The sequence below is a fragment of the Methylotenera versatilis 7 genome, assembly GCF_000799165.1.
In the GTDB taxonomy this organism is placed as follows: Bacteria; Pseudomonadota; Gammaproteobacteria; order Burkholderiales; family Methylophilaceae; genus Methylotenera_A; species Methylotenera_A versatilis_A.
Genome location: NZ_JUGF01000003.1, coordinates 1 through 115,343, shown reverse-complemented (window position 1 = coordinate 115,343; position 115,343 = coordinate 1). Strand labels below are relative to the sequence as shown.

Genomic DNA, 115,343 nt, shown 5'->3' with positions numbered 1-115,343 from the left:
GTCTAGGTTTATGGCTAGATTTGGCTGATTATATTGACACGGATTTATTACTGGAAGATGCTAAAAAACAAAATCTTAAACTGCAGGACCCCAATAGTTTTTCAGAGTTTCACCAAGTATCAGGCTTACGATTGGGATTTGCGCACCTAAATTGCGAAGAAATCACCATTGGTATAAAACGTTTAAAAAACGCGCTGCTGTACCAATCACGCCTTACTTTACAGGCTTAAATAAAACACAATTGGTTCAAAACTGGTGGTTGTTAACAACCGATATTGGTTGCTTTAACACGACCAATAAACCAGTCCACTGATAAAAAGATAAAAAGTACCGTCTAATCAATACGTTATTATTTTCACATTTTTGGTACATTACTTGCAGCTATATTCAGATGGGAGAGCTATCACTAGGACCTTTACCGTTACATAATCTTAAAAGTTGTGTATATGGTAAAGGGGTAGACTCCCTACTGATTTTTTGTTGCGACTCACACTTGTACGAGATATGAAAAAAGGCGCATTAGCGCCTTTTTTCATACTGACAACAATCTAGCCTGACAAAAATTAGTCTTCTTGACCAATTTGATAAACTTCGTAGTCGTGCTCAACAATTTTGCCAGTTGTTGCATCCACTTCAACTTTAATTTCTTCGCCATCTGCTTCTAAAATATCAAACTCATAAGAAGCTTTGCCATCTGACTCAAGCTCATACTCTGTTTCTACAACTTTTCCCGGGAAAGCTGCAAGTGCTGTCGCTTTTGCATCGGCTTCCGATACTTTGGCAAGTGCTTTAAATCTAGCATCATCCGCCTTCACTTCCTCTTCGATTTCAGTGATTTTGCCTGTTTGTGCGTTGCATTCTACATCCCATGCGGTACCGTCAGCAGACTCAATATCGAACTCATAAATTGGAGATTTATTCTCTGATTTAAACTCCATCTTCACAATTTTACCTTCATGCTTAGATAATGCTGCTTTAACGCACTTACCTAAACTATCTGCTTTATGCGGCTTAATCGTTTCATGACCAGCAGATGCTGTATTTGAAAAAATTGCTGTTACTGCTGCCACAACTAATATTGAACGTATCATTTTATATCTCCAAAAAATTAACTAACGAAACCATTTGTCTCGGCATCATTTTACAATCGCGGTGCCAAGTACATAATTTACTCGCACAGTATATGAAATATGGACATGAAAATTCAATAAGCCATTGAATGTTTTACATATTTTTTACATATTTGGTTATATGCAGCCACTCCTCGCGGCTACATATAACCAACTAATGCTTTAAACCGCCACTAAGCCTTTAATCGCAGGATGTGGATCGTAATTTTCTAAAGTGAAGTCTTCAAATTTAAAAGAGAAAATGTCGTTAACATTTGGGTTGATGCGCATTTGCGGTAATGCGCGGATTTCGCGTGAAAGCTGTTCGTTAACTTGTTCCATATGATTAGTGTAAATATGTGCATCGCCCAAGGTATGCACAAAGTCCCCTAATCTTAAATTGCATACTTGTGCAACCATCATGGTTAATAAAGCATATGAAGCGATATTAAATGGCACTCCTAGGAAAATATCCGCACTGCGCTGATAAAGTTGGCAACTTAATTTTGAGCGCTGATCTGCTTCATCTGGCGATGCAGGTGCAACATAAAACTGAAAGAACGCATGGCATGGCGGCAGTTTCATCTGGGCAACGTCAGCCACGTTCCAAGCAGAAACAATTAATCTACGTGAGTCAGGATTGGTTTTAATCGCATTGACCACTTGTGTAATCTGATCAATATGCGTGCCGTCTGGCTTAGGCCAATTGCGCCATTGATAGCCATACACAGGGCCTAAATTACCATTTTCATCCGCCCACTCATCCCAGATACGCACGCCGTTTTCTTTCAGATACGCAATATTGGTACTGCCTTGTAGAAACCAAAGCAGCTCATAGATAATGGACTTTAAATGCACCTTTTTAGTGGTCAGCAAGGGGAAACCTGCGTTTAAGTCAAAACGCATCTGATACCCAAATACCGATTTTGTGCCTGTACCTGTACGGTCTGTTTTCGAGGTTCCGTGTGCTAATACATGCTGTAGAAGGTCTGTGTACTGTTTCATAATGCCCTAACTAATTGTGTCATTTCAACAAGTATCGGTATGGCGGCCTAGGTATTTTTGATAATAAAATCTTTGATTGCAGCAACATCTGCATCCATCACGGTGAATTTTTGCGCTAACTGCTCAATTCCCTTAAGACTATCAGGTCGTGGCGGCACTTCACCTAGCGCTTCAACTAAAGCATCTTCAAACTTAGCAGGCAATGCGGTTTCCAGCACAACCATTGGCGTGTTCGGTTCACGATACTCCAATGCTACTTTAAGGCCATCAGCTGTGTGCGTATCAATCACCACATCATATTTGGCTTTGGTTTCGCGTATGGTCGCCATTCTATTTTGGTGGTTACTGCTACCGGATACAAAACCATAATCGGTTAATTTTGGCAGCAAGTGCTTAATATCAAACGCCCCGCCCTTGTCTACGCTTGCCCATAGCTCGCGCACTTGGCTTGCATCTTTACCAACCAAATCAAATACAAAGCGCTCAAAGTTTGACGCTTTACTGATATCCATCGACGGACTACTGGTTTGATACGTATTGGCTGAACCGCGTGGACGATAGATACCCGTTTTAAAGAACTCATCCAAGACATCATTTTCATTAGTGGCAACCACTAGCTTATCAATCGGCAAGCCCATCATGCGCGCAATATGGCCTGCACACACATTGCCAAAATTGCCGCTAGGCACCGCAAAACTGACTTTTTGGCTATTGTTTTGTGTCACAGCAAAGTAGCCTTTAAAGTAATACACCACTTGCGCCACGATGCGACCCCAGTTAATGGAGTTTACTGCGCCAATTTTATATTGTTCTTTAAATGCTGCATCATTGGAAACAGCTTTAACGATGTCTTGGCAATCATCAAATACACCATTCACCGCGATATTAAAGATATTTTCATCTTGCAGACTAAACATTTGCGCTGTTTGAAAACGGCTCATTTTTTTATGTGGCGATAGCATAAACACACGCACACCTTTTTTGCCGCGCATGGCGTATTCAGCCGCAGAACCTGTATCGCCAGAAGTTGCACCTAAAATATTGGTCGTCCCACCCGTTTTAGCCAATGCATATTCAAATAGATTACCCAGCAACTGCATTGCCATATCTTTAAAAGCCAATGTTGGCCCGTTAGAAAGACTTAATAGATACAAGTTATCTTCGAGCTTAATGGTTGGCGTAATATCTGCTGCGTTTTGGCCAGCACGCGTGAAACCATACACGTCCGCCCTATAGGTTTTATCGATAATGGCTTTTAGGTCTACAGGCGGAATATCATCAATTAAGCGACTTAAAATCGCAAAAGCCAAATCTGCGTAATTCATGCCGCGCATTGCAGTTAAATCCGCATCGCTAAATTGCGGATATGTTTCTGGCAAATACAAACCGCCATCAGGTGCCAAACCACCCAATAGGATTTCGCTAAAACTTAAAGCAGGCGATTGCCCGCGAGTAGAAATGTATTTCATTGAATATTAACTTTAATGATTGAACTGGTTTTGCTGTTAACTAACTTTCAGGCTTATTTCGCCAACTCTTCCATGCGAATTTTAACCAATTTTCCGACTATCGCTGGTAGCGCTTCGATTTCAGCAATGCCTGCATCCATATTTTTCTCTTTTGTTACATGTGTCAAAATGACAATGTCCGCTTCTGTTTCATTATCGGCCGGCTCTTTTTGCAACATAGCATCAATTGAGATATTACGCTCTGCCAAAACCTTGGTTACATTGGCCAACACACCAGGTTCATCTGAAGCACGCAGACGCAAATAGTAAGCACTGTTGATTTCTGAAATCGGCAAAATAGGCAAATCATTCAATTGACCTGCCTGAAAACCTAAATAAGGCACGCGTTGTTCTGCAGTGGCGCTACTTAAACGCGCCACATCCATCAAATCGGCCACTACAGCACTAGCTGTAGGTTCAGCGCCAGCACCGGCACCGTAATACAAAGTCGGACCAACTGCATCGCCCTTCACAACCACGGCGTTCATCGCGCCGTTTACATTGGCGACTAAACGTTTTTCCGGAATCAATGTTGGATGCACGCGAAGTTCTACGCCACCTTCGGCTTGTTTGGTAATACCTAATAATTTCACGCGATAACCGAGTTCTTCAGCGTATTTAATATCGGTTTGTTCTAATTTAGTGATGCCTTCGGTATAAGCTTGCTCAAACTTCATCGGCATGCCAAAGGCAATCGCCGCCATAATCGTGAGTTTGTGCGCGGCATCAATGCCTTCCACGTCAAATGTAGGGTCGGCTTCGGCATAACCTAAACGTTGCGCTTCGCCTAATACATCGGCAAACGCCAAACCTTTTTCACGCATTTCGCTGAGAATAAAGTTAGTCGTGCCATTAATAATACCCGCAACCCATTCAATACGGTTTGCGCCTAAACCTTCGCGCAAAGCCTTGATGATGGGAATGCCGCCCGCTACAGCCGCCTCAAACGCAACAATCACACCCGCTTTTTGTGCCGCTGCGAAAATCTCATTACCGTGCAATGCGATTAACGCCTTATTCGCTGTCACAACGTGTTTGCCGTTGGCAATGGCTTTCAATACCAACTCTTTGCTTAAGGTATAACCGCCAATTAGCTCTACAACCACGTCAATTTCAGGGTTGTTAACAATCGCAAATGCATCCGTCGATAACAGTGTATTGCCGCCTGTAATCTGTTTTGCATGGTCGATATTTCTATCAGCCACTTGCAGCACATTAATCGCCACACCAGTGCGCCGTGTAATTTCTGCTGCGTTTCGCGTTAATACATTGTAAGTACCGCCGCCAACTGTGCCAATGCCCAAAAGCCCTACGCGCAGATGTTTAAAATCTGGCTGTTTTAAATCGGATTGCTTCAAACTGTTACTCCATCTAATTTTTTATCTGATTTTTCGCTATGTTTATTTCTATATCGCTCTAAGAAGCTGGCAATACGTTTAATTGCTTCAGTTAAATCATCGACATTAGGTAAAAACACCACTCTGAAATGATCTGCCGCTTTCCAATTAAATCCTGTGCCCTGTACCAGCAAGACTTTTTCCTCTAGCAATAAATCTAAAATGAATTGCTGATCGTCCTTAATCGGATACATTTTTGGATCAAGCTTCGGGAATAGGTACATCGCCGCTTTAGGTTTTACGCAGCTAACACCGGGAATCGCCGTGATGAGTTCATAAGCCAGATCGCGTTGTTTACATAACCTGCCTGCAGGCGCCACTAAATCGTCAATGCTTTGATACCCGCCCAACGCAGTTTGTATGGCTAATTGCCCTGGCACGTTGGCACATAAACGCATAGAGGCCAGCATATTCAAGCCCTCTATATAATCGGCCGCATGCTTTTTCTCGCCTGAAATCACTAGCCAGCCAGCACGATAACCACAAGTACGGTAGTTTTTTGATAGACCATTAAACGTGACGAATAATACATCTTCAGCCAGCGAGGCCAGCGAAATATGCTCGGCTTCATCGTATAAAACCTTATCGTAAATTTCATCAGCAAATACCACTAAACCATGACGACGCGCGATTTCGATAATGCCTAGCAAGGTTTCTTTTGGATACAAAGCGCCAGTTGGATTATTCGGGTTAATCACCACAATGCCGAGGGTATTGGCGGTAATTTTCGCTTCAATATCCTTAAGGTCTGGCAACCAGCCTGTTGCTTCATCACACAGATAATGCCGCGCCGTACCGCCAGCCAATGTGACTGCAGCAGTCCACAACGGATAATCCGGCATAGGCACTAATACTTGGTCGCCATTGTTCACCAAGGCTTGCATCGCCATCACAATCAGCTCAGAAACGCCATTGCCAATAATGATATCGTCTACCGTCACATTGGCAATATGTTTGCTTTGCGTGTAATGCATAATGGCTTTGCGCGGTGCAAATAAACCCTTTGAGTCGGTATAACCGCCTGCATCCCCCATATTGCGAATCACGTCCAGCTGAATTTCTTCTGGCACTTCAAAGCCAAAAGAGGCTGGATTACCAATATTCAACTTAATAATACGCTGGCCTTCTTCTTCCATTTGACGCGCTCGCTGCAACACCGGACCACGAATATCGTAGCAAACGTTAGCGAGCTTGTTGGATTTGAGTAAAGGCTGCATAAATGAATGATTCTTAAGTGATTTTAATAAGGTGATTTTGGTTAAAAATTGGAGTTAAAAAGGTATTAAGCTACAACCATAAGTTTACCTTAGAATAAGGTTTTTCTTCAATCAAAGACCGCGCTAAAATAGCAGCATGAAATTACATTTAACCAGCGCTGAAAATAACAACTTAATCACCGGATACAGTGAAGATTTTATTGAAATCAACAAAAAACGCTATGCACAAAATCTTATCGTGCTGGCGAATGAGTTGATTTTAAATTGGAATGCCACCAGTTTTTCGGATTTAACAGCGGCACATTTTGTTGATATAGTTCAATTGAACCCTGAAGTTGTGTTACTTGGCACAGGGTCGAAACATCAATTTTTACATCCTAAAATAACGCAAAATTTGACAGAGAATAATATTCCAATCGAGTGCATGACCACAGCGGCAGCGTGTAGGACGTATAATATTCTAATGAGCGAAGGCCGCAACGTGGCGGCTGCATTATTGATTTAAACCACACATTGAGCGCACAGAACATTGACCTACGATGTGCACTATGAATGATAAGTGCTTATTTACTCTAAGTTATCGACCCCGATCCAAACGGGAACGCCATCTGCAGTTTTAATGAATTTTTTTTGATACACCTTGCTGATTAGCGCTTTAACCTCTTTGAATTCCGTCAATAGTTTATCGCAATCTGCACTGTTCGCTGCACCACACCTAAAAGCCATATCCACGTCCACATGATTTGACGAACCAACATCTATTATCCGTTTAATCACGCTTGGGTGTGCATAATGCCCACCTTCGGTAAATGCCCATTCAATATTGGGTCCTTCATTCACCACGTACCAAGGGCCGCTTCTGTGTTGCCATCCAAACGGTTTAGCATTTGGCTTGATAACAACATCCTTGCGCTCTTTAATGTCATTGATCGCTACTGTAACGCTAGGGTAGCCAATTTCAATCACATATGATGGAACTACTTGCGTCGTTTTTTTAGACTTGAATTTGCTGTTTTTTTTAATTGTAGTGGTTTTAGTTGCAGCATCTGTGCCAATCGGAGTTAAGACCACAAAAATAGCAAGTAAGTAAACAATCAGTTGCACAGTGTTTGTAAATCAACCATTAGCGTTGCGGGGTTAATGTAAGCTGCAAGCCTTTATCGGTAATCTGCATATCTTGGGGGCTGTAAGTCGTTCCACCAAATTGTAAATCTTCCGGCTTAACCGTATACAGTGTGATGCCACTCAACATTTCTGCGCCAAGTGTTTTGGTCAACGCGTTGATTATTTCATTATGTTTACTGTCGGCACCATCAACGGTAAATTGATCAATCTTCGGCTCATCCAATACGACTGACTGGCTTGCCGCATCAAAACGTAGCTTACCCGAGATACCCAACTTGCCAGCGACACTTTTATCCAGCAAGGGGCTGTTAAACACTGTGTCCAAGGTGGTTTGCATTCGGCCTGTGCTTTGGTCAAACTTCACGACAGAGTTGCTTAAATTCACATCAAAAATCTTGAGCAACTGAATCGGCACTGCCAATTTTTCGTTAAGTTTTTGCTGAATTTGCGCTTCAGTCACATTCACTGTGCGGTCGCCGAGTGCTGCGCAACCGGATAAAAAAGCCAATAAAAATAGAATGACAACCGAATATTTCATCATCAATATTAAAATTGGCTTAATTAATCACTTAACTTACAAGTTCTTGGTTGATAAAGTAAGCGTAGCGTTGGTACCGCCAAAGCCAAAACTATTCGATAAAGCCGTGGTGATTTTAATGTCATCAATCCGCTTTGTCGCAATCGGCAAACCAACTGCCGCAGGGTCAAGCGTTTCGATATTGGCTGATGCTGCAATGAAGTTATTTTCCATCATAATCAAGGTATAAATCGCTTCATTCACACCAGCCGCACCCAATGCGTGACCAGAAAGTGATTTGGTTGATGCAATCGCAGGCAATTCACCATATTCGCCGCTACTGAACACAGTATGAATCGCTTCCAACTCTTTAGTATCACCAACAGGCGTACTCGTACCATGCGTGTTGATGTAATCGACATGGTCAATTTTATTGCCATCATGGTCGGTTAACGCCAACTTCATACAGCGCTCCGCGCCCTCGCCGCTCGGCGCTACCATGTCATAGCCATCCGATGTCGCACCATAGCCAATCACTTCAGCATAGATTTTTGCACCACGTGCTTTGGCATGCTCATACTCCTCAAGCACCACAATGCCGCCACCACCAGAAATCACAAAACCGTCACGATTCGCATCATAAGTACGGCTGGCTTTTTCAGGGCTTTCATTGTACTTGCTGGACATCGCACCCATAGCATCAAACAGGTAGGACAAGCTCCAATGTTCCTCTTCACCGCCGCCAGCAAATACAATGTCTTGTTTCCCTAATTGAATTTGCTCAACGCCCGCACCGATACAGTGTGCACTAGTGGAACAGGCTGAACTGATGCCGTAGTTAACACCCTTGATCTTAGCGCCTGTAGCTAAAGTCGCCACAATGCCGCTGCACATAGCCTTAGTCACCATGTAAGGGCCAACCCGGCGAATACCTTTCTCTGCTAACACTGCATTACTTTGCTCAATGCTTTCAGTGGATGGCCCGCCGCCGCCAACAATAATGCCAGTACGCACATTCGAAACCTGATCTTCAGCTAGCTTGGCATCAGCAATTGCTTCCTGCAACGCAATCCAAGCATAAGCATGACCTTTTGCCATAAAGCGCAGTAATTTACGATCAATTAATGCTTCAATATCCAGGTTTTTGATGCTGCCAGCAACCTGCGAACGCAAACCGCGCTCTGCATATTCCGGTTGAAAACTAATGCCAGATTTTCCTGTAAATAAGCTTTCTTTTACTTCTGATTTGTTGTTACCAAGGCTAGACACGATGCCCAACCCAGTGATTACGACACGACGCATTGCGTGCTCCCTCCAAAGTTTACTTTATTCTTTATACCAAACATGAACAAATATCCGTTTAAAAATTGTCTGTGCGCGTAAACAGTCCAACTCGCAAATCGTTCGCTGCATAAATCTCGCGGCCATCTAGTGACATAGTTGCATCAGCAATGCCCATCACCAACTTACGCATAATAACGCGTTTCAAATCAATGGTATAAGTTGCAATTTTAGCCGTTGGCAACACTTGCCCGCTAAATTTCACTTCACCCGCTCCCAATGCGCGGCCACGACCCGGTCCGCCCATCCAGCCCAAATAAAACCCAACCAGCTGCCACATTGCATCTAAACCCAGACAACCAGGCATCACTGGATCGCCAGTAAAATGGCAATCAAAAAACCATAGATCTGGCCGAATATCCAATTCAGCAATAATCTGGCCATGTCCGTATTTACCACCGTCTTCTGTAATCTTAACAATACGATCAAACATCAGCATGGGTGGCAAAGGCAATTGCGCATTACCTGGACCAAACAATTCTCCTCGTCCGCATTTTAATAGTTCTTCTTTGGTAAAGCTGTTTTGTCTAGTCGTCATGAGTTGTTGATCTTTTAAGTATTTTATTTTAATGCATGAATTTAAAGCATTAAAGTTATCAATTTTTACAGCGCCCTTATTTTAATTATAAAAAAATAAGTAATTTGCTCTGTAATCGCAGGCTAAATTATCCACTATTTTGGGCGATGCTAAAACTTTTAGGAAATATTTATCCGTTTTTAGAGGCAATATTTAATTAATGTGGGTCCAAAGCGTTTTATTTAAAGTGGCCATTGATTTTGATTATCAGTTGCTGATTTGGAGTTAAACCCACTTTGAGCAACGTAGATAAAGCGCATAATCGGGCTAACGGCAATTGGCTTTATATTAGGTGATTACAATCCATGTCCACACATGACTTTTGATATTAAGAAACAAAGATATCGCTACAAGAAATATTAACCGCCTAAACTATACAAACCGGTATACACTTCGCAGAATTTCATTTATATTGTTAACAAATTGTAAGCAATCATTTCAAATTCATTATACTAATTACATAAGCACGCATAAATAACCATCTATTATTACTTAATCATTTATTACTATTAGTTAATCATTTAAATTTTAGGAAAAACTCAATGAGTGACCGTCTATTAGCCGATTGGCGTCAACATGCGCTGACTTTAGAAACCGAAGTGAACAAAGTAGTGGTTGGCCAGCAAAACCCTGTTCGTTTAATCACCATCGCGATTTTTGCACGTGGCCATGTATTACTTGAAGGTGATGTTGGCGTGGGAAAAACCACACTGCTACGCGCTTTTACACGCGGAATCGGTGGCGGCTATCAGCGGATTGAGGGCACGATTGACTTAATGCCGAACGATTTGGTATATCACACTTACCTAGGCGAAGACGGTAAACCGCACGTAAGTGCTGGCCCGCTGTTAATGTCTGGCGAAGATTTATCGGTATTTTTCTTTAACGAAATCAACCGCGCGCGCCCACAAGTACATTCCTTGCTATTGCGCGTGATGGCGGAACGTACGCTTTCTGCATTTAATAAAGAACATGTATTTCCGCACATGATTGTGTTTGCAGACCGCAATCAAGTCGAAAAAGAAGAAACGTTTGAAATTCCTTCTGCGGCGCGCGACCGTTTTATGATGGAAATCCCAATTGTGGTTCCCAATGACGATGACATTATGTCTGGCCTGATGTTTGATACGCGCTTTCACAACGTAGACACACTGATTGATACGGTTAAACCTGACGTATTGAAATTCGATGAATTAAATGCATTTTCTGGTGTTATTCAAGAAAGTGTCGAGGCTTCGAAAACACTTGAAAAATATGCGCTTAATTTATGGAAAGCCACGCGCAAACCGACTGATTTTGGCATTAAGGTGACAAATGTGGATATGAACCGTCTAGTGCTTGCTGGTGCCAGCCCGCGCGGTATGAGCATGATGCTACGCGCAGCACGTGTCAACGCTTGGCTGAATGAACGCACTGCGATTACACCGGAAGATATTCATGCTGTTTTTCATGAAACTGTTGCTCACAGATTGGTATTTAGCCCAGTTTATGAAATGCGTCGTACAGAAATTGCGCGCGAAATGTTAAGCAATATCATCAACGCTGTTGCCGCGCCCTAGTCTATATTCAGCAATTAACATTCAGTCATTAATATTCATATCGGTCAGCATCAATGTCCATTGAAAATATCAAAGAGTTTAGCTACCACATCGGCTGGCGTAATCGCGGTCGCCATCCTGGTCGCCATGCCAGCACGCAGCGCGGCATGGGCATGGAGTTTATTGGTCATACCACACTGATCGCCTACCCTGATCCGCGCCGCATCGATTTGCGCCAAACCATTCGCGATCCAATGGAACAGGTGTATGTACGCCTGTTCAATCAAAAAAGTGCAACGCCGGTTTTTGTGATTTGCGATTTATCCGGCAGCATGAATTTTGGCGCAAAAGAACGCAAAATTCGCAAAGCGGCAGAGATTGCAGAATCGATTGCACGTTCAGCGACTAGAAATTCAGACCCATTCGGTTTTGTGGGTTTTGATGAAGTGGTACGCGAAGATTGGATCAGCACAGCATCGTTTAAATCACAACGCGCGATTGAGTTGGCAGAACGCTTGAAAGAATATCATCCCGAACCGGTTTCCGGCAGCGGCATTAACGATGTGTGGCGCTATTTGCCGCGCGAACGCTCACTGGTATTTTTAATTTCAGATTTCCATATGCCATTAGCAGAGTTAGAAGGCTCACTGGCGAACTTATTGCGCCACCATATTGTGCCCGTGGTTTTATGGGATGCGGATGAATACAGGAATCTGCCTGAGTTTGGCATTACCGCCGTCACCGACCCTGAAACGGGCCAGAAACGCACTTTATTTTTGCGCAAGGAATATCGTGACAAAATCATTGCATCATTTGAGGCGCGTCGTGAAGCGATTTATAAACTATTTATGCAGTTTGATATGCCGCCGTTTTACGTGGAAGGTGATTTTGATGCCGACGCTCTAACTGAATACTTTCACCAATTTGTCGCGGCTTAAACTGAATAGTGAATGATTTAAGAGATTAATTCAAAACATAAACCGAATACTTAACACTATGAAATCATTAAAAAAATATTGGCTGGCAATCATTACAAGTCCGCTTTTCATATTAAGTGTGGCTAGCACCTACGCGCTGGAATATGAAGAGCTGCCAGATATTAAACCTGGCATTGTCAGCATCCAGATACAAGAGCCGGTGCGCAATGTAGGCTACACGGTTGGCGATATCTTAACGCGTAATATGACGATTACCATTAAAAAGCCCTATCAACTGATTGACGAATCTTTACCTATTATCGGCTACGAAAGACGTTATAAAGGTCAATTAGTCGGCATTGATTTAAGCGATCTTAAACACGTCAAAAAAGAACATAGTGATGATGTCACGCATACACTCAGCTTGAGTTATCAGGTATTTACCAACAATCTGGTAGCAAAACATGGTTCATTGCCACAAGAGTATTTACGCATTATCAACACACAGACGAAAGAAGTCGTGAAATACCGCATCCCAAGCTGGGACTTTGCGATTTCGCCACTTTCAATTTATGGTGCGGTGAAAATTGAATCGGATATGTCAGGCTTCAGAGGCCCATTATTATTGGACAACAGCAACCTTAAACAATACTTAAAAGTGTTGTTAACGGTTTTAGCGTTAAGTTTGTTGGGCTTGCTGTACATACTAGGCAAATATACCTGGTTACCACGCATGGGTGGTCCATTTGCAAAGAGCTATCGTTTAATCCGCAGGTCGCCCAATACACCTCAAGGCTTACAGCAAGCGATAACCAGCATGCATCAATCCCTTAACACGACAGCTGGCATGAGTGTGTTCGGTGGAAATCTGAATGAATTTTTTGAGAAAAAACCCAGCTTTAAACCGATAAAGACTGAAATTGAACAGTTCTTTGCCTTGTCGCGCCAGGTCTTTTTTGAACCAAACGCAAAACACGATATTGGTCATGAGCCGATTAAATGGCTGGCACGATTCTGCCGTCGCTGCCGCGATTGTGAACGCGGCTTAATTCCAGACGCGCTTGATTCAAAGGTTTAAAGATGGCTTTTTCTCATCCCTGGATGTTGTGGTTGTTGCCACTAGCGATATTGCCGTTAGTGTTTCAGCGCGCCCATAGCAAAAGTTACTCTTGGTTGGATATGCTGCCAGCAGATCCGCTTTCAGATTTAATTGGATGGATTCTAAAAGTATTAGCCGTACTGATTCTCACGTTTATTATTCTGGGTTTAAGCGCACCACATAGCAATCAGCAACATATCGAACGTATTGGCGTTGGCGCACAAATCACGCTGGTATTAGACCGCAGCGCCAGTATGGACGATCCATTTTCCGGCTCAACCCCGACCACCGTGGGCGAAACTAAATCAGCCGCGGCCAGCAGACTGATCACCCAATTTGTGCAATCCCGTCAAAACGATATGCTGGGCATGATTACCTTTAGTAACTCCGCTATGTATGTGTTGCCGCTTACCGAAAACAAGGAAGCCATTGTCGCTGCTGTGCGTGCAACCGCAGGCAATGCATTGTTTCAAACCAATATTGGCAGCGGCTTAACTTCGGCCGCTGGTTTGTTTGACAAAGTGCCCGACTCTGGTTCGCGCGTCGTGATTTTATTATCAGATGGCGCTGGCCGTATTGATGCCAACACACAACAGAAAATCAAGGACTGGTTTGACCGCATGCATCTCAGCTTGTATTGGATCGTGTTGCGCCAACCAGGCGGCTTAAGTATTTTCGACAAGGACTACAAGCCACAGGAAGACCAGCCCTTACCGCCAGAGATCGAGCTACATGAGTTTTTTAAGACGCTTAAAACGCCGTTTAATGCCTATGAGGCAGAAGACCCGAAAACACTGCAATTGGCGATTGATGATATCAATCGTAAAGAGAAAAAACCCATCAAATATTTACATAAGATTCCAGGTAAGGATTTTTCAAGCCTTTGCTTCATATTTGCTGCAGCCATGATTGCATTACTGCTGGGCGTAAAATATTTAGAAGTAAGAACTTGGCGAAATTAAAATAGCGAGACTACGATGAAATTTAATATTCAATCTTTATTCACGGTAAAAAAACTCTCTTGGTTTTTAGTGTTTTTAAGCCTTACTTGTTTATTAGCAAGCATTTATACTTTTAATCGAATTCGCCAAATTGATGAATTTAATCAGGCGATTAGTTCAGGAAAAACGCCTAAAACAGATAAGCAAAGCTTTGAAGCTAAATTTGCGACTGCGCTTTATTTGGCGAAAAAAGAACGTTATAAAGAAGCCACTTTATTGTTTACACAAACCTTACCAAAAGCCAATGCATCGCAAAAATCGGCGGTTAATTACAATATCGGCAACATCTTCTTTTTGCGTGGATTAGCCATTAATGGCACGAATAATACTGTGCGTGATGAATCCGAATATTTGATACGCCAAGCCAAAACGGCTTATCAAACATCGTTAAAAAATGATAATAGCCATTGGGATGCACGCCACAATCTAGACCGCCTGTTAACCATGTTACCTGGAACGCCAACGCCAGGCGTGGGTGAATCGGATACACCAGGGCTGATTATGGGCAACATTCCCGTTGGATTGCCTTAATAAGCCATTAAGTTAACGGCTAGAACATCATGATAAATATATACAATTACTTCCGCCATCGTCGCGACATTAGCCTGCTAACGCTAGCGTTGATTTTGCTATTGATTGCACTATTTAAACCGACTGTGCCGATTAAACGCGATATCTATAGCTACTTACTGGTAGCTGACATTTCGCAAAGCATGAATGTGGTGGATGAAAGTATTAATGGCAAAGCCGTTACACGCATGCAATACCAGCAATATCTGATGCACCGCATTATTGGTGAAATGCCGTGCGGTACACAGGTTGGAATTGGCTTGTTTGCTGGCGTGAGTGTAGCTGCGCTTTATACGCCAATTGAAGTATGCGAAAACTTTGCCGCTATCGAAGACACGATTGACCACTTAGATTGGCGCACAGGCTGGTCTGGCAACAGCCGTATTCGTGAAAGCCTGGCAACGTTAGCGAGATTGATTCGCAGTTTTCCTGAAACAGCCCAAGTGGTTTACTTTACCGATGGTGAAGAAACGCCTTTTTTACATGCATTTAATACGCGTGACTTAACTGATTTTCAAGGTGCAAAAGACTGGCTTTTCGTCGGAATCGGTAGCGAAAAAGGCACGGCAATTCCTAAATTAGATGAAAAAAATCAAGTGATTGGTTATTGGTCTAACGAAAGTTTTGCCTTACAACCAGGGGTTGCACAAATCTCCGAATCCAATATCGGCACTCGTAATGACAGCATTGCCAGTGGCACTAATGATCGATTTTTATCTAAATTAGATGAAAAATATTTACTGTCTGTGACCAAGGAAATCAATGCCAAATACGTGAACGGTAGCAGCGTGCAAGCGGTATTATCTGCGATGAAAAAACAGCCGCCCGCCCGCCGTGATAAGGCGCAATTTCAATTAAAATGGGTATTTTCTGGGTTAGCTGGCTTAGTGTTTTTAGCCGCTTATTTACCGAAACACCCAGTTAAAGAATCAAAAAGCTTATGGAAATCATGGCTTGCACGCAAAAAACGTCACTCGCCTGATATTGCAAAATTATCCTGATGATTTTTATCGTGCTTAAATAGCCGCACCCACACACGCAAGCGTCTTAATGAATCTTTAGCTTCAAATTGACTGGCAATATTTTCTGAAAAAGTGGGCAGCAACAATACGGGTGGCAATGCCCATTTCAAGCCATCTCTTTTACAATTCAGAATAGTTAAATACTGATGCGTAAAACTGCTTGCTGCCAATTGCGGTTTAAATTGTTGCTGCCTTTTGTTGGTTAACTTTAGAATACCTTTCACATCTACTTCAATGGTTTGCCACGACCAAGGCAATATCAGCAACGCATCTCGCAATATGAAATATAGTGTTGAAGCAATAATCAAAAGAAATACTGCACATTTAATGAGTAAAATAATGGGCAGTATTAAAATAATCATTACGCTGATGGTTGCAACTGCGACTAACAAACCCAATAATAGAACTGAGGGCAAAAGCTGTATCACAATGGCTTTTGGTAAAACAGGCTTCATTACAAACTCACTCTAAAATAGTGAATAAACAAGGCAAATAATCGCATGACGGCATCAGATTGGCAATTAGGATTAGTAGAACATGGCGCGGTCATTGCAGATGGCGTAATCAGCCATTTTAACAATCCGCATAAAGAATTAACCGCTACAAAAAGCGTGAATACACTGTACGATTTAAATCACCTTGGTTTATTAGAAATCACTGGTGCCGATGCAGTGACTTTTCTGCAAGGTCAGGTAACCAACGATGTAAAACTGCTTACCACAAGCAACAGTGCGCACTACACTGGCTATTGCACACCTAAAGGACGACTGCTTGCCTTATTTTTGGCATTTGCGCAGCGTGATCACCTGCATTTACAGTTTAATCGTGCATTGCTAGAGCCGATGATGAAGCGACTTAAAATGTATGTGATGCGCAGCAAAGTGGAGATTAGAGACGCATCTGAAAGCATCATTAAATTTGGTTTAAATGGCCCGAATTCTGCCGCTTTGTTAACACCGTTTTTTAGCCAAATCCCCACACAGGATTATGAATTAGTCAGCCTGGAAAATGGTGCCATTTTAAAGTTACCTACAATCGCCGGTCATTCACGCTTTCAAATTTTCACAGATGCAATTAATGCACCTGTTTTATTTAATGCGCTTAAATCTCAGTGCCAGTTGGTTGGCAAGCCCTGCTGGGATTGGCTAGACATTCAGGCAGGGATACCTGAAATACTGCCAAAAACTCAAGAGCAATTTGTGCCACAAATGCTCAATTTAGATATTTTAAATGGCATTAATTTTAAAAAAGGTTGTTATACCGGCCAAGAGATTGTCGCGCGCGCGCATTATCTAGGCACGGTAAAACGTCGTACTTATTTGGTCAGCATAGTATCAAACACTGCGCCCGTTGAAGGCGATACGATACTGGATGGCTTAAATAATGAAGTTGGCCGCATAGTAAAAGTTGCGCCGAATGGTGAGGCGGGATTCGACGCGTTGGTAGCCATGCGTATTGAGGCGAGACAGGCAGGAAATCTGACTTGGCAAGGCTTTGCTATTGAAATTAAGCCGTTGCCCTACGCTCTAAACGACCAAAATTAACACCTAATCTGCGTTAATCATATGGTTAAGTTAAGGCATTGGATTGCCTAGTGGTGAAACTGTTGGTGCTGCGGATAATTCAGGCTGAGTATTTTGAATTGCCGAAATTTCAGGCAGTTGATTCGGCTGAATTGTTGGTAAAGGTTGATCAATCACCTGATAAAACACTTCATCTTCCTTAATCATGCCCAACTCGCTACGTGCGCGTTCTTCAATCGCTGCATTGCCTTGTTTTAAATCACGCACCTCAGCACTTAAAGTTTCGTTACGCTGCTTAAGCGCTTTATTTTTTTCTTTCTGACTGCTAATTTGCTGGTTAACATTCCAGACACGCAACCAGCTACCTTTACCAAGCCACAGCGGGTACTGTAGTAAAGCGATTAGGATTACAAAAATTAAGGTTAGAGCTTTCAAAATGAGCCTTTATAAGAAGCCTTTTTATAAGATCGCACCCATTCCATTTCAAATGCAATCGAGCCAAGACTAGGCGCATCAGCGCAGACAGTACAACAAGTACGGCAAGCTAATGCAACAACGTATTGGCTCGATTGCATTTGAAATTACTTGAACAGTTGGTAAAAAGCGCCCATACCGGCATAACTCGTTGCATCACCTAATTCTTCTTCAATACGCAACAATTGGTTATATTTTGCAATACGTTCGCTACGGCACAATGAGCCTGTTTTGATCTGCAAGGCATTAGTTGCCACTGAAATATCTGCAATTGTCGTATCTTCTGTCTCACCGGAACGATGTGACACAACGGCCGTATAGCCTGCACGTTTAGCCATTTCGATGGTTTGGAATGTCTCTGTTAACGTACCGATTTGATTAACCTTAATCAATACAGAGTTAGCCACACCGCGCTTGATGCCTTCACGCAGGATTTTAGAATTGGTCACAAACAAATCGTCACCCACTAACTGCGTAGTTTTGCCCAAGCGTTTAGTCAGGATATCCCAACCGTCCCAGTCAAATTCGCCCATGCCGTCTTCGATGCTGATGATCGGGTATTTATCCACCCATGTCGCTAGATAATCGGTAAATTGTGCAGAAGTTAGTGATAAGCCCTCTGATTCCAGATGATATTTACCATCTTTGTAGAATTCTGTACTGGCGCAATCTAGGCCAAGATAAACATCACGACCCGGCTCATAACCTGCAGCTGAAATCGCTTCTAAAATCAACTGAATCGCGGCTTCGTTTGATGGCAAGTTTGGCGCAAAACCACCTTCATCGCCCACAGTAGTAGCTAAACCTTTTTTATGCAGCGTTTTCTTCAGTTGATGAAACACTTCTGCGCCGCAACGCAAAGCTTCTCTGAATGTTGGTAAGCCAGCTGGGATAATCATAAATTCCTGCATATCGACAGAGTTATCCGCATGCGCGCCGCCGTTGATAATATTCATCATCGGTGTTGGCAATTGCATCGCACCAGAACCGCCTAAATAGCGATACAAAGGCAAACCACTCTCTTCCGCCGCCGCACGGGCACAGGCCATTGAAACCGCCAATAAGGCATTGGCACCTAAACGGTCTTTATTTTCCGTACCATCTAGCTCAATCAAGGTTTTATCAATAAAACTTTGCTCTTCACAGTCCAAGCCAATGATCGCCTCGGTGATTTCAGTATTCACGTTTTCAACTGCTTGCAATACACCTTTGCCTAAATAGCGGTCTGAGTCTCCATCACGCAGCTCCATTGCTTCCTTCGCACCCGTAGATGCACCAGACGGCACGGCCGCACGACCGATAACGCCACTTTCCAGTAGCACGTCACATTCAACTGTTGGGTTGCCGCGTGAATCCAAAATCTCACGACTGATAATATCTACAATTGCGCTCATGTTTAATCCTAAAAATTAATGATAAAAATACGTTAACTATTTAAAGCGTTGATTCAATAAATCCCGATTTTTTAACCAGTCTATCCATATCAACCAACAAATGCAGCAAGTCTTCCATCTTATCTAACGGCCAAGCATTTGGACCGTCTGATAAGGCTTTTGCAGGGTCTGGATGGGTTTCCATAAACACACCAGCGATACCGCTAGCTACCGCCGCACGCGCCAGCACAGGCACATGCTCACGCTGCCCTCCACTCTTATCACCCTGACCGCCCGGCTGTTGTACTGAGTGGGTAGCATCGAATACCACAGGGCAATTAGTCTCGCGCATGATGGCCAAGCCACGCATGTCCGATATCAACGTATTATAGCCAAAGCTGGCACCGCGCTCACACACCATAATCGTGTCTTGATTGCCATTGGCTTCTTTGGCTTTATTCACCACCTGCAACATATCATGCGGCGCTAAAAACTGGCCTTTTTTGATATTAACTGGCTTACCGCAAGTCGCCACAGCCACAATAAAATCGGTTTGACGACATAAAAACGCTGGAGTTTGTAACACATCTACCACCGCTGCCACATGTGGCACTTGCTCAGTGGTATGCACATCGGTTAATACTGGCACACCAATCTGACTTCTTACTTCATCCAGAATACGCAAACCTTCGTCCATGCCAAAGCCGCGAAACGTCTTGGTCGAACTGCGATTCGCTTTATCGTAGGATGATTTATAGATAAAAAGAATGCCCACTTTTGCCGCAATCTCTTTCAGCTTACCGGCTGTTTCAATCGCAAACTCACGTGACTCAATCACACAAGGGCCTGCGATCAGGAATAATGGATGCTCAAGACCTACATCAAAGTTACATAACTTCATGAAAAGTCGCCTTTAGTAATACTATTATGTGTTACTTTATTTTCTAATGCCGCCTGCACATACGCTTTAAATAAAGGGTGACCGGCACGTGGATTAGAAGTAAATTCCGGATGGAATTGACAGGCAACAAACCAAGGATGTGTCGCTTTTGGCAACTCAATCATCTCACACAAATCTTCGCCTAATGTGCGTGCAGAAATAACTAGACCGGCTTGTTTGAGTTGATCTACATAATGGTTATTCACTTCATAACGATGGCGATGACGTTCATTCACTTGCGCACCATAAATGCTTGCAGCCAAGGTGTTTTCTACTGTAGGACAAGCTTGTGCGCCTAAACGCATAGTGCCGCCAAGATCAGAGCTCTCATCACGTTTTTCGATTTTGCCAGATGCGTCCTGCCACTCATCGATCAAGCCAATCAATTTATGCGGTGCATCTGCATTGAACTCAGTACTGTTTGCACCTTTCAGATGTGCCACGTTGCGCGCAAACTCAATCACAGCTAATTGCATACCTAAGCAAATGCCTAAATAAGGAATTTTATTTTCGCGCGCATACTGAATCGCGGCAATTTTACCTTCTGTACCGCGCACACCAAAGCCGCCAGGAATCAGAATCGCATCCATCGCATCTAATTTTTCCGTACCGTTCTGCTCAATTTCCTCACTATCCATGTAGTGAATTTTGACTTTTGATTCAGTATGTATACCCGCATGAATCAAGGCTTCAGTGAGCGATTTATACGATTCAGTTAAATCCACATATTTGCCTACAAAGGCAACATTGACTAAATGTTTAGGGTTAGCGAGCGCGTAGGAGATTTTTTCCCAGCTAGATAAATCAGCTGCTTTAGCCAAGATATCTAATTTATGACAGACGATTTCATCCAGCATCTGGTCATGTAACAACCCAGGTATTTTATAAATAGAGTCTGCGTCGATTGCGCTAATGACCGCTTCTGGCGCCACATTTGTAAACAAAGCAATTTTTCTACGCTCTTCATCTGGAATATTGCGGTCAGCGCGACAAAGCAAAATATCTGGTTGAATACCGATTTCGCGCAACTCTTTCACAGAATGTTGCGTCGGTTTGGTTTTTAACTCACCCGCCGCCGCTATCCACGGCAATAACGTTAAATGGATGAAACAGGTATTTGATCTGCCTTCTTCAAAACCCATCTGGCGAATCGCTTCCAGAAACGGTAACGACTCAATATCGCCCACAGTACCGCCGACTTCTACAATCGCCACATCTGCGCCTTCAGCGCCGCGTTTGATATGCGTTTTAATCTCATCGGTGATATGTGGAATCACCTGCACAGTTTTGCCTAAATATTCGCCGCGACGTTCTTTTTTAATCACGGTTTCGTAGATTTGACCGGTGGTGAAATTGTTACGTTTACCCATACGTTGCGAAATGAATCGCTCATAATGGCCCAAATCCAAATCGGTTTCAGCGCCGTCATCGGTCACAAAAACCTCTCCGTGCTGAAATGGCGACATAGTGCCGGGGTCAACGTTAATATAGGGATCTAACTTGAGCATGGTTACTTTGATACCACGCGACTCTAAAATTGCGCCTAAACTGGCAGCGGCGATACCTTTACCGAGAGAAGAAACAACACCGCCAGTGACGAATACATATTTGGTCATTTACAGGACGCTTTACACTTAATGGTAAGCCAAGAATTAGCTTACAGACGGGAACAAATTTTACCGCAAAGGCAGTAGAATAACAATGTTGGGTTTGCAAACAAACGGTTAAAAATGCCAGTGTAGTCAGCAAAGATTACGCCAAAAACCTGTCGCACATCAGACCAGCACGCATTGGCAAGCCATTGAGTTAAACCTACAATTTCAGGTTTTCCACTACGATAAAAACTGTTTATTAAAAAAGTTAAGTAACCTGTCGTTTTAAGTAAATGTTAATTGGCTAACCTAAATTTTTTTGCCACAACTTGTTAGCAGGCGCAACTCAATTAAATCCCCCACTTTCCATAGCCCTTAAACTGCTGAAACACTTCACGCATTTCAGCTTCACTTAACAATGGCGGATTGGAGTTAACCTGCAAAATCCGCCAATATTGCTCACACAGATTTTCAACCTCTATTGCCACCGCTAAAGCATCATCCAAATCATAACCCAAAGCGATCATGCCGTGATTCGCTAACAGACAAGCTTTACGGTCAATTAAAGCAGTTAATGCGTTATCAGATAATTGCTGCGAACCAAATAATGCATACGGCGCACAACGAATAGTATCGCCATCCGCAACGGCTATCATGTAATGAAATGCTGGAATATCTTTATGCAAACAGGCTAGCGTGGTGGCAAACATACTGTGGGTGTGAATAACTGCGCTGATATCTGGGCGGCTGGCTAAAATATCGCGGTGAAAGCGCCATTCTGATGACGGCTTTTTGTTTTGTTCAAAAGTGCCATCAAACTGCATTTGCACCAGGCTATCCGGTGTCATTTCATCGACAATCATGCCGCTTGGTGTGATTAGGAATCCACCGCCACATCTGACACTTGCATTGCCAGATGTGCCCTTATTTAGGCCTAGTTGTGCTAATTTCTGGCTGATGGCGAGTAACTGTTCGCACTTATCCTGCATGATTAGCCTTCTCTTAACTTAACCAAATCAGAAGGCGAAAATACGCCCTTTTCAGTAACAATGCCTTTTACCAATCTGGCAGGTGTCACATCAAACGCAGGGTTCGCGGCGTTTGATTCGACTGGAAATAACCGAACATTTTGCATACTGCCATCTGCCGCTAAACCCTGTATAAATTGCACTTCGTCACTATCACGCTCTTCAATTTCAATTTGCTTGTAATCGGTCATTGTCCAATCAATCGTTGGACTAGGCACTGCTGCGTAAAATGGAGTGTGATTATCAAACGCTGCCAATGCTTTTAAATAAGTGCCAATTTTGTTGCATACATCGCCATTTGCAGTTACGCGGTCTGCGCCCACAATCACCATATCCACCAGACCTTGCTGCATTAAATGACCGCCCGCGTTATCAGTAATGACCGTGTGCGGCACACCATGCTGTCTCAGTTCCCAAGCGGTAAGCGCCGCGCCCTGATTGCGTGGGCGCGTTTCATCTACCCAAACATGCACATTCAAACCGGCATCGTGCGCCGCATAAATGGGCGACAAAGCCGTACCGTAATCGACAGTCGCCAGCCAGCCCGCATTGCAGTGGGTCAGAATATTGAATGGTTTATTTGGATCTATTTGGTTTTGATAATGTTGCTTAATTAACCCCAGTCCATGCTGACCGATTAATTGATTCTGCACGACATCTTCTTCCGCAATGTTTGCTGCTTCGCGCCAAGCCGTCATATTGCGCCGATTAATAGGTGCTGCCTGCAAACTCGTCACCATGCGATCAACCGCCCAAGCCAAGTTAACGGCTGTCGGGCGGCTATTTTTGAGCATTTCCGCAGCAGTGATTAAATAAGCATCCGACTCATCCTCTAACATTGCCAACGCTATGCCATACGCAGCTGCAACACCGATTAATGGTGCGCCACGTACTTGCATGGTTTTAATGGCATTGACCATTTGCTCTAAAGTGTGGATTTTTAAGACTTCAAATGCAAACGGCAATTGCGTTTGATTAATAATCTGCACAAATTTGCAGCGTGGACTCGGCCAAATCGTTCGAAACGGTTTTTGAGCAACTTTCATTTAGTACAACCTTATTACAAATCTGGCTTATGATTAAATTGCAAGTTTTATATAACTTTTTATTGATATTAAATCGCTAAATAGTATAAATAATTACGAATAAATTTCTTGCAATTTTTTTTGTTTTATTTTTTACGATTTTCCATCCACAAAATCTGTGGATAACTTTGTGGATTGCTGTGTCTTAAAAGTGTAACCTACCAATTTATAAGGCTTTTTTTCAAAAGTTCATTTTTTAATCTATTTCATTACTCAATAAAATCAATGGCTTACGGTATGCCATTGGTTTGATACAGTTTTTTACAATTGTTAATGTAGCACTTTAACTGATGTGTATAACCCAGCTAATTTAGGTAAGATTTTCAACGCATTTTTACCTGTAATTTCAATGATTTGCGACTCTTCAACACCCCTTAAATCAGCAAACATTTGTGCTATTTTTGCTAGCTCTGCGGGCCTGTTTCTGCCCTTTGTACCAATCCATTCCGGCGGAATATCCGGCGCGTCAGTTTCCAATACGATCGATTCTAATGGTAAATTTTTAGCCAATTCACGAATCTTAAGCGCACGCGGGTAAGTCATCGCGCCACCAAACCCCAGCTTGAATCCTAATTTGATAAACTCCTCCGCCTGTTGCTGACTGCCATTAAATGCATGCGCAATACCGCCAGCAACAGGGTGCCGACGCAGATACTTCAAAATCTCGTCGATTGCGCGACGCACATGCAAAATGACAGGCAATTGAAATGTCTGCGCAATTTTAAGCTGCTCAATAAAGAAGTATTCCTGCGTTTCGCGATTTTGCTGTGTAACAAAGAAATCCAAACCAATTTCACCCACGCCGACTATTTTAGGGTTTGCATGTGCCAATTGTTCGGCAATTAACTGTTTTAATACGGCTAAATCGCTTGGATGCGCATGGTCAACGTACATGGGATGAATGCCCAAAGCCATGAAGCATTGCGCGTGTTGATGCGCTAAATCAATCACGCTTTGAAAATTATTGCGTGCGACGGATGGCACCACAATTTTATGAACACCTGCTTGATGGGCATTGGCGACAACTAAATCACGGTCTGAATTAAATTCAGTGGCATCCAGGTGGCAGTGTGTATCAATTAATAACATTAAATTTTACGCACCGTTTCATATTGATTGACTAGCTAACTGGGAGTTTGATTAACAGGTTTTTTGACAGAATAAACGGGATTTGCACGTAGCCGAATATCACAGCCAATTTGACGCAGCTCAAGTACATCTAACCCAATGGCTTGATTCATGTGCGTAAAAGCCGGCATATCAAACAAACCTTTAGCTGCACTTCCCATCAATTTGGGAGCGTAATAAATCAAAAGCTCGTCAATCAGGCTTTGTGCAAGCAAGGCGCCGTTTAAGGCTTCACCACCCTCCACTAGCACTTCATTAATTTGCATGTGCGCCAGATGGCTTAATAGCGTTTTCAGGCATACTTTATTGTCTTGGTTCGGAATGCAAAGCAGTTCTGCGCCGGTAGCCAGTAATAGATTGGCTTTATTATCGTCAGGCTGGGCAAACGCAATTAAAGTATTGCCACCTTGCAGAATTTTCGCTTGTGGCGATATGCGCAACTGACTATCCACAATCACACGCAAGGGCTGTCGTTCAACATTTAAACTGCGCACCGTCATCGCAGGGTCGTCACTTAAAACCGTGCCGATACCCGTTAAAATCGCACAGGATTGCGCACGCCAATGCTGTACATCCAGCCTTGCCGCTTCGCTGGTAATCCATTGACTGTGTCCGTTATTAAGTGCGATTCTGCCATCTAAACTACTGGCAATTTTGCAACGCACATAAGGTGCTTTTCGAGACATGCGAGCAATGAAACCGGCATTTAATTCCTGTGCTTGCGCCTGCATTAAGCCACTCGCCACTTCGATATGCTGTGCTTGTAAATAGGCCAGGCCATTGCCTGCAACCAGCGGATTAGGGTCAACCATCGCGGCAATCACTTTGGCAACACCCGCTTTGACCAAAGCCTCCGCGCAAGGTGGTGTGCGGCCTGTATGGCTGCATGGCTCTAAAGTCACATAAGCCGTTGCACCTCTAGCGTGTCCGCCCGCCTGACGCAAGGCAAACACCTCTGCATGTGGCTCGCCAGCTTTAAGATGTGCGCCTTCACCAATGACTATGCCGTCTTTAACAATCACGCACCCAACACGTGGATTGGGCATGGTCGTATATAAACCCTGCTCTGCCAGCTTTAACGCACGTGCCATCCAAATATGATCGCTGGCGGTAAACATTTAGGCTTGAAAGTCTGGCATAGCTGATTTATGCGCTGGTTAATGCGATGAAATACGGCTTTGTGTTAACTGATTATTCGCATCAAAAAATATAAGCAGGCCATGATATACATGCATGCATTTGCCCAAATCATATTCAATGGCGCTGTTGTTTGCAGTAAAACTCTCTTCAATACTAGGACGGCCCAATAAAGCCATCACAGCTTCTTTGCGCGCGCCTTTAATTAAAATATTTTGCTGTAAATCATAAGCCATATCGCCACGTTTGCATTCTTGCTCAATCGTTGCTGCGTGCTGCATCCATTTGGTTTGATCAAACTTTTCAGCGCCAAAAACCACTTTATCTTTAAACGCCCACCAGGTAAAAAATACAATCGTTAACAAAATGGTAAAAACCGCTAAAGCGATTGAAGAAACATTAATGAATTTCATGGCGTTTGATGGTCACTTTCAATTAGTTAACTGACGATTAATTAATCTACTACTAACTTACAAGTCGCGAATAACATTATTAAAGTCATCCACGTCTGAAAAACTACGATACACCGATGCAAAACGGATATAAGCGACTTTATCCATTAACTTTAGCTCTTGCATCACACTTTCGCCCAAATCGCGTGCCGGCACTTCACGCTCGCCCAAGCCCAACATTTTTTGCACGATATGATCAAGTGCACGGTCTACATACTCGGTTGGCACCGGCCGTTTGTGCAAAGCGCGTGTAAACGATAAGCGCAGTTTTTCACGATTAAATTCTTCGCGTGTGCCATTCTGCTTCACTACTTGCGGCATATGTAACTCAGCCGTTTCATAAGTAGTAAAGCGCTTATCGCAAGCACCACATTTGCGGCGACGGCGAATAGAATCGCCCTCATCATTGACCCTGGAATCAATAACCTGAGTATCATCCGTGCCGCAGAATGGGCACTTCACTTTATTTAAGCTCCCGATTTAGCGTAAAGCACATATTTTATTTTCCGTATACTGGAAAACGCGCTGTTAACGCATGCACTTTAGCTTTAGTGGCCGCAATCAAAGCTTCATCCGTTGGGTTATCCAACACGTCTGCAATCAAGTTCGCCACTTGTCTCGCTTCTTCTTCTTTAAAACCGCGCGTGGTGATTGCTGGCGCACCGATACGTATACCTGAAGTCACGAATGGACTTTCCGGATCGTTTGGAATCGCGTTTTTATTCACTGTGATATGCGCCAAACCTAAAGCTGCGTCGGCCGCTTTACCAGTCAAGCCTTTCGGACGCAGATCCACCATGAACATATGCGATTCTGTACGGCCAGAAATAATGCGCAAACCACGTGCTGTTAAGGTTTCTGCCATCGCTTGTGCATTTTTGATCACTTGCGTTTGGTAGGCTTTAAATTCTGGTTGTGCAGCTTCCAGGAACGCAGTCGCTTTACCAGCAATCACATGCATCAATGGACCGCCTTGCAAACTTGGGAACACATTTGAATTCAATGATTTTTCAAACTCGGCTCTGGCCAAAATAATACCGCCGCGTGGACCACGCAAGGTTTTATGCGTGGTTGAGGTCACAAAATCTGCATGTGGCACAGGATTTGGATAAACACCAGCTGCAATCAAACCAGAATAATGCGCCATATCGACCATGAAATAGGCGCCGACCTTTTTGGCGATTTCAGCCATGCGTGCCCAGTCAAAACGTAAGGCATAAGCTGAAGCGCCACCAATCAATAGTTTTGGCTTACATTCAACCGCGATACGTTCCATCTCGTCGTAATCGATTTCTTCTTTATCATTCAAACCGTACGGCACGATATTAAATAACTTGCCTGATAGATTTGCAGGTGAACCATGTGTTAAGTGTCCGCCGTGACCCAAGTTCATACCCATCACGGTATCGCCCGGTTTTAGAATAGAGAAATACACCGCTTGATTGGCTTGCGAACCTGAATGTGGCTGCACGTTGGCATATTCCGCGCCATACAAGGCCTTTAAACGATCAATCGCTAATTGCTCCACTTGGTCAACAAACTCACAGCCACCGTAAAAACGTTTGCCTGGATAGCCTTCAGCGTATTTGTTGGTTAATTGCGAGCCTTGCGCTTCCATCACAGCTGGGCTGGTGTAGTTTTCAGAAGCAATTAACTCGATATGGTCATGTTGGCGCACAACTTCTGCATCAATCATGGTGGCAAGTGCTGGATCAGCAATAGCAAGCTTGTTGGAGTAACTAAACATGGCTTTAAAACTTTCTACTAATTAAGTGAGTAAGACATAACTGAACAATTGATTATTTTATCACGCTGTTGATGCATCTTAAACCATGCGCCTTAAATGAAAATATGCCTGTCATTAAATTGGTTGTGCCACTTGGCTGTATACAACCACACAATGCAGCAAATCAAACAGCCAAACACATGAGTAAATTTATAACCAGTTGTTTTAATTGAAAAATACTTTAGGCATGGCAATTGCTTTTATATTTACAACAGCCTTATCTCCAAAGCGCTCGTTTCGCCCAGCATCTTGATGTATCAAGTGCTGGGCTTTTTTATGCACACTTCACGACAATTTAATAGATGATGATTTAATAGACGTCTAAACAAGGCACGCTATAATAAACATTTTAATAATTTGAAAGTCGCCCATGAAATGGACAGATAGCTTAAGAATAGCGGAAGAACTGGCTGATAAACATCCCGATATTGATCCAAAAACAGTGCGCTTTACCGACTTAATGCAATGGGTGCTGGATTTAGAGGGTTTTAATGATGATCCAGAACATTGTGGCGAAAAAATACTGGAAGCCATTCAATTGGCATGGATTGACGAAGCCGAATAAATTTAAGGGGCGCGCCTTAAACAATGTAGTCAAAAAAATTATCTATTTACTATACAAAAATCATGCAAACACCTAACTCTACCGTAATCCCTAAAGAAATTTTCAAAGCTTACGATATTCGCGGTATTGTGGGCAAAACACTCACGCCCGGCATTGTCGAATCAATTGGTCATGCATTGGGTAGCGAAGCTAAACAACGTGGACAATCTGAAATCTGCATCGGCTTTGATGGTCGCTTATCTGGGCCAGAATTAGCTGAAGCGTTGGCAGTTGGCATTCGCAAAGCTGGCGTGAACGTAGTGAATTTAGGTATGGTTGCGACGCCTATGGTGTATTTTGCGGCTTATTACCTGAAAACGCATTGTGGCGTGATGGTGACTGGCAGCCATAATCCACCTGATTACAACGGTTTGAAAATGGTGCTGGCAGATGAAACATTATCCAACGAATCTATCCAAAGCTTGCGTGAACGCATAGAGCAAAAGAACTTTACTTACGGAGAAGGTTTAACACGCAATTATGATATTGCAGCTGATTATATTGCGACGATTCAAACGGATATTAAATTAACACGGCCCATGCAAATTGCCGTTGATTGTGGCAATGGTGTAGCAGGTGCATTTGCAAAAACATTGTATAACGCGATTGGCTGTCGTGTAGATGAGCTATTTTGTGAAGTGGATGGTCATTTTCCCAATCATCATCCAGACCCATCTGTGCCAGAAAATCTGGTCGACTTAGCTAACGCCTTACAAAGCAGTCGAGCCGAAATCGGCTTAGCGTTTGATGGTGACGGCGATAGATTAGGTATTGTCACCAAAGATGGAAAAATCATTTATCCAGACAGGCAGTTACTGCTATTTGCAGAAGACGTTTTAAGTCGCAACAAAGGCGCCAATATTATTTTCGATGTGAAATCGACCCGCAATTTAAGCCCATGGATTCGCAAATATGGCGGCAAACCGATTATGTGGAAAACAGGTCACTCATTGGTTAAAGCTAAAATAAAAGAAACCAATGCAGCCCTAGCTGGCGAAATGAGTGGGCATGTGTTTTTTAACGATGCGGATATTAATGGCAAAAAACGTTGGTATGGCTTTGATGATGGGCTATATGCTGGTGCGCGCATGTTGGAAATTTTAAGCCAGTTTAACAACCCATCTGACATATTAAACAGCCTGCCAGATAGCGTCAGCACTCCAGAACAACACATTCAGATGCAAGAAGGCGAGCCGCATGCCTTGATTGCCCAATTGCAGAAAACCGCGAAATTTGAAGGTGCGGTTGAATTGATTACCATTGATGGGCTGCGTGTGGAATATGCAGATGGCTTTGGTTTGATGCGCCCATCTAATACGACACCTGTCATTGTGCTGCGATTTGAAGCAGACTCTGAAGCCGCACTGTTGCGTATTCAAGGGCAATTCAGAGAAGTAATCTGGAATGCAGCACCGCACGTTGCTTTGCCTTTTTAATTGACTTAACACGAATAAAAGCTCAAAAAGTGTCTCGCAACTCAATTATTTATGCGATTGTCTGGTTAAGTCTGGTTTTTGGCATCTACTATTTAGTCGATAATATTCAAAATCCAAACAAAATGTGGCGATTGGGCGATAACACACATGAAGTCGTGTTAAAACGCGGGCTGGACGGGCATTATCGTGCCGAAGCCTTGATTAATGACCAAAAGGTCAATGTATTGGTGGATACTGGCGCAACGGGTGTTGCAATATCCCAAGCGGTTGCCGATAAATTACAGCTCAAAAGCTTAACGGCAGTGCGCACCAATACTGCCAACGGCGATAGTATAGGTTATATGGTGCGACTCGATTCGGTACAGGTTGGTGGCGTTCAGGCACGCAATGTGTCAGCGATGATTGCGCCAGGACTGGATGGTGATGTGCTGCTGGGCATGAGTTATTTGGGTCGCATGGATGTGCGCCTTTATAAAGGTGAAATGACGATCAAGCAAGTGAGCGATTAACGAGCAGCAAACTTAACGCTTAATATTCTAGGAATTTATGAACAACACAAACTCTGGCAATGTATGGCGATACGCGCTATTTAATTTAGTCGTTCTGGCTTTAATCAGTGCATGGATCTGGCAACAAAATCAGCCCATACCCCTCGCAGAGCCAAAATTAGCCGTAGACGGTAAGCTGCAATGTGTTTCCTATGCGCCCTATTATGGCGAGGGTCAGACCCCGCTCATCAAAGGCACGCACATCAGCCAAGCGCAAATAGAAAAAGACCTGAAGCTTTTGGCGAAGCACTCTCAATGCGTACGCATCTATTCGGTTAATCAGGGCTTAGATTATGTACCAGTCGCAGCTTCAAAGATTGGCCTGAAAGTATTGCTAGGCGCTTGGATTGGCTGGGTAGATAGCGATAACGTACAGGAAATCAATCTTGCCACCCGATTAGCCAATCAGTATCCAGATACAGTTGTAGGACTTATTGTTGGTAATGAAGTGTTGCTACGAGGTGAGCAGACTGAACAGGCAATGGCTGATTACATAAAACTTGCCAAGCAATCCACCAAAGTGCCGGTGACTTATGCAGACGTTTGGGAATACTGGCTGAGGCACCCTACTTTGGAATCTTCCGTCGATTTCGTGACAGTACATGTTTTGCCTTATTGGGAAGATGATCCACAACCCGTTAGCAATGCCATGCATCATGTCAACGTCGTAATGGACAAAGTCACGCATGCATTTACCAAGCCAATCTTGATTGGGGAAACTGGCTGGCCTTCTGCTGGACGTCAGCGCAATGCCTCCGTACCCAGCACTGTGAATCAAGCGCGCTATATACGTGAATTTTTACAACGCGCTGAAGAAGCTAAGTGGAATTACAACGTCATTGAAGCCGTAGACCAGCCATGGAAACGCTTTCTGGAAGGTGCCGTCGGCGGTTACTGGGGAATATATGACACCAATCTCAATCCAAAATTTTCGTTTTCAGGCACGATGGCGGAACGTCAGGATGGCTTAAAACCGTGGTATTGGGCAACTGCAGGCTTATTAATATGGCTGGCAGCAGCAGTCTATTTCGGTGAGCGGCACTCTAGCACGCTGGTTAGCAGTGCAGCCTTAGGTGCTTCCGCCGGGCTGATGGCTTTATTACAACTCGGCTATTTGGTGATTGCCTGTCGTGATACAGTCGAATGGATTGCATTGGGCGGTCTGAATATATTGGGCATTTTCACACTATTGGCGATACCATTCATCATCGCAAAAAAACAGGTTAACGGTTTAGAAAATACATATAGTAAAAATATAATGCGCATCAGCCTGTTTGTCTTTACGCTTTGTGCTGCTATTACTGGTCTGTTGCTGATGCCAAAAGCTTGGGTATTACAGCCACTTTCCCAAGCCATGCCGACCCTCTCAGGATTTTTCTATAATCTTGATGGGCGCTATCGTGACTTTCCATTAACCATCTATCTTTTGCCTGTATTACAACTCAGCATTGGATTATGGCTAGCGCAATTGCGAACACTGGCCAATACAAAGTCGCGTATTTATCGCTATCTAAATGTAATCGCATTACTCACCATGCTGGTATTTATCCTCTCAGAACCGCTAAATATGCAGGCATACGCTTGGTTAGCTCTAGCGATACTCTTGGCCATAATTAGCTGGCCAAGAGTATCGCCAGCCGCCACAGTAGTAGCAAGTGGCACATAAAAATAAGCCAGCGTTAAGTTGGCTTATTTTTATCTACGAATCACTTATTAATGATAGCCTGTTAGCTTAAGTAATCACTGTCGGCACGTCGCGATTGGTGCGCAGTTTCAATTGCGATATTTGCACTGCGATTTGTATCATATCAGCCAATGCAACTTGCGCATCCAGATGATGGTTCTTAACATCTGGCTCAAAAGCCTCTAAATAAATGCGTAAGGTCGCACCCTCAGTCCCTGTGCCAGACAAGCGAAACACAATGCGCGAACCGCATTTGAATAAAATACGAATACCCTGCCCTGTGCTGATTGAGCCATCAATCGGGTCGGTATAACTAAAATCATCACAAGTGTTAACTATGTATCGCCCAAAAGCCCGATTGGGCAATTCAGCAAATTGCGACTTGATATGCGCCATCACGCCATTCGCTGCACCTGTGGGTATTGCCTCATAATCATGACGGGAATACACATTGCGACCATATTCTGCCCAATGCGCTTTAGCAATCTCTTCTACACTGATTTTTTTTATGGCGATAATATTCAGCCAGCAAAGCACCGCCCATAAACCATCTTTCTCGCGCACATGATTACTGCCTGTGCCAAAGCTTTCCTCGCCACATAAAGTGACTTTGCCAGCATCCATCAAATTGCCAAAGAATTTCCAACCTGTTGGCGTTTCGTAACAGGGAATATTCAATTTCGCAGCAACTCTGTCTACTGCACCGCTGGTCGGCATGGAGCGCGCGACGCCCGCTAAACCTTGTCGATAGGCCGGTATTAATGTGGCATTAGCGGCAATAATCGCCAAGCTATCAGATGGTGTAACAAAAAAACCTTTGCCCAAAATCATGTTGCGATCGCCATCACCATCTGACGCCGCGCCAAAATCGGGAGTGGATTGTTGTTGTGAATACAGAACATTGACTAGCTCGTGTGCATAAGTCAAATTAGGGTCTGGATGACCACCGCCAAAGGTTTCACTCACGTCACAATTCATCAAGCTGGTTTCTGGAGCACCTAAACGATTCACCAAAATCTCTTTGGCATAAGGTCCGGTTACGGCATGCATAGCATCAAACTTTATGCTAAAGCCTGACTGAATTAACGATCTTATTGCTGAAAAATCAAATAGCTGTTCCATCAAATCAGCATAATCATCAACAGCATTAACCACTTGTACGCTAAAACTATCGCTAGAATCGTCTGGTCGTGTTTCGGCAATCTTATCCAAATCGACATCAGCAAAATTGGTTATTTTGTATTGCGTCATTGTTTTACTTTTTGCAAAAATCGCTTCAGTGATTTTCTCTGGTGCTGGCCCGCCATTTGCTGTGTTGTACTTGATGCCAAAATCTTCGGTTGGACCTGCTGGATTGTGGCTGGCCGATAAGATAATACCGCCAAATGTTTGATAATGCCGAATGATATGCGATGCTGCGGGCGTAGACAAAATACCACCTTGCCCAACAATGACTTTTGCAAAACCATTGGCAGCCGCCATTTTAATAATGGTCTGAATGGCTGTTTTATTATAGAAACGTCCATCACCACCCAACGTTAAGATAGCGCCCGGTTTAATCGTGAGTGTGTCAAAAATACTTTGTACGAAATTTTCAAGATAATGTGGCTGCTGAAACACTTTCACTTTTTTACGCAAACCTGAAGTTCCAGGTTTTTGATCTAAAAAAGCTTGTGTTTTGATAATCTGATGAGGCATGCTTAATCCTTAATGATTCAGACATTATAATTGAAAAAAAAGCGCATTAAATGCGCTTTCTTAACTGATTGATGCGTTAACTAATGGATTAATTAACGCATGAAATACGGCAATATTCTATCGGTTTGCTACTACTATCACTTGCCTAAACGTCTACCGAAACTCACCGCATAAGCAGCTGGCCGCGCCAACAAAATGGGGTCTTCTGATGCTTCAATACCATCCACTAATGCAAGCGGGCTAAACATGGTCGATTTCTCATACTTTACGCCATCTGCATCCACCGTTTTAATCACCAGCGTGCCTAATTCCACTTGCTTCCGGCTCTCAGGCCATACCACGGTCGCATCATTCAGCACATCGCCTTTTTCGGCCATTTGCACCGTTAACTTGTAACTTACAGGCGCTTTAGCCAATCGGGTTGGCAATTCTTCAAATAAATAATTAGGCGTGGCTTTTGCCGCGTCTTCTTTACTCAAGAATTGTGCACCATTAATTGGTGTGATGCGATAGCGGCCATATTGTATTTCACCTTTTGCGTTGATGAATTTAAAGGCGTTAACACCAAAAAATGATTGTGTTGCAAAACTCACTGGCGGCAATTTCGGCATTTGCACAAACTTAAGCGCTGCCGGATGTGACCCTAAAAACTGCTCTACTGGCGTTGGTTTTGCAGCTTCGGGGCCACTGGCCGCTACCGCATTCAGTAAACCTAAAAAATCTTCAGGATTAGCTGTAGGAAACCCATTGGTCGAAATGCTCACAATATCCGTATATGTGTCATCTCCTAAATTAAAACGTATCGCAATGCCTTTAGGAAAAGCATTACCATCAGCATCTGGAATATTGGGCACACCTGTCGCATTTGAAAAACGCACAATCACTGGGCTAGGCGTTTTTTGTAAATGTGCCGCTTTTGTAATGCTGGCAGCCGATTTTGCAGGCGTAAACTCACCTAACACCACAATTCCTTTGGCGTGATTAGCACGAAAACCTGCATGCGGGCCGCCAGATAGCTTGGTCAGCGTATTCACAATTTGCTCTACGACTGGCTTATCAGTTTCTGCGGTTGAAGGCGTTTCAGCATGAACCTGTGTACCCACTAAAGATATTGCAGCAACTACACATGCCGTTAACATCTGATTCTTAACGTTTTTCTGCATCTTAATTTCCCCTTGTTTTTTGGATATTATAGACCTTGAAAATATATTATAACTAGCGGTCTATTACATCTATTGTTCAACACCAAATAGTGCTTAAACTTAATCACTTTTTTACGTGGCATTCTTAAGATTGGTATAAATAATGTCAGCGATTAACTTTAATAATTGCTTCCTCGCCAGTCGTCCATACATAATGTGCGCGGTCTATAGGCAAAACAAAACTAGATCCAACTTTAAGTACTCATTTTTCTTCTTAACGAATGTTTTATCCATATCGGATTATCTGTTAATAATTAAAACAAGTTTAATAAACGTCCATTTCTCTTAATTCATAAAGACGACCAAAAAGCTAAAACATAGAGTAAGCAACAAAAATAAATAATTTAAAAAATTGACTATTTCTTTAATTGCTGAAGCCATTGATTCTCTCCACAAAATCTGTGGATAACTCTGTGATTATCTGTGAAACTAAAATGTAACCTACCGTTTTATAAGGCTTTTTTTAAAACAGTATAAATAGTAACCAAAACATTTATTCCATAAAAATCAATCACTTAAAATTCACCGTTGATTTAAAAGGATTTTTTAGATTATTTAATGTAAAACTTTAGATAGTGTGTATAACTAAGCTATTTTTTCCATGAATTATATTAATTAGCCTCCTGCAATATCAATAACTTACAAACAATTTACTTGATTGCAACAACTCCATATTTGTAAAAATCTCATGCCAAAAAGCAAAATAAACTCACATCCAAATATAGCAATTAGAAAGGCTTATGCAAACTGACCAAGTCGCAAACATTGCTACGTTAAAATAAAAAAGACCTACAGCCGTTTAGCTGTAAGTCATTGTTTATTGGTCGGGACAGCAAGATTCGAACTTGCTACCCCATGCCCCCCAGCCACTTAAAACGTCATTTCAACTAAAATATCATAACATTTTGCTGGACACTCTAGCACACCAATAAAACATATATACTCCACATATTCAATAAGTTATATAAGTTTATAATCATAATTAGCGTCCTATTATGTTTTTTAAGTTACTATAACAGCTGGAATTATTTAGGGCACGGTTAGGGCACGGACTTATGGCAAAATCATTTACAGTAAAAGAGATTGAATCTAAGAAGCCGATTGCGAAGCCTTATAAATTTGCAGTTGATCGGGGGTTGTATATTCGAGTGTCCACTAGCGGAATTAAAACTTGGTTAGTTAGATATGTAGTTGAAGGCCGTCAAATAGATTACGCCCTACCTAAACCATACGGAATAAGCGGTAGTGGATTTATGTCATTGGCTGATGCAAAAACCTTAAATGCAACTATCCAAGCATTAGCAAAAACTGGTATTGACTATCAAGCCCAGCAAGCCGAAAACCTACAGCAAAAGAAAGATGAAGTAATTGCTAAGGTAGAAGCTGAAAAAGTGGAACGCGCTAAAAACCTAACCTTTCAAGATTTATTTGATGCTTGGATTAAAGATGGTGTAAGACGTACTGATAACAATGAAATGATTATCAGGACATTTAAGAATCACGCCTTGCCAAAATTGGGCAATATTCCATTAAGGGAGTTATCAGAAAGCAATTTGCTAGAAGCATTGAGAGCAGTGTTTAATCAAAGTAAAACGCGCACTGCAATCATGCTTTATAAAGACATTGGACAGATGCTTAGGTGGGCAGAAAAGCGCAAGCCATACCGTGCGTTAATGATTGATGGCAACCCAGCCGAATTAGTGGATATTGAAAAGCTGATCCCTAGCGACTACGAAGAGGAGCGCACTCGTATTTTAAGTGTTGATGAAATACGCAAGTTGAATGATATTTTTATCACCTCTGCAATTGCCTATAAAGATGCTGCCAATAAATATGAAGTAGACCGTCCGTTGATTAAGGAAACGCAGATTGCACTATGGATATGCCTAAGCACACTTAGCCGAATTGGTGAACTACTAATGACCGAGTGGAAACATGTGGATTTTGAAGCATACACATGGTTTATTCCTAAAGAAAATGTAAAAGGCACTCGTAGAAATAAGCAGTCACAATTGGTCTATTTATCTGATTTTGCTTTAGACCAATTTAAGCAGCTTTACGCCCTTACAGGCGGGGAAAAGTGGGCGTTTCCAGCTAAGAACAACAGCATACATAATAAGAATCATGTGTGTGTTAAATCGGTTAGCAAACAGGTTGGTGATAGGCAAACACAGTTTAAACAACGCACAAAAGATTTGAGCAAACGCGTAAATAACAACACGCTAGTTTTAGGTGAAGATGACTGGACACCTCATGACTTACGTAGAACGGGTGCTACGATGATGCAAGGTGACTTAAAAATATCACTTGATGTGATTGATAGATGCCAAAACCACGTTTTAGCTGGCAGCAAAGTACGGCGGCATTATCTTCACCATGAATATGCAGACGAAAAACGCGAGGCATGGCAAAAACTTGGTGATCGAATAGAGGCGATACTCAAGGCTGATAATGTAGTGAGTTTAAAGGTTGCATGATAATGCAATAAGCAAGCTATAAGGTTTTTTTTAGATACGATACAATAGTCCAACAAAATCTAAAATCATGTAGAGTAAATCCATGCCCGCATTAAAAGAGCTACTCACTAGCTACCGTAAAGCATCAAAAACCGAGCGTGAAAAAGGTACTTATTTCGAGCTGCTGATAAAAGACTTTCTCAAGAATCACCCGACCTACTCCCCTAATTTCTCAGATGTGTTCACGTATGCCGAATGGGCAACCTTACAAGGTATTGATACTCGCGATGTAGGCATTGACCTGGTCGCAGAGCTTGCGGAGGGTGGAGGCTTCTGTGCAATTCAATGTAAGTTCTATGATGAAAACTACCGCATCCAAAAGTCAGACATTGACTCTTTCTTTACCGCCTCTGGTAAAAAGGCATTCACCCGTAGATTGATTGTTGATAGCACCCGCAAAGATTGGAGCGAACACGCTGAAGCTGCACTGCAAGGGCAAAGTGTAAGTACGCAACGTATAGGCTTAGCTGAGCTTGAGAATAGCCCGATTGATTGAAGTGTCTACGCACCTAGCAAGGGTGTGAAACTCAAGGCTAAGAAAGAGTTAAGAGAGCATCAAAGCAACGCACTCAAGGCAGTAGCTGAGGGCTTACCCTCTCAAGCTATTCCAGAGCGTTATAACAGTAAGCCTTGAGACCATGAAGATTGTGAGAGCGCTACCAAGACTTGATATTTAGTATAAGGAAATTTTTATGAATAATTTAGATAAATTGGACTATTGGCGGCTTAGTGACGAATTAAGTTTAGATCAAGCCGCATGCCTGATTATTGGAATAAATCCATCTAGTGAAGAAGGAGCAAATTGCTTTGACTGGCAAATTCATGAGCAACCATTTGGCTATCATGCTGCACTAACCGCAATAACTCATGCATTAAAACGAGGTGATATACACGGGAAAATTTCACAAGTGAAACTATATGACACAAATGGATATTCATATGATGTAGTGGAAGACTCTATTATTGTTAAAGACTCTACTGTTGAAGTCGAGTCATTAAAAACATGGCTTACATTAAGAGGGTTTAAAACAGGCTTTTTCTTTCCAACACCAGTAGATTCAGCAGACTATCTGGATCGCAAAAATCCTCGTTATGCACCAAAGTTAGCTATGACTGTTAGGGCATGGCAAGCAGTCACAAATGCTGGTAACCGCAGTCCAAAACAGGCGCTGGAAAAATGGATTAGAGAACATGCTGCTGAATTTGGCCTAGTTGATGATGATGGTAATCCTGTACAAAACGCAGTAGAAGAGTGCGGAAAAGTTGCAAACTGGAGTCCTGGCGGAGGTGTTCCCAAGTCCTCGGCTTAATAACCTACCCAGTGTCTATCAGTATGATTTATAACGATTTTTGTAAAAAGTTACTTGTAAACACACCCACACCTTAGAACAAAACCCTGATTTAAAACACATTGTTTATATGATAGGTTTTCTTAACCTACCCACTTATCTGACCTTATCTCAGATGCTCCAATAGCGCCATGTTCAACAAAACCCAAAGGGGTACTAACATGGCGATTATCATTCAGCGGCTTTCTAAAGCAAAAGAAAATTTAGGTATTTCACGCTCTACTTTCTATGCGCAAATCTCACAAGGTTTTATTACCAAGCCAATACATATTGGTATTAGGGCAGTAGGTTGGCCTAGTCACGAGATTGAAGCCATAATCAATGCCCGAATTGCGGGGAAAACCGATATAGAAATTAAAGCGTTAGTTGTAAATTTGCATTTCCAACGCACTGGTAAATTGGAGTGCTAGCCATGAACAATTATTGGCTATTACGTCTAAAAATGCTCATGGTGCGATTTTGTCATCTTGGCATAGATGCCGATATTGCCTCAGTAGGTTTAGTTGAGATATGGGGTGTATGTTTTCAACTGAGTCTTGTGGTGGAGAACTAGCATGGGCGCTAGTTATGAGAAGCAAAAAAAAGCCAACGCTGATAAGTTAGATGTCGGTCGGTTTACTGCGTTGCCCCACAATGTGATTCATAGTGTCGAATATAGAGGGCTTTGTCATGCAGCTCGTTCATTACTATTTGATATAGCTGCACAATATAACGGAAAAAATAATGGAAAACTTGTATGTTGCATGAAATATTTAAAGCCTTTAGGTTGGACATCAAACGATACGATTAGTCGATCACTTAAAGCTTTAATTAAAAGTGGCTTGTTAAAGCAAACGAGGCAAGGAATGATGCCACCATGCAGTCAAGCTGCATGGTTTGCAATTGGTTGGTTTAGTTTAGATGTTTATGACGGACTAGATATTGAACCAAGGAAATATCAAAGATGCAGACTTACTCCAATCAATAAGACTTCACCGATTATCGGGGTAGCTAAGGCCAAAATCGCACCGATAATCGGAATAGAGAGTAAGGCACTAACACCGATTAGCGGTGCGATAGAGACTATAAATAGCCAGCTTTCTACACCGATTAACGGTGACTTTATAGATTTACCATCTACTTGCCCAATTATTCAACAACACTACTCAAGTGAGGTAATACGATATGACCATTAAAACTAAAATAGCTTCAACATCAACATCAACATCAACATCTACTCGAATATCAGCTGAAGCAAAACTGCTAAATTCGGCTTCAATGATGAGTGCGATAACTTCCGAAGCTATTTCAAAGTCAATGTGTCCAAACTTAGAGTTATCTGACTTAATAAATGTTTTAAATAGTAAAATTAATAATGTACAGTCTGGTGATATGTCAGATATGGAAGCAATGCTAGTGGGTCAAGCCCATGCATTACAAACTATATTTGTAAGCTTGGCTCGAAGGTCAGTAAGTCAGGAGTATGTTAAGAACTATGGGATATTTATGAACTTGGCCCTGAAAGCTCAAAGTCAAAGCCGTTCAACGATTCAGGCACTAATTGAATTGAAATATCCCAAACAAGTAGCATTTGTGAAACAGGCAAACATCTCCCATGGGCATCAACAGGTAAATAATGGAAACGGTGCGCAATTAAGTGCGCATGAAATTGATCCTTCGTGCGCGGGGGAAAATCAAAATCAACCAAACGAACTATTAGAGGTGTGTAATGGCAGCCAGACAATGGACATTAGCGCAGCGACAACGACAAGCAGAGTTGATAAAGCAATGGCAACCATGGAAAAATAGCACAGGCGCAAACACAGTTGAAGGTAAGGCTAAGTCTGCACGTAATGCGTTTAAGGGTGGCTTACATCAGCAAATTAAAGAGTTAAATAAATTGCTACGTAGTCAACGTGATGCTTTAAGAAAAATGACTTAGGGAAGTATTTGTAACCGTGAAGAAGTCTTGCCGCGCGATATTTTTGCATAGACTGAAAAGCCAAGCTGAATCTCTCCTCTCAAAATGCTTATACATACCTGATATGTCTGTAAACATTAGATTAACTCAATAAATACAGATAGTTAATTTATTTGTGTAAAAAATTATGTAAACAATAATCGTATATTAGTGATTTTCCGCCTAAATTCTTTACACTTCTAAATTCATTTAATTGACTGCTTCCGGCCCAAAGTGGCCACTCAGATAGTCTCCCCACACAATCTATTTCCATTCAAGTGGTCGACAAAACACTTACATCAAAAATGATGTGAATGGAGATGGCTCTATAACTAATCAATTGTTTTATCTTAGTTAACAGATAGTTAATACTAAACGCGCAATATATTCAATTGTAAATTAATGTTAAATACTTCTCGCATGCAAGCTTATAAGATAAAGTACTAAAGGACATATTTTAAATAACCATAATGGGAGCAAGTATGAATCGTTCGTACAGAAGTGTATGGAATGTAGCGCTGGGCGCATGGGTGGCAGTATCGGAAATCACACGGACGTGTGGTAAGCGCGGCAGCGCCACGGTAGTTGCAAACGCTTTACCACTCTTGGTAGGAGTCGCGCTGGCATCAGCATTACCAGCAAATGCTGCTGACTATAATACAGGTGCTGGTACAACGCAGGTTGAAGGCAGCATTTTGAGCGGCGCTGATGCTTTGGACAAGCAAGGTGCTGGTACGCTGGAGATGACAGGAATCAACACCTATACCGGCGTGACCACTATCAACGCCGGCACACTCAGCTTAACGGGCGCGGGCAGCATTGCTCAATCGAGCAAAGTCGTGGCAAACGGCACTTTTGATATTTCTGGTATTACATCAACCGGCACATCAATTAAATCACTATCTGGCAGCAATACTGGTATTGTTAACTTGGGGACGAAAACACTCACCATCACTAATGCCAGCGATACCTATGCGGGTAACATAAACGGCACCGGTAACTTGACACTAAATGGTGGCACTCAAACACTTACTGGTACAAGCGATGTTCATATCCTTACGGTTAATGCGGGCGAATTACGCCTAACCGATGGCGCGCAAATGACAATTACTACTACAGCGGTGAATGATAATGCAGTTATCGCGGGTAGTGGCGGCGCGGCGGCAGTGATGACTGTGATAGGCCCAACAACAACGCTGAACATGAACGGGCCTGGTACAGTTTGGGTCGGTACTACAGGCAATACTAGCGGGGTGCTCAACATTGGGGCAGGTGCTCAAGTCAGTTTAGACTCACTTAATTCAGGACGCGCAGTGAGTAGTGGTTTTTATGGGGTTACCAATGTCTCGGGTGCAGGCACACTACTGGATGCGGGTTCAATTCAAGTTGGGGGAGCTGCTTCTGGTGGCAGTCGGTCGGAGGTTAATGTTAGTGGCGGTGCCACAGTACTTTCTGACACTCATAGCTCCGGAACTGCAGCGCGAGCAGGTGTCCTTGCGAGTACGACTCTATCTGGCACGGGGACCAATTGGACCAACACCGGAGCACTGTCACTTTATTCTGGGTCGCTAGATGTATTAGACGGCGCTACTTATCAAACGAATACCGCACGTATCGGCGGCTATAACTTATGGACTGCAGCTCATACAGCCCTTTTAAATGTAACTGGTGGCGGATCGAGCTTCACAAGTATTGGCGACATGAATGTTGGCACGACCAACACAACCCGCGGCGATATCAGGTTATCCAATGACGGTAAAATTGAAGTAGATGGCAATGTGGTACTGGGACAAGTGGCTGGCAGCACAGGTGTGCTAAATATCGGTGGTGCGGAAGGTGGTATCGCACAAGCTGCAGGTACATGGGTGGCATCCAATGTGAACTTCGGGCCAGGGACGGGTCGAATCAATTTCAACCATACGGGCGCGGCTTTCAACTTTAATTCCATCATTTCCGGTTTAGGTACCATTAACCAAAATGGTTCAGGCTTAACTACGCTTACGGCTAACAGCAGCGCCTTCACCGGCATAACAAACGTCAATGCTGGCACACTTTCCGTGAACGGTATCTTGGGCGGCACCATGCAAGTAAATGGCGGACGTCTGCAAGGCATAGGACAAGTGGGTGACACCACCAACTTTGCTGGTGGTACTATCGCTCCAGGCAACTCTATCGGCACACTACTGATTGCCGGTAACTATATTGGCAGCGGCGGTGTACTAGAGATGGAAGCCGTATTAGCTGGCACTGGTTCACCTGCCGACCGCTTGCTTATCAGTGGCAACGCCACTGGTAACACAGTGGTGAATGTCATTAATACTGGCGGCGCAGGTGCATTAACTGGCGCAAGCAACACCGATGGTATTTCCATTATCCAAGTAGGTGGCACCAGCACAGCAAGTACCTTTCAATTGGCAGGTGGCTATGCTGTAGCTGGACCATACCAATACATATTAAAAGCATTTGACCCAGCTACTTCTGCAGCAGGTGAGGTTGACCCTTTACTGGGTGCAACCCCATTCTGGGATTACCGTCTACAGTCTCTAATCGACAGCAGCGGCAATCCTGTTGCAGTACCGCAAGTTGCCGGCTATCAGGCCATGCCAACTGGCGCAGTGCGTTATGGCGCATCGCTGCTTGATTCAGTACACAAACGACTGGGTGAGCTTCGTGAAACAGCAACACTGCAGAATAAAATCGGCAGTACTGAACAACGCAGTAAAGAAGTCTTCTTAAGAACGCAAGGCTCCAGCAGTGATGTTTCTGGCAACAGTGCTTCAGGCTACGATCAAGACATCTGGTACGTGCAAGCGGGGGGCAATCTGTTTGGACGTGACATGGCCGATGGCGCTGAACTACGCATCGGCGGTGCATTAAGCATCGGTGGATCCAAACTCAATGCTGATGAATCTAGTGCCAAGGTTGACCTACGCGGTACAACACTGGCACTCACCTCCACCTATCAAGCTGCTGCTGGTTGGTATCTGGATGCGGTAGCACAGGGTACGCGCTACACGTCAGAAATAACCACCAGCCAACGCGGTGAAACCGGTGACCCAAAAGGCTGGGGCTGGGGTCTTTCACTTGAAGGCGGTTATCCATTTGATATGGGTAATGGTTTGATTGTAGAGCCACAAGCACAACTGAGTTACCAACGTATCCGTTTTGACAAATTTACAGATATTGACAGCATTGATGTCGATTTAAATGGTGGAGAAAGTCTGCGTGGGCGATTCGGCGGACGTGTGCTGAAAACCATCACCACTAACATCGACAGACAGTGGACACCATACGTTGAAGCCAACCTGTTACATGAATTCCTCAGCGATGGCAGCATCACTGCGAGCAATGTCCGGTTTGATTCGGAATCAATGGGTACCAGCCTGCAATTTGGCGGCGGTCTAAATGCACGACTTGGCCTTAACTCATCTGTATTTGCCAGTCTGAGTTACGAGAAAGGTTTGACTAGCGCTTCTGCGGATGTTTGGGGAGGCAATGTAGGGGTGCGAGTTGATTTTTAATTAATTGGTTCCGCTGATTAGATGCTAGTTAAAAGCCCCTTAATTGGGGCTTTTCTAATGGAGCAACTATGATTTTTAAACTGTGATGAGTGGCTACTTTGGGCCGAACCTCTCTCATTCAAGGTTGCATTTTGCGGCCCATAGCAGCCTCTCAATTAAATGAGTTCGAGCCCATATCGAGAAGGCAATCTAGCACGTAGATTAGAGCTTTTGCTACTCAAGTTCAATACCTCTAAGATTCACAATTTGAATTATCTAAGCTAGCCTGTTAGGCTACGAAATATACGTATCTATAGCCCCCCGTGTTACATGGACGGGGAGCTATGGCTGAATTCCAAAAGAGGCGCAAAGGGGCATTAGTCATGGTAGAGGTAGATGAGCTCATTGAAAGACTTGATCAAAATCAGAATATCGATCGAGTTCGATTAGATATATTAAATTTAATCTCAAAGTGCCTAAACGATTTGCGCGGAACTTTCGGTTGCTGGGAGAAAGAACACATGGCAAAAGCTATTGTTTTTTTATCTTATAACTTTTCGTCACACCCATCTTCTACCTTTTGGCTCAGGACTTCTCTAAGCTATGTAGAGAAGGCATTTTCCCCACCTGAAATGCGTTCAGAAAACGTTCGTTTTAGCGAGGAATGTGATTCTCTTACCCTTGAACAGCTTGTAGCTGATGTCCAGAAGCTAGGCGCCTTAACGCTACCAACCCAATAGATATCTAGGAAAGTAATGAGGGCAACAGAATTCTTTAAGCTAAACATTTATGAATATACTCGCCCTTGGAAGCTGATCACATTTAGCTTAGGTTTAAGTTTATTAATTATTGGCTCAATTTTCTATAATGCGCCAGATTGGGATTTTCCAATAAGCGTTATCATGGCAACCATTACATATTTTTTTGCGCCGTGGTCACTCCGAATAATTCTAAAACGATTTTGGAAGTTTTTTCCCGCAATGTTATTAATTACTTGGTTTGCTGTGGATGGTTCTTATTGGATTTACTGGAGCTATCAGAATCCAGAAGCTTTGGTGATGCGAGATGTGAACTTTCCTGCATCTTTAAGTTTGTATGGAATTTGTGGGTTATTATGGCTTTATCAAGGAAGCTTAAAAGATCTGTTCAATGAGGTTCGTTTTTACACAAAACTTATCTTTAATCAAAATTGATACTCAATCAAAAAGGAATGCAATATGTATGATTTCGCATTAATTGCACTTTTATTAACAATATCGCTATTATTATTTTTTACATACAGACACTTGAAGATTCTTACGCGCTTAGTAAAACCAAATGCATTTAATAGCATAAAAATAAATCGCAAAGAAAATCCTAAGATTTCAAGCTCGAATTATGTATGGCTTCAAGAGATTATTGAGGAGGATATGTCTATTCATGCGACCGGCACCTATAAGTCTCTAAAAGCAAAGGGCGTTATGGATTTTCCTAACAACGACTATGAAGACTATACCAAATTCTGTGATATTACGTTTATCATAACATGCAGTGATAGCCCTACTGCACCAAGTGAAAATTGGGCTGGATTCATTGTAGCTGCAAACAAAAAGTTTGAAAAAAGCCCATATATCAATATGACGATACAACTAAGTAAAGAAGGTTATGAAGCGTTCAAATTATTGTTTGATCAAATAGCAATTACTAACCGAAATCCACAAGAACTACTAGATACTGGAATGGATATTGAATTGTTTGTTGCAGGCGAGATAATTGAAATTGGGGACTCAGAAGCAATTGGAATCAAAGAAATTGACCAGATCAAATTAAAACCACACTCTGAAATTAGTGTTTACGATCACATAATCTCAAGGCTTCCTTATTACAAGACCTCATTTGAAAAAGAGCATCTACTTAACTGTCTAAATGGTAGAAGAAATCTTAACTAAGAAATTTTCTTTTTGTATCATATCGCACACATTTAGTAACTTAAGTCTGGTCTAGGAGATTTGAAACTTAAGAATCCAGTTACTAGATTTGTCAGAATTGGTAAGCCTGTGATGGCTCGAACGAATGACTGCTTTGGGCCGAAACCGTCGGTATTTAACGGCCCTAAGCAGTCTGCGGCCAACTTGCTTTATCTGGCAACTATGATGACAAAGCGGTAAGTCACCAAACGTTACACTATGGATGAGTCTGTGTTAAATCCAACACCCTAATATCATTGTAGTTGTTTTAGCACCATAAATTTACGGTGATTTTTCAAAAAATATTTTAATCAATAACAAATTGTCATATGAGTAATAATATTATCGTTTAATATAACTAAATACCGATGTGTCCTTTAAACGAACCTTGATACTAGGTAAGCGAACATTAGATGCAAAGCTTCAATCCATTTTATAATCAAAATTTTCTGAAATTAATAATTCAGCTATCGACTCTTTGTTTCTTATTATCCTGGCCTCAGTTATCTCTCATTGCTGCCGAAACTATAACATCAGATAAAATTAGCAGCTCTCAAAAAACTAATCGTACTCAAGAGTTAGAAGCCAGACTCACGCCCAATGAGAAAGAATGGCTTAAAAAAAACCAGAATTTAAAAGTAGCCGTTAAAAGTGGATGGATGCCAATTGAGTTCAAGCTGGAAAGTGAAGATCATCGTGGCTTATCGATTGACTACTTAACTCGTTTAGCGGATATATTACACATCAATTTTACCATCACTAATTATGTAGATGATATCTCCCCAGAGGATGCAGACATCATTTCAGGGGTTAGTAATAAAAATCTGAAAAACCCTAATTTCCGCCTAGTCAATCAACCATTTCTAGTTTTTCCTTTAGCAATCTATACCAATAAAAATATAGAGAAGCAATCAAAAATTAAGTCTTTAGAACAACTAAACAATGCGCGTGTTGCAATTTTTAAACATGGTTTGATTGGGCAGAAAGTAAGTGAAAATTACCCGAAAATAAAATTAGTCTATGTTGATTTAGCAGATGAAGCATTTGAGAAATTAAGAGCGGGGACAGTTGAAGCTTACATAGGTAACGAAATGGTCGTCGATTATCATATAGCTTTTAATCGCTTAAAGTTTACAGAAAAATCAGGACTAACACCCTTTTCATCTGAGGTTTCAATGGCTGTTAGGAGTGATCAGCCAGAGCTTGCCTCAATCCTCGAAAAGGGATTGGCAGTAATTGAACCTGACAGTGAGGAATTGCTCGAAAAATGGAAAGTTACTGATACAAAAAATTACTATTTTCTCAACGCAGCACTTGGCCTAATATCCATAATACTTATATTAGGCATAGTCAGATTTTATCGATTTAAGGTAACTATTAAGAAAAAAGAGGCCGAATCTCAACAACTAATTTGGTATCAGGCAAATTTCGACTATCTTACCAAATTAGCCAATAGACACTTGCTACACAACCGCTTAGAGCAAGCACTAGGTAAGGCAAGTAGAACTAATTTACTTGTAGGTCTACTGTACATTGATTTGGATAACTTCAAGCGCGTTAATGATCAATCAGGTCATTCCATCGGCGATAAATTATTGGTAGATGCTGCTGATCGTATTAGTGGGTGCGTTAGATCATCTGATACCACCGCACGCATTGGCGGGGATGAGTTCATGGTGATACTAACCGAATTAAAAGACATTTACAGCTTGGAAAACTCCTGTCAAAAAATATTAACAGAACTCGAAAAACCCTTTTCTATCGATAACCACATATTTTTTATTTCAGCGAGTATAGGAGTTACTTTATATCCAGATGATAGCCAAAGCTCTGAAGCCTTGCTCCTCTATGCCGATCAGGCCATGTATGAAGCTAAAAAACTTGGCCGCAATCGATATCAATTTTTTACACAATCGATGCAAGCTGATTCATCAAAAAGATTATCAATTGCTAATGACTTAAGAAGTGCAATTCATAATGGCGAATTCGTTGTTTATTACCAGCCAATTATCAACCTAAAAGACTTAAGTATCACTAAAGCAGAAGCGCTGATTAGGTGGGATCATCCTACAAAAGGCTTCATTAGCCCACTAGATTTTATTTCAATCGCAGAAGAAACAGGGTTAATAGACTCATTAGGGCAATGGGTGTTGCAACAAGCATTAAAAGATTTATCTATAATTCGCAATCACCTTGGTACTGACTTTCAGTTAAGCATAAACGTTTCCCCTTATCAGTTTCATCATCCAGAGAACCTTTTAAGTTGGATGAGAAACATCGAAACACAAGGCATTCCAGGAGGCTGCATTTCTCTAGAGATTACAGAAGGACTTCTTTTAGAAGCCTCCAATACTGTGTTAGATACTTTGTCTGCTGTGAGAGATGCAGGAATTGAACTTGCCATCGATGACTTTGGCACTGGGTATTCAGCACTTGCTTACTTGAAAAAATTTGATATCAACTATATAAAAATAGATAAATCTTTTATTCAAAATCTCACTTCTGACAATCATGACGCTGTCCTTTGTGAAGCTATCATCCATATGGCCCAAAAACTAAACATTAAAATTATTGCTGAAGGGATAGAAACTGTTAACCAGAAAGATTTTTTGAACGAGTTTAGATGTGATTATGGACAAGGATATTTATTTGCAAGACCAGGGCCTGTAGAACAGCTTTTAAAACTTTTAGAGGCACCTGATAGACATTTTTAGAGCTTTTAAGCTATACATAAAGTGTACACAAAAGCCTCTCAAAGATATTTTTATATCTTTAAACAATCATAGTGAATGATTGTCATTGGACTTCACCCGCTTCATATCGAACGTGGTTAACCTCATCAACACTGAGGTTGTCGTTGATGCGGAATACATATATATGAAAATTGGCTCCGCTGATATTCAATTGAGAATCGGCATCCTCGTCTAATTCTTTTATGCTTCTGTAGTTGTTGCTAAGTGGGTTTCTTAGGCTGCTCCGGCAAACGACAAGTATCCCATCCGCTTGACGTAGGTTTTCCGTTGCAAACCAACCTTGTTTTCGTAAAACAGCTCTCGCTTCTGCGCGGGTGGATAGGCTATGCGCAATAACAGCCACATTTAACCCCCTTTCAGCTTTGACCGGGAAGGATAGTAAGATGGCAGCAAATAACAATGAAACTATCATTAAAACTAGTCGTATGTATTTTTGCATGGTCGTCATCCCTTTGTTTTGTTTATATTTTTATCAATCTCAGATAGCTATATTAATTCATTTTAATTAAATTCAATCTTGCTCAATATGAACAACCCTACCTGCGCTAAAAGTCACGGCAAAATCTGGGAAATACTTCTTCATGTAGTGATTGAAATGATTCAAGTTGATATTTTATTAAGCAATCCATTGATAAAAATATTTTATTATTAGTCAGTAATTTTTGCATAAGAAGGTCCGCTATGGGCCGTAAGTTGCCATTTATCAAATTGGTATTGCTCAACCCAAAGTTACTTTGTAACGGAAAAAAATCAAAAAATATTTAGTGGTAATCAAAATTTTACCAACAAACTTTATTCATTCTCTTCGAAACCTTTTATTGCAGCGGCAACGGCTTCTGCATTGCAAGATTCAGATTATCATAACTGGCTTAAAGCCGATCATGATACAGCTTTGCGATTATTGAAATTAGCACCAGAGGGCTTTTTAAAGTCTATTCCGTATCCACGTTAATAAAGTGGGTGTGCGCACTGCTAGTTGGTATTTTAACGTGAGTTATTTTTGACGGAATGCAAGTTGTAGACATAAAATGGAAATGCTTCCCGAAGCTTGACGACGCAGGAGTCATTTTTTCATCAAACAAGGAGTTGAGAGCTAAAGCGATAAATTAAAGATTTGTAGCAATAGCAAAACATAAGACCACATAATTGTGGGTTTTTGTTGTTCAAATATGTATACGTACGAAGCCTAGCAAAAATTATTTAGGGCATACATAGGGCACGAAAGCCAGAAAAACAAAATGGCTTACAACTGAAAATCTGCAAGCCATTGTTTTTATTGGTCGGGACAGCAAGATTCGAACTTGCGACCCCATGCCCCCCAGGCATGTACGCTACCAGGCTGCGCTATGCCCCGAACCGCACTACTAGTTTCGTAGTGAGCCAGCATTATAAATCAAACACGCATGCTATCAAAAGCGATTTAACTCACAAGCGGATTTAAATTGGGTGTCCAAAAGTTAATGCCGCTTAAAGCGGCATTAAAGGATTGATTCGTTAAAGTAACTTAATAAAGTGTTTTAAGTGCGAAGCAGTTGAATAACTGCACGAATTTCATTTTTAAATAACAGCAAATCAATCCCGGCGTTAGCTTCCGGTTGTTTATCTGCAATTGATTGCACATCAACTTGAAGTATGGGCGATGCAATTTCAGCTTTAACATCCGCACCATCTAAACGATTACGCGCGCCACTGATGGTGAAACCTTGCTCGTAGAGCAACTCACGAATTTTACGGATAAGTAACACTTCATGATGTTGATAATAGCGGCGATTACCGCGACGCTTTACTGGTTTAAGTTGCGTGAATTCCTGCTCCCAATAGCGCAATACGTGTGGTTTTACCCCGCACAGCTCACTTACCTCTCCAATCGTAAAATAACGTTTGGCCGGGATTGGTGGCAATTGCATTTTGGGTGTTGAATCTAGCATCGTTAATTTTGTATATAAACTAATAACCTAATTTAATTTGGAAAGCTGTCAGTACAAGGCCAGATTAAACTGTTGAAGCGTAATGCTCTTCAACTCTGCTTTTTAGTTTTTGACTCGCGTGAAAAGTCACAACCCGGCGCGCTGTAATCGGTATTTCTTCACCTGTTTTTGGGTTACGACCTGGGCGCTCAGACTTTTTGCGTAATTCAAAATTACCAAAGCCAGATAACTTAACACTATCACCCGTTTCTAAAGCGGTGCGTACTTCCTCAAAAAACGCCTCTACCATATCTTTTGCCTCGCGCTTATTTAAGCCTACTTGCTCAAATAACAAATCGGCTAAATCAGCCTTTGTTAAAGTCATACACTTCCCCTGAACGTCTTCTTATTCATTAATTTCCCGCTATTTTACTGGCTTGTTTCACTGCAAAGACTGACTAATTACGCAATGATGCACCAAATTGATTTTCTAATAATTTTAGCAACTGCGCCATTGCAGCTTCGGCTTCAATATCTACCAAAGTTTTATGAGTATCTTGCATAAGTACCGATAATGCAAGGCTTTTTTTATTCTCAGGAATACCTTTTCCCTGATATATATCAAATAGTTGCACCTGTGTCACAAGTGGAATTTTGGCATTTGTGACAGCATTAATTATTTCTTGAACAGGCTTATTTACATCGACAATAACGGCTAAATCACGACGTATGGCCAGTGTTTTTGGCACCTCAAAATAGCTGGCAACTGGCTTTTGCAATAAAGGCGAAACTTCTAATTCGAATAAAAAACAATTTTTAGCTAAGCCGTAATGTTGCTGCCATTTGGGATGCAACTTGCCCAACCAACCAATTGGGTTGCCATCAAGATAAATACGTGCAGATTGGCCTGGATGCAAAGCAGTATGCGTTTCCAGGCGATACTCAGCATTCCCTTGTGTTAATTGTTCTATTGTCGCTTTAACATCATAAAAATCGACATCTTTAGATGTGGCACCCCATTGCTCTGGCTGAAACGCACCGTAAAATAAGCCCGCGACCCGCGCCTGTTCATCAAAACCTTGTGGTGTCTGATGATAGCTTGAACCAACTTCAAACAACATCGCGCGCTCTTGCTTACGATTGATATTATAAGTCAACGTATCGAGTAAACCGCCCCATAAGCCGCTACGCATCACACTTAAATTGCTTGCGATTGGATTTTTAAGCTTGATAGGGTTTGCATTTCCCAATAAATCACGTTCCCAGCTTTCATCTACAAAGCTATAGGTAATAATCTCTTGGTAGCCCTGTGCTTGCAAAGCGTCATGCAACCATGCCGCGCTTAATGCAGACTCTGGTGCATTAAGCATGCTTAAATTAGCAGATGGCGTGATGGCCGGGATTTTATCGTAGCCGTGTAAGCGCGCAATTTCTTCAATTAAATCTTCTTCACGGGCAATATCAAAACGATAACTTGGTGCTTTAATCACAAAAATATCATCATTTTCTGTGAACTTAAAACCTAATTGTGTGAGTAGAATACCGACTGTTTGTTTGGGTATGGTAATCCCCAACACAGAACATAAGCGTGAATAGCGCAATGTGACAGAAACACGCTCTGGCAACTGATTAACCACTTCACTTATTTCACCAGCTTTACCGCCACAAATTTGCAGTACTAAATCCGTTGCACGTTCCAAAGCCAATTTGGTATGACCAAAATCCACGCCACGCTCAAAACGATAGGATGAGTCAGTGCTTAAACCTAATCGACGTGCCTTACCTGCGATTGTATCTGGTGTGAAAAATGCGCTTTCTAAAAATATTGCTGTTGTTGCATCTGTCACTGATGTAGGCTCGCCGCCCATAATACCTGCCAATGCAATCGCGCCACTGTTATCGGCAATCACTAAATCATCGCCGGCCAATTTAATGTCCGTATTATTTAACAGCTTAATTTGCTCATTTTCTGACGCAAATCGAACGTTAATCGCACCGTTTAGTGTTGCCAAATCAAATGCATGCATCGGCTGGCCAAGTTCCAGCAACACGTAATTCGTAATATCCACAATCGCACTAATGCTACGAACACCGCTGCGCTCAAGATTGCGAATCATCCAATCAGGTGTTTTTGCTTGTGCATTTACACTTTCGATCACACGGCCATAATATGCAGGGCATGCCTGTTTTGCAGCAACATTAACGGCTTGTATTTTGGTGCTTTCAATCTTTGCCGTATTTAAAACAGGTAGCGTTAGAGGCGCGCCTGTAATAGCTGTCACATCGCGCGCTATACCTAAAATACTTAAACAATCAGCACGATTTGGTGTGAGCTTTAATGTGAAAGCGTAGTCATTTAGATATAAATATTCGCGGATATCTTGGCCTGCTACAGCATCGTCTGGGAGTTCCAACAATCCATTGGCTTCTGCCGCCAAACCAAGCTCTTTAGCAGAACACAACATGCCAAAAGATTCCACACCGCGTACTTTTGCCTGCTTAATGGATATGCCGGGCAGTTCCGCTCCCACCAACGCGCACGGCACTTTTAAACCTACTCGCGCGTTGCTGGCACCGCATACGATTTGCAAAATTTCTTTGCCAACATTAACTTTACACACTTGCAAGCGATCCGCATCCGGATGTTTGATTGCCTCGATAACTTCGCCAATAACAATACTGTCAAACGCTGGCGCAACAGGCGCCATCTCCTCTACCTCTAGCCCAGCCATTGTCAGCGCATGACCCAGCTGTACTGATGTCATTGAAGGATTTACAAAAGTACGTAACCAGTTTTCTGAAAATTGCATATAGTCTATTAATTAGCTTGATTATTTAAATTGCGATAAAAAACGCAAGTCATTATTAAAGAAATGGCGTAAGTCATTCACGCCATAGCGCAACATAGCCAAACGTTCTACGCCTAAGCCAAAGGCAAAGCCGCGATATTTTTCATTATCGATATTCACATGTTTAAATACTTCCGGATGCACCATGCCGCAACCACCGATTTCTAGCCAACCACCATTCCAGCTCATATCCATCTCAGCAGATGGTTCTGTAAATGGAAAAAATGAAGGCCTGAATCTGACTGTTAAATCATCGCGTTCAAAGAATTTCTGCAAGAAATCCTGAACAACGCCTTTAAGATTTGCGAAACTGATATTTTCATCCACCCACAAACCTTCTACCTGATGAAACATCGGCGAGTGCGTTGCATCTGAATCCACACGATACACACGCCCAGGCGCGATAATTTTAAGCGGTGGTGTCTGGTTATTTTTTAAAGCATTTTCCATGTAATGCACTTGTACAGGTGATGTGTGCGTACGCAATACAAAGTCGGTTCTTTTATCATCCTTTTGCAGATGGTTGGCATCCACATAGAACGTATCGTGCATGGCACGCGCAGGATGATTCTCAGGGATATTCAGTGCGGTAAAGTTATAAAAATCTGTTTCGATCTCAGGGCCCGTTGCCACATCAAAACCAATAGAGTGAAATAATTGCTCAATACGTCGCAAAGTTAAAGTCACAGGATGGAGTCCACCTTGAGACTGTGCACGTGCCGGCAAGCTTACATCCAACGACTCAGCGGCTAGTTGCTTCGCCTGCTCTGCGCTTAAAATTGCCTCTCTACGTGCATTTAGCGCGGCTTCAACTGCCTGCTTCACAACATTAATTGCGGCTCCTGCGGCGGGACGCTCTCCATTCGACAGCTTACCTAAGCCTTTAAGCGCTTCGGTTAACGCACCCGTTTTACCCAAGTATTTGGCTTTAGCATTTTCCAATGCGGGCATATCATCACAAACACTAAAGTCCGCTTGCGACTCTGAAATAAGATTTTCTAAATTAACCATACGCTATTTTAACTTAAAGTAATGAGTTTGTTGATGTTTAACTGATTGATTATGAATAAATATTTACTTTTTACCCATAAAAAAAGAGGCCGTAGCCTCTTTTTTACTTAGCCTGATTTAAGCATTCACGGCTTAAGCCGCTAAGCCAGTTTTAGCTAACTCAACAAATTTAGCAAACGCTACTTTGTCAAATACTGCCAAATCGGCAAGTACTTTACGATCCACTTCAATCGCAGCTTTTTTCAAGCCATTCATGAAACGGCTATATGTCAAACCACATTCACGTGCGCCAGCATTGATACGTGCAATCCACAAGGTGCGGAATTGACGTTTTTTCTGACGACGGTCACGGTATGCATATTGACCTGCTTTCATTACCGCTTGCTTGGCAACGCGGTAAACGTTTTTACGACGACCGCGATAACCTTTAGCGGCTTTTAATACTTTTTTATGTCTTGCGCGAGCGATGACACCACGTTTTACTCTAGGCATATCGGTCTCCTTATTGTGTTGGCATCATTGCGCGAACGCGTTTGACGTCAGTTGGTGAGATGATAGCCGTGCCGCGCAATTTACGTTTTTGCTTGGTGGTTTTCTTGGTTAGGATATGACGCAAATGTGAGTGCGTACGCTTCACTTTACCGTTACCTAAGAACTTAAAGCGCTTTTTGGCGCTGCTCTTTGTTTTCATTTTTGGCATTTTTTTCTCCTTTGAGAGTTGTTAAGAGTGCCTAGGCATGCCATTTCGCCGTATCACTCAGAAAAATCTTAATTATTCAGTTGCTGCTACTTCTGTTTTTTCAGCAGGTTTTGCTACTTTTGCTGGCTTAGCCACTACTTTCTCTACTTTTTTAGGTGCTAACACCATCACCATTTGACGGCCTTCCATTTTAGGAAACTGCTCGACCACTGCGTGCTCTGACAAATCGGCTTCTACGCGCCTTAATAGTGCCAAACCAAATTCCTGATGTGTAATCTCACGACCTCTAAAGCGCAATGTGATTTTTGCTTTATCACCCTCACCCAAAAAGCGGATGATGTTACGTACTTTAATATTGTAATCACCGTCATCCGTACCCGGACGAAACTTGATCTCTTTAATAACCACTTGTTTTTGTTTAAGTTTTTGCTCGTGCTGACGCTTACTTTCGGCATACTTAAACTTACCGTAATCCATCAACCTGCACACTGGTGGAGTGGCGTTTGGCGCAATCTCTACCAAATCAATATCCGCTTCTTCTGCTTTTGCAAAAGCCTCACGTAGACTCACTATACCCAAGGGCTCGCCTTCTACTCCCACCAAACGAACTTCGGGTGCGGTAATATCCCCGTTAATTCGCGTACCTTTATCTTGTGCTATTGCTGGCTCCTAATCAAAAAAATTAAACCGCGCTACCTTGGAAATTTAGCTCAAACCTTAGCTTCAACCTCTGCTTTTAACCGAGCAATCAGCTCGGCAATCGGCATAGATCCTAGGTCTTCACCCTTTCTGGTACGCACGGCCACATGTCCTGCCTGCATTTCGCGCTCACCTGCAACTAGCAAGTAAGGCATTTTCTGCATCGAATGTTCGCGTATTTTATAGGTAATCTTCTCATTTCTCAAGTCAAAATCGCATCTAATGCCATTTTTCTTTAGATTTTCAACCACTTGCATCACATAATCGGATTGATTTTCAGAAATGTTTAATACCATTGCCTGCACGGGCGCCAGCCAAAGTGGCATCGCACCTGCATAGTTTTCAATCAAGATACCAATAAAACGCTCCATCGAACCAACAATAGCGCGGTGCAGCATAATCGGGCGCTTGCGTGAGTTGTCTTCCGCTACATATTCAGCACCCAAGCGTTCAGGTAGGTTTGGGTCTAGCTGTATCGTACCGCATTGCCACAAACGACCTAATGAATCCTTAAGTGTAAATTCAATTTTAGGGCCGTAAAATGCACCTTCACCAGGCTGATATTCAAAATCTAAGTTATTTAACTTGAGCGCATTTGCAAGCGAAGTTTCTGCCCTATCCCAATCTTCGTCCGTTCCTATACGTTTCTCAGGTCGTGTAGACAACTTAACCAACACATCGTTAAAACCAAAATCGCCATAAGCTTTGTAGAGCATTTTAATAAAGTCGGCGACTTCGGCTTCCACTTGCTCCTCTGTACAGAATATATGTGCATCATCTTGGGTAAAGCCACGCACACGCATCAAGCCGTGCAACGCACCAGACGGTTCGTTGCGGTGACATGAACCGAACTCAGCCAATCTTAATGGCAGATCACGATAACTATGTAAGCTGCTATTAAAAATCTGCACATGACCAGGGCAATTCATCGGCTTAACCGCGTAATCGCGATTTTCAGACTTAGTCACAAACATATTGTCGTGATAATTTTGCCAGTGGCCAGACTTCTCCCACAGCGTTTTATCCATAATGGTCGGTGTGCGCACTTCTTGATAATTGTAATCCTTGAACATTTGACGCATGTACTGCTCAACCTCTTGCCAAATGCTCCAGCCGCGCGGATGCCAGAACACCATGCCAGGTGCATCGTCCTGCATATGAAAATAATCCAGTTGCTTGCCCAATTTACGATGGTCGCGCTTTTCAGCTTCTTCCAGCTGAAACAAATAAGCTTCCAACTCTTCTTTATTGCGCCAAGCTGTGCCGTAAACGCGCTGCAACATCTCGTTGTTGCTATCGCCGCGCCAGTAAGCACCGGCCAACTTCATCAACTTAAAGGCTTTTAACTTACCTGTGTTCGGTACATGCGGGCCACGGCACAAGTCGGTAAAATTGCCTTCAGAGTACAAAGATACATCCTCATTGGCAGGAATTGACGCAATAATTTCTGCTTTGTAATGCTCATTGATGCTTTTGAAATACGCCACGGCTTCATCGCGTGGCAATACTTTGCGCGTGACTTGTTCATCTTTTTTGGCAAGCTCGGCCATTTTCTTTTCAATGGCAATTAAATCTTCTGGCGTAAACGGGCGTTTATACGAAAAGTCATAATAAAAGCCATTGTCTATCACCGGGCCAATGGTCACTTGCGCATCAGGAAACAGTTCTTTGACTGCATAAGCCAGTAAGTGCGCAGTGGAATGGCGAATAACTTCTAAACCGTCATCGGATTTATCCGTAATAATCGCTAAGTCGCTATCCGCTTCAATCAGGTAACTGGTATCGACAAGCTTATTATTCACCTTGCCAGCCAGCGCTGCTTTTGCTAAGCCTGCGCCGATATCCAGCGCAACTTGCGCCACGGTTACTGGTGTATCAAAATTGCGTTGCGAGCCATCTGGTAAGCGAATTACTGGCATATCAAATCCAATGTATGAATATTTTTAAATTTTAAAGTTCACAAAGCTTGAAACAATAAAAGCCGTTTACTTTAACGGCTTTTATTGTTTGTTTTAACCCACTTAATCGTTGATTAAATGCGGTTTTTTTGAATTTCCTGGTAGGCAGTAGCAGATTCGAACTGCTGACCTCTTGGATGTCGACCAAGCGCTCTAACCAACTGAGCTAACCGCCTAATTTTTCGCAATTTTTACGAAGTGCGAATTTTAGCTTAATACAGGCTTGTACGCAAACCCGCACTGCTATAATCCCCTGTGATGACACAAAACACAGAACCGGCGAATTTTAACGCATTAATCGATACACTCAGCTTACAAGGCTATGTTATTTGCGATGATTTTTTGGCAGCAAATACCATTACTGCCTTGTATGATGAAGCCTATAAGCGTCATACCAATAACGACATGGTGCCAGCCAAAACAGGATTAATAAATAAATCACAGCAATCCAATATTCGTGGCGACCATATTTTCTGGCTGGATGCGAATAGTGAGAATATAAATACTCAAGCTTACCTTAGCAAAATGCAAGCATTAAAAGCAGCGCTTAACCAGCAGTTATTCATGAATTTACAATCACTTGAAACACACTTCACCATGTACCCTATTGGTGGGTTTTACCAAAAACATCTAGATCAATTTAATCAAGGCATTCATTCAGCACATGACACAAAAGCACGGCAACTCAGTAGCATCTTGTACTTAAATGCTGATTGGCAAGCAGATGATGGTGGCGAATTAAGACTGTACCTAAATGAGCATGAGCACCTGAATATATTGCCAACTGCGGGCAAATTAGTTCTATTTTTATCGCAAAAATTCTGGCATGAAGTACGTCCAGCAAAACGAGAAAGAATCAGTCTGACAGGCTGGTTCAGAACACGCAGCCAATCGTTACTCTAAGGCTGAAATAAGCGCCGGTATAAACTCGGGCTGGCGTAGCCATCTTGCACTATGCCTTGCGTTGCTTGATATTGCCGAATTGCCGCTTGCGTTTTCAGACCAGGAAAACCGTCGGGCTGCCCACAATCGAATCCCAAATCGTTTAACTTAGATTGCAGTGCCCACATTTGATTAAAACTTAACGCTTCTTTTTCCGCAAAATCGCCAGCCATGATTGGTTTATCGCCAATCAATTGATTCGCTAAATGTACAACCGACAACGCATAGTTGACGGAGCGATTCCAATCCATAATGGCATCAAAATTATTAAACACCATAAAAGCAGGTCCATATTTCCCCTGCGGTAACAAAATCGCAGCATTTTCCTGCGCTGGCAATGCCGAACTTCCAATGTCAAGCACACCTAATTTCGTCCAATCAGCAGTACTTTTGCGATTGTTTAATTGCGCCTGACTATAGTCAAAATCAACTGGCAATTTAACCTCTATTGCTGCCAATTCATTCTTACGCCAACCCACTTTATTTAAGTAATTGGCTGCAGATGAAAATGCATCTGGTAATGATGTCCAAATATTGATGCGTCCATCTGCATCTGCGTCCACCCCATATTTAAGTAAAGTGGAGGGCATAAATTGCATATGCCCCATTGCACCAGCCCAAGAACCGCGCATGCCTGCGACTGTGTTATGGCCGGCATCCACAACACGCATGGTGTCAAATAATTGATTACGGAAAAATGTCGCGCGGCGACCTTCATAGGCCAGCGTCATCAAGCTGGATGGCAAGCTAAAATCACCCTTGTTGCTGCCGTAATTAGTTTCTAAACCCCAAAATGCCATTAGTATTTGTTTCGGCACACCATATTGCACTTCAATTTGACTTAAAAGCGCTTCATGCTCAAACAACAAAGCTCTGCCTTGTGCGATTCGATCAGTAGTGACGCGCTTTTCTACATAACTTAAAAAAGTGGAAATAAACTCTGGCTGCCCTCTGTCAAACACAATCACTCGCGGCAAATATTCAGCACTTTCAAATGTTTCATCAATGGTTTGTGCCGAGATATGCGCAGCTTTCGCCTCTGATTTTAATGCTGCTAACCACGTATCAAAATCACCATTTTCTCCTGCAAAGGATGAAGAGCTGATATTTAAGCAAACGAAGGCACTCACAATTAATTTAAAACCGTTTTTTAACATCTATTTTTAATAATCCTAAAAAGTGCTTCTAATATTAAAGCGCTTGTAATATTTCAGCATAGCCAATTTTATAATTGGGATAGTTCAACTGAAACCCCGTTTCGCGCAACAACTGGTTACTTAAACGTTTTCCACCCTGTGTTGCAGGCGTTTGAACATGGCTAACATCAACCTCCTGTTGGGCTGCAAGCCAGATCAGCACATCATATTGCAATGTAGGGATATCGTCAGTGACGATATAACAGTTCGCTATTGGCTGCTGAATCAGGCTTTTTTGCGCTAAAAACGCAATGAATCCAGCGGCATCATCGCGATGGATACGATTACTCCAAGCATTACTCACCGGCCAACGGCTTGGATCTTTTGCAGTATTCACTAAAAACAATCGATCTGGGCCATAAATACCCGAAAGGCGTAAAGATGTTGATTTGCAAGGCAAGTTAACCAACAAGTTTTCCGCTTCCAATAAACGCTCTCCACCAAAATCGGCAGGAGCGGCCACTACACTCTCATCCAGAAGCTCTTGCGTATTTTGCTTATGCGTTTGACCATACACACGTGTGCTAGAGACAAAGAATACATGCTGTAAATGCGTATTTTTCGTCTGCGTTGCCAATACGTTTTTTAAGCCCTGCACATAATGCGCATGATAGCTTTTGTCAGTCTGTGCACTGGCGGCAACGCAATAAATAATAATGTGCGGATTCAGATTGGTTAATAAGCTTAATGTATCGAGTTTTGTCACATCCGCCTGAATGACTTGCATGCCTTCTGGCAAACTTCGCTGACTAATTCTCAGGCCAATCACTTCATGTTGAGATTGATGCAGTTGCAAGGCAACTGCTGTACCTAAATCACCGCAGCCAACTATTAACACTCTAGCCATGCGGTATTTTTGCCAACAGGCTCTGATTAAAAGAGGGATGCTTAAGCATGTTGAAGAAGATACTTCTCTGCAAAAAATAACGCTATGATTGTTTTAGCATCGGTAATTTCACCCGTTTGAATCATCTTCATACAATCAGCAAAAGATAATTCAAATACTTCCATTGACTCATCCGCATCACGCTGATGCGCGCCCGCAGTTAAATCACGCGCTAAATACATATGAATCACTTCATTAGAATATCCAATACATGGATATTGAAGCCCTAGCTTTATCCAATTGCTTGCGCTGTAGCCAGTTTCCTCTAGCAATTCACGCTGTCCTGTTACCAATATATCTTCACCTGCGTCTATTTTTCCTGCTGGCAGCTCTACAAATACCTGATGCAGAGGATAGCGAAACTGGCGCTCTAAAATGACATTGCCGTTTGGCAAAATTGGCACGACCACCACAGCACCAGGATGTGTGACATATTCGCGCTGGCTAGTATGTCCGTTTGGCAAGCGCACCTGATCGCGTTTAACGTTCAACATACCGCCAGATGCAATGGTTTCAGAGCTAATACAATGTTCGGTTAAATCAATATCCATCATAATTTAACAACTTAAATAGCTGCGACATTGAACGTGTCGCATTTATTCACATCGCCCAGCGTTAAGCCTTGATTAAACCAACGCATACGCTGTTGCGAAGTGCCATGCGTAAAGCTATCTGGCACGACATAGCCTTGTGCTTGTTTTTGCAACGCATCATCGCCGATTGCAGCTGCGGCAGTCATAGCCTCCTCCACATCGCCCTCTTCTAGAATACGATTCGCGCCATCTGCATGGTGCGCCCACACGCCAGCGTAACAATCCGCTTGCAATTCCAAACGCACAGAATATTGATTCGCCTCAGCCTCACTGCGCGCACTTTGGCGTGCTTGTTGTACCTTATCCGACGTGCCAATTAAATGTTGGATATGATGCCCAACTTCATGCGCAATCACATAAGCCTGTGCAAAATCACCAGGTGCATGAAAGCGCGTTTTCATTTCATGATAAAACTGCAAGTCAATGTATACCTTGCTATCACCAGGGCAATAAAATGGCCCCATTGCTGCCTGCCCAGTACCGCAGGCTGTGGGTGTTTGGCCGCTAAATAGTACCAATTTTGGCGCAGGATATTGCTGCCCTGCATTTGCAAATATTTTGCCCCAAGTATCTTCTGTGCTGCCTAATACTTTTGCAACAAAAATTGCCATCGGATCATCTTTAGGGATTGTCTGCGCCTCAACTGGCGCCTGCTGACTCAATCCTTGTCCCATATTAAGCACCACAGAAGGGTCTACGCCAAAATACATTGCTACCAAAGTCAGGACAATTGTGCCAACGCCAATGCTTTTCCCGCCTATAGGCAAACCGCTACCTCGCCTATCCTCAACATTGCTACTTTCTCGTTCGTTATCTAAGCGCATACCGCATCCTCAAAATAATATAGTTTTTATAAATATAAATGCTTTGTCAGATTTTATTACATTAGCGTAATAACTCCTTAACATTCTTAGCTAAGAATAACTAATCGGTATTTGATCTAAATGACAAATGCAAAGAAATTTTGGTTTATACCAAAATGTTATTTACAAAGACGTTTTTAGATTATTTATTTTCAATTCATTGACTTAGCGATTTAATCTTAACTAGAATGTAAGCTCAGTAAACTAGCAACAAGGTAATATCTACATGATTCATTTAATTTTCCGCCCACAGACGCTAATAATAACAATACCTTTATTAACATTGGCAGCAAGTAATTTCGCAAATGCGGAAATATACAAATGGCGCGATAACAGAGGCGTGACTCAATACTCCGATCGCCCGCCAGTAGACAGCTTTTCAAAGATAACGCCCAATGAGCTTGTTAATTCATTACTCACAAAAGACTTATGCGTTGATGGCCCAATCAAAAAGAATACTGTATCTACTGTTGCATCAACTAAAGATTATAGTGGTTTTTTTACTAGCTTTATCAAAACTAAGAATACATTGACCACACCAGTGAAAAGTATTGTAACTGCTACTAATTCAAATAAAAATAATGTGTCCATATTGGGGCTCGCAAAAACACCAACTCCGCCAGCGCAGGTTGCTGTCGCGCCGCCCAAAACAACTTCACCAGCTGTTACCACGCCACCTGTAACAAAACCTTCTGAGCCGGCCGTTACTACTCCGCCTACAACTACAACCCCAAGTACATCACCTGATATTGTTCAAACGGGCCTAATGCCAGCTGTAGATATTAGCAAGAATATTACTGCTGTTTTAGGTTGGAGTGACCTTCGCATTAGACCAAACATTGGCCCTCAAGATGTACCACCAGTAGGAGATGGTCATGGTCAGTTCAGGATTGATTGTGACGTTAGCCATATGAGTAATGACGATCCAATCCTTTACCCTAACCAACAAGGCGCAGCACATCATCACACATTTTTTGGTAACACATCAGTTAACTATAAAAGTAATGTGATGACGCTATCAACAACAGGGAATAGTACTTGTCGCGGCGGTATCGCTAATCGCTCTGCATATTGGGTACCTAGCATGATTGATACCGCTACAAAAACAGCGTTGAAACCGACATCTGCTCTATGGTATTACAAAACAGGTTATTCAGTCCCCAAATCAGTAATCACCGCTCCTCCAAAAGGTCTAAGAATGATATCGGGCAATATGAAGGCAACTTCAGCTGCCACCTCTAGAGAGGTTACGTATAATTGTTTCTTGGAAGGTCAACCATCGACCTCATCTAAAAACATTCCAGCATGCAAACAAGGCTGGACAATCGTAACGCATGTGAGCTTTCCTCAGTGTTGGGATGGTAAAAACTTAGACAGTCCGGATCATTACTCTCACATGGCGTATCCTAGCGGTGGCAGCTGCCCTGCAACACACCCAGTAGCCATTCCAGAAATCATCTTAAATACCAAATACTTAGTCACTTCAGCTGAAGGAACTAAAAACTGGCGCTTATCTAGTGATAATTATGCTGTAAATGGTTACAACGCTGGCTACACTGGTCACGGTGATTGGATAAATGGTTGGGATGAGAAAGTGATCGCTGGTATTGTTAAGAATTGTTTAAACGCAGGTAAAGATTGTGGCAGTCATATGCTGGGTGATGGCACAGTACTTTATGGTGCGAATCGCGACTTTTAATATTTCACCAGTAAAACTTATCACTAATAAAAAACCTCGCTCTGCGAGGTTTTTTTATTTCCACAACATCTTATAAATAAATCCAGGGAATGCAAATACTAAGAACAAGCTAAAAGTGACTGTATAAAACTCCCAGCCTTGCGCTGAAACCTGTCCTAGAGTCGCATGTTCTGCGTAGAATCCAATTGCGCCAACTACCAGATATAAAACAATCAGTTCCAATAAGCACCATGCTAAGTTCTTATTATTTGATCTTAATGGAAGAACATAAAATAACTTATTGGAAAACCAAGGTAAATTAGCCGCAACAAATGCTAATAATAGAATAATAATTTGTGTCATGAGTAAATTGATTTAGCTCTAGATTTAACGATTGAAAGTGACTATTTATTGCAGGCTGATTACTATCGCTACACCGCAAATCTGCATAAGCGTTTGCGGCATGATGCCGAGCAATAGCAAAGCGGCCGCATTAATGCTTAACACCAATTGCATATCGACCGGTGCGCTAATGCGTGCATTATCTTTCGGTGCATCAAAATACATAAGCTTTACAACGCGTAGATAGTAGAAAGCACCTATAGCAGCCATGACTACAGCAAAAACGACGGCCCATATAAACCCTGCCTGAAGTGCTGCTTGTAATACCGTAAATTTGGCATAAAAGCCCAGTGTCGGCGGCACGCCTGCCATGCTGAACATGGTGATTAACATCAAAAAAGCCGCCCACGGGCTACGTTGATTAAGACCTTTTAAGTCATCTAAATTCTCAGCCTCAAAACCTTGGCGACTTAATAACAATATCATGCCAAAACCTGCCAGCGTCATTAATACATAAGCGCTGATATAAAACATACTTGAAGCAAAACCGTTTAAATTTGCGCTCATGAATCCGAACAGCAAAAAACCAACGTGTGAAATCGTTGAATATGCCAGCATGCGTTTTAAATTAGTTTGCGCGATCGCAGTGATATTACCAATTGCAATGGATAACACCGCCATAATCAGCAGCATATCTTGCCAATCGACTGCCAGAGGCTGTAGCCCTTGTGCAAGCAAGCGTATGGTAATTGCAAAAGCGGCGAACTTAGGCACAGAGCCGATTAGCAGCGTAATTGAAGTCGGTGCGCCCTGATACACATCTGGCACCCACATTTGAAAAGGCACAGCTCCAAATTTAAATGCCAAGCCAGCCACAACAAACACCAAGCCTAAAATCAGCACAGGATTTTTAGTGTTCATTTCCAATAATGCACTGCTGATTTCAGCGACGTTTAAACTGCCTGTCATGCCATAAATCATACTCATGCCATATAGCAACATACCTGAAGCTAACGCACCCAATACAAAATATTTCATTGCCGCTTCTGTTGCGCGCGCATTATCGCGATCAAACGCAACCAACGAATACAAGCAAAGAGAAAGCAGCTCTAAGCCCATATAAATAGTCAGCAAACTTTGTCCTGAAATCATGATCATCATGCCCAACAGTGCAAACAGCACCATGGCATAATACTCACCTCTGAACATACCGCGTTGCTGCATGTATTGACGCGTATACACCAGCATCATTGATGTCCCCAAAAACGTCATGAGTTTTAGGATATCGGCCAGAGGGTCATCCACAAACATATTGGAAAACGCATAACCGACCGAAGGATTGTAGGTAACGACGGTAAAATAAGCTGCCGCTAAAAGCGTAAATTGCGCCAAGCCGTAAATAACAATACGATTTTTGGGTTTAATAAATAAATCCAGCAGCAAAATAAACATTGCCATAAATAGCACGGTAAGTTCGGGCAAAGCTGTAATAAGGTCTGTCTTAATATATTCCATGGTTTAGCCTAGATTAAAGCCCAGCAACTGGCAACTTACTGATTGCCATATGATTCAAAAATTGTGCAGCGGTAGCATGTGTAAATTCAGTAATCGGTTGTGGATACACGCCAAATCCGATAACCATCAACGCTAATATTGTTAATATGAATAATTCACGTTTGTTTAAATCTTTTAACTCAGCGACATGCTTATTTGCAATATCGCCATAAAAGACACGCTTAACCATCCACAAACTATACGCAGCACCAAATATCAGCGTAGTAGCGGCTAAGAATCCAACCCAGAAATTGTATTTAACTGCGGCTAGAATCACCATAAATTCCCCTACAAAACCCGAGGTACCTGGCAGGCCGCTATTAGCCATGGCAAACAATACTGCAAATGACGCAAAAACAGGCATGGTATTCACTACTCCGCCATAATCGGCGATTTGACGGCTATGCATGCGGTCATACAACACACCCACACATAAGAACATGGCGGCGGAAATAAAGCCGTGTGAAATCATTTGTACGATTGCGCCTTCTAAACCTAACTGACTGAATAAGAAGAAACCTAATGTCACAAAACCCATATGTGAAATGGATGAATAGGCAATTAACTTTTTCATGTCTTTTTGCACTAAGGCAACTAAAGCGATATACACAATCGCTATTAGCGACAAGGTAATCATAAAGCCAGATAAATAATGTGCTGCATCAGGTGCAATTGGCATAGCAAAGCGTAAAAAGCTGTATCCGCCCAGCTTTAGCATAATCGCGGCCAATATCACAGAACCGCCAGTGGGTGCTTCAACGTGCGCATCTGGCAACCAGGTATGCACTGGCCACATCGGTATTTTTACCGCAAATGCCATAAAGAACGCCATAAAAATAAGTATTTGTGCGTTCAACGGCAAAGGCAGTTGATAGTAATCAGCAATCTCAAAACTACCCGTTTGATGATAGAGATAGATAAACGCCACCAACATCAGCAAGGAGCCAAGTAACGTGTAAAGGAAGAACTTAATCGTCGCGTAAACCCGATTTTCGCCACCCCAAATACCAATAACCAAAAACATCGGGATCAGCATCGCCTCCCAAAACACATAGTAGAGCAAACCATCCAACGCACTAAACACGCCAATCATCAAGCCGCTCATAATCAAAAATGCTGCCATATACTGTGCAATATTTTTGGTAATCACTTCCCAAGCAGCAATAACTACAATCACCGTTGTGAAGCTTGTCAGCAATATCAAAGGTGCGGCAATACCATCTACGCCTAAATGATAATTCACATTAAAAGCAGGAATCCAGCGCGCCATTTCTTGGAACTGAAAGCCACCATCTGCATAATTAAATTGCGTATAAAGTGGAAAAGTCACGACAAACGCTAACAGACCACCTGCTAACGCAAGCCAGCGCGTGAAATTGGGTTTGTTATCGCTGCCCAAAAGCAATACCACAACACCCGCCAATATTGGCATCCAAATGGACGAACTGAGCACATACTGACTGAATATATTGGCTTGTGACATTTAATTGATTTTGATAAAAAAGGTTAAGAACAAAAATACACCAATAATCATGGCAAAGGCATAGTGATAGATAAGACCAGATTGTAAATGCCGAACTTTGCCAGAGATGCGTCCAATTAAGCGCGCGGTGCCATTCACCATTGCGCCGTCTATCAATTGGATATCGCCAATCTTCCACAACTTTTCACCAAGTGAACGCGCACCACCTGCAAAAAAACGCTCATTAAATGCATCAAAACCATATTTATTTTCTAAAATTTGATTAATCAGACTAAATTTCTTCTGAATAGCAGCAGGAATATCTGGTCGCTTCATATAAAAGAACCAAGCCAGCAATACACCAAACGCAGCTAACATAAAGGGTAAGGTCATAAAGCCATGCAATGCCATACCAGCAGGCGAATGCAATATTTCATGGTAATGATGTGTTAAATGCGCCATTGCAGGATGGACTTCATCATTAACAAAAATCACGCCGCTAAAAAACTCACCAAACAGCATCGGCTCTATTGCAATGTACCCTATGATTAATGAAGGAATTGCTAATAATATAAGTGGCAGCTTCACCACCCAACCTGGCTCATGTGGGTCGTCCTGTGGACTTAAACCGTGGTGATGTTCGTCAGCCGCGTGTACATGATCATGGCTATGACTGGTTTTACGCCACTTTTCTTTACCATGAAACACCAGGAAATACAGCCTGAATGAATAGAATGCCGTGACAAACACGCCGGCCAATATGGCAAAATAGGCAAAACCACTGCCTGTGATATTGGATAAAGCAACCGCTTCAATAATGCTGTCTTTTGAATAGAACCCTGCAAAAAACGGTGTGCCGATTAATGCCAGCGAGCCAACCAATGAAGTAATCCAAGTGACAGGCATGTATTTCTTTAGATTACCCATATTGCGGATATCTTGGTCATGATGCATGCCCATAATCACTGAGCCTGCTGCCAAAAACAGTAAAGCTTTGAAAAATGCATGTGTCATCAAGTGAAAAATAGCCACTGAATAAGCCGATGCGCCTAAAGCAACCGTCATATAACCCAGTTGCGATAAAGTTGAGTAAGCAACTACACGCTTGATATCATTCTGGATAATGCCAAGAAAACCCATGAACAATGCAGTAATCGCACCGATAATCATCACGAATGATAGCGCAGTGGTTGATAATTCAAATAAAGGCGACATACGTGCCACCATGAAAATACCCGCTGTTACCATGGTTGCCGCGTGAATCAGTGCAGAAATCGGTGTTGGGCCTTCCATTGAGTCTGGCAACCATACATGCAGTGGAACTTGCGCTGATTTACCCATTGCGCCGATAAATAGCAAAATGCAGGCCACTGTCATCAGCGACCAAGACACGTTTGGAATCAGCGTCACTTGCACATCTGCTAAAGCAGGTGCTGTTTGAAACACAGTTGCATAATCCAGACTCCCTGTGTAATAAAGCACCATACCGATGCCCAGCAAAAAGCCAAAATCGCCTACGCGATTGACCAAAAACGCCTTCAAGTTGGCATAAATAGCCGTTGGGCGCTTATACCAAAAACCAATTAATAAATAGGAAACCAATCCAACTGCTTCCCAGCCGAAAAACAACTGCATGAAGTTGTTGCTCATCACCAGCATTAACATGGCAAAAGTAAACAACGAAATATAGCTAAAAAAGCGACTGTAACCCGGGTCTTCACTCATATATCCGATGGTGTACACATGCACCATCAGCGATACGAACGTCACGACGACCATCATCATGGCAGTTAAATTATCAATCAAAAATCCAACATTGAATTGAATATCGCCCGATGTGAGCCACGTATATAAATTGTAATTCGCGGTATAGCCGTTGAGTGTTGCTTTAAAAACAATCACAGATAAAACAAACGCGGCACCGACACCTGCGATAGTTAACCAATGGGCACTGGCGCGCGGTAAATGACGACCCCACAAGCCCACAATAGCCGCAGCAATTAAGGGCAGCAAAACGATTAGTAAGGAAATTTGTGGCAGTGTCATTTTTATAGAGGTTTAATTTTTAAGTGTTTAATTTTTATCGATTTATTTTATGATTCTGATGCTATGAATTTAAAGATGCTTAATCTCAGCCAGTTAACCTTTTAAAGAGTCCAAATCATCCACGTTAATCGTGCGTAAATTTCTGAAAATAACGACTAAAATAGCTAAACCAATTGCGGACTCTGCTGCTGCCACTGTCAGTATGAAAAACACAAACACTTGGCCAGCAATGTCATTTAAATAATGTGAAAACGCAATAAAATTCAGGTTAACCGCTAGCAACATCAATTCAATCGCCATCAGTAAGATAATCACATTTTTACGATTTAAAAAAATACCAATCACACTAATGGTAAACAGCAACGCACCTAGAACAAGATAATGTGATAAGCCAACTGATGATAAAGCAGCCATTATGATTTTTCCTTATCTGCTTTTGGGTCTTCTACTGACGGCGTTTCTACCACAGCATCCATTTTTACAATACGTAATCTGTCTTGTTTTTTAACTAGCACTTGTTCCGCTGGATTCATGGATTTACTATCTTGACGATCTCTCAAGGTTAATACAATTGCTGCAATAATCGCCACCAACAACACGACCGATGCCAGTTCAAACGGCAACAGATAATCGGTATACAGCACACGCCCCAACTCTGCGGTATTGCTGTAATCTGCTGACTTACTGGCAACTGTAGTGGGCGCAAAATACTTGCCACTTAGTATCATCACCATTTCAACCGCCATCAGTAAACCAATCGTACCGGCCATGGGCAAATAGTCCCAAAACCCTTCACGCAGTTTATCCAGATTAATATCCAGCATCATGACCACGAATAGAAACAGCACCATGACCGCACCGACATAAACCAGTACCAAGGCAATCGCTAAAAACTCGGCCTCCAGTAATAACCAGATACCGGCGGCAGTAAAAAACGCCAGCACTAAATGCAAAGCAGCATACACAGGGTTGCGTGTTGTAATGACGCGAATACCTGCAAACAGCAAAATTGCGGCTAAGGTGTAAAAAATAAAATCGTTAAATATCATCAGTTTTAATCTTAAAAAGACTACCTAAAAGTTTTATCTTGCAGACGGTCTGCAGCAATTTGCTTTTCATGTTTATCGCCCACCGCCAATAACATCTCTTTGGTGTAGAGCAAATCACCGCGTTGTTCTCCGTGATAATCAAACACACGCGTTTCAACAATACTATCCACCGGGCAAGATTCTTCACACAATCCGCAAAAAATACACTTGGTTAAATCAATGTCATAGCGCGTGGTACGGCGTGTATTGTCTTCACGCTGCTCTGATTCAATCGTAATCGCCAGCGCAGGGCAAACTGCCTCGCATAGTTTACAAGCAATACAACGTTCCTCGCCATTTGGGTAGCGGCGTAATGCATGCAAACCACGAAAACGATTGGATTGTGGCGTGCGCTCTTCGGGATATTGAATAGTGATTTTGCGGGCAAAAAAGTAACGGCCTGTGAGCGCCATGCCTTTTAGCAGCTCCCACAGCATTAAACTACTCAGCGTATTTTTGATTTGTCTCAACATAATTAGTGGAATAAATACCCCAATGAAGTCTGCATCATTGCGCCTACAAATATAATCCACACCAATGTAATGGGGATAAATATTTTCCAGCCTAAACGCATAATCTGGTCATAGCGATAGCGCGGAAACGTTGCCCTAAACCATAAAAAGAAGAATACAAGCGCACCCATTTTAGCTAAAAACCATAAAATGCTATCCGGCAAAAATGGCACAGGTGACAACCAGCCGCCTAAAAACATGGTCGCGGCAAGCGCACAGACTAGCCAAATATTCGCATATTCCGCCAAGAAAAAGATAGCAAATGCCATGCCCGAATATTCCACATGGAAACCAGCAACAATTTCTGACTCGCCTTCGGCAACGTCAAACGGTGCGCGATTAGTCTCAGCCACAGCACTAATAAAATACACAATAAATAAAGGAAACAATGGGATGAAATACCAGTGCCAAAAACCGCCCGCCTGCCCCATGACAATTTTGCCTAAGTTTAACGAGTTAGCGCACATTAAAACGCCTACCAGCGCAAAACCCATGGCAATCTCATAAGACACAATCTGCGCTACAGAGCGCATGCTGCCTAAAAATGCATACTTAGAGTTAGATGCCCAACCCGCGATAATCACGCCATAAACCGCGACTGAAGTCATCGCCAAAATATACAGCAGCCCAGCATCAATATTCGCCAGAACCAAGGTAGCATCAAATGGAATGACTGCCCAGGCGGCAAATGCCGGTGCAATGGCTAACACTGGGCCGAGTAAAAACAAGGTTTTATTTGAAGCCGTGGGTAGAATAATCTCTTTGAATAATAGCTTCACCCCATCAGCCAGTGGTTGTAACAAGCCAAAATAACCCACTCGATTCGGCCCAATACGCACTTGCATGAAACCAATCACTTTGCGTTCAGCCAAGGTTAAATATGCGATAGCAATCATTAACGGCAATACGATGGCGATAATCTTAATCAAGGTCCAGCTTGTTAACTGAACTGCCGGCCAATAGCTACCAAATAAATTCGCCAGAAAATCCATTACGCCACCACTTTCAGCATGGTGGTTTCGTATGGTTTATAAAGTTCTTTGCTGGTTTTTTCTATCGTAATATCACCCATTAAATCACCCAAACCTATAGTTTGTTCATGTGATGCCGCAATCCGTATGCAACCCATTGCCACATGATTATCCAGCTTCACCTGCAACACTGCGCTACCTTTATCCTGTGTAGCCAATACAATGTCACCTTCAACCAAGTCCAACTGGGCCATTTGTTCTGCTCGCATACGCGCCATTGGCCTGATGTTATATTTGGTTTTTTGAAGCGGCACAGAGCGGCGTACTATTGGGTCAGACTCGTATTGTGGCACTTCGCCAATGCGCTGCAAGCCATCCGACTTGATATTCACTTCAATTTCAACTAATTCTTTTAAATTATTATTCAGGTTGCGCCACACCACAGTTGATGGTTTTTCACCTTTAAATATGGCGTTTTTAACGGCTTCGCTGCTGTCAAAATCAAAGCCATCCAATCCTAAGGTATTCGCCAAAACACGCAAAACTTTCCAAGCTGGGCGACATTCAGCAAGCGGTTTAGTCACCGCAGAAAAGCTTTGCACGCGCCCTTCCATACTCATAAACGTGCCTGAGGTTTCAGTAAACGGTGCAATCGGCAACAACACATCTGCATTTTCTAATGCTTCCGATTTATACGCCGTCAATGCAACAACACACTCCGCTTGCGCCATTGCAGCTTTAGCTAAAGCTGCATGCTGGCAATCCAGTTCAGGCTCAACATTCAATAGCAAATAAGCTTTACGCGGCACCTCCAGCATCGCACGCGCGTGCATGCCAGTCGCATTTGGCATCACACCCATGAAGTGCATACCCGTGCTATTTGCAGCCGCCGGCAATATGCCACCTTTGGCACCGCAAATGCCGCCAATAGCTTCCATCATGCTATACATCTCGGTAAAGCGTGGATCACTTAACGCCATATTTCCGATGAAAAGCCCTACTTTTGGAGCGACTAAATCCACCAATCCATCAGGCCCAGCTAAACCTGCCAAACTTTCAGCCATGGCTTGCGTATTTGGGCGCACCGTAATAGTTTCAAGTAACGCATTTAATGAAGGCGGCAGACAAAGCGATAATCGTTGTAAGCCAGACATGGCTTTTAAAATCTGACCCAGTACATTCACCATATCATTCGGACGCACAATCACTTTGTGTGCAACTTTCATTAATGGGTCATTATCCAGCGGACTCACAACCGATAACTCCGCACCATTGGCAACCGCTTTACGGAAACGCTGTGCTAATAATGGATGCTCATTGCGCAAATTAGAGCCGATAATCAGAATGCGATCTAACTCTTCAATTTCCTGGATATTGCAACCCATCCAAGGAATACCAACGCGCTTGCCATCTAACCTAAAATCGGTTTGACGCAAGCGATAATCCACATTGCCACAACCTAAACCGTTGGCTAACTGTTTGATTAAATAGCCTTCTTCCATCGTGCTATTGGGCGAAGCCAATACACCCAGTGAATCAGCTCCATGCTGATTGGTAATGTCTTTGATTTGACCAGCTGCAAACTCTAAAGCTGTTTTCCAATCAGTTTCTACCCAAGTACCATTGTGCTTAATCATCGGCACTTTTAAGCGGTCAGGGCTGTTTAACCCAACATAAGAATAGCGATCGCGATCAGATAACCAGCATTCATTAATGCTTTCTTTTTCGCGTGGCAGTACGCGCATGACTTTGTTATCTTTTACATGCACTTCAATGTGCGAACCCAAACCATCATGCGGTGCGATACTGGGGCGACGAGTCAGTTCCCAACTACGGGCTGAATAACGGAACGGTTTGTTGGTTAATGCGCCGACAGGACACAAATCAATGATATTGCCACTTAACTCGGAGTTAACCGACTTATCCACGTAAGCAGTAATTTCCGCATGTTCGCCACGGCCAACAAGACCAAGCTCCTGCATACCGCCAACTTCTTTTAAGAAACGGACGCAACGGGTGCATTGAATGCAACGTGTCATGTCGGTACTGATTAACGGGCCAATATTTTTATTTAAAACAACGCGTTTTTCTTCCGCATAACGCGAACCGCTAGCGCCATAAGCGACTGCAATATCCTGCAAATCGCATTCACCGCCTTGATCGCAAATTGGGCAATCTAATGGGTGATTAATCAGCAAAAATTCCATGACGCTTTTTTGCGCTTCAACAGCTGCTTTACTGCGCGTGAAAATCTTCATGCCGTCCGCCACTGGCGTCGCACAAGCTGGCAGTGGTTTATTAAACTTTTCAACCTGCACTAGGCACATGCGGCAGTTAGCGGCTACCGATAGTTTTTTGTGATAACAAAAACGCGGAATCGCAATGCCGACTTTATCAGCCGCATCGATAATTGTGCTGCCGTGTTCGACTTCTAGTGGCTTGCCGTCTATTTCAATATGTAACATACGTTATCTTCCATCCACCATGCTTTTACCATGGGTTATGTAATACTCAAATTCAGGTCTGAAGTGTTTAATAAAGCTCAATACAGGGGTCGCAGCAGCATCACCCAACGCACAAATCGTACGGCCAGAAATATTATTGCTCACATCCGTTAACAAATCCAAATCTTCCATTTTGCCTTTGCCATCAACGATTCGACTGATAACGCGATACACCCAGCCAGTACCTTCGCGGCAAGGTGTGCATTGGCCGCAACTTTCCTCATAAAAGAAATAAGATAAACGCTTAAGCGTTTTTACCATGCAAGTCGTGTCATCCATCACAATCATCGACCCTGCGCCCAAGCTAGATCCTGCCTTGCTTAATCCGTCGTAATCCATGGTTGCGTTTTGAACCATTTCTGCTGTCATCACTGCTGTGGATGGACCACCTGGAATCACCGCTTTTAATTGACGACCTTTCCAAATACCGCCAGCCAATGCCAATAAATCAGCAAATGGCATCCCCATTTTCACTTCATAATTGCCCGGCTTTTCCACATGCCCAGAAATTGAAAATAATTTTGTACCGCCAGAATTAGGCACACCTAAATCGGCAAATGCTTGGCCTCCATGCTGCAAAATCCAAGGAATACTGGTATAACTTTCTGTGTTATTGACATTGGTCGGCTTGCCGAATACACCATAACTGGCTGGAAATGGTGGCTTAAAGCGCGGTTGGCCTTTTTTACCTTCAATAGATTCGATCAATGCGGTTTCTTCACCGCAAATGTAAGCCCCATATCCATGCACAGCGTACAAATCAAAACTAAAGTTGCTGCCAAAGAGATTTTCGCCTAAATAGCCCGCAGCTTTGGCTTCATGCAGCGCCGCTTCAAAAATATCGTAATCTTGCCAGATTTCGCCATGGATATAGTTATACCCAACGCGCGCACCCAATGTATATGCGGCAATCGCCATACCCTCAATCAACTGGTGCGGATTGTAACGAATAATGTCGCGGTCTTTAAATGTTCCTGGCTCACCTTCATCGGTATTACAAACCAGGTATTTGGTGCCGTCGTAATAACGTGGCATAAAACTCCACTTAAGCCCTGTGGGGAAACCTGCACCACCACGACCACGTAAATTAGAGGTTTTAATTTGCGTAATAATATCGGTTGCTTTTACTTTTTCAGTAACGATTCTTTTAAGTTGAGCATAACCGCCAAGCTTGATGTAAGTTTCCAGTGAAGCTGGATTTTCTTCATTTAATGAGCGTAAAGTGAGTAAGGTCTGACCTTTTAAATCAGTCATCACAGGTTTTTTCGCTGTTGTATTTACGCTAGTTTTCGCACCAGTTACCACTACTTTAGCTCCTCTAAAATAGCATCTACTTTATCTACGGTTAAAAACTCATGCATCGTATGATTATTCACTATCAACAAAGGCGCACCGCCGCAAGCTCCCATGCACTCGCCCTCTTTCAAACAAAATTTTCCGTCTGGCGTCACTTCATTAAAGCCGACACCCAGTTTATTTTGCAGATGCGTCACAATGGCATCAGAATCGCGCAACATGCATGAAATATTGGTACAAATACTGATTTTGTATTTTCCAACGGGCTCTAAATCGTACATATTATAAAAAGTGGCTACTTCCATGACCGCGATTTCAGGAATACGCAAATATTCAGCCACCTCAGTCATGCTTTCTTTTGATAACCAACCACGCTCCGTTTGCACGATACGCAGCGCACTCATTACCGCTGCCTGACGTTTATCAGCAGGATATTTGGTGAGTTCGTAATCTATTTTTTCGATGGATTCTTTACTTAACATAAGCTATCTGCCAGATTTTTATCTGTCGATCTCTCCAAAAACAATATCTTGCGTGCCAATAATAGCCACCAGATCTGCAATCATATGACCTCTTGTCATTTCATCTAATGCTGCAAGATGTGGATAACCTGGCGCACGAATTTTCAAACGGTAAGGTTTATTCGCCCCATCAGAAACCATGTAAATACCAAACTCACCTTTTGGATGTTCTACTGCCGCATACGCCTCACCTGCTGGCACATGGAAGCCTTCTGTAAACAATTTAAAGTGGTGAATCATGTCTTCCATATTGGTTTTCATGCCTTCACGATCTGGGGGTGCCACTTTGTTATCGGTGGTAATCACAGGGCCAGGATTCGCACGCAGCCAGTTAATACATTGCTTGATAATGTTATTCGATTGCCTGAACTCTTCCATACGCACCAAATAACGATCATAACAATCGCCATTAACACCTACTGGAATATCAAAATCTAAATTTGCATAGACTTCATAAGGCTGTTTTTTACGCAAGTCCCACTCAATACCAGAGCCGCGCAGCATAGGACCGGTAAAGCCTAGCGCTAAAGCACGTTCTGGCGAAACCACACCAACACCAACTGTACGCTGCTTCCAGATACGGTTATCGGTTAATAGCGTCTCATATTCATCGATATAAGTCGGGAAGCGATTCGTAAAATCTTCAATGAAATCTAAAAATGAACCTTGGCGGTTTTCATTCAGTTTATTAATCTCTTTTGCACTGCGGAATTTAGTAGTTTCATGCTGCGGCATTTGATTCGGCAAATCACGATATACACCGCCTGGGCGATAATACGTCGCATGCATACGTGCACCGGAAACTGCTTCATAACAGTCGAATAAATCTTCACGCTCACGAAATGCATATAAAAACACCGTCATCGCACCAACGTCCAGTGCATGCGCGCCTAGCCACAGCAGATGATTTAAAACGCGGGTAATCTCATCGAACATCACACGGATATATTGCGCACGAATCGGCACTTCAATACCCATCATTTTTTCAATCGCCATCACGTAGGCATGCTCATTGGCCATCATTGATACATAATCCAGCCTATCCATATAGGGAATCGACTGCAGATAGGTACGATTTTCGGCTAACTTTTCAGTCGCGCGATGTAATAAACCAATGTGCGGATCGGCACGCTGAATGACTTCGCCATCCAACTCTAATACTAAGCGCAAAACACCATGTGCCGCAGGATGCTGCGGTCCAAAGTTCATGGTGTAATTTCTAATTTCAGCCATTACTTATGCATCCCTTCATCGCGAATGATACGCGGCACATTGTTACGCATCTCAATAGAAACTGGCTGATAAATGACACGCTGCTGCTCAGGATCGTAACGCATCTCCACATTACCAATCATAGGGAAATCTTTACGGAATGGATGTCCTACGAATCCGTAATCGGTCAAAAGTCTACGTAAATCTGGGTGGTTTTCAAACATTAAGCCATATAAGTCAAAAGCTTCACGCTCGAACCAATTTGCAACAGGCCAAACATCAACCAGCGTGGGCAGCACGGGGAAGTCATCATCCTGCGCAAACACGCGCAAACGTACTCGCTGGTTCAGACTAATGGACAACAAATGTAATACAACTGCATAACGCTTGCCAGCCCATTGCACATCAGCATAGTCTTCAATCGCATACTGACTATAATCTACGCCACACAAATCGATTAACTGCTCAAATTTAAGCTCACCGTGGTCGCGCAATTTATTACACACCGCCAGATAGTCATCCGCATTACATTCAATCGTAACTTCATTTAGGGCAACGGTTAATTGCGTTACGAGTCCACTTAAAGCAAGTTTTAGTTGAGCCGATAATTGATCGAGTTTGGTAGACATGATGTTTTATTCTTAAGATTACCTAGTGATTACGCTTACCTAGCAATTGTATTCGTACGTCTGATTTTTTTCTGTAACTGGATAATACCGTACAGCAAGGCTTCAGCCGTTGGTGGGCATCCTGGTACATAAACATCTACTGGCACGATACGATCACAACCTCGAACAACCGCATAAGAATAGTGATAATAACCGCCGCCATTTGCACACGAACCCATGGAAATCACCCAGCGCGGCTCAGCCATTTGGTCATATACTTTACGTAAGGCTGGCGCCATTTTATTCACTAAAGTACCCGCAACAATCATCACATCCGATTGCCTTGGACTAGGACGAAACACAATACCGAATCGATCCAAATCATAGCGCGAAGCGCCAGCATGCATCATTTCAACCGCGCAACACGCCAAACCAAACGTCATCGGCCACAATGAACCAGTACGCGTATAGTTAATCACCGTATCCAGCGTAGTGGTGACAAAACCTTTTTCTAAAACACCCTCAATACTCATGACTGAATCAATCCCATTGACTTAATCCCACTCAAGGGCGCCTTTCATCCACTCATACACAAAGCCGACGACCAGCACTAATAAGAACAGCATCATGGCTAAAAAACCAGCTAAGCCAATTTCTTGCAATACAACTGCCCAAGGAAATAAAAATGCAATTTCCAGATCGAACAGAATAAACAGAATGGCCACCAGGTAATAACGCACATCAAATTTCATGCGCGCATCTTCAAAAGCTTCAAACCCGCACTCGTAAGGCGAATTCTTTTCACTATCTGGCTTATGGGGAGAAACGATTTTACCGAGGACAAGTGGCCCAAGCCCTACAGCAAGGCCCACTAAGATAAACAACAAGATTGGAAAGTAATTTTCCAGCACAGAAACTTCCTAACAAGGTTTTACTACAGATCTTTGAATGTTTCGCTTTTGGCTTAACAATCAAAACAATTCACTACTTTTTTAGAACAGCATTTTGTTTATTATTTTAATACTATTTATTTTTAAGACTTATTAACTTGATACCTTATTGGTGCCGACGGAGAGACTCGAACTCTCACGACTTTCGTCACTACCCCCTCAAGATAGCGTGTCTACCAATTCCACCACGACGGCAATTATTCAAGGATTTATTATTAATTTAAAAACAATCCTGAAATTTAATTTGGCACATCCTTAGCAGTATTACCTGAAGCTGCATCATCAGCTTTAGATCCACTTGCACTTGGTGTTGATTCCTGCAATTTAGCTGCATCAGGCTTTGCAGCATCTGAATTAATGACGGATGCATTTGAAGGCACTTTAATCACACTACTATTGCTTCCTGCGCGATGGCTCGCCATATAGGCAAGCGTCATACTTGTACTGAAAAAAATAATCACGAAAAGCGCTGTTAATTTACTTAAAACATTAGATGAGCCGCTCACCCCAAACAGACTGCCGGATGCGCCACTACCAAATGCTGCACCCATATCAGCACCTTTACCGTGCTGCAACAATACCAAGCCGATAACGCCTGCTGCTGCTAAAACATGTACAACTGTAATCAAATTTTCCATCAAACAAATTCCAAAAAGTGGCTTGCATTAAAGCAGGCGTATTCACCTGCAACCAACTGTTATTTTAAGATACGTTTATTATGATCTTTATGCCTTGCAAGTTTTAAGTTGCCAATTCAGCCGCGATGCATATTTTTTCAAACGCCTGCGACTCAAGCGAGCATTTACCAACCAGCCCGCCATCAATATTCTGTACAGCGAATAATTGTACCGCATTTTGCGGGTTTACGCTTCCCCCATAGAGGATTTTTAAGCGGCTTGCCGCATCTTTATCCAGACTTGCAATCTTATGATGAATAAATTTATGCATGGCTTTTGCCTGCTCAGGCGTGGCTGCCAGCCCTGTACCAATCGCCCAAATCGGCTCGTACGAGATAATACTGTCGGCAAAGATAGCCGCGCTATGCAGCTTAATGATGGTATCAAGCTGCTTGCCGACGACCAGTTCCATCACACCAGCTTCGCGCTCGATCAATGTTTCACCCACACATAAAATGGGCGTTAAACCATGCTGTTTTGCCTGCAAAAACTTTTGCGCTATATTTTCATCGGATTCGCAATAGGCGGTTGCCCGCTCTGAATGCCCAATAATCACATACTGGCAGCCAAAATCTTTTAACATGGCTGCACTTACCTCTCCGGTAAACGCGCCTTCTGCATTTTTAGCAAGATTTTGTGCGCCCCAGGCGATATTGGTATGCTGTAACAGACTTTGCAATTGTGCAAGATAAGGATAAGGCGCACAAACAACCACTTGCGACTGCTTTAAATCGGAAAGCAGCGCAACATAATCTGCCAACAAAGCTTGATTCTGCTTGAGATTGCCGTGCATTTTCCAATTGGCAACAACTATTTTTTTGACAAGCATTGGTTTTTTTGCGAGAGATTGTGGTGCAAATTGACTCATAAAATGCCTTAAGAATTGCCGCGAATTCTACGCGTGCAAGCTAGTATGGTCAACGCTAAGTTAATGCTTTTATTCAGCTAAATTAGGCCAGTCAGCCTTATAATGTTCATTAGCTACATAAATTATTTAAATCTAAACGTATACAAAGCATCCACCGCGCTTTCTGTACCGGCTTCCGCTTGCAAGGCCCAGCGCGGGGTAATATTAAAAGTCAGTCTGGCGACATCCAATAAACCACTCACGCTTTTTTCGTAGCTGAGGTACAACTGAGAGGACAGTCGCTTGCCAAAAGTCAACGATGCGCTTTCAGCATCAGACCCAGAAAAACCAAACTCATCCAGCCCTGCCGCACGCGCCAGCTTTGTCTGTAATGGCATAGAGTCACCGTTTGACAACATCACACCTGCAGCTAACGAAAGCATGGCAAAATCATTTTTACCTGCTTGCTCTGTACCGTGACCCAGTAATAGCCAAGACAACTTTTCGGTATCCGGTACATTTGGCTCCGATACCAATTGGACTCTAGGATTTAATCCACTACCGGTGATTTCCACCCCTGCGTTCACGGTTTGCACGCTGGAGGATGTGGTTTGGCTGAAATTACTTCCCGTGATTTCACCTGTGTTATTGACTGCTTCTGCATTCGTTGTGATCAAACTGGCACTATCACTGACCGCATTGCGCATTGCCCGTATGCTCAAGCCCGGATTATCTAAAGGACCACTAAAGCTGATCACACCACGTGTGATATTCAGAATCTGGCCATAAGCCATATAAGTGCCTTTCTGAACCCTGATACTACCTTCAGCGTGTGGATGATATTGCGTTAAGCCTAGCAAGGTAACAGCGCCGGAAAGCTGTGCATCCAATCCGCGTCCGTGCAATTTAAAATCATCCCCCAAATCAATCCGCAAACCACTCAATAACACTTTCACTGCCGACTCTGTTGTATCAACCTGTCCAAGCACCACCACATCATCAGCAAGCGTCGGCACACTGTCATCCGGTAACGCGAGCAAGCCTTTTGCCACTTTAAAGTCACCGGAGATTGAAAACAAACCCTCAAGCAATGTCGTTTTACCTGTGCCGTCTAATATTAACAACCTATCTGGCCCAGAAATAACCGTAAATTGTTCGGCAACCCAATCCAGTGCTATTTTAGGCTGCTTGTTTTCCATTTGCAGCGTGCCAGTTGTACGTAAATATCCCGCCCCGCCTTTTAAAGCAGCCTGCGTAATACGCAATTCATCATTTTCAAATACTGCATCCAAAGTGCCGTCTGTCAGCGACACCCCTTGTGACGGCAGAGTAAACTGCATATTTTTGCCAATAGCACTGCCGCGTAAATTCGGTTTTTGCACAGTGCCATCCGCGTTTACGGTTAAGCTCAAAACGCCGTCCAAACTGGCATCTGCCAACGAAGCCGACACTGGCAGCCAAGCCAGCGTATTGAGTTGGGCAGCGCCAGATAGTGTAAGCGGCGCATTCGCCATCAGCGCAAAGCCTGATTCAACTTTTGTCAGCATCGTGCTGGCCTGCGCATCAACATAACCTAACTGCTGCCCTTTAAGCTGCATGACAAAGTCGGCTTTATTGTTATTCAACTTCAGTTCTGCTTTAGCATTTTGTAAACCTAGCGGCTTTGCAACACCATTGGTAATAACGCTCAAATCACCCGATTCCAGATTGAAAATAGCACTGCCATTAACCGCCTCTACCGCATGAACATCCCATTTGGCAGAAAAAACAGGATTGCCTTGTAAGTGTGCTGGCAGTTGAAACAAACTTGGCGGAATATCATCCAGTGCAAGGTTACTTAGATTGCCTTTACTGATAAAACCTTTGCTGCCAGCATTCAGTGTATCAATCACAGCGCGGCCTTTTGCTAATTGCAAAGTAGCGTTTTCTAAAGCAATGTCTTGGCTGGTAAGGCTTAGTTTTGCCGGTGCTTGAAGAGTAATTGGCGTTTCGCCCTTTAAACTCAGCGTTTGAATGAGCCCTTGCCATTGTCCAGCATCCAAACCGCCTGCCAACGTAGCTTCGAACTGCAACCGATTGTTCGCATCCAACGTGGATGGCTGTGTTTCAAGTGCTTGAATTTTCATCTGATGTTGCGCACGCGTACCCTGCAAAGTAAAGCTGGCATTTAATACTGAATTTTGCGCCACTTTTAGGCCTGTCGCATTGAGTGTTGCATCTGCACTTCCCTGCGCACCAGCCAACAGCGTGGCTTTTCCATCCAGCTTATCTAGTTTTATATTGTTAGGTAACTTGAGTTTTTGTGCCGACAAATCAACACTTAATGCCAGACTTTCAAAAACACCGGCAAGCGTGCCATTAATATGCGCTTCGCCCGAAAATTGCTCTCCCAGTGTCGTTAAGTCAGGCAAATCCGCATGCCACAACAGCTGGCTTTCTGGCGCACCAAGATTACCACTAGCGCTTAGGCTGTTATTGGCAATCTTGGCTTTAAAATCGATATCCTGTAAATGGCTATTTACAAAAGTCATTCTGCCTTCCGTGATTAAAGGCTGGCGCTGATTTTTTACCTGCAAATAACTATCTTTTGCCGACAACAAGATTTGCAAGCCAGTAGAATTAGTCTCTGGCGATAGATTGCCTTGCAGATTTAAATCTAAATTTAACAGTCCTGCTGGATAACTGCCTAAACGCTCCGGTTGAAACTCATTAATTTGTGCATGCATTTTTAGCGGATATTCACCCGCCAACCCAAGCTCACCCATCACCTGGATTTTTGCAGCAACATTCTCGTTTTGATTATCCGCTTGCAATAACGCCAACTGATCATTCTGCAAAGCCAGCATGATTGCAGATTCAAATCGCAATTGTTTTAAATCGCCCAATAGATTCACTTTTACATCATAAGGCATTGATGCGGTGGTTTTATCAGTGCTTGTTTTATTAGAAGTATCTTTCTCAATACTAACCTCTTTGATACCTGCTTGCTTAATGCTCACTGCTCCAGTCAATACAAATGGGTTCGCAGTGCCCAAATTAAGCGTAGCATCCACTTGGCCAAATGGCGTGCCAGCACTTAACCTGTTTAGTTGAATCGTTTTAGAATCGGCCTCAATATCAAATTGCACATTATTTAAAATATGTTGCTCTGTTGGGGTAATAATCACCAACTCAACTACTTCTGCTTGCGTGACCTTAATAGGGAAAGGCAGCTTAATTTGCGCTGGCAATGGGGAATCGCCCGCTTTTTTTGCCGCAGATCGCATCGTGATAGTCAAACGCCGTGCACGCAGTTTATCCACAGAAAGCTTGTTATCTAGCGGAAAAATCTGCCAGCGCGATTCCAGCTTTTCTAATTTCAGATGAATATTATCTAAATCGTAGCTCAGCGTATCCAAATTAGAACTACCGCTAATGGTCATTTCGCCTTGTACAGGCGTATAAAGCAGCATACTTACGCTCAGCATCACGGCAGTCATGTAATGGCGTAGCATTAAAACAGCTTCCTCATTTTTAGAATGCACCACATCAATTAAAAGGCAACGCCCAAGTTAAAGTGCAAGCGGTATTCTTTTGTCGCTTCGCCATAGGCGATATCTGCACCGATTGCGCCAATCGGGCTTTTCCAGCGCGCACCCAATCCGTAGCCATATACCGGTTTTAAATCTTGCAGCGTGTTGGCCGCATTACCAAAATCGACAAAAATAGCAGCTCCCCACTGTTTAGTTAACCATTGAATCGCTTCTACACTGCCCGTCACCAAATAACGCCCGCCGACAATCGCATCACCTTCTGTTACGCCCAAACTCTCATAGGCGTAACCGCGTACCGATTGATCGCCGCCGGCACGGAATAAAAATGCAGCGGGCGCACTATTTTTACCATTGACCATACCGATTTCTGCACGTGCGATTAATTGTGTTGAATCGGTGACAGGATAATACCCTTGCGTTTTTAGGTAGCTTTGTAAAAAACGCCCATCTGAAAGCGTTTCAAGCGGTGCGACAGCAAATTGTGCATTGAACAAATAGCCGCGCGTTGGATTACGGTCATTATCCGTGCGTCGTAGCGTAATGCCATAAGAAAGCGTCGCTACTTTTTTGGTGGAAGATTCTGCCCCATCAATTTCCTGATGCTCAATCAAATAGCCAGCACCAACGGTTTGCTCGGTTCTGCGCGGACCCCAGCTACGATTAATGCCCGCCTGGCCTGATGTGGTAATTTGGCCTTCAATCACTTTTCGCTCCAAACCCGCATTCATGCTATCGCGGTAACCGTCAGCATCAGTCGGCAAGCGAATTAAACCGCTTAATGACTGCGCTCGCTGCTCTGGCTTTAAGCTGCTGGTTAAGCGCCAGCCGCGATTAAATAAATTCAAATCATCATAGCTTAATTGCGCACGCGCGCCAGTGTTTGTACTGTAACCAGCGCCAATACCTACTTTAACGGATTGATTTTCTTGCACCACCACTTTAACGGGCGCAGTATCCGCATCCGCAGTTGGTGTATTTGCGGTTACTTCTACCCCAAGGAAATAACCGCTTTCTTCTAAACGTGATTGAAATAGCTGCAATCTGGATTGACTATATGTACTGCCGGGCTTAATGGGATTTAGATTCTCAATAATACTGGCTGGGTAACGCGTTAAACCTTCAATTTGCAGTTCGCCAAATTGCACGCTCTTGCCACTGTCTATCTCTACCTGCAAAGCAACTGAATGAAAATCTGGATTCACTTCTGCTTTGCTGGATTTAATCGTAGCGTTTGGGTATTGCCTGACTAACAAACCAATCAGTAAACGCCGCTTTGCCTGATTCCAATTTTCTTGCCTGAATTGCGCGCCAGTCTGCAATAGCCAATCTTGTTGCAGTTGCGCGATGGTAATTTTTTGCCTAGAGACCTCACTAGCCGCCTCATCCGTTTGCTGCAAAATACTGCCGCTGAATTTTAAATCGACCGCACTTACCAAAACTGGCTTACCCGGATTGATTAAGAACCTTGCCTGCGCTATATTGCCCACTTTTTCAATTGAAGGCTGGATCTCTGGTGAGAAATAACCTTCTGTCGCCAATAAATCTGTGATTGCTTTGGGTGTTAATCGATAAATTCGCTGCCACTCTATCGGCGACATTTTTGGATTGTTGCGCCATTTAATGATTTCAAGATGCTTATCCAGTAAATCGGTAAGCAATGTTTGCTCTGCAGCCGACACGACATCCGGTGTTAACGTAATCTCAACGGCATAATTTGTTTCAGCGATTGCTTTAGTGCTTACTTCGGCATTTGTTTCAGCAGCCTGCGCATTAAAAACACAGCAAAATGCCACTAGGCCAATTGCAAACTGTAAGGTAGTTGAATAAGATTTTTTTGAAAAACTCAACGAATCACTCACCAATCCAACGTACCAAGATTCAGCCATATACGTACCTATTTTGATGCGTTATTGCCTATTAACTCGACATGTTTTATCTGCAACTGCACTGTCTGCAAACCCTTATATTCATTCGCCTCTAATGCATAAACTGCCTCAATTTTTTCAGGCAAGTCATCATGATGGTTAAAGTAGATCGCATCAAAGCGTTTTTGGTCTTTTTGTAACAATAGCTTTAAATGTTTTTCACCCACAATACGTTGGTTAATCACTGCAAAACTGTCAAAAAATAAAGGTTGATTAAAACCCTGCCCCCACACTTGTTTGGATAATAGCTGAGCGGTTGCCAGATTGATTTCATTGCTTTGCAAACCGCCATCGGTTTCAATTGTCGCTTGCAAATCCGCCTCGGTTAACAGTTCGCGCACCACCGTTTCAAATGCTTTTTGAAACACAGCAAAATCTGTTTGCTTAATACTCAGCCCAGCCGCCATAGCATGTCCGCCAAATTTGATAATTAAATCTGGCTGGCGTTTGGTGATTAAGTCTAAAGCATCGCGCAAATGCAAACTGGAGATTGAGCGTCCAGAACCTTTCAACAAACCATCACCAGCTTCTGCAAAAACTATGGCGGGACGATGATAGCGCTCTTTCAAGCGCGAAGCCAAAATACCGATCACGCCCTGATGCCAATCTGCGTTAAACATGCTGATACTGAATTGCTGGCTGACATCAATCGCATCCAAGGTCGTTAACGCGCTATCTTGCATATCGGCTTCAATATTGCGACGTTCCATATTCAAGGCCTGCAAGGTTTCTGCTTTTTGCATGGCATCCGCGGCATTTTCAGCCAGCAAACAGGCAATGCCAATACGCATATCATCTAAGCGACCAGCCGCATTCAGTCTTGGTCCTACGTAAAAACCCAAGTCTTGCGCAATGACTTTTTCCGGGGACTTACCCGCGATTTGTAATAATGCGGTAATACCTGCACTGCAAACACCTGCACGAATTCTGCGCAAACCTTGCTCAACCAAAATACGATTATTAGCATCCAGCTTAACTAAATCGGCCACCGTGCCTAAGGCGACTAAATCCAGCAGTTCGGTTAAATTCGGCTCGGTCTTACCTGCAAATGCGCCACGGTTTCTTAATTCGGCGCGCAAAGCCAATAACACGTAAAACATCACGCCGACACCAGCTAAATTTTTGCTGGGAAAATCGCAACCATGCTGATTCGGATTCACAATACAAGCTGCGGCGGGCGTTGTGTCACCAGGTAAATGATGGTCGGTAATCAGCACTTGCATGCCTAACTGATTTGCAGTCAACACACCATCTACGCTGGCGATACCATTATCTACCGTGACCAGAATATCAGGGTGTTGTGCTTGTTCATAAGCAAGCTGCACAATTTCTGGCGTTAAGCCATAGCCATATTCAAAACGATTTGGCACCAAAAAATCCACTTGCGCATGCGATGCCAATATTCGACAAAACTGGCGCAAGCCTTTCACGGCAACAGCCGTGGCAGTTGCGCCATCTGCGTCATAATCACCAATCACCAGTATTTTTTTATTACTGATAATGGCATCTGCCAGTAACTTGGCCATTTGCGTATTATTGCTTAGTCGTTCTGGCGGAATAATGCCGCTGAGTGAGATTTCCAATTCACTTTGATTCATCACGCCGCGCGCTGCAAATAGCCTTGCAAGCAAGGGGTTGGTGCCGATTGCAGCCAATGTATCGGCCACCACAGCATTAAATTGACGTGTCTTAATTTGCATTTATTTGTCCGCCGCCATAACACCAGATACTATTGACCAAGGCTAAATGTTTAAGCTCACGCGTGGCATTAACAGGGTGCGCAAATAACAACATTTGCAACTCGTTCTGGAAACTTGCCCAATCCATTGCGCCCATACCTGTGGGTAAAAAATGTGCAATATTTTTATTAATGGCCAATTGCGGAGGCGTTGTTTGAATCTGTGGATTTTGCTGTAAACGCAAAAACCACTTATCTTCGTGCCAAAAAAACTGCATATTGTCACTAGCAAAATGTGTATTCAAATCCACTGTCAGCGTCTCTATCTCTGATTGCTCCAGCACTAGCGGCACAGGATCTGCCAAACTAAAACTATCACGTTGCAAGACCAAATGCACCGGCGCGGCGTAAAGCCAATAAGCGCTTCCAGCATCATTGCCCGCCTGTTGCCAGGCTAGCGCCGCGTTGGGTATAGCCGGTTGGAATAGTTTTTTTATAAAGTCGAGCATGCAGTGATTTTAACACTGAATAATTTCAATCCTTACGCCAATATTTAATGTACATAAAAAAGCCGCAACCAATCATTGGTGCGGCATTTAAATCTAAGTAAGATTAAGAGTTAAGTTTTAACAAGATACAGATTAAAACCAAGCATCTAAAAACTACCAGTAACGACGATCTTGTTGTTTACCATTACCTTTGCCACGTCCTCTTTGTCTATCGCTATCCCAACCTGACGGTTGATAACGTACATTGGAAATATAGCCATTCGACCTAAGTGCAACATGCACGGGCACATAACGACCGGGATCACGATCCATCATGGTTGAATATTGGCGACCGTTATATTCGTAATTCACCAAATAGCCAGCGTTAACCGTTTGCCAGCTATCCACTGTGACACAACTTTCTACTGGGCGTGTTGCTACACGCTCACGACCGTAGGCTTGGCGGTTATTATCAACACGATCACCTATAATTGCGCCAACACCAGCACCGACTGCCGCTGCTGCGACACGTCCATTACCGCGACCAATGGTATTACCAAGCAAGCCACCTGCAACGCCACCGATGATTGCGCCACCTAATGAGCGCTGTGGTGCCTCATAATAAGTTTCACGTACATATTCGGTACGGCACTCTTGGCGCGGGCTATTCACACGCTCGAATTGTGGTGTGACTGAAAGCACCCGTGCGCGATCTTCATAATCATCATCCGCCAAAGTTGGCATTGAAACCGTTGCCGCAATTAAACCCAATAATAATGTTTGACGCATGTTAACTCTCCTGTTTTTATCTCTGCTCCACATAACTAATGTGCAGATATTCGTAAAACGAACTACAGGGTAATTTGCCGACCGCCATTTGTTAATAATCTGTAACTAATGATTTTACGTAGAAAGCCTATAATTTTAGATGAATGATTAGCAGACATATGTGCTACAAAACAACTTAATAGCCTATGTAACCAGAGTCACTGTGTGCGTTTTATTTGCGCCTACAATCACATTGCATAGAGGTTACTTTACTGGAATCTATCATGAAAAAATTGAATGGTTTGTTAACGGTTGTTATCCTGATGCTCGCAAACACCGCATGGGCCGGTGAATTTAGTAATTACTGCACCAACGGACTATTTACTGGCGTATTGCAGCAAACTGATTGTGCGATTAACGAATTATATAAGGGCAAAACGTATTGCTTTAGCAGTGATGGTGCACGCGATTCTTTTTTGCGTGACCAAGATAATATGATTGCAAAAGCGACCACTGTTTATACGAGTAATACAGAACCTGAACGCGAAAAAATTAGCCAAGCCGATGCATTAAGCCAAATAAACAGCAAAACTTGTACGCTGCAAAATAAGGATGCTGGTTATTTAATTTTTAATGGCTTAGATTTAAGTCACTGTAATTTACAAAACGTCAGTTTTTTTGGTGCAGAACTCAAAGGTGCAAAATTGATTGGTGCAAACATAAAAGGTGCTTATTTAAACTTAGCACGATTGGAAAATGCTGATTTCAGCAATGCAAATTTAACCAATGCGATTATTTTTCAGGCCATTTTTGATAACACCAACTTTAAAGGTGCCAACCTAACCAATGCACGCATGATTGGCACGTTAGGTAAAGTTGACATGAGCGGTGCCAATATCAGCAGAGGGAGATTTGGCCTTGATATGGGAAATCAGCCAATGGGACAGATGAAGTTTGATTCTGTTGGCGGCAATTTCTCTGGTGCTAATTTTGAGAATGCCGATTTGAATATTGCTGCATTTCGATTTGGCAATTTAAGAAATGCGAATTTACGTGGTGCAAATCTGTATCGCGCCGATTTAGCCAAAGCCGACTTAACTGGTGCAGATTTAACAGGCGCGAATCTAACCGATGCCGATGTGGATGACGCGATTTTTAAAGATGTTAAAGGCTTAAATACAGTGAAAGGATTTGAAACTGTAAAAGGTAAATGCATTGATTGCAAAGTAACTGCGGCAATTACACCCGAAACCAAACAATCAGTTATGGCTGAACCAGACGAACCGATTAGTTTGGCTGCAGCTAAACAAGCCGCCGCTTGTAAAGCAAATGCCGCTCAGCAGTGATTAGCCTTGTCTTATATTCTCTTCCACAACACCACACATACGATTGGCTGGCACCGCAACATCGATTAATTTTGGTTTAGGTAAATCAAGCGCGTCCATCATCTGGATAAAAGCATCACGTGTTTTGTGCGCCAGTCGTGGATTAATATTTCTTTCCTGCGCCACACAACTTACATGTCGGCCGTGATAATCGTGCGCTGGATATACAAGTGTTTCATCAGGCAGGGTAAAAATCTTACTGGTGATGCTGTCATACAAAGTGCCTGCATCGCCACCTTGAAAATCTGTCCGTCCACACCCGTTAATTAACAAGCTATCACCTGTAAAAACTCTGTCATTCCATAAAAATGAAATGCTGCCAGCCGTATGTCCAGATGTTGCAATCACTTTTACTTCCTGCTGGCCAAGCAGCAGAACATCTCCTTCGTTTAATTGCATATCTGCAGTAGCAGCGCCGCACTGCGCACTTACGCCTGTTTCCAATGCAAACTTATCTCTTAGCATACCGCTGGCAGTAATGTGGTCAGCATGCACATGCGTTTCTAACGCATATTTCAGATTACAGTTAAGCTGGGCTATCAAACTGATATATGCATCAATATGGCTTGCAACAGGGTCAATAATCAAAGCCTCCCGTGACGCATCATCTACAATCAGATAAGTGTAGGTCGATGATTCATCATCAAATATTTGCTTAAACATTTATGCGCTCCTCATACAATTTTCTCAACATTAGGCTGTCAAAAATAGTCTGTAAGGCTAATTGAAGATTATTATGCAGGTTCTGTATCAATAAACATGTTAAAACTAACATTAAAATACTCGTGAAACCAAAACTTAAAAAAATTAAGTAGCGATTAGATAAGGATTCATCATGGCAAATACACATACCTATGACATTGTAATTGTTGGCGGCGGCTCTGCCGGCATTGCCGCTGCGGCCAGTTTGCGTAAACGCAATGCCCGACTAAGCATTGCAATTATTGAACCTGCAACAAAACATTATTATCAGCCCGCCTGGACATTGGTCGGCGCAGGCGAGTTTGACATTACAAAAACCGAACGCAATATGGCAGATTGCATCCCTAAAAACGTCACTTGGCTGCAAGCTGCGGCAACGACTTTTGAACCTGAACAAAATCTGGTTAATACCGATATTTTGGGTGCGATTCACTACCAATACTTAATTGTTGCCTGCGGCTTAAAAATTGATTGGCTGGCAATAAAAGGCTTGTATGAAACATTAGGTAAAAATGGTGTTACTTCAAACTATCGATTTGATTTAGCGCCCTATACCTGGCAATTGGTACAAAACCTTAAAACCGGTGTGGCTATTTTTACGCAGCCGCCCATGCCAATCAAATGCGCAGGTGCACCACAAAAAGCGCTGTATTTATCTTGTTACCATTGGGAGCAAGAAGGCTTATTAGCCAACATTAGAACCGAGTTTCATAATGCTGGTGGCGTATTATTTGGCGTGAAAGAGTACGTTGCGCCACTAATGGAATATATAACACGCTATCACGCACATTTAAGTTTTAACAGCACACTGGTTGAAGTAGATGGGCCAAACAAAAAAGCCTGGTTCGATGTGAAAGATGAACAAGGGAATGTTACCCGCATTGAAAAAAGCTTTGATATGCTGCATGTAGTGCCACCCCAATGTGCACCAGATTTTATTAAACAAAGCGCATTGGCCAATAGCGGCGGCTGGGTAGATGTAAACCAAACCACGTTACAGCACAATCAATTCAGTAATATTTTCAGCTTAGGTGATGTGTGCTCCAGTCCCAATGCTAAAACCGCTGCCGCTGCACGAAAACAGGCTGTGATTGTTGCAGAGAACTTGCTTGCACATTCAGCCAAACAAGAAATGACCACCCTATATAACGGTTATGGCAGCTGCCCACTTACCGTAGAAAAAGGCAAGATTATCTTGGCAGAATTTGGTTTTGACGGAAAACTGCTACCCACTTTGCCATGGGACTCAACCATACCCAGAAAATCGAACTGGCTATTAAAAAAATATGGCCTACCCTGGATTTACTGGAACTGCATGCTGAAAGGTCGCGAATGGTTAGCACGCTGCAAAAATACTTAAGTAAAGACCACAAAATAGCTTAAGTAAATTTTGCAATAAATCATGCCAGAGATTCATTTAATCAGCACTGTAATCAGTGTCAGTTTAGGGTTGTTTGTTGGTTTAGTACTAGCCTTAACAGGTGCAGGGGGCTCAATCCTTGCCATACCGTTACTTGTCATCAGCCTTAACCTCACACTAAATCAAGCCGCGCCGATTGCTTTAATGGCAGTCATGATTGCTTCTGGCATAGGTGCGATTCAGGGCTTACGTTTGGGCATCGTGCGCTATAAAGCCGCACTTTTAATGACTGGTTTTGGTATTGTTTTTGCTCCACTGGGTGTTTGGCTGGCTCAATATGCACCCAATCAACTATTGAATCTGATTTTTTGCAGTGTACTGCTAATAGTCGCCTGGAGCATGTGGCAGCAAAGCACGCAACAGTCGGGCAATCAGGAAAGCAACCCCTCTCCGGCCTGCACGTTAAATCCGTCTACATCTAAACTATTCTGGACGGCGGTTTGTACCAAAGTACTTATTGCAACAGGGGTGATTGCGGGTTTTCTCTCAGGGCTACTCGGTGTGGGCGGCGGTTTTGTGATTGTGCCAAGCTTAAGCAAAGTCACCAACTTTAATAACCAGACAGTGATTGCAACCGCATTATTCACGGTTGCGCTAGTGTCAGTTATGAGTATTTTTAGTTATGCATTAAACAGTGATACACGTTGGAATATTGCTGTGCCGTTTATCCTTGGCACAGTTTTGGGTTTGTTTATTTTCAGAACTGTTAACAGTAAGGTTTCAACGAAATTCACTCAGCGCAGTTTTGCTGTATTGGCAATACTGGCGGCAATATTGATACTGGTTAAAGCATTCGGTATCCAGTAAATATAAGCTAAACAGATACTTACGTGAAAACAAGCGATTAACTACTCGCTAACTTTTCCAGCGCCGCACGATTGCTAATTTCTACATGGCCACGCCCAAGCGCAACCCAGGACTTTTGTTCAAAACGTTTTAATTGGCGACTCACCACTTCACGCGCTGTGCCCAGTTCATCCGCCATTAATTGATGTGTGCGACTGATAGTCGTCGTATTGGCATCTAACAGCAATTTAGCCAGCCGTGCATCTAAACTATGAAAAGCCACTTCATCCAGCAGCACAATCAAATCACTAATCAGTGCACCATAATTAGTCATCACAAAACGGCGGAACACCGCGGAATCAATCATCAACTGGTTGAATGCAGCTGTAGGTATAATCACGTCGCGAATCGGCTCTTCTACGATGGTAGAAGCCGGATAGTTGCTATTGCCCAACAAACAGGTAGTGGTAATCACGCAGGTTTCACCAGCTGTCACACGATAGAGTAAAATTTCGCGCCCACTGGCAGACATTTTATAAACACGCGATTGCCCGGCAAGGCGCATTACATAAGCGCCGCAAGCACCGCCTTCACGATAACCAATCGTGCCTACTGGCGCCTCTACGATGCGGGCTGATTTTGTCAATATGTCACGGGCAGGTGCTTCAAGTTGCGTCAAAGCAGGAAAGCTTTTCAGCCAATCCAAGTTCTCCATACATTTCCTCATCAACTTTAAAAAACACGTAAATATTGAAGTCTTGGCGTTTAATTTTCAAGCTATTTATACAAACTTTATTGGCGGATTAAGGCTTTAATCATCTCCACTCCAAACCCGACACCAAAACCATTTACATCACTTTGCACCGCTCCCAAACCGCCTTTGCGATTGGTACTGGATAAATCAGCATGGCACCACGCCACGTCATTTTCAATGAATTTACCCATAAAACGCGTGGCGTGGATATGATCGCCGCCACCTTCCAGTGTGCATTGCTTGATATCTGCAATATCACTGTCTAAATCACTGTCAAAATCCTCTTCATTTGGAAATGCAACAATACGTTCGCCTGCCGCCGCGCCCGCGCCAACGGCCATACAAGACAACTCTGGTCGATTGGCAATGATGCCGCTCATGCGATCACCCACTGCCACTGCCATGCTACCGGTTAAAGTGGCGTAATCTAAAATGATATCTGGTTTTTGTCTGCTCGCCATCGTTAAGGTATCAGCCAACACCATGCGACCTTCCGCATCGGTATGCACAATCTCGATACTCATACCATTTAACGCAGTCACCACATCATTTTGTTTGTAAGCCAATGGTCCAATGTGATTTTGCGCGATGGCCAACCAGCAGTCGATTTTCACTTCTAACTTCATTTCCGTTGCGGCTTGCAACACGCTTAGTGCAACTGCGCTACCGTTCATGTCTTCATGCATACCTTGCATATATTTTGCAGGTTTTAAATTATGACCGCCCGTATCAAAACAAATACCCTTACCCACCAATGCAATATGTTTTTTAGGTTTTTGGTGGCTATAAGTTAAATGCACAATCGCGGCATCAAGCGGCTCACTACCCTGCCCAACCGCATAAAAAGCGCCCGCACCGAGTTGTCTCAACGCAGACATGTCAAATTCTTCATGCGCCCAACCATGTTGTTTTGCCAACTGCTTTACTTTTTCACGATAAATCGCTGGTGTTAATTCGTTCGGAGGCAACATCGTTAAACTGCGGCACAAGGTATTAGCTGCAACACGTGCATTCACTTCGGCATAATCATGCGCTGCTTTATAGCCATAAATACTGATTTCTTTTAACGGTGTGTGTTTATTATCTTGCTTATTTTTGGCACTTTTGCGGCTCGGCAATTCAGCAGCATTGACCGTAGCCACGTAGTAAGCAGCTCCGGCATTGGCTTCGCGCTCCACTTCGCTACCATAGACATTAATCGCCAGACTTTCAGGATTTTCATCCAGCAAAGGCTTCATGGCTTTACGCAATAAAGTATGTTTTTGGAAAACGGTTAATTTTCCGGTTAACACCACAAAACTTGCCATGCCGCCGTTAGGCAAATCCAAAGTAACGGGTGTTTTGTTTAAACTTTTATATTCTGTCTGGCTGCGTTTGAGCTTACTTTGTAATAAATCACTAAAAACGTGCTTATTTTCAGCCGCTTCATCCAATACAAAAAGACTGTGTTTCTGCGAAGATAGCGTCTTTTCATCACTTAATTCCGCAAATTGACTTAATTTTACCGACATTTAAACTTCCTTAACTCTTATATATAATGTAAGACAAACATAGCAAATCATTTAAAAACACTGGCTAAAATTCGCGTTTAACTTGACCGAAAAGCCTAAAAAAGCCACACTAGCGTCTTTATTGATTGCATTAAATCAAGCCAGTTCATCCCGTTTTATATAAACTTAAATTTATATAAATCCAGAAGCCTGCTTGCATTTAACTAGTTGCTTGTATTATACCAACTCAAGCACTCTCAACGGAGACTATCCCTGCATGACCTCGAACACGCAAAACAAATTAGTAGAAACTGATCCATTAGAGACACAGGAATGGTTAGATGCACTTACCGCCGTGATTGAAAACGAAGGTACGGAACGCGCGCACTTTTTGCTGGAAGCCATGATTGATAAGGCACGCCGCTCTGGCAGCAACCTGCCTTACAATGCTACGACATCTTATGTAAACACCATCCCAACCCATCTGCAGCAACGCTTGCCTGGTGACCCGGAAATGGAGCGCCGCATCCGTGCTCTAGTGCGCTGGAACGCGATTATGACCGTGCTACGCGGTAATGAAAAATCGCCTGGTGTTGGCGGGCATATTGCCAGCTTTCAATCGGCAGCGACTTTATACGACACAGGTTTTAACTACTTCTTCCGCGCACCAAATGAAAACTTCGGCGGCGATTGCGTTTACTTCCAAGGCCACTCATCGCCAGGCGTGTATGCGCGTGCTTTTTTAGAAGGTCGCATCACAGAAGAGCAAATGGATAATTTCCGTCAAGAAACTGGTGGCAACGGGTTATCCAGCTATCCTCACCCTTGGTTAATGCCTGATTTCTGGCAATTCCCAACCGTTTCAATGGGTTTAGGTCCGATTCAAGGTATCTACCAAGCGCGCTTTCTAAAATATATGCATGACCGTGGCATCGCCGACACAAGCGACCGTAAAGTATGGGTGTTTTGTGGCGATGGCGAAATGGACGAACCGGAATCATTGGGTGCGATTTCATTGGCTTCACGCGAAAAACTGGATAATCTGATTTTTGTGATTAACTGTAACTTGCAACGTTTAGATGGCCCGGTTCGTGGCAACGGCAAGATTATCCAAGAACTGGAGTCTGATTTCCGTGGTTCTGGCTGGAATGTATTAAAAGTCGTTTGGGGCTCATATTGGGATCCATTATTAGCCATGGACAAAGATGGCATCCTGAAAAAACGCATGGAAGAATGCGTTGACGGCGAATACCAGAACTTTAAAGCCAAAGGTGGCGCATACACGCGTGAGCATTTCTTTGGCAAATACCCGGAACTAAAAGAAATGGTTGCCGCGATGAGTGACCAGGATATCTGGCGTTTGAACCGTGGCGGTCACGATCCACATAAAGTCTATGCAGCGTATCACTCAGCGGTTAACCATAAAGGTCAACCAACTGTTATTTTAGCCAAAACGGTTAAAGGCTATGGCATGGGTGATGCAGGTGAAGGCCAAAATACCACGCATCAACAAAAGAGCATGGATATTGAGTCACTGAAAAAATTCCGTGACCGTTTTGATTTGCCGCTTACCGATGAGCAAGTTGAAAACTTGAGCTTCTACAAGCCTGCGGAAGACTCGCCTGAAGTGAAATACATGGCAGAACGCCGTGCAGCAATGGGCGGCTTTGTGCCGCAGCGTCGCCGCAAAGGTAATGAGTTAACCGTGCCTCATTTATCTGCATTCGAAAACATGTTAACCGCCACCGGTGAACGCGAAATATCGACTACGATGGCTTTTGTGCGTATTTTATCGACACTTTTACGCGATAAAGCACTGGGCAAATTCGTGGTACCAATCGTGCCGGACGAAGCACGTACATTCGGCATGGAAGGTATGTTCCGTCAATTGGGTATCTACTCACATTTGGGTCAGTTATATGAGCCAATGGACTCTGACCAAGTCATGTATTACAAAGAATCAAAAGACGGCCAGATATTAGAAGAAGGTATTAACGAAGCGGGTTCATTCTCTAGCTGGATTGCTGCTGCAACATCGTACTCTGTAACAGGCGTGCAGATGATTCCGTTCTATATCTTCTACTCCATGTTCGGCTTCCAGCGTATTGGCGATTTGGCTTGGGCAGCTGGCGACTCGCGTGCGCGTGGCTTCTTGCTTGGCGCAACCGCAGGCAGAACGACATTAAATGGTGAAGGTCTGCAACATGAAGATGGCCATAGCCACTTAATGTCTGCCACGATTCCAAATTGCGTTTCTTACGACCCAACGTTTGCTTATGAATTAGCAGTGATTATTCAAGAAGGTTTGCGCCGTATGGTGCAAAACCAAGAGGATGTGTATTACTACATCACCTTGATGAATGAAAACTATAGCCATCCTGCACTACCTGCAGGTGCTGAACAAGGCATACTCAAAGGTTTGTATAGCTTTAGCAAATCAAAAGTCAAAGGCGAAAAAGTACAATTGATGGGTAGCGGCGTTATCCTGCGCGAAGTGATTGCGGCCGCCGAGTTACTGGAAAAAGACTGGGGCGTTTCAGCCGATGTATGGAGCGCAACCAGCTTCACCGAACTACGTCGCGAAGGCCTGGATTGCGAACGTTGGAATATGCTGAATCCTGAAAAACCACAACGCTTGAATTATGTTGCGGAATGCTTAAAAGATGCAAAAGGCCCAGTTATCGCTTCAACCGATTACATGAAGAGTTTTGCTGAGCAGATTCAACGTTTTGTACCGAATAAATTTATCGCACTGGGTACAGACGGCTACGGGCGCTCTGATAGCCGTGAAGCGTTACGTGATTTCTTTGAAGTGGATGCCCGCTACATCACGGTGGCTGCATTAAAAGCACTCAGCGATGAAGGAAAATTGCCAGCCGCTAAAGTTGCGGAAGCGGTTAAAAAATATAAATTGGATGCAAATAAGCCAAATCCAACAACGGTTTAATGCTTAAATTAAGGCCTGCTGGCTGGAGTTAATAATGAGTTTACAAGATGTTTTAGTGCCTGATATCGGCAACTTTGATAGCGTGGATGTGATTGAAGTGCTGGTAAAAGCCGGCGATACGATTGCCAAGGATGACTCACTGGTGACAGTGGAATCGGACAAAGCGTCCATGGATATTCCTGCGCCATTTGCTGGCGTAGTAAAAGAAGTTAAATTAAAAGTAGGCGATAAAATCGCTCAAGGTCATTTGATTTTAACTTTAGAAGCCGATTCTGCAGTCGAAAGTAAACCAGCGGCTGCACCTGCAGAGACAAAAGCGGCACCAGCAGAGACAAAAGCGGCACCAGCTGCTCAAACTCCAGCAAGCGCGCCAAAAGAAGCCATTGCCGCAGCGATTCCAGAACCGTCACGCCCTGCGCCAGAACCGCCAAAACAAGTACAACCTGCCCATCAGCCGCTGCCAGTGGGCGAAAGCGTTGTGGTTAACGGTGGTAAAACATCACACGCCAGCCCATCTGTGCGTAAATTCGCGCGCGAATTAGGTGTTAACTTAGCGTTTGTTAAGGGTAGCGCAGCAAAAAATCGCATCACGCAAGCCGATGTACAAGCATTTGTAAAAGGTGAATTGGCCAAACCACGTACAGAAAACATGGGCGCTGGCTTGGGCAGCCTTGCTACATTGCCAATGCCAGTGATTGATTTCAGCCAGTTTGGCAATATTGAAACCAAACCGCTATCGCGTATTAAAAAGATATCCGGTGCGAATCTACATAGAAACTGGGTAACTGCACCGCATGTTACCCAGTTTGACCAAGCGGACATCACAGATTTAGAAGACTTTAGAAAGTCCATGCAAGCAGATGCTGAAAAACGCGGCGTCAAGCTCACCATGCTGGCATTTTTGATTAAAGCTTCGGTGAATGCATTAAAAGCTTACCCTAATTTTAATTCGTCGCTTTCACCAGATGGCGACAGTTTGATTTTAAAAAATTACTACAATATTGGTTTTGCTTGCGACACACCTGATGGTTTAGTGGTGCCGGTAGTGAAAGATGTGCAGCAAAAAGATGTGCTGGATATCGCGCGCGACTTAGGTGAGTTATCCACCAAAGCACGCGAACGTAAATTAAAGGTAGAAGAAATGCAAGGCGGTTGCTTTACTATTTCTAGCCTTGGCGGTATTGGTGGCACTATGTTTACGCCAATCATCAACTGCCCAGAAGTAGCGATTCTAGGCGTTTCACGCTCATCTATGCAGCCCATTTACAATGAAAAAACCAAGGCTTTCGAACCGCGCCTGATCTTACCAATGTCACTTTCCTACGACCATCGCGTGGTCGACGGTGCAGATGGCGCACGCTTTACCAGCCATATGCGCATGATGTTATCTGATGTGCGCCGCCTGTTACTCTAAATTCAATAAGCATAAAAATAGTAATGAGCTGAATGCAGGAGTCTCTGCTCAGCTCATTAAAGATTTAAAAGTCAAAGGCATAGTTCTCAAAAACTGCTTTCTGAAAAAATTTAACCATTTTTAGTTGTTAAGTCATGCAGTCGGGTCTTTTTCTACTTTAGATTCGCCACACCCCATCGCAACATTCTAATACGTGTTTTCCGCATCTCCGGCTACATTCGCCATTCAATCTATTACAGTTGTAATTAACCCCTGTTTGAAAGCTTAAAAGCCACGCTTTAATGATAAAATTACTGCAATTTTTAAGCGATAACAAAGGGTAAGCATGAGTAACTTAGTGGATGTATTAGTCCCCGATATTGGCAACTTTGATAGTGTTGATGTGATTGAAGTGTTAGTAAAAGTAGGTGATGTGATTGCCAAAGAGGATTCATTAATCACTGTTGAGTCGGATAAAGCATCGATGGACATCCCATCGTCATCAGCTGGAACAGTGAAAGAAATAAAAGTCAAAGTGGGCGATAAAATAGCTAAAGGTTCAGCGATTTTGGTCATTGAAGCTGAAGTTGCTACAAGTACACCAACAGCTAAACCAGAGGCTCCTGCTGCTGTCGCACCTAGTACCACTGCTCACGCAGTTACGACAGACTCTAAACCAATTATTACAACTAACAACAATAGCGACATCCAAACACAAGTAGTGGTATTAGGTTCTGGCCCTGGCGGTTATACCGCTGCTTTTCGCGCCGCAGATCTTGGCCTAAAAGTGGTGTTAATCGAACGTTACTCCACCTTGGGCGGCGTTTGTTTAAATGTGGGTTGTATACCATCCAAAGCTTTGCTGCATACCGCGAAAGTCATCACGGAAACTGAAGAAACTGCACACCATGGCGTTAGCTTTAGCGCGCCTAATATTGATTTAGATGCACTGCGCAATTGGAAAAGCAACGATGTCGTCGCCAAGCTCACAGGCGGCCTTGCACAAATGGCAAAACAACGTGGCGTTACTGTCGTTATTGGCGTTGGCGCTTTTACCAGCGCAAACCAAATCGCGGTCACGGATAACGATGGAAAAATCACTATGGTAGGCTTTGAAAATGCCATTATCGCGGCAGGTTCACAAGCGACTAAATTCCCAGGTGCACCAGATGATGAACGCATTATGGATTCTACCGGTGCATTGGCTTTGGCTGATATTCCGAAACGCATGCTGGTCATTGGCGGCGGTATCATCGGCTTGGAAATGGGTACGGTTTACGACGCACTCGGTACAAAAGTAAGTGTCGTCGAATTTATGGATGGCTTGGTACAAGGCTGCGATCGCGATTTAGTACGCCCACTGCAAAAGCGTATGGAAAAACGCTTTGAATCCATCATGCTTTCAACCAAAGTAGCAAAAATGGAGGCCAAAAAAGATGGTATTCATGTGAGTTTTGAGGGCCAAGGAGTTGATGAAGGGCAAGCACCAAAAGAACCACAAATATATGACCGCGTTTTAGTCTCAATCGGCCGTCGCCCAAATGGAAAAAACATTGGTGCGGAATTAGCCGGCGTTGCTGTAGATGAGCGCGGCTTTATCGCCGTAGACAAACAAATGCGCACAAATGTACCGCATATCTTTGCCATCGGCGATATTGTGGGCCAACCGATGTTAGCGCACAAAGCCACGCATGAAGGCAAGGTCGCCGCTGAAGTGATTGCTGGTCATAAAGTAGAGTTTCAAGCTGCTTGCATTCCATCTGTCGCTTACACAGATCCTGAAATCGCTTGGGCTGGCGTAACGGAAATCGAAGCAAAAGCAAAGGGTATTGAGTACGAAAAGGCCAGCTTCCCTTGGGCTGCCAGTGGTCGCGCCATATCGATTGCACGTACAGAAGGCGCAACTAAACTGATTTTTGACAAAACCACACATCGTTTAATTGGAGCAGGTGTTGTGGGCGTGAACGCAGGTGAGTTGTTAGCGGAAGCCGTTTTGGCCATTGAAATGGGTGCCGATGCGCATGATTTAGGCTTAACCATTCACGCTCATCCAACCTTATCAGAAACCATTTGCTTCGCAGCAGAAGTAAAAGAAGGCACGATAACCGATTTGTATATCAAGAAAAGGTAAGCTGCCAACGTTAACTCTGGCTATTCAGAGTAAGAGAAATTTCCTCTGTATTATTTAGTTAACTCTAGCAATACAGAGGAAATGCAATATCCGTCACCAGCTTAGACTACATTAGAACCTGTCTTATTAAATAACGCTTAAGGGCAAGCAGTCACTCTAAGCTCACTCCCGACAAATTCCGGGCTGATTCGTTGTAATTCCAATGCTGCTTCTGGTGTAACCGCTTTAATCAACAGGCTGGAGATATTTTTGCCTGGGCTACGCAATGCTTTAGTCGCACCTTTTACGCCCTTGGCCAGTAAATCGTTTAATAAATTGGTGGCCAACTTTTCATCTTGAAACAATCCAAAAGAAATCGCATGACGCCACTGTGAATCTTGCACAATAAATATCTCGCCTACTCCCAATGCCTTAATCTCATCCGCTTTTTCTTGTGCAAGTTTTGCATTTTTTAAAGGTGGGTAATATACCCAAAAGCGCCTACCTGTTTGAGGCGGTTCAGATTGCTTGGCAATACTACTCAAACCCAATTTAACCAAGGCCACTTGTGCAGATGGCAAGTTGCTAGGCGTAAAGTTACCCCACTCATAGCAACTAAGATCAGGCGGCTCTACCGCAGCAACCACTGGCGATGCTGGTGCTTTTTTAGGCATAGCCTCTAGCGCTTTTTGGTCTAATATCTTGAGTTTCTCCGGATTAATCGCCGGGCGGATTTCATTCGGTTTTGGCGCAATCACATCCAAATTAAAGTAAACCAATAAGCCAGCGTTAGTCAATAGCAACAACCATAACAGCCACTTCATATATATTCTTTCTCTAATATTGCCAACCCTTGCAGCACAAGGTTTTCTACAATCATAACCTGCTTTTTATTTGCTTTTAAATACGGTACCAATGCATCTGCAATTGTAGAGGCATCGCCGCCGCTCATTATTATCTTGGCTGGCAAATCACGGTGTTCCTGCAGTTGCTGCAACACCATGATAATCGCGCCAATTGCTGCATTTAAGCAACCCGTCTGAATGGCATTTTTTGTATTGATAGGAAAAGCGCTATAACGACCCTCCCCCACATTTAACTGCGCCGTGTTGTGCGTTAATGCCGTTTGCATCAAACGTAAGCCAGGCATGATGGTGCCACCTAAAAACAAACCTGTATTTTCTTGTTCACTTTTTATCAAGCAATCAATCGTAATCGCCGTACCGGCATTCACAACCAAAGTCGCCTGTTGATTCATATGCCAAACAGCAACTAATCCCGCCCAGCGATCAGCACCGAGTTTTTCGGCTTGCTCATATTGATTAACTACATCACAAGCCCGTTGTTTCGCCACAACGAAATACGTATTTAGTGGCACAACCAATTGTGCGATTTGCTGCGCGATTGACTCACCAGCCACGTTTGCAACTATCACTTTGCTGGCTTTTTGCGCGGCTCGCGGCAATGTCGATGTATTTAAATCAGCGTTCATGCAAGCTTCTGTCGCTTGTAATTCGCCTGCGCTATCGACCAACGCCCATTTGGTGCGTGTGTTACCGCTATCAATCACCAACAACATGACGCACACCTTGCATATTGACACCTCTTAACGAAATCTCGCCTGCTGAAAAACGCTGTAATCCTAATGGCGTGTCCACCAACAAAATACCGTCATCCGCCACATTTTTTACCACACCCAATACTTCCGTACCATTCGGCAGCAACATGCGAACAGCTTGACGATGATAAGCATGATAACTGAGCCATTCATCACGCAAGCCAACAAAACTCAGCTGTTCAAAATTGCTTAATACACTGACCAAATGCTTTAATAATGTGCCTAGCAAGAAATTCTGATTAATTGGCTGATTATTGTTTTTGTTCAAAGCAGCTGTTTTATTCAAGTCGGTTGTTGGCTGGTCAATACTCTCAAGCACTGTTTTTGGCAGATTTAAATTGATGCCAATACCAATCACCGCGGTGCTTGGTCCATCTAAATCGCCTTGCAGTTCGATTAAAATACCGGCCAGTTTTTTGCCCTGCCGATTTTCATCTAAAACCAATACATCATTTGGCCATTTTAACTGTGCTTGGTTAACACCAAGGCTGGCTAAAGTACGCATTAACGCCACACCAACTGCCAAACTTAATCCAGACAAAGCCGCCGCACCGCATTGAAAACGCCACGCCAACGAAAAAGTTAAACTCGCGCCTAATTGCGAAACCCAAGTACGGCCACGCCGGCCTTTGCCATTGGTTTGAATATGCGCAGCCACACAAGTCGCGTGTGGCACATTTTTTTGCTGCATCAAATAGGTATTGGTAGAAGCAACTTCATCTAAAATGATTAAGTTAATCCACTCACGCTGCTCACCAACCGCACTTAACACCAGATTTTTATCTAAAAAATCAATCGCTTGCGGTAGTTTATAGCCACGTCCGCGCACTGAAAAAATGGTAATCCCTAATGCTTCTGCATGTTTAATCGCACTCCAAATCGTTGCACGCGTCACTTTAAATTGCTGGGCAAGTGCTTCACCAGAATGGAATTGGCCGTCAGCCAGCAGTTGCAAAATCGGGAAAGTTAATTTGTTCATATTGATTGAATTTTATAAGCCAAATTTTATCACAGCGCATGCCCTCTGCTTTAGTAAATCAAAGCAGCCCATAATCCAATCCAAGCGTGTAAAATATCGCCATTATTAGCTTATAAAAAAACGATACAAAAAAAACATCTATGTCTGCAGAAAAAACACCCATACCAGCCGCTTCCAACTTTATTCGTGCCATTGTTGAGCACGATTTAGCCGATAACAAATATGCCACCAAAAAATGGGCAGGTAGCCCAGGCGACGCGACTCATCAAGCAGCAGGCCAACCAGACCCTGCAAAAATCCGCACACGTTTTCCGCCCGAACCAAACGGCTACCTGCATATTGGCCATGCAAAAAGTATTTTTCTGAATTTCGGTTTAGCACGCGACTACGCCGGCGTTTGCCATCTGCGTTTTGACGATACCAATCCAGAAAAAGAAAGCCAGGAGTATGTGGATAGTATTTCTGATGCCGTGCAGTGGCTAGGCTTTAGCTGGGAGAATAGCAAAGAGAGTAATCTGTATTTTGCCAGCAATTATTTCGATTTTATGTATCGCGCAGCAGAAAGCCTGATTGAAAATGGTCACGCCTATGTGGATAGCCAAAGCGCGGATGAAATGCGTGCAAATCGCGGCACATTAACAGAAGCTGGTGTAGATTCACCTTGGCGCAACCGTTCTGTGGCAGAAAACCTGCAATTATTCCGCGAAATGCGCGATGGGAAACATGCAGATGGCAGCTTGATTTTGCGTGCCAAAATCGATATGGCATCACCCAATATTAACCTACGTGATCCAGCCATTTATCGCGTCCGTCGTGCACATCACCACAATACCGGCGACACATGGTGCATTTACCCTATGTACACGTTTGCACACCCGATTGAGGACGCATTAGAACAAATTACGCACTCAATTTGTACTTTAGAATTTGAAGATCAACGACCGTTTTATGATTGGTTATTAGAGCGTTTGGCTGAGGCTGGGTTATTAGCGCATCCATTACCAAAACAATATGAATTTTCGCGTCTTAACTTAACTTATGTGGTGCTATCAAAACGTAAGTTAATCGATTTAGTAGAGCAAAAACACGTTTCAGGCTGGGATGACCCACGCCTACCAACCTTAGCTGGTGCGCGTCGCCGTGGTTATGTGGCAGAAGGCTTTAAATTATTTACTGACCGCATCGGCGTTTCAAAAGCAGACTCCTGGATTGAATACACCATTTTAGAAGACTGCATGCGTGAAGTACTTAACGATTCTGCAGAACGCAGAATCGCGGTGTTAGATCCAATTAAGTTAGTGATTGATAACTACCCTGCCAATCAAGTAGAAGATTGTTTTGCACCAAATCACCCATTAAAACCAGAACTAGGTAAGCGTGTAGTGCCATTAACCCGCGAATTATGGATAGAAGCGGAAGATTTTATGGAAACGCCAAGCAAAGGTTTTTTCAGATTGACCCCAGATGGCATGGTGCGCCTGCGTTATGGTTATGTAGTAAAGTGTACAGGCTTTGAAAAAGATGCAGCTGGCAATGTCACAGTCGTGCATTGTGATTACTTGCCAGATACCAAATCCGGCACGCCGGGCTCAGACAGCGTAAAAGTAAAAGGTAATATCCACTGGGTGAGCGCGCAACATGCTTACGCGACAGAAATCCGTTTATACGATAGATTATTTAAAGAGGCGTATCCAGGCTCAGGCGACAAAGACTATTTGAGTGATTTGAATCCAGACTCTGTAAAAGTGATTACCGCACAACTGGAACCAAGCCTAAAAGACGCAAAAGCGGAAGATAGATTCCAATTTGAGCGCCACGGCTACTTTGTTGCAGATAAAAAAGACAGCACGGCAAACAAGCCAGTGTTTAACCGCACAGTCACTTTGCGGGATGCTTGGCAGAAATAATTGAGCTGTTTTTATGATTAAGTCTGTCGAGTTAAGTAAAGCGTACCGCCTACTCAATCACGGACCAACTGTGCTGATTTCTTCACGACATGCAGGAAAGCATAACGTGATGGCGGCAGCATGGAATATGCCATTGGATTTTGAACCACCGAAAATCGCGATAGTCGTTGATAAAAATACTTATACCCGTGAGCTGATAGAAGCCTCAGGCAGTTTTGCCATCAATGTACCATGTCGCGCACAGGCAGAAGTGGTGGTAAAAGTAGGCTCGAGCAACGGGCGAGAGCTTTTGAAAAAAGAGGCAAACAATAAATTTCTGGCTTTTGATTTGCCGACTTTTGCTGCTTCTAAGATTGAAGCACCGTTACTGGAAAGTTGCATTGCTTGGCTGGAATGTAAAGTAATCGCTGAGCCACATATTCAAGACACTTATGATTTATTTCTGGCTGAAGTAGTCGCTGCTCAAGCAGACAGTCGCGTGTTCTCAGATGGTCACTGGCATTTCGAAGAACATGATGAGTTACGTACTATCCACCATATTGCCGGCGGCAGCTTTATGGCAATTGGTGAAGCGTTCAAAATATAAGTAACTCGCAATTTCAATATAAGGTTTGAAAATGAAAAAGAACCGTCAGCACAAATCTAAAAAACGCCTCTCTAAAAAAATCGGCATGCCGCCAGGTTCACTGATATATGTGGGTGACTTAGATACTAAAGTGGCTGATATGCCACAACCAACGGTGACAATGGTGGCTTATGCCCCGAATGATGTAAGCGAGAAAGTATTAAGCACCGAAGAGCTTGCCGCATTCAATATGAGTGACTACACCAAAGCAGGTAAAAAAGTTTGGCTGAATATTCATGGCGTGCACGATGCGGCATTGATTAAACAAATTGGCGATTTATTCCATCTGCATCCATTGGTGCAAGAGGATATTCTGAATACCCAACAGCGCCCTAAAATTGATGAGTTTGATACTTATGTCTTTTTAGAGGCGCGTAGTTTTGAATATGATAAAGACAACATGTCGGTGCATTCTGAACAGATCAGTTTTGTTTTGGGACGTGATTATCTGTTAACTTTTCAAGAACGCTCCACTGGTATTTTTGAGCCTGTTCGGGCACGCATCCGCGCCACGCATGCGCATATTTGTGAGCTGGGCGTCGATTATCTTGCTTATGCGCTGTTAGATAATGTAGTAGATAGATACTTTAGCGTTCTGGAAGATGTAGGCGACGCCAGTGAGGCACTGGAAGACCGATTGCTTGCCAGCCCGACCAATGCCGAATTACATGTGATTCATCAGCTTAAACATGTGAGTATTGAACTAAGACGTGCCGTATGGCCATTGCGCGAGGTGATTAACAACCTGACGCGAAATGAAAGTAATTTTTTTAAACCGACGACGTTGCCGTATTTACGTGACATATATGACCATACCGTGAATTTTATCGAATCGCTGGAATCGATTCGCGATTCTTTAAGCGGCATGATGGACATTTACATGGCAAGTGTGAGCCAGCGTGTGAACCTGGAAGTACGTGCCCTAACTGTAGTCGCCATGTTATTCATGCCAGCCACGTTAATTGCGGGTATTTTTGGGATGAATTTTGACAGCATGCCATGGCTAAAAGAAGCCGACGGCTTTTGGTGGGCAATCGGCTTAATGTCTACTATTGCGTTAATTATGGTGATGATTTTCTGGCGCAGGCAATGGCTAAGTAGCAAAACATAAACCAGTCTTAGGCATCTTGCGATAAGTCTTTAATCAAATCAGAATATTTCGTGCGCACTTTCTCCTTTTTAGGTGCAGCAACTGCCAAGCAATAAGGTTGACTTGGATTCTTTTCAAAATAATACTGGTGATAATCTTCCGCAGGATAAAACGTATCTGCACCGCTAATTTGTGTAACGATTGGCGCGCTGAAAATATGAGCAGCGTTAAGGTCAGATATTTTCTTAATTACCGCATCACGCTGCGCAGTGTTTTGACAGAACACCGCAGAACGATATTGCGTGCCGACATCGTTGCCTTGGCGGTTTAGCGTGGTTGGATCATGCGACATAAAGAACACTTCCAACAAAGTCTCAAAACTCACTTGGTCGGCATCGAAATTAATCTGTATGCCTTCAGCATGCCCGGTATCGCCATTGCAAATCTCTTTATAGCTTGGATTAAGTGTATGACCACCGATATAGCCAGAAACGACTTTACTAACGCCTTTTAGCTGGCTAAAAACGGGTTCTGTGCACCAAAAACAGCCGCCTGCGAAAACTGCAATTTGTTGATTGCTCATGATACTCACCTTTAAATTTTTATTTAAAAATTGACCTTAATTAGTCGTTAATAGCCTTACAATGGTTAGTCAACATTTCACTCAAAACATTACATTACCCCTAAAATTTAGCTATGTCTTTAAATGCTTTATACGTCGATTTTAACTCGTACTTCGCTTCAGTTGAGCAGCAATTGGTTCCAGAATTGCGTGGCAAACCGATTGGCGTGCTGGCCGTGTTGGCAGAAACGACTTGCTGCATTGCCGCTAGTTACGAAGCCAAAGCATTTGGCGTTAGAACAGGCACAAGCGTGCGTGAAGCGCGCAAACTTTGTCCAACCATAAGGTTTGTAGAAGCAAGGCCACCGCTGTACGTAGAGTATCACCACAAACTAATAGAAATTGTAGAATCCTGTACGCATGTAGAAAAAGTGTTATCCATCGATGAAATGGTGTGCAAGTTAACCGGCTCACAACAAGTAAAAGAAAATGCGCTTCAATTAGCCGCTAAAATTAAGCGTGCAATCAACAAACAATTTGAATATATTCACTGCTCTATTGGTATTGCGCCGAATACTTTTCTTGCCAAACTTGCATCCAACATGCAAAAACCCAACGGCTGCGTCGTCATTGAGCAACAGGATATTCCTGAAAAACTTTATAGCCTGAAACCCAGGCACCTCACTGGTATTGGCAAACGCATGGAAGAGCGCCTTAATCATTTTGGCTTAACCACCATGCAAGCCCTGTATGCCGCGAATAAACAGCAATTACGCGCCGCTTGGGGAAGCGTAGAAGGCGATCGCATGTATGATAAATTGCGTGGCATCGAAGTCACACGCCTCAACAATGAGAGAAAAAGCCTGGGGCACTCTCACGTACTTCCGCCAGAATTACGCACTCAGCGTGGCGCCTTGTCCGTTTTGCACAGATTGCTACAAAAGGCGTGTGTACGTTTGCGTAGCTACGATTTACACACGTCTAAGATACATGTGCGCGTAAAGTTTACTAATCACCCCACTTGGGTTATTGAAGCGAACTGTTCGCCCACTGATAACACATTAAGCATTACCCATACTTTTGAAACACTTTGGGAAAGTTATCCCACCAAGAAGGTAGTTCCGCAGGCAGTTGGCATTTCATTTTCAGGTTTTATTAATAAACAAGAATATATCGTTGATTTGTTTGAAACTGAAGTAGTAGAAACCAACAGGAAATTAAGTACCGCGTTAGATAAATTGAATAGCAAATACGGGAAAAATACGATTTACTTAGGTGGTGCGCATAATGCGCTATATGCATCGCAGGTAAAAATAGCGTTTAACTATGTACCCGATTTAATCGTCGAGAATTAACGCTTATTCGCACCGACTCAATGACTCAGTTTCTTTTCCGCGCGATAAATCATCACGCACTTTACTAAAACTTAAGGTATTGCTAGTCGCACCTCGCGACAAATCATCTCTCTTCTGACTAAAAGCTAAATCATTACTGATGTAACTACGAGTCAAATCATCGCGATTTTTACTAAATTGCAAAGGGTGTGTATCTAGTCCACGACTTAGGTCATCATTTTTTTTACTAATCGTCAACGTGGCGGTGTCTTTACCGCGTGTCAGATCATCACGCTGCCTACTCAATTTTAAATCATCGACCTTATTAGCAAATGACAGATCATCGCGTTTATTACTACGCGTTAATGGCTCATCTGACACACCGCGTGTTAAGTTCACTGGCAAACAATGCTTATTGCACATCGCATTATCACCACTACTCACATCAGTAGTTTGAGCAACCACAGGCAGGCAGCTCAGCAACACGTAACTTAAAATCAATACTTTCATCGATTTTCTCCTCATATCACCATCTAACTATATCGCGATATTGATATAAGACACAATGTCTTTGGTTAACTTAGCTAATACAAAATAAAAAACCTCCTTAAGGGAGGTTTTTTATTTTGTATTACTTTCAGCCCAATCAACCGCCACCCCGGAATGCGCCGCCCCAAACGAATAAACCCTCACGAGGAGGGTTTATCGTCAATCATCTCAGGATGATTTAGTGTAAATAGCTTGGCAGTGACCTACTTTCGCATGCAAAAAGCATACTATCATTGGCGCTGGTTCGTTTCACGGCCCTGTTCGAGATGGGAAGGGGTGGGTCCAAACCGCTATGGCCGCCAAGCATAACTGGTATCTCATGCGTTTATTGGTTTTCACCCAAACACACAAGCGATTATGCTGTGTTGCCGTCTCATTTTCATGAGGCGTCTGTAACAAATTGGAAGAAGTAAAGTTTTAATGGTATTGATTACATTATCTTGCTTTAGAACAAACCGTTAATCTTGGATACATTCAAGTATTAAGGTTATAGGATCAAGCCTCACGAGCAATTAGTAACGGTCAGCTTAATGCATTACTGCACTTCCACATCCGTCCTATCAACGTCCTGGTCTCGAACGACTCTTTAGGGGGGTTAAACCCCCGGGAAATCTCATCTCAAGGCGAGTTTCACGCTTAGATGCTTTCAGCGTTTATCTCTTCCGCACTTAGCTACCCAGCTATACCATTGGCATGATAACTGGTCCACCAGCGGTGCGTCCACTCCGGTCCTCTCGTACTAGGAGCAGGTCCCTTCAAATTTCCAGCGCCCACGGCAGATAGGGACCAAACTGTCTCACGACGTTTTAAACCCAGCTCACGTACCACTTTAAATGGCGAACAGCCATACCCTTGGGACCGGCTACAGCCCCAGGATGTGATGAGCCGACATCGAGGTGCCAAACTCCCCCGTCGATATGAACTCTTGGGAGGAATCAGCCTGTTATCCCCAGAGTACCTTTTATCCGTTGAGCGATGGCCCTTCCATACAGAACCACCGGATCACTATGACCTGCTTTCGCACCTGCTCGACCTGTCCGTCTCGCAGTCAAGCAACCTTATGCCATTGCACTATCAGTACGATTTCCGACCGTACCTAGGTTACCTTCGCACTCCTCCGTTACTCTTTGGGAGGAGACCGCCCCAGTCAAACTGCCCACCATACACGGTCCCCAGTCCAGATTATGGACCTAGGTTAGAACCTCAACAACATCAGGGTGGTATTTCAAGGTTGACTCCACGAAATCTAGCGACTCCGCTTCAACGTCTCCCACCTATCCTACACAAATCTTGTCAAAGTCCAATGTAAAGCTACAGTAAAGGTTCATGGGGTCTTTCCGTCTAGCCGCGGGTAGATTGCATCTTCACAAACATTTCAACTTCGCTGAGTCCCGAGAGGAGACAGTGTGGCCATCGTTACGCCATTCGTGCGGGTCGGAACTTACCCGACAAGGAATTTCGCTACCTTAGGACCGTTATAGTTACGGCCGCCGTTTACTGGGACTTCAATCAAGAGCTTGCACCCCATCATTTAATCTTCCAGCACCGGGCAGGCGTCACACCCTATACGTCCACTTTCGTGTTTGCAGAGTGCTGTGTTTTTATTAAACAGTCGCAGCCACCTTTTCACTGCAACCCCATCACGCTTCAAGAGCAAGTCTCTACACGTTACCGGGGCGCACCTTCTCCCGAAGTTACGGTGCTAATTTGCCGAGTTCCTTCTCCCGGGTTCTCTCAAGCGCCTTAGAATTCTCATCCTACCCACCTGTGTCGGTTTGCGGTACGGTCTTATACAACTGAAGCTTAGTGGCTTTTCTTGGAAGCATGGTATCAATCACTTCGTCTACAAGTAGACTCGTTATCACGCCTCGGCATTGATTCTCCGGATTTGCCTAAAGAATCTGCCTACACGCTTGAACCGGGACATCCAACACCCGGCTGACCTAACCTTCTCCGTCCCCACATCGCATTGTATAGAGGTACAGGAATATTAACCTGTTTCCCATCAGCTACGCATCTCTGCCTCACCTTAGGGGCCGACTCACCCTACGCCGATGAACGTTGCGTAGGAAACCTTGGGTTTTCGGCGAGGGAGCTTTTCACTCCCTTTATCGCTACTCATGTCAGCATTCGCACTTCTGATACCTCCAGCATTCCTCACAGAACACCTTCGCAGGCCTACAGAACGCTCTCCTACCATGCACCTAATAAATTAGGGCATCCGAAGCTTCGGTTACGTGCTTAGCCCCGTTACATCTTCCGCGCAGGACGACTCGACCAGTGAGCTATTACGCTTTCTTTAAATGATGGCTGCTTCTAAGCCAACATCCTGGCTGTCTATGCCTTCCCACTTCGTTTTCCACTTAGCACGTCATTTGGGACCTTAGCTGTCGGTCTGGGTTGTTTCCCTCTTGACCACGGACGTTAGCACCCATGGTCTGTCTCCCGTAATTGCATTTCTCAGTATTCGGAGTTTGCAATGAGTTGGTAAGTTCTTATGAACCCCCTAGTCATAACAGTGCTCTACCCCCGAGAATGATATACGAGGCACTACCTAAATAGTTTTCGGAGAGAACCAGCTATTTCCAAGTTTGTTTAGCCTTTCACCCCTATCCACAGCTCATCCCCAAATTTTTCAACATTTGTGGGTTCGGACCTCCAGTACCTGTTACGGCACCTTCATCCTGGCCATGGATAGATCACTTGGTTTCGGGTCTACACCCAGCAACTAGACGCCCTATTCGGACTCGCTTTCGCTACGCCTCCCCTATCGGTTAAGCTTGCTACTGAATGTAAGTCGCTGACCCATTATACAAAAGGTACGCAGTCACGGAACAAGTCCGCTCCCACTGTTTGTATGCATACGGTTTCAGGATCTATTTCACTCCCCTCCCGGGGTTCTTTTCGCCTTTCCCTCACGGTACTGGTTCACTATCGGTCGATTACGAGTATTTAGCCTTGGAGGATGGTCCCCCCATGTTCAGACAAGGTTTCTCGTGCCCCGCCCTACTTGTCGTTACCCTAGTTCCACACACGGGATTTCGTATAAGGGCTATCACCCTCTATGGCCGGACTTTCCATTCCGTTCTACTATCGCATATGCTAAAAATAACAGGCTGTTCCATGTTCGCTCGCCACTACTTACGGAATCTCGGTTGATTTCTTTTCCTCGAGCTACTTAGATGTTTCAGTTCACTCGGTTCGCCACCATCTCCCTATATATTCAGGAGCGGTTACCCTTGCGGGTGGGTTTCCCCATTCGGACATTTCCGGATCAAAGCTTATTTGCCAGCTCCCCGAAACTTTACGCAGGCTATCACGTCCTTCATCGCCTGTAATCGCCAAGGCATCCACCATATGCACTTATTCACTTGATCCTATAACGTTAACACCTGAACCCTTTTTAAATCCAGATATCATCATGCATGAGAACATGCGTTATAGTTTTTTCTAAAGCTACTTCGTTAATGCTGCAAGGTTGTACAACATTAACTGGTTTTTTGTTTCATTTATTTCTTGGTTATTTCATGTTGTAACCGATATTACTATCAATTACGACACTATCTAACTGGAACTAAACGAAGCAAAATATTTCGATTTTGCAATCAATTACTACCCATTTGAATACACACATATCATCACAATAATGTGCATTCACTTTACTTCTTCCATTTTGTTAAAGATCAGTCTAGTTAAAAACTAGAAGTAAACACTCATTGTTAAATGCTTGCTTCTAATTTCTTAGCTTACTTACAACATCAAAATTGTTTGGTGGAGGATAACGGGATCGAA

At 43.2% G+C, this 115,343-nt stretch carries 102 protein-coding genes, 3 tRNA genes and 2 rRNA genes (1 of these 107 running past the window's edge); 36 read left to right on the top strand and 71 right to left on the bottom strand.

Annotated elements, in window-relative coordinates:
* Positions 1-230: the end of a PLP-dependent aminotransferase family protein gene (locus tag K370_RS11775; RefSeq protein ID WP_047542174.1), read on the top strand. It extends 1,279 nt beyond the left edge of the window; only the last 230 of its 1,509 coding nucleotides appear in the window; its start codon lies off the left edge, out of view; the stop codon is at positions 228-230.
* Between the two features lie 333 nt (positions 231-563).
* Here the strand turns inward: K370_RS11775 and K370_RS11770 are convergent, their stop codons facing one another.
* The 5 genes from K370_RS11770 to K370_RS11750 all read right to left on the bottom strand — a co-directional run bounded on the left by K370_RS11770 (position 564) and on the right by K370_RS11750 (position 6,236).
* Positions 564-1,091 (bottom strand): PepSY domain-containing protein, encoded by a 528-nt coding sequence (locus K370_RS11770; RefSeq protein ID WP_047542171.1) that lies wholly within the window; start codon positions 1,089-1,091, stop codon positions 564-566.
* A 201-nt stretch (positions 1,092-1,292) separates the two neighbouring features.
* Positions 1,293-2,114: a thymidylate synthase gene (locus K370_RS11765; protein WP_047542169.1), complete on the bottom strand. Its 822-nt coding sequence runs from the start codon at positions 2,112-2,114 to the stop codon at positions 1,293-1,295.
* A gap of 47 nt (positions 2,115-2,161) precedes the next feature.
* Positions 2,162-3,583, bottom strand: a complete 1,422-nt coding sequence (gene thrC / locus K370_RS11760; protein WP_047542167.1) for a threonine synthase — start codon at positions 3,581-3,583, stop codon at positions 2,162-2,164.
* A 53-nt stretch (positions 3,584-3,636) separates the two neighbouring features.
* Positions 3,637-4,980 (bottom strand): homoserine dehydrogenase, encoded by a 1,344-nt coding sequence (locus K370_RS11755; RefSeq protein WP_047542165.1) that lies wholly within the window; start codon positions 4,978-4,980, stop codon positions 3,637-3,639.
* Positions 4,977-6,236, bottom strand: coding sequence for a pyridoxal phosphate-dependent aminotransferase (locus K370_RS11750; RefSeq protein WP_047542162.1), 1,260 nt, complete (start codon positions 6,234-6,236; stop codon positions 4,977-4,979). The genes K370_RS11755 and K370_RS11750 overlap by 4 nt, the downstream gene beginning before the upstream one ends.
* Positions 6,237-6,372: 136 nt before the next feature.
* Between K370_RS11750 and K370_RS11745 the strand changes: the two genes are divergently transcribed.
* The gene (locus tag K370_RS11745; protein WP_047542160.1) at positions 6,373-6,741 is read left to right on the top strand and encodes an Mth938-like domain-containing protein; all 369 of its coding nucleotides are present in this window, start codon (positions 6,373-6,375) and stop codon (positions 6,739-6,741) included.
* Positions 6,742-6,803: 62 nt separating this feature from the next.
* Here the strand turns inward: K370_RS11745 and K370_RS11740 are convergent, their stop codons facing one another.
* The 4 genes from K370_RS11740 to fabA are packed head-to-tail and all read right to left on the bottom strand — an operon-like array spanning position 6,804 to position 9,757.
* Positions 6,804-7,340 carry a hypothetical protein gene (locus K370_RS11740; protein WP_081977224.1) on the bottom strand — a complete coding sequence of 179 codons (537 nt, stop codon included), beginning with the start codon at positions 7,338-7,340 and terminating at the stop codon, positions 6,804-6,806.
* Between the two features lie 19 nt (positions 7,341-7,359).
* A complete protein-coding gene (locus K370_RS11735; protein WP_235272755.1) occupies positions 7,360-7,902 on the bottom strand; it encodes a DUF1439 domain-containing protein in 543 nt (180 codons plus the stop codon).
* Between the two features lie 33 nt (positions 7,903-7,935).
* On the bottom strand, positions 7,936-9,180 hold the full coding sequence (gene fabB, locus K370_RS11730) for a beta-ketoacyl-ACP synthase I (RefSeq protein ID WP_047542157.1): 1,245 nt from the start codon (positions 9,178-9,180) through the stop codon (positions 7,936-7,938).
* A 58-nt stretch (positions 9,181-9,238) separates the two neighbouring features.
* Positions 9,239-9,757, bottom strand: a complete 519-nt coding sequence (gene fabA / locus K370_RS11725; protein ID WP_047542155.1) for a 3-hydroxyacyl-[acyl-carrier-protein] dehydratase FabA — start codon at positions 9,755-9,757, stop codon at positions 9,239-9,241.
* Positions 9,758-10,338: 581 nt separating this feature from the next.
* Here fabA and K370_RS11720 point away from each other — a divergent pair.
* From K370_RS11720 to K370_RS11695, 6 genes are read left to right on the top strand one after another with little or no spacing between them, the layout of a single operon-like run.
* A complete protein-coding gene (locus tag K370_RS11720; protein WP_047542153.1) occupies positions 10,339-11,355 on the top strand; it encodes an AAA family ATPase in 1,017 nt (338 codons plus the stop codon).
* A 53-nt stretch (positions 11,356-11,408) separates the two neighbouring features.
* Positions 11,409-12,272 (top strand): DUF58 domain-containing protein, encoded by an 864-nt coding sequence (locus K370_RS11715; protein ID WP_047542151.1) that lies wholly within the window; start codon positions 11,409-11,411, stop codon positions 12,270-12,272.
* Positions 12,273-12,330: 58 nt separating this feature from the next.
* Positions 12,331-13,329 carry a hypothetical protein gene (locus tag K370_RS11710; protein WP_047542149.1) on the top strand — a complete coding sequence of 333 codons (999 nt, stop codon included), beginning with the start codon at positions 12,331-12,333 and terminating at the stop codon, positions 13,327-13,329.
* A gap of 2 nt (positions 13,330-13,331) precedes the next feature.
* Positions 13,332-14,312 (top strand): vWA domain-containing protein, encoded by a 981-nt coding sequence (locus tag K370_RS11705; RefSeq protein WP_047542147.1) that lies wholly within the window; start codon positions 13,332-13,334, stop codon positions 14,310-14,312.
* Between the two features lie 15 nt (positions 14,313-14,327).
* Entirely contained in the window at positions 14,328-14,882 is a 555-nt protein-coding gene (locus K370_RS11700) for a hypothetical protein (protein WP_047542145.1), read from the top strand.
* Positions 14,883-14,911: 29 nt separating this feature from the next.
* Complete coding sequence (locus K370_RS11695; RefSeq protein WP_047542143.1) at positions 14,912-15,922, top strand: VWA domain-containing protein; 1,011 nt, start codon at positions 14,912-14,914, stop codon at positions 15,920-15,922.
* On the opposite strand, the gene K370_RS11690 is transcribed toward K370_RS11695, so the two are convergent.
* Positions 15,892-16,398: a hypothetical protein gene (locus K370_RS11690; RefSeq protein ID WP_052185274.1), complete on the bottom strand. Its 507-nt coding sequence runs from the start codon at positions 16,396-16,398 to the stop codon at positions 15,892-15,894. The genes K370_RS11695 and K370_RS11690 overlap by 31 nt on opposite strands.
* A 45-nt stretch (positions 16,399-16,443) precedes the next feature.
* Between K370_RS11690 and K370_RS11685 the strand changes: the two genes are divergently transcribed.
* A complete protein-coding gene (locus tag K370_RS11685) occupies positions 16,444-17,487 on the top strand; it encodes a YgfZ/GcvT domain-containing protein (protein WP_047542141.1) in 1,044 nt (347 codons plus the stop codon).
* A 30-nt stretch (positions 17,488-17,517) separates the two neighbouring features.
* Here K370_RS11685 and ftsB read toward each other — a convergent pair whose 3' ends face one another.
* From ftsB to glyA, 11 genes are all read right to left on the bottom strand, one after another.
* Entirely contained in the window at positions 17,518-17,901 is a 384-nt protein-coding gene (ftsB, locus tag K370_RS11680; protein ID WP_047542140.1) for a cell division protein FtsB, read from the bottom strand.
* 146 nt (positions 17,902-18,047) lie between these two features.
* A complete protein-coding gene (gene eno / locus K370_RS11675) occupies positions 18,048-19,334 on the bottom strand; it encodes a phosphopyruvate hydratase (RefSeq protein WP_047542138.1) in 1,287 nt (428 codons plus the stop codon).
* A gap of 40 nt (positions 19,335-19,374) precedes the next feature.
* Complete coding sequence (kdsA, locus tag K370_RS11670; protein WP_047542136.1) at positions 19,375-20,214, bottom strand: 3-deoxy-8-phosphooctulonate synthase; 840 nt, start codon at positions 20,212-20,214, stop codon at positions 19,375-19,377.
* Positions 20,211-21,869, bottom strand: coding sequence for a CTP synthase (locus tag K370_RS11665; protein WP_047542134.1), 1,659 nt, complete (start codon positions 21,867-21,869; stop codon positions 20,211-20,213). The genes kdsA and K370_RS11665 overlap by 4 nt, the downstream gene beginning before the upstream one ends.
* 326 nt (positions 21,870-22,195) lie before the next feature.
* Entirely contained in the window at positions 22,196-22,834 is a 639-nt protein-coding gene (locus K370_RS11660) for a class II aldolase/adducin family protein (RefSeq protein WP_047542133.1), read from the bottom strand.
* Positions 22,835-22,836: 2 nt separating this feature from the next.
* Entirely contained in the window at positions 22,837-23,919 is a 1,083-nt protein-coding gene (gene mtnA / locus K370_RS11655) for an S-methyl-5-thioribose-1-phosphate isomerase (RefSeq protein WP_047542131.1), read from the bottom strand.
* A gap of 309 nt (positions 23,920-24,228) precedes the next feature.
* Positions 24,229-25,047, bottom strand: coding sequence for a TatD family hydrolase (locus K370_RS11650; RefSeq protein WP_047542129.1), 819 nt, complete (start codon positions 25,045-25,047; stop codon positions 24,229-24,231).
* A gap of 35 nt (positions 25,048-25,082) precedes the next feature.
* Complete coding sequence (gene ribD, locus K370_RS11645) at positions 25,083-26,204, bottom strand: bifunctional diaminohydroxyphosphoribosylaminopyrimidine deaminase/5-amino-6-(5-phosphoribosylamino)uracil reductase RibD (protein WP_047542127.1); 1,122 nt, start codon at positions 26,202-26,204, stop codon at positions 25,083-25,085.
* A 39-nt stretch (positions 26,205-26,243) separates the two neighbouring features.
* Positions 26,244-26,636 (bottom strand): hypothetical protein, encoded by a 393-nt coding sequence (locus tag K370_RS11640; RefSeq protein ID WP_047542125.1) that lies wholly within the window; start codon positions 26,634-26,636, stop codon positions 26,244-26,246.
* Positions 26,637-26,693: 57 nt separating this feature from the next.
* The gene (gene nrdR / locus K370_RS11635; RefSeq protein WP_020168774.1) at positions 26,694-27,137 is read right to left on the bottom strand and encodes a transcriptional regulator NrdR; all 444 of its coding nucleotides are present in this window, start codon (positions 27,135-27,137) and stop codon (positions 26,694-26,696) included.
* 37 nt (positions 27,138-27,174) lie between these two features.
* Positions 27,175-28,422: a serine hydroxymethyltransferase gene (gene glyA / locus K370_RS11630; protein ID WP_047542122.1), complete on the bottom strand. Its 1,248-nt coding sequence runs from the start codon at positions 28,420-28,422 to the stop codon at positions 27,175-27,177.
* Positions 28,423-28,831: 409 nt separating this feature from the next.
* Between glyA and iscX the strand changes: the two genes are divergently transcribed.
* From iscX to K370_RS11610, 4 genes are all read left to right on the top strand, one after another.
* The gene (iscX, locus tag K370_RS11625) at positions 28,832-29,026 is read left to right on the top strand and encodes a Fe-S cluster assembly protein IscX (protein WP_047542121.1); all 195 of its coding nucleotides are present in this window, start codon (positions 28,832-28,834) and stop codon (positions 29,024-29,026) included.
* 62 nt (positions 29,027-29,088) lie between these two features.
* Positions 29,089-30,501: a phosphomannomutase/phosphoglucomutase gene (locus K370_RS11620; protein WP_047542120.1), complete on the top strand. Its 1,413-nt coding sequence runs from the start codon at positions 29,089-29,091 to the stop codon at positions 30,499-30,501.
* A gap of 29 nt (positions 30,502-30,530) precedes the next feature.
* Positions 30,531-31,010, top strand: a complete 480-nt coding sequence (locus K370_RS11615; RefSeq protein WP_047542119.1) for a retropepsin-like aspartic protease family protein — start codon at positions 30,531-30,533, stop codon at positions 31,008-31,010.
* A 37-nt stretch (positions 31,011-31,047) separates the two neighbouring features.
* Positions 31,048-32,715, top strand: a complete 1,668-nt coding sequence (locus K370_RS11610) for a beta-1,6-glucan synthase (protein ID WP_047542118.1) — start codon at positions 31,048-31,050, stop codon at positions 32,713-32,715.
* 66 nt (positions 32,716-32,781) lie between these two features.
* Here K370_RS11610 and K370_RS11605 read toward each other — a convergent pair whose 3' ends face one another.
* On the bottom strand, positions 32,782-34,431 hold the full coding sequence (locus K370_RS11605) for an alpha-D-glucose phosphate-specific phosphoglucomutase (protein ID WP_047542116.1): 1,650 nt from the start codon (positions 34,429-34,431) through the stop codon (positions 32,782-32,784).
* A 137-nt stretch (positions 34,432-34,568) separates the two neighbouring features.
* Positions 34,569-35,594: a catalase family peroxidase gene (locus K370_RS11600; RefSeq protein ID WP_081977223.1), complete on the bottom strand. Its 1,026-nt coding sequence runs from the start codon at positions 35,592-35,594 to the stop codon at positions 34,569-34,571.
* Between the two features lie 1,094 nt (positions 35,595-36,688).
* On the opposite strand from K370_RS11600, the gene K370_RS11595 reads away from it, so the two are divergent.
* From K370_RS11595 to K370_RS11540, 11 genes are all read left to right on the top strand, one after another.
* Complete coding sequence (locus tag K370_RS11595) at positions 36,689-38,110, top strand: tyrosine-type recombinase/integrase (protein WP_047542112.1); 1,422 nt, start codon at positions 36,689-36,691, stop codon at positions 38,108-38,110.
* Between the two features lie 82 nt (positions 38,111-38,192).
* A complete protein-coding gene (locus K370_RS11590) occupies positions 38,193-38,645 on the top strand; it encodes a restriction endonuclease (RefSeq protein ID WP_047542110.1) in 453 nt (150 codons plus the stop codon).
* A gap of 196 nt (positions 38,646-38,841) precedes the next feature.
* Positions 38,842-39,459 carry a hypothetical protein gene (locus K370_RS11915; RefSeq protein ID WP_052185273.1) on the top strand — a complete coding sequence of 206 codons (618 nt, stop codon included), beginning with the start codon at positions 38,842-38,844 and terminating at the stop codon, positions 39,457-39,459.
* A 200-nt stretch (positions 39,460-39,659) separates the two neighbouring features.
* Positions 39,660-39,908 (top strand): helix-turn-helix transcriptional regulator, encoded by a 249-nt coding sequence (locus K370_RS11580; RefSeq protein WP_047542108.1) that lies wholly within the window; start codon positions 39,660-39,662, stop codon positions 39,906-39,908.
* A 144-nt stretch (positions 39,909-40,052) separates the two neighbouring features.
* Positions 40,053-40,673: a hypothetical protein gene (locus tag K370_RS11910; RefSeq protein WP_052185272.1), complete on the top strand. Its 621-nt coding sequence runs from the start codon at positions 40,053-40,055 to the stop codon at positions 40,671-40,673.
* On the top strand, positions 40,663-41,286 hold the full coding sequence (locus K370_RS12205; RefSeq protein ID WP_052185271.1) for a hypothetical protein: 624 nt from the start codon (positions 40,663-40,665) through the stop codon (positions 41,284-41,286). Before K370_RS11910 ends, K370_RS12205 begins: the two co-directional genes overlap by 11 nt.
* Before the next feature lie 633 nt (positions 41,287-41,919).
* Entirely contained in the window at positions 41,920-44,958 is a 3,039-nt protein-coding gene (locus K370_RS11560; protein ID WP_052185270.1) for an autotransporter outer membrane beta-barrel domain-containing protein, read from the top strand.
* 323 nt (positions 44,959-45,281) lie between these two features.
* Positions 45,282-45,677 (top strand): hypothetical protein, encoded by a 396-nt coding sequence (locus K370_RS11555; protein ID WP_047542104.1) that lies wholly within the window; start codon positions 45,282-45,284, stop codon positions 45,675-45,677.
* A gap of 15 nt (positions 45,678-45,692) precedes the next feature.
* A complete protein-coding gene (locus K370_RS11550; protein ID WP_047542102.1) occupies positions 45,693-46,130 on the top strand; it encodes a hypothetical protein in 438 nt (145 codons plus the stop codon).
* 24 nt (positions 46,131-46,154) lie between these two features.
* A complete protein-coding gene (locus K370_RS11545) occupies positions 46,155-46,865 on the top strand; it encodes a hypothetical protein (RefSeq protein ID WP_047542099.1) in 711 nt (236 codons plus the stop codon).
* 431 nt (positions 46,866-47,296) lie between these two features.
* Positions 47,297-49,597, top strand: coding sequence for an EAL domain-containing protein (locus tag K370_RS11540; protein WP_052185269.1), 2,301 nt, complete (start codon positions 47,297-47,299; stop codon positions 49,595-49,597).
* An 82-nt stretch (positions 49,598-49,679) separates the two neighbouring features.
* Here the strand turns inward: K370_RS11540 and K370_RS11535 are convergent, their stop codons facing one another.
* The 11 genes from K370_RS11535 to K370_RS11485 form a co-directional block, all read right to left on the bottom strand.
* Positions 49,680-50,075 (bottom strand): hypothetical protein, encoded by a 396-nt coding sequence (locus tag K370_RS11535; protein WP_047542097.1) that lies wholly within the window; start codon positions 50,073-50,075, stop codon positions 49,680-49,682.
* Positions 50,076-50,913: 838 nt separating this feature from the next.
* Positions 50,914-50,990 (bottom strand) — tRNA-Pro (locus K370_RS11530).
* 163 nt (positions 50,991-51,153) lie between these two features.
* Positions 51,154-51,564, bottom strand: a complete 411-nt coding sequence (locus tag K370_RS11525; protein ID WP_047542095.1) for a MerR family transcriptional regulator — start codon at positions 51,562-51,564, stop codon at positions 51,154-51,156.
* Between the two features lie 64 nt (positions 51,565-51,628).
* On the bottom strand, positions 51,629-51,928 hold the full coding sequence (locus K370_RS11520; protein ID WP_047542093.1) for an integration host factor subunit alpha: 300 nt from the start codon (positions 51,926-51,928) through the stop codon (positions 51,629-51,631).
* Positions 51,929-52,001: 73 nt separating this feature from the next.
* Positions 52,002-54,353 (bottom strand): phenylalanine--tRNA ligase subunit beta, encoded by a 2,352-nt coding sequence (gene pheT, locus K370_RS11515; protein WP_047542091.1) that lies wholly within the window; start codon positions 54,351-54,353, stop codon positions 52,002-52,004.
* Between the two features lie 21 nt (positions 54,354-54,374).
* Complete coding sequence (gene pheS / locus K370_RS11510) at positions 54,375-55,403, bottom strand: phenylalanine--tRNA ligase subunit alpha (RefSeq protein WP_047542089.1); 1,029 nt, start codon at positions 55,401-55,403, stop codon at positions 54,375-54,377.
* A gap of 132 nt (positions 55,404-55,535) precedes the next feature.
* Positions 55,536-55,895, bottom strand: a complete 360-nt coding sequence (gene rplT, locus K370_RS11505) for a 50S ribosomal protein L20 (RefSeq protein WP_047542087.1) — start codon at positions 55,893-55,895, stop codon at positions 55,536-55,538.
* Between the two features lie 10 nt (positions 55,896-55,905).
* Positions 55,906-56,103 (bottom strand): 50S ribosomal protein L35, encoded by a 198-nt coding sequence (rpmI, locus tag K370_RS11500; RefSeq protein ID WP_047542085.1) that lies wholly within the window; start codon positions 56,101-56,103, stop codon positions 55,906-55,908.
* Between the two features lie 72 nt (positions 56,104-56,175).
* Positions 56,176-56,763 (bottom strand): translation initiation factor IF-3, encoded by a 588-nt coding sequence (infC, locus tag K370_RS11495; protein ID WP_081977221.1) that lies wholly within the window; start codon positions 56,761-56,763, stop codon positions 56,176-56,178.
* 50 nt (positions 56,764-56,813) lie between these two features.
* Positions 56,814-58,721 (bottom strand): threonine--tRNA ligase, encoded by a 1,908-nt coding sequence (gene thrS / locus K370_RS11490; protein ID WP_047542082.1) that lies wholly within the window; start codon positions 58,719-58,721, stop codon positions 56,814-56,816.
* A 138-nt stretch (positions 58,722-58,859) separates the two neighbouring features.
* Positions 58,860-58,936: transfer RNA gene (locus K370_RS11485), tRNA-Val, on the bottom strand.
* A gap of 82 nt (positions 58,937-59,018) precedes the next feature.
* Here K370_RS11485 and K370_RS11480 point away from each other — a divergent pair.
* Positions 59,019-59,663: a 2OG-Fe(II) oxygenase gene (locus tag K370_RS11480; protein ID WP_235272754.1), complete on the top strand. Its 645-nt coding sequence runs from the start codon at positions 59,019-59,021 to the stop codon at positions 59,661-59,663.
* Here K370_RS11480 and K370_RS11475 read toward each other — a convergent pair.
* Genes K370_RS11475 through K370_RS11460 form a run of 4 tightly spaced genes read right to left on the bottom strand, consistent with a single transcriptional unit; the run spans position 59,660 to position 63,201 of the window.
* Positions 59,660-60,859 carry a lytic murein transglycosylase gene (locus K370_RS11475; RefSeq protein ID WP_052185268.1) on the bottom strand — a complete coding sequence of 400 codons (1,200 nt, stop codon included), beginning with the start codon at positions 60,857-60,859 and terminating at the stop codon, positions 59,660-59,662. The two genes, K370_RS11480 and K370_RS11475, sit on opposite strands and share 4 nt — an antisense overlap.
* Before the next feature lie 34 nt (positions 60,860-60,893).
* Complete coding sequence (locus tag K370_RS11470; protein WP_047542079.1) at positions 60,894-61,745, bottom strand: NAD-dependent epimerase/dehydratase family protein; 852 nt, start codon at positions 61,743-61,745, stop codon at positions 60,894-60,896.
* Between the two features lie 41 nt (positions 61,746-61,786).
* Complete coding sequence (locus K370_RS11465; RefSeq protein WP_047542077.1) at positions 61,787-62,335, bottom strand: NUDIX domain-containing protein; 549 nt, start codon at positions 62,333-62,335, stop codon at positions 61,787-61,789.
* Positions 62,336-62,349: 14 nt separating this feature from the next.
* The gene (locus K370_RS11460) at positions 62,350-63,201 is read right to left on the bottom strand and encodes a neutral zinc metallopeptidase (RefSeq protein ID WP_047542075.1); all 852 of its coding nucleotides are present in this window, start codon (positions 63,199-63,201) and stop codon (positions 62,350-62,352) included.
* Between the two features lie 265 nt (positions 63,202-63,466).
* Here K370_RS11460 and K370_RS11455 point away from each other — a divergent pair, with 265 nt between their 5' ends.
* Positions 63,467-64,939, top strand: a complete 1,473-nt coding sequence (locus K370_RS11455) for a DUF1996 domain-containing protein (protein ID WP_047542073.1) — start codon at positions 63,467-63,469, stop codon at positions 64,937-64,939.
* A 54-nt stretch (positions 64,940-64,993) separates the two neighbouring features.
* Here the strand turns inward: K370_RS11455 and K370_RS11450 are convergent, their stop codons facing one another.
* From K370_RS11450 to K370_RS11340, 23 genes are all read right to left on the bottom strand, one after another.
* The gene (locus tag K370_RS11450; protein WP_047542071.1) at positions 64,994-65,281 is read right to left on the bottom strand and encodes a DUF2818 family protein; all 288 of its coding nucleotides are present in this window, start codon (positions 65,279-65,281) and stop codon (positions 64,994-64,996) included.
* Positions 65,282-65,326: 45 nt separating this feature from the next.
* The gene (gene nuoN / locus K370_RS11445) at positions 65,327-66,775 is read right to left on the bottom strand and encodes an NADH-quinone oxidoreductase subunit NuoN (protein ID WP_047542069.1); all 1,449 of its coding nucleotides are present in this window, start codon (positions 66,773-66,775) and stop codon (positions 65,327-65,329) included.
* Between the two features lie 13 nt (positions 66,776-66,788).
* On the bottom strand, positions 66,789-68,297 hold the full coding sequence (locus K370_RS11440) for an NADH-quinone oxidoreductase subunit M (protein WP_047542067.1): 1,509 nt from the start codon (positions 68,295-68,297) through the stop codon (positions 66,789-66,791).
* The gene (gene nuoL, locus K370_RS11435; protein ID WP_047542065.1) at positions 68,298-70,322 is read right to left on the bottom strand and encodes an NADH-quinone oxidoreductase subunit L; all 2,025 of its coding nucleotides are present in this window, start codon (positions 70,320-70,322) and stop codon (positions 68,298-68,300) included. It abuts the gene before it with no gap.
* Between the two features lie 93 nt (positions 70,323-70,415).
* Positions 70,416-70,736, bottom strand: coding sequence for an NADH-quinone oxidoreductase subunit NuoK (gene nuoK, locus K370_RS11430; RefSeq protein ID WP_047542063.1), 321 nt, complete (start codon positions 70,734-70,736; stop codon positions 70,416-70,418).
* On the bottom strand, positions 70,736-71,371 hold the full coding sequence (locus K370_RS11425; protein ID WP_047542061.1) for an NADH-quinone oxidoreductase subunit J: 636 nt from the start codon (positions 71,369-71,371) through the stop codon (positions 70,736-70,738). Before K370_RS11425 ends, nuoK begins: the two co-directional genes overlap by 1 nt.
* Before the next feature lie 20 nt (positions 71,372-71,391).
* Positions 71,392-71,883: an NADH-quinone oxidoreductase subunit NuoI gene (nuoI, locus tag K370_RS11420; RefSeq protein ID WP_047542059.1), complete on the bottom strand. Its 492-nt coding sequence runs from the start codon at positions 71,881-71,883 to the stop codon at positions 71,392-71,394.
* Positions 71,884-71,885: 2 nt separating this feature from the next.
* Positions 71,886-72,914, bottom strand: a complete 1,029-nt coding sequence (gene nuoH, locus K370_RS11415; RefSeq protein WP_047542057.1) for an NADH-quinone oxidoreductase subunit NuoH — start codon at positions 72,912-72,914, stop codon at positions 71,886-71,888.
* Positions 72,914-75,358 (bottom strand): NADH-quinone oxidoreductase subunit NuoG, encoded by a 2,445-nt coding sequence (gene nuoG, locus K370_RS11410; RefSeq protein WP_047542055.1) that lies wholly within the window; start codon positions 75,356-75,358, stop codon positions 72,914-72,916. The genes nuoH and nuoG overlap by 1 nt, the downstream gene beginning before the upstream one ends.
* Before the next feature lie 3 nt (positions 75,359-75,361).
* A complete protein-coding gene (nuoF, locus tag K370_RS11405) occupies positions 75,362-76,651 on the bottom strand; it encodes an NADH-quinone oxidoreductase subunit NuoF (RefSeq protein ID WP_052185278.1) in 1,290 nt (429 codons plus the stop codon).
* A 50-nt stretch (positions 76,652-76,701) separates the two neighbouring features.
* Positions 76,702-77,175, bottom strand: coding sequence for an NADH-quinone oxidoreductase subunit NuoE (gene nuoE / locus K370_RS11400; protein ID WP_047542051.1), 474 nt, complete (start codon positions 77,173-77,175; stop codon positions 76,702-76,704).
* Between the two features lie 18 nt (positions 77,176-77,193).
* Entirely contained in the window at positions 77,194-78,447 is a 1,254-nt protein-coding gene (locus tag K370_RS11395) for an NADH-quinone oxidoreductase subunit D (RefSeq protein ID WP_047542049.1), read from the bottom strand.
* Positions 78,447-79,055, bottom strand: a complete 609-nt coding sequence (locus tag K370_RS11390; protein ID WP_047542047.1) for an NADH-quinone oxidoreductase subunit C — start codon at positions 79,053-79,055, stop codon at positions 78,447-78,449. Before K370_RS11390 ends, K370_RS11395 begins: the two co-directional genes overlap by 1 nt.
* Before the next feature lie 35 nt (positions 79,056-79,090).
* Complete coding sequence (locus tag K370_RS11385; RefSeq protein WP_047542045.1) at positions 79,091-79,567, bottom strand: NuoB/complex I 20 kDa subunit family protein; 477 nt, start codon at positions 79,565-79,567, stop codon at positions 79,091-79,093.
* Positions 79,568-79,588: 21 nt separating this feature from the next.
* Positions 79,589-79,945, bottom strand: coding sequence for an NADH-quinone oxidoreductase subunit A (locus K370_RS11380; protein WP_047542044.1), 357 nt, complete (start codon positions 79,943-79,945; stop codon positions 79,589-79,591).
* Positions 79,946-80,094: 149 nt separating this feature from the next.
* Positions 80,095-80,179, bottom strand: a tRNA-Leu gene (locus tag K370_RS11375).
* 44 nt (positions 80,180-80,223) lie between these two features.
* Complete coding sequence (gene secG, locus K370_RS11370; protein ID WP_047542042.1) at positions 80,224-80,622, bottom strand: preprotein translocase subunit SecG; 399 nt, start codon at positions 80,620-80,622, stop codon at positions 80,224-80,226.
* A 103-nt stretch (positions 80,623-80,725) separates the two neighbouring features.
* Positions 80,726-81,529 (bottom strand): triose-phosphate isomerase, encoded by an 804-nt coding sequence (tpiA, locus tag K370_RS11365; protein ID WP_052185267.1) that lies wholly within the window; start codon positions 81,527-81,529, stop codon positions 80,726-80,728.
* A 122-nt stretch (positions 81,530-81,651) separates the two neighbouring features.
* Positions 81,652-85,002 carry a translocation/assembly module TamB domain-containing protein gene (locus tag K370_RS11360; RefSeq protein ID WP_047542186.1) on the bottom strand — a complete coding sequence of 1,117 codons (3,351 nt, stop codon included), beginning with the start codon at positions 85,000-85,002 and terminating at the stop codon, positions 81,652-81,654.
* A gap of 38 nt (positions 85,003-85,040) precedes the next feature.
* Positions 85,041-86,927 (bottom strand): autotransporter assembly complex protein TamA, encoded by a 1,887-nt coding sequence (locus K370_RS11355; protein WP_047542040.1) that lies wholly within the window; start codon positions 86,925-86,927, stop codon positions 85,041-85,043.
* Between the two features lie 8 nt (positions 86,928-86,935).
* Complete coding sequence (recJ, locus tag K370_RS11350) at positions 86,936-88,666, bottom strand: single-stranded-DNA-specific exonuclease RecJ (protein ID WP_047542038.1); 1,731 nt, start codon at positions 88,664-88,666, stop codon at positions 86,936-86,938.
* Positions 88,656-89,153, bottom strand: a complete 498-nt coding sequence (locus K370_RS11345) for a hypothetical protein (RefSeq protein WP_047542036.1) — start codon at positions 89,151-89,153, stop codon at positions 88,656-88,658. The genes recJ and K370_RS11345 overlap by 11 nt, the downstream gene beginning before the upstream one ends.
* Positions 89,154-89,306: 153 nt before the next feature.
* The gene (locus tag K370_RS11340) at positions 89,307-89,921 is read right to left on the bottom strand and encodes a glycine zipper 2TM domain-containing protein (RefSeq protein WP_047542034.1); all 615 of its coding nucleotides are present in this window, start codon (positions 89,919-89,921) and stop codon (positions 89,307-89,309) included.
* 263 nt (positions 89,922-90,184) lie between these two features.
* On the opposite strand from K370_RS11340, the gene K370_RS11335 reads away from it, so the two are divergent.
* Positions 90,185-91,246, top strand: coding sequence for a pentapeptide repeat-containing protein (locus tag K370_RS11335; RefSeq protein WP_052185266.1), 1,062 nt, complete (start codon positions 90,185-90,187; stop codon positions 91,244-91,246).
* Here the strand turns inward: K370_RS11335 and K370_RS11330 are convergent, their stop codons facing one another.
* Entirely contained in the window at positions 91,247-91,948 is a 702-nt protein-coding gene (locus K370_RS11330) for an MBL fold metallo-hydrolase (RefSeq protein WP_047542030.1), read from the bottom strand.
* A 172-nt stretch (positions 91,949-92,120) separates the two neighbouring features.
* Between K370_RS11330 and K370_RS11325 the strand changes: the two genes are divergently transcribed.
* Both K370_RS11325 and K370_RS11320 read left to right on the top strand, forming a co-directional pair.
* Positions 92,121-93,347 (top strand): NAD(P)/FAD-dependent oxidoreductase, encoded by a 1,227-nt coding sequence (locus K370_RS11325; RefSeq protein ID WP_047542027.1) that lies wholly within the window; start codon positions 92,121-92,123, stop codon positions 93,345-93,347.
* A gap of 42 nt (positions 93,348-93,389) precedes the next feature.
* Complete coding sequence (locus K370_RS11320; RefSeq protein WP_047542026.1) at positions 93,390-94,214, top strand: sulfite exporter TauE/SafE family protein; 825 nt, start codon at positions 93,390-93,392, stop codon at positions 94,212-94,214.
* Between the two features lie 37 nt (positions 94,215-94,251).
* On the opposite strand, the gene K370_RS11315 is transcribed toward K370_RS11320, so the two are convergent.
* Positions 94,252-94,908, bottom strand: coding sequence for a Crp/Fnr family transcriptional regulator (locus tag K370_RS11315; protein WP_047542024.1), 657 nt, complete (start codon positions 94,906-94,908; stop codon positions 94,252-94,254).
* A 77-nt stretch (positions 94,909-94,985) separates the two neighbouring features.
* A complete protein-coding gene (locus K370_RS11310; RefSeq protein WP_047542023.1) occupies positions 94,986-96,458 on the bottom strand; it encodes a M17 family metallopeptidase in 1,473 nt (490 codons plus the stop codon).
* A 256-nt stretch (positions 96,459-96,714) separates the two neighbouring features.
* Between K370_RS11310 and aceE the strand changes: the two genes are divergently transcribed.
* The 3 genes from aceE (at position 96,715) to lpdA (ending at position 102,908) form a co-directional block, all read left to right on the top strand.
* On the top strand, positions 96,715-99,384 hold the full coding sequence (gene aceE / locus K370_RS11305) for a pyruvate dehydrogenase (acetyl-transferring), homodimeric type (RefSeq protein ID WP_047542021.1): 2,670 nt from the start codon (positions 96,715-96,717) through the stop codon (positions 99,382-99,384).
* 34 nt (positions 99,385-99,418) lie between these two features.
* Positions 99,419-100,798, top strand: a complete 1,380-nt coding sequence (gene aceF / locus K370_RS11300; RefSeq protein ID WP_047542019.1) for a dihydrolipoyllysine-residue acetyltransferase — start codon at positions 99,419-99,421, stop codon at positions 100,796-100,798.
* Positions 100,799-101,123: 325 nt separating this feature from the next.
* Entirely contained in the window at positions 101,124-102,908 is a 1,785-nt protein-coding gene (gene lpdA / locus K370_RS11295; RefSeq protein WP_047542018.1) for a dihydrolipoyl dehydrogenase, read from the top strand.
* A gap of 137 nt (positions 102,909-103,045) precedes the next feature.
* On the opposite strand, the gene K370_RS11290 is transcribed toward lpdA, so the two are convergent.
* Genes K370_RS11290 through K370_RS11280 form a run of 3 tightly spaced genes read right to left on the bottom strand, consistent with a single transcriptional unit; the run spans position 103,046 to position 105,484 of the window.
* The gene (locus K370_RS11290) at positions 103,046-103,711 is read right to left on the bottom strand and encodes a hypothetical protein (RefSeq protein ID WP_047542016.1); all 666 of its coding nucleotides are present in this window, start codon (positions 103,709-103,711) and stop codon (positions 103,046-103,048) included.
* The gene (locus K370_RS11285; protein ID WP_047542014.1) at positions 103,708-104,466 is read right to left on the bottom strand and encodes a type III pantothenate kinase; all 759 of its coding nucleotides are present in this window, start codon (positions 104,464-104,466) and stop codon (positions 103,708-103,710) included. The genes K370_RS11290 and K370_RS11285 overlap by 4 nt, the downstream gene beginning before the upstream one ends.
* Positions 104,450-105,484 (bottom strand): biotin--[acetyl-CoA-carboxylase] ligase, encoded by a 1,035-nt coding sequence (locus K370_RS11280; protein WP_047542012.1) that lies wholly within the window; start codon positions 105,482-105,484, stop codon positions 104,450-104,452. The genes K370_RS11285 and K370_RS11280 overlap by 17 nt, the downstream gene beginning before the upstream one ends.
* 140 nt (positions 105,485-105,624) lie before the next feature.
* On the opposite strand from K370_RS11280, the gene K370_RS11275 reads away from it, so the two are divergent.
* From K370_RS11275 to corA, 3 genes are read left to right on the top strand one after another with little or no spacing between them, the layout of a single operon-like run.
* Positions 105,625-107,391 carry a glutamine--tRNA ligase/YqeY domain fusion protein gene (locus K370_RS11275; RefSeq protein ID WP_047542010.1) on the top strand — a complete coding sequence of 589 codons (1,767 nt, stop codon included), beginning with the start codon at positions 105,625-105,627 and terminating at the stop codon, positions 107,389-107,391.
* 13 nt (positions 107,392-107,404) lie between these two features.
* The gene (locus K370_RS11270) at positions 107,405-107,977 is read left to right on the top strand and encodes a flavin reductase family protein (RefSeq protein WP_047542008.1); all 573 of its coding nucleotides are present in this window, start codon (positions 107,405-107,407) and stop codon (positions 107,975-107,977) included.
* Between the two features lie 31 nt (positions 107,978-108,008).
* The gene (gene corA, locus K370_RS11265) at positions 108,009-109,127 is read left to right on the top strand and encodes a magnesium/cobalt transporter CorA (RefSeq protein ID WP_047542006.1); all 1,119 of its coding nucleotides are present in this window, start codon (positions 108,009-108,011) and stop codon (positions 109,125-109,127) included.
* Positions 109,128-109,134: 7 nt separating this feature from the next.
* Here the strand turns inward: corA and msrA are convergent, their stop codons facing one another.
* Positions 109,135-109,689 carry a peptide-methionine (S)-S-oxide reductase MsrA gene (msrA, locus tag K370_RS11260; RefSeq protein ID WP_047542004.1) on the bottom strand — a complete coding sequence of 185 codons (555 nt, stop codon included), beginning with the start codon at positions 109,687-109,689 and terminating at the stop codon, positions 109,135-109,137.
* Between the two features lie 113 nt (positions 109,690-109,802).
* Between msrA and K370_RS11255 the strand changes: the two genes are divergently transcribed.
* Entirely contained in the window at positions 109,803-111,023 is a 1,221-nt protein-coding gene (locus K370_RS11255) for a DNA polymerase Y family protein (protein ID WP_047542002.1), read from the top strand.
* 3 nt (positions 111,024-111,026) lie between these two features.
* Here the strand turns inward: K370_RS11255 and K370_RS11250 are convergent, their stop codons facing one another.
* The 3 genes from K370_RS11250 to K370_RS11240 form a co-directional block, all read right to left on the bottom strand.
* Positions 111,027-111,512, bottom strand: coding sequence for a hypothetical protein (locus K370_RS11250; RefSeq protein ID WP_047542000.1), 486 nt, complete (start codon positions 111,510-111,512; stop codon positions 111,027-111,029).
* Positions 111,513-111,741: 229 nt separating this feature from the next.
* A 5S ribosomal RNA gene (gene rrf, locus K370_RS11245) occupies positions 111,742-111,855 on the bottom strand.
* Positions 111,856-112,042: 187 nt separating this feature from the next.
* Positions 112,043-114,928, bottom strand: a 23S ribosomal RNA gene (locus K370_RS11240).
* Between the last annotated feature and the right edge of the window lie 415 nt (positions 114,929-115,343).

Coding starts and splice junctions, on each gene's coding strand:
- K370_RS11770 (WP_047542171.1), bottom strand. CDS start 1,091: ATGATACGTTCAATATTAGTTGTGGCAGCAGTAACAGCAATTTTTTCA.
- K370_RS11765 (WP_047542169.1), bottom strand. CDS start 2,114: ATGAAACAGTACACAGACCTTCTACAGCATGTATTAGCACACGGAACC.
- thrC (WP_047542167.1), bottom strand. CDS start 3,583: ATGAAATACATTTCTACTCGCGGGCAATCGCCTGCTTTAAGTTTTAGC.
- K370_RS11750 (WP_047542162.1), bottom strand. CDS start 6,236: ATGCAGCCTTTACTCAAATCCAACAAGCTCGCTAACGTTTGCTACGAT.
- K370_RS11745 (WP_047542160.1), top strand. CDS start 6,373: ATGAAATTACATTTAACCAGCGCTGAAAATAACAACTTAATCACCGGA.
- K370_RS11735 (WP_235272755.1), bottom strand. CDS start 7,902: ATGATGAAATATTCGGTTGTCATTCTATTTTTATTGGCTTTTTTATCC.
- fabB (WP_047542157.1), bottom strand. CDS start 9,180: ATGCGTCGTGTCGTAATCACTGGGTTGGGCATCGTGTCTAGCCTTGGT.
- fabA (WP_047542155.1), bottom strand. CDS start 9,757: ATGACGACTAGACAAAACAGCTTTACCAAAGAAGAACTATTAAAATGC.
- K370_RS11720 (WP_047542153.1), top strand. CDS start 10,339: ATGAGTGACCGTCTATTAGCCGATTGGCGTCAACATGCGCTGACTTTA.
- K370_RS11715 (WP_047542151.1), top strand. CDS start 11,409: ATGTCCATTGAAAATATCAAAGAGTTTAGCTACCACATCGGCTGGCGT.
- K370_RS11710 (WP_047542149.1), top strand. CDS start 12,331: ATGAAATCATTAAAAAAATATTGGCTGGCAATCATTACAAGTCCGCTT.
- K370_RS11705 (WP_047542147.1), top strand. CDS start 13,332: ATGGCTTTTTCTCATCCCTGGATGTTGTGGTTGTTGCCACTAGCGATA.
- K370_RS11700 (WP_047542145.1), top strand. CDS start 14,328: ATGAAATTTAATATTCAATCTTTATTCACGGTAAAAAAACTCTCTTGG.
- K370_RS11695 (WP_047542143.1), top strand. CDS start 14,912: ATGATAAATATATACAATTACTTCCGCCATCGTCGCGACATTAGCCTG.
- K370_RS11690 (WP_052185274.1), bottom strand. CDS start 16,398: ATGAAGCCTGTTTTACCAAAAGCCATTGTGATACAGCTTTTGCCCTCA.
- K370_RS11685 (WP_047542141.1), top strand. CDS start 16,444: ATGACGGCATCAGATTGGCAATTAGGATTAGTAGAACATGGCGCGGTC.
- eno (WP_047542138.1), bottom strand. CDS start 19,334: ATGAGCGCAATTGTAGATATTATCAGTCGTGAGATTTTGGATTCACGC.
- kdsA (WP_047542136.1), bottom strand. CDS start 20,214: ATGAAGTTATGTAACTTTGATGTAGGTCTTGAGCATCCATTATTCCTG.
- K370_RS11665 (WP_047542134.1), bottom strand. CDS start 21,869: ATGACCAAATATGTATTCGTCACTGGCGGTGTTGTTTCTTCTCTCGGT.
- K370_RS11660 (WP_047542133.1), bottom strand. CDS start 22,834: ATGCAGGATAAGTGCGAACAGTTACTCGCCATCAGCCAGAAATTAGCA.
- mtnA (WP_047542131.1), bottom strand. CDS start 23,919: ATGAAAGTTGCTCAAAAACCGTTTCGAACGATTTGGCCGAGTCCACGC.
- K370_RS11650 (WP_047542129.1), bottom strand. CDS start 25,047: ATGTTATTAATTGATACACACTGCCACCTGGATGCCACTGAATTTAAT.
- ribD (WP_047542127.1), bottom strand. CDS start 26,204: ATGTTTACCGCCAGCGATCATATTTGGATGGCACGTGCGTTAAAGCTG.
- K370_RS11640 (WP_047542125.1), bottom strand. CDS start 26,636: ATGAAATTCATTAATGTTTCTTCAATCGCTTTAGCGGTTTTTACCATT.
- glyA (WP_047542122.1), bottom strand. CDS start 28,422: ATGTTTAGTTACTCCAACAAGCTTGCTATTGCTGATCCAGCACTTGCC.
- iscX (WP_047542121.1), top strand. CDS start 28,832: ATGAAATGGACAGATAGCTTAAGAATAGCGGAAGAACTGGCTGATAAA.
- K370_RS11620 (WP_047542120.1), top strand. CDS start 29,089: ATGCAAACACCTAACTCTACCGTAATCCCTAAAGAAATTTTCAAAGCT.
- K370_RS11610 (WP_047542118.1), top strand. CDS start 31,048: ATGAACAACACAAACTCTGGCAATGTATGGCGATACGCGCTATTTAAT.
- K370_RS11605 (WP_047542116.1), bottom strand. CDS start 34,431: ATGCCTCATCAGATTATCAAAACACAAGCTTTTTTAGATCAAAAACCT.
- K370_RS11600 (WP_081977223.1), bottom strand. CDS start 35,594: ATGCAGAAAAACGTTAAGAATCAGATGTTAACGGCATGTGTAGTTGCT.
- K370_RS11595 (WP_047542112.1), top strand. CDS start 36,689: ATGGCAAAATCATTTACAGTAAAAGAGATTGAATCTAAGAAGCCGATT.
- K370_RS11590 (WP_047542110.1), top strand. CDS start 38,193: ATGCCCGCATTAAAAGAGCTACTCACTAGCTACCGTAAAGCATCAAAA.
- K370_RS11915 (WP_052185273.1), top strand. CDS start 38,842: ATGAATAATTTAGATAAATTGGACTATTGGCGGCTTAGTGACGAATTA.
- K370_RS11580 (WP_047542108.1), top strand. CDS start 39,660: ATGGCGATTATCATTCAGCGGCTTTCTAAAGCAAAAGAAAATTTAGGT.
- K370_RS11910 (WP_052185272.1), top strand. CDS start 40,053: ATGGGCGCTAGTTATGAGAAGCAAAAAAAAGCCAACGCTGATAAGTTA.
- K370_RS12205 (WP_052185271.1), top strand. CDS start 40,663: ATGACCATTAAAACTAAAATAGCTTCAACATCAACATCAACATCAACA.
- K370_RS11560 (WP_052185270.1), top strand. CDS start 41,920: ATGAATCGTTCGTACAGAAGTGTATGGAATGTAGCGCTGGGCGCATGG.
- K370_RS11555 (WP_047542104.1), top strand. CDS start 45,282: ATGGCTGAATTCCAAAAGAGGCGCAAAGGGGCATTAGTCATGGTAGAG.
- K370_RS11550 (WP_047542102.1), top strand. CDS start 45,693: ATGAGGGCAACAGAATTCTTTAAGCTAAACATTTATGAATATACTCGC.
- K370_RS11545 (WP_047542099.1), top strand. CDS start 46,155: ATGTATGATTTCGCATTAATTGCACTTTTATTAACAATATCGCTATTA.
- K370_RS11540 (WP_052185269.1), top strand. CDS start 47,297: ATGCAAAGCTTCAATCCATTTTATAATCAAAATTTTCTGAAATTAATA.
- K370_RS11535 (WP_047542097.1), bottom strand. CDS start 50,075: ATGCAAAAATACATACGACTAGTTTTAATGATAGTTTCATTGTTATTT.
- K370_RS11525 (WP_047542095.1), bottom strand. CDS start 51,564: ATGCTAGATTCAACACCCAAAATGCAATTGCCACCAATCCCGGCCAAA.
- K370_RS11520 (WP_047542093.1), bottom strand. CDS start 51,928: ATGACTTTAACAAAGGCTGATTTAGCCGATTTGTTATTTGAGCAAGTA.
- pheT (WP_047542091.1), bottom strand. CDS start 54,353: ATGCAATTTTCAGAAAACTGGTTACGTACTTTTGTAAATCCTTCAATG.
- pheS (WP_047542089.1), bottom strand. CDS start 55,403: ATGGTTAATTTAGAAAATCTTATTTCAGAGTCGCAAGCGGACTTTAGT.
- rplT (WP_047542087.1), bottom strand. CDS start 55,895: ATGCCTAGAGTAAAACGTGGTGTCATCGCTCGCGCAAGACATAAAAAA.
- rpmI (WP_047542085.1), bottom strand. CDS start 56,103: ATGCCAAAAATGAAAACAAAGAGCAGCGCCAAAAAGCGCTTTAAGTTC.
- thrS (WP_047542082.1), bottom strand. CDS start 58,721: ATGCCAGTAATTCGCTTACCAGATGGCTCGCAACGCAATTTTGATACA.
- K370_RS11480 (WP_235272754.1), top strand. CDS start 59,019: ATGACACAAAACACAGAACCGGCGAATTTTAACGCATTAATCGATACA.
- K370_RS11475 (WP_052185268.1), bottom strand. CDS start 60,859: ATGTTAAAAAACGGTTTTAAATTAATTGTGAGTGCCTTCGTTTGCTTA.
- K370_RS11470 (WP_047542079.1), bottom strand. CDS start 61,745: ATGGCTAGAGTGTTAATAGTTGGCTGCGGTGATTTAGGTACAGCAGTT.
- K370_RS11465 (WP_047542077.1), bottom strand. CDS start 62,335: ATGGATATTGATTTAACCGAACATTGTATTAGCTCTGAAACCATTGCA.
- K370_RS11460 (WP_047542075.1), bottom strand. CDS start 63,201: ATGCGCTTAGATAACGAACGAGAAAGTAGCAATGTTGAGGATAGGCGA.
- K370_RS11455 (WP_047542073.1), top strand. CDS start 63,467: ATGATTCATTTAATTTTCCGCCCACAGACGCTAATAATAACAATACCT.
- K370_RS11450 (WP_047542071.1), bottom strand. CDS start 65,281: ATGACACAAATTATTATTCTATTATTAGCATTTGTTGCGGCTAATTTA.
- nuoN (WP_047542069.1), bottom strand. CDS start 66,775: ATGGAATATATTAAGACAGACCTTATTACAGCTTTGCCCGAACTTACC.
- K370_RS11440 (WP_047542067.1), bottom strand. CDS start 68,297: ATGTCACAAGCCAATATATTCAGTCAGTATGTGCTCAGTTCGTCCATT.
- nuoL (WP_047542065.1), bottom strand. CDS start 70,322: ATGACACTGCCACAAATTTCCTTACTAATCGTTTTGCTGCCCTTAATT.
- nuoK (WP_047542063.1), bottom strand. CDS start 70,736: ATGGCTGCTTTATCATCAGTTGGCTTATCACATTATCTTGTTCTAGGT.
- K370_RS11425 (WP_047542061.1), bottom strand. CDS start 71,371: ATGATATTTAACGATTTTATTTTTTACACCTTAGCCGCAATTTTGCTG.
- nuoI (WP_047542059.1), bottom strand. CDS start 71,883: ATGTTGAGACAAATCAAAAATACGCTGAGTAGTTTAATGCTGTGGGAG.
- nuoH (WP_047542057.1), bottom strand. CDS start 72,914: ATGGATTTTCTGGCGAATTTATTTGGTAGCTATTGGCCGGCAGTTCAG.
- nuoG (WP_047542055.1), bottom strand. CDS start 75,358: ATGTTACATATTGAAATAGACGGCAAGCCACTAGAAGTCGAACACGGC.
- nuoF (WP_052185278.1), bottom strand. CDS start 76,651: ATGACTGATTTAAAAGGTCAGACCTTACTCACTTTACGCTCATTAAAT.
- nuoE (WP_047542051.1), bottom strand. CDS start 77,175: ATGTTAAGTAAAGAATCCATCGAAAAAATAGATTACGAACTCACCAAA.
- K370_RS11395 (WP_047542049.1), bottom strand. CDS start 78,447: ATGGCTGAAATTAGAAATTACACCATGAACTTTGGACCGCAGCATCCT.
- K370_RS11390 (WP_047542047.1), bottom strand. CDS start 79,055: ATGTCTACCAAACTCGATCAATTATCGGCTCAACTAAAACTTGCTTTA.
- K370_RS11385 (WP_047542045.1), bottom strand. CDS start 79,567: ATGAGTATTGAGGGTGTTTTAGAAAAAGGTTTTGTCACCACTACGCTG.
- secG (WP_047542042.1), bottom strand. CDS start 80,622: ATGGAAAATTTGATTACAGTTGTACATGTTTTAGCAGCAGCAGGCGTT.
- tpiA (WP_052185267.1), bottom strand. CDS start 81,529: ATGAGTCAATTTGCACCACAATCTCTCGCAAAAAAACCAATGCTTGTC.
- K370_RS11360 (WP_047542186.1), bottom strand. CDS start 85,002: ATGCTACGCCATTACATGACTGCCGTGATGCTGAGCGTAAGTATGCTG.
- K370_RS11355 (WP_047542040.1), bottom strand. CDS start 86,927: ATGGCTGAATCTTGGTACGTTGGATTGGTGAGTGATTCGTTGAGTTTT.
- recJ (WP_047542038.1), bottom strand. CDS start 88,666: ATGCAAATTAAGACACGTCAATTTAATGCTGTGGTGGCCGATACATTG.
- K370_RS11345 (WP_047542036.1), bottom strand. CDS start 89,153: ATGCTCGACTTTATAAAAAAACTATTCCAACCGGCTATACCCAACGCG.
- K370_RS11340 (WP_047542034.1), bottom strand. CDS start 89,921: ATGCGTCAAACATTATTATTGGGTTTAATTGCGGCAACGGTTTCAATG.
- K370_RS11335 (WP_052185266.1), top strand. CDS start 90,185: ATGAAAAAATTGAATGGTTTGTTAACGGTTGTTATCCTGATGCTCGCA.
- K370_RS11330 (WP_047542030.1), bottom strand. CDS start 91,948: ATGTTTAAGCAAATATTTGATGATGAATCATCGACCTACACTTATCTG.
- K370_RS11325 (WP_047542027.1), top strand. CDS start 92,121: ATGGCAAATACACATACCTATGACATTGTAATTGTTGGCGGCGGCTCT.
- K370_RS11320 (WP_047542026.1), top strand. CDS start 93,390: ATGCCAGAGATTCATTTAATCAGCACTGTAATCAGTGTCAGTTTAGGG.
- K370_RS11315 (WP_047542024.1), bottom strand. CDS start 94,908: ATGGAGAACTTGGATTGGCTGAAAAGCTTTCCTGCTTTGACGCAACTT.
- K370_RS11310 (WP_047542023.1), bottom strand. CDS start 96,458: ATGTCGGTAAAATTAAGTCAATTTGCGGAATTAAGTGATGAAAAGACG.
- aceE (WP_047542021.1), top strand. CDS start 96,715: ATGACCTCGAACACGCAAAACAAATTAGTAGAAACTGATCCATTAGAG.
- aceF (WP_047542019.1), top strand. CDS start 99,419: ATGAGTTTACAAGATGTTTTAGTGCCTGATATCGGCAACTTTGATAGC.
- lpdA (WP_047542018.1), top strand. CDS start 101,124: ATGAGTAACTTAGTGGATGTATTAGTCCCCGATATTGGCAACTTTGAT.
- K370_RS11290 (WP_047542016.1), bottom strand. CDS start 103,711: ATGAAGTGGCTGTTATGGTTGTTGCTATTGACTAACGCTGGCTTATTG.
- K370_RS11285 (WP_047542014.1), bottom strand. CDS start 104,466: ATGTTGTTGGTGATTGATAGCGGTAACACACGCACCAAATGGGCGTTG.
- K370_RS11280 (WP_047542012.1), bottom strand. CDS start 105,484: ATGAACAAATTAACTTTCCCGATTTTGCAACTGCTGGCTGACGGCCAA.
- K370_RS11275 (WP_047542010.1), top strand. CDS start 105,625: ATGTCTGCAGAAAAAACACCCATACCAGCCGCTTCCAACTTTATTCGT.
- K370_RS11270 (WP_047542008.1), top strand. CDS start 107,405: ATGATTAAGTCTGTCGAGTTAAGTAAAGCGTACCGCCTACTCAATCAC.
- corA (WP_047542006.1), top strand. CDS start 108,009: ATGAAAAAGAACCGTCAGCACAAATCTAAAAAACGCCTCTCTAAAAAA.
- msrA (WP_047542004.1), bottom strand. CDS start 109,689: ATGAGCAATCAACAAATTGCAGTTTTCGCAGGCGGCTGTTTTTGGTGC.
- K370_RS11255 (WP_047542002.1), top strand. CDS start 109,803: ATGTCTTTAAATGCTTTATACGTCGATTTTAACTCGTACTTCGCTTCA.
- K370_RS11250 (WP_047542000.1), bottom strand. CDS start 111,512: ATGAAAGTATTGATTTTAAGTTACGTGTTGCTGAGCTGCCTGCCTGTG.